At 36.2% G+C, this 114,220-nt stretch carries 111 protein-coding genes, 2 tRNA genes and 1 pseudogene; 50 read left to right on the plus strand and 64 right to left on the minus strand.

Annotated elements, in window-relative coordinates; genetic code table 11:
• A pseudogene (locus tag AACZ49_RS14995) lies at window positions 1-289 on the minus strand (cupin domain-containing protein); the annotation flags it as partial.
• A 173-nt stretch (window positions 290-462) separates the two neighbouring features.
• Here AACZ49_RS14995 and AACZ49_RS15000 point away from each other — a divergent pair.
• A complete protein-coding gene (locus tag AACZ49_RS15000) occupies window positions 463-1,368 on the plus strand; it encodes a helix-turn-helix transcriptional regulator (RefSeq protein ID WP_339656622.1) in 906 nt (301 codons plus the stop codon).
• Window positions 1,369-1,480: 112 nt separating this feature from the next.
• Here the strand turns inward: AACZ49_RS15000 and AACZ49_RS15005 are convergent, their stop codons facing one another.
• Window positions 1,481-2,881, minus strand: a complete 1,401-nt coding sequence (locus tag AACZ49_RS15005) for a Gfo/Idh/MocA family oxidoreductase (RefSeq protein WP_339656625.1) — start codon at window positions 2,879-2,881, stop codon at window positions 1,481-1,483.
• Window positions 2,882-2,903: 22 nt separating this feature from the next.
• Window positions 2,904-4,241, minus strand: coding sequence for a hypothetical protein (locus AACZ49_RS15010; protein ID WP_339656628.1), 1,338 nt, complete (start codon window positions 4,239-4,241; stop codon window positions 2,904-2,906).
• A gap of 138 nt (window positions 4,242-4,379) precedes the next feature.
• Between AACZ49_RS15010 and AACZ49_RS15015 the strand changes: the two genes are divergently transcribed.
• Window positions 4,380-5,111: an NUDIX domain-containing protein gene (locus AACZ49_RS15015; protein ID WP_339656631.1), complete on the plus strand. Its 732-nt coding sequence runs from the start codon at window positions 4,380-4,382 to the stop codon at window positions 5,109-5,111.
• Window positions 5,112-5,138: 27 nt separating this feature from the next.
• Here the strand turns inward: AACZ49_RS15015 and AACZ49_RS15020 are convergent, their stop codons facing one another.
• The 13 genes from AACZ49_RS15020 to AACZ49_RS15080 all read right to left on the minus strand — a co-directional run bounded on the left by AACZ49_RS15020 (window position 5,139) and on the right by AACZ49_RS15080 (window position 14,153).
• Window positions 5,139-5,933 carry an alpha/beta hydrolase gene (locus AACZ49_RS15020; RefSeq protein ID WP_339656634.1) on the minus strand — a complete coding sequence of 265 codons (795 nt, stop codon included), beginning with the start codon at window positions 5,931-5,933 and terminating at the stop codon, window positions 5,139-5,141.
• Window positions 5,923-6,153, minus strand: a complete 231-nt coding sequence (locus tag AACZ49_RS15025) for an alpha/beta hydrolase (protein WP_339656635.1) — start codon at window positions 6,151-6,153, stop codon at window positions 5,923-5,925. The genes AACZ49_RS15020 and AACZ49_RS15025 overlap by 11 nt, the downstream gene beginning before the upstream one ends.
• A 15-nt stretch (window positions 6,154-6,168) precedes the next feature.
• Window positions 6,169-6,762 carry an alpha/beta hydrolase gene (locus AACZ49_RS15030; RefSeq protein WP_339656637.1) on the minus strand — a complete coding sequence of 198 codons (594 nt, stop codon included), beginning with the start codon at window positions 6,760-6,762 and terminating at the stop codon, window positions 6,169-6,171.
• Window positions 6,763-6,786: 24 nt separating this feature from the next.
• Window positions 6,787-7,533: a family 16 glycoside hydrolase gene (locus tag AACZ49_RS15035; RefSeq protein WP_339656638.1), complete on the minus strand. Its 747-nt coding sequence runs from the start codon at window positions 7,531-7,533 to the stop codon at window positions 6,787-6,789.
• Window positions 7,534-7,549: 16 nt separating this feature from the next.
• A complete protein-coding gene (locus AACZ49_RS15040; RefSeq protein WP_339656640.1) occupies window positions 7,550-8,080 on the minus strand; it encodes a DinB family protein in 531 nt (176 codons plus the stop codon).
• A 91-nt stretch (window positions 8,081-8,171) separates the two neighbouring features.
• Entirely contained in the window at window positions 8,172-8,756 is a 585-nt protein-coding gene (locus AACZ49_RS15045; RefSeq protein WP_339656642.1) for a Crp/Fnr family transcriptional regulator, read from the minus strand.
• A 189-nt stretch (window positions 8,757-8,945) separates the two neighbouring features.
• Window positions 8,946-9,455 (minus strand): PepSY-associated TM helix domain-containing protein, encoded by a 510-nt coding sequence (locus AACZ49_RS15050; RefSeq protein WP_339656643.1) that lies wholly within the window; start codon window positions 9,453-9,455, stop codon window positions 8,946-8,948.
• Window positions 9,456-9,484: 29 nt separating this feature from the next.
• Entirely contained in the window at window positions 9,485-9,745 is a 261-nt protein-coding gene (locus tag AACZ49_RS15055) for a hypothetical protein (RefSeq protein WP_339656645.1), read from the minus strand.
• A 31-nt stretch (window positions 9,746-9,776) separates the two neighbouring features.
• The gene (locus AACZ49_RS15060; RefSeq protein ID WP_339656647.1) at window positions 9,777-10,472 is read right to left on the minus strand and encodes an intradiol ring-cleavage dioxygenase; all 696 of its coding nucleotides are present in this window, start codon (window positions 10,470-10,472) and stop codon (window positions 9,777-9,779) included.
• 195 nt (window positions 10,473-10,667) lie between these two features.
• On the minus strand, window positions 10,668-11,096 hold the full coding sequence (locus tag AACZ49_RS15065; protein WP_339656648.1) for an antibiotic biosynthesis monooxygenase family protein: 429 nt from the start codon (window positions 11,094-11,096) through the stop codon (window positions 10,668-10,670).
• 215 nt (window positions 11,097-11,311) lie between these two features.
• Complete coding sequence (locus AACZ49_RS15070; RefSeq protein WP_339656650.1) at window positions 11,312-12,034, minus strand: aldo/keto reductase; 723 nt, start codon at window positions 12,032-12,034, stop codon at window positions 11,312-11,314.
• Window positions 12,035-12,351: 317 nt separating this feature from the next.
• On the minus strand, window positions 12,352-13,332 hold the full coding sequence (locus AACZ49_RS15075) for an aldo/keto reductase (protein ID WP_339656652.1): 981 nt from the start codon (window positions 13,330-13,332) through the stop codon (window positions 12,352-12,354).
• On the minus strand, window positions 13,329-14,153 hold the full coding sequence (locus tag AACZ49_RS15080) for a hypothetical protein (protein ID WP_339656654.1): 825 nt from the start codon (window positions 14,151-14,153) through the stop codon (window positions 13,329-13,331). The genes AACZ49_RS15075 and AACZ49_RS15080 overlap by 4 nt, the downstream gene beginning before the upstream one ends.
• 163 nt (window positions 14,154-14,316) lie before the next feature.
• Between AACZ49_RS15080 and AACZ49_RS15085 the strand changes: the two genes are divergently transcribed.
• A complete protein-coding gene (locus AACZ49_RS15085; RefSeq protein WP_339656656.1) occupies window positions 14,317-15,228 on the plus strand; it encodes a helix-turn-helix domain-containing protein in 912 nt (303 codons plus the stop codon).
• A 325-nt stretch (window positions 15,229-15,553) separates the two neighbouring features.
• Here the strand turns inward: AACZ49_RS15085 and AACZ49_RS15090 are convergent, their stop codons facing one another.
• The gene (locus AACZ49_RS15090; RefSeq protein ID WP_339656658.1) at window positions 15,554-16,783 is read right to left on the minus strand and encodes an alpha/beta hydrolase-fold protein; all 1,230 of its coding nucleotides are present in this window, start codon (window positions 16,781-16,783) and stop codon (window positions 15,554-15,556) included.
• Window positions 16,784-17,135: 352 nt separating this feature from the next.
• Window positions 17,136-17,618, minus strand: coding sequence for an NAD(P)H-binding protein (locus tag AACZ49_RS15095; RefSeq protein ID WP_339656817.1), 483 nt, complete (start codon window positions 17,616-17,618; stop codon window positions 17,136-17,138).
• 832 nt (window positions 17,619-18,450) lie between these two features.
• Between AACZ49_RS15095 and AACZ49_RS15100 the strand changes: the two genes are divergently transcribed.
• The gene (locus tag AACZ49_RS15100) at window positions 18,451-19,707 is read left to right on the plus strand and encodes a tyrosine-type recombinase/integrase (protein WP_339656660.1); all 1,257 of its coding nucleotides are present in this window, start codon (window positions 18,451-18,453) and stop codon (window positions 19,705-19,707) included.
• A 968-nt stretch (window positions 19,708-20,675) separates the two neighbouring features.
• On the opposite strand, the gene AACZ49_RS15105 is transcribed toward AACZ49_RS15100, so the two are convergent.
• Together AACZ49_RS15105 and AACZ49_RS15110 are read right to left on the minus strand one after the other, a co-directional pair.
• Window positions 20,676-20,966, minus strand: coding sequence for a type II toxin-antitoxin system RelE/ParE family toxin (locus tag AACZ49_RS15105; RefSeq protein ID WP_339625827.1), 291 nt, complete (start codon window positions 20,964-20,966; stop codon window positions 20,676-20,678).
• Entirely contained in the window at window positions 20,959-21,219 is a 261-nt protein-coding gene (locus AACZ49_RS15110; protein ID WP_339625829.1) for a type II toxin-antitoxin system ParD family antitoxin, read from the minus strand. Before AACZ49_RS15110 ends, AACZ49_RS15105 begins: the two co-directional genes overlap by 8 nt.
• Window positions 21,220-21,918: 699 nt before the next feature.
• Here AACZ49_RS15110 and AACZ49_RS15115 point away from each other — a divergent pair.
• Complete coding sequence (locus AACZ49_RS15115; RefSeq protein WP_339656660.1) at window positions 21,919-23,175, plus strand: tyrosine-type recombinase/integrase; 1,257 nt, start codon at window positions 21,919-21,921, stop codon at window positions 23,173-23,175.
• A gap of 968 nt (window positions 23,176-24,143) precedes the next feature.
• Here the strand turns inward: AACZ49_RS15115 and AACZ49_RS15120 are convergent.
• The 4 genes from AACZ49_RS15120 to AACZ49_RS15135 form a co-directional block, all read right to left on the minus strand.
• Window positions 24,144-24,434: a type II toxin-antitoxin system RelE/ParE family toxin gene (locus AACZ49_RS15120; protein ID WP_339625827.1), complete on the minus strand. Its 291-nt coding sequence runs from the start codon at window positions 24,432-24,434 to the stop codon at window positions 24,144-24,146.
• Complete coding sequence (locus tag AACZ49_RS15125) at window positions 24,427-24,687, minus strand: type II toxin-antitoxin system ParD family antitoxin (RefSeq protein ID WP_339625829.1); 261 nt, start codon at window positions 24,685-24,687, stop codon at window positions 24,427-24,429. Before AACZ49_RS15125 ends, AACZ49_RS15120 begins: the two co-directional genes overlap by 8 nt.
• Window positions 24,688-25,178: 491 nt before the next feature.
• Window positions 25,179-25,255, minus strand: a tRNA-Ala gene (locus tag AACZ49_RS15130).
• 52 nt (window positions 25,256-25,307) lie between these two features.
• Window positions 25,308-26,105, minus strand: a complete 798-nt coding sequence (locus tag AACZ49_RS15135; RefSeq protein WP_339656662.1) for a universal stress protein — start codon at window positions 26,103-26,105, stop codon at window positions 25,308-25,310.
• Window positions 26,106-26,158: 53 nt separating this feature from the next.
• Here AACZ49_RS15135 and AACZ49_RS15140 point away from each other — a divergent pair, with 53 nt between their 5' ends.
• The 8 genes from AACZ49_RS15140 to AACZ49_RS15175 all read left to right on the plus strand — a co-directional run bounded on the left by AACZ49_RS15140 (window position 26,159) and on the right by AACZ49_RS15175 (window position 31,959).
• Window positions 26,159-26,659, plus strand: coding sequence for a GNAT family N-acetyltransferase (locus tag AACZ49_RS15140; RefSeq protein ID WP_339656664.1), 501 nt, complete (start codon window positions 26,159-26,161; stop codon window positions 26,657-26,659).
• Between the two features lie 12 nt (window positions 26,660-26,671).
• Window positions 26,672-28,006: an MATE family efflux transporter gene (locus tag AACZ49_RS15145; RefSeq protein ID WP_339656666.1), complete on the plus strand. Its 1,335-nt coding sequence runs from the start codon at window positions 26,672-26,674 to the stop codon at window positions 28,004-28,006.
• Between the two features lie 115 nt (window positions 28,007-28,121).
• Complete coding sequence (locus AACZ49_RS15150) at window positions 28,122-28,889, plus strand: enoyl-CoA hydratase/isomerase family protein (protein ID WP_339656668.1); 768 nt, start codon at window positions 28,122-28,124, stop codon at window positions 28,887-28,889.
• Window positions 28,890-29,058: 169 nt separating this feature from the next.
• On the plus strand, window positions 29,059-29,532 hold the full coding sequence (locus tag AACZ49_RS15155; protein ID WP_339656670.1) for a hypothetical protein: 474 nt from the start codon (window positions 29,059-29,061) through the stop codon (window positions 29,530-29,532).
• Between the two features lie 56 nt (window positions 29,533-29,588).
• Complete coding sequence (locus AACZ49_RS15160) at window positions 29,589-30,038, plus strand: 6-carboxytetrahydropterin synthase (RefSeq protein ID WP_339656672.1); 450 nt, start codon at window positions 29,589-29,591, stop codon at window positions 30,036-30,038.
• Between the two features lie 221 nt (window positions 30,039-30,259).
• On the plus strand, window positions 30,260-30,610 hold the full coding sequence (locus AACZ49_RS15165; protein WP_339656819.1) for a hypothetical protein: 351 nt from the start codon (window positions 30,260-30,262) through the stop codon (window positions 30,608-30,610).
• Window positions 30,611-30,947: 337 nt separating this feature from the next.
• Window positions 30,948-31,109, plus strand: a complete 162-nt coding sequence (locus tag AACZ49_RS15170; RefSeq protein ID WP_339656674.1) for a hypothetical protein — start codon at window positions 30,948-30,950, stop codon at window positions 31,107-31,109.
• Window positions 31,110-31,203: 94 nt separating this feature from the next.
• Entirely contained in the window at window positions 31,204-31,959 is a 756-nt protein-coding gene (locus AACZ49_RS15175) for a UDP-2,3-diacylglucosamine diphosphatase (RefSeq protein WP_339656821.1), read from the plus strand.
• 615 nt (window positions 31,960-32,574) lie between these two features.
• Here AACZ49_RS15175 and AACZ49_RS15180 read toward each other — a convergent pair.
• The 5 genes from AACZ49_RS15180 to AACZ49_RS15200 all read right to left on the minus strand — a co-directional run bounded on the left by AACZ49_RS15180 (window position 32,575) and on the right by AACZ49_RS15200 (window position 36,977).
• Window positions 32,575-33,837, minus strand: coding sequence for an MFS transporter (locus AACZ49_RS15180; RefSeq protein WP_339656676.1), 1,263 nt, complete (start codon window positions 33,835-33,837; stop codon window positions 32,575-32,577).
• A gap of 113 nt (window positions 33,838-33,950) precedes the next feature.
• Window positions 33,951-34,313 (minus strand): hypothetical protein, encoded by a 363-nt coding sequence (locus tag AACZ49_RS15185; protein ID WP_339656678.1) that lies wholly within the window; start codon window positions 34,311-34,313, stop codon window positions 33,951-33,953.
• A gap of 267 nt (window positions 34,314-34,580) precedes the next feature.
• A complete protein-coding gene (locus tag AACZ49_RS15190; RefSeq protein ID WP_339656680.1) occupies window positions 34,581-34,760 on the minus strand; it encodes a VOC family protein in 180 nt (59 codons plus the stop codon).
• Window positions 34,757-36,445 carry a single-stranded-DNA-specific exonuclease RecJ gene (gene recJ, locus AACZ49_RS15195; RefSeq protein WP_339656682.1) on the minus strand — a complete coding sequence of 563 codons (1,689 nt, stop codon included), beginning with the start codon at window positions 36,443-36,445 and terminating at the stop codon, window positions 34,757-34,759. Before recJ ends, AACZ49_RS15190 begins: the two co-directional genes overlap by 4 nt.
• Window positions 36,446-36,548: 103 nt before the next feature.
• On the minus strand, window positions 36,549-36,977 hold the full coding sequence (locus AACZ49_RS15200; protein ID WP_339656684.1) for an OsmC family protein: 429 nt from the start codon (window positions 36,975-36,977) through the stop codon (window positions 36,549-36,551).
• Between the two features lie 113 nt (window positions 36,978-37,090).
• Here AACZ49_RS15200 and AACZ49_RS15205 point away from each other — a divergent pair, with 113 nt between their 5' ends.
• Window positions 37,091-37,693 (plus strand): carboxymuconolactone decarboxylase family protein, encoded by a 603-nt coding sequence (locus AACZ49_RS15205; protein WP_339656687.1) that lies wholly within the window; start codon window positions 37,091-37,093, stop codon window positions 37,691-37,693.
• Window positions 37,694-37,808: 115 nt separating this feature from the next.
• Here AACZ49_RS15205 and AACZ49_RS15210 read toward each other — a convergent pair whose 3' ends face one another.
• The 4 genes from AACZ49_RS15210 to AACZ49_RS15225 form a co-directional block, all read right to left on the minus strand.
• A complete protein-coding gene (locus AACZ49_RS15210; RefSeq protein ID WP_339656689.1) occupies window positions 37,809-38,936 on the minus strand; it encodes a DUF819 family protein in 1,128 nt (375 codons plus the stop codon).
• 37 nt (window positions 38,937-38,973) lie between these two features.
• Window positions 38,974-39,312, minus strand: a complete 339-nt coding sequence (locus AACZ49_RS15215) for a HopJ type III effector protein (RefSeq protein WP_339656691.1) — start codon at window positions 39,310-39,312, stop codon at window positions 38,974-38,976.
• A 5-nt stretch (window positions 39,313-39,317) separates the two neighbouring features.
• Window positions 39,318-39,989, minus strand: a complete 672-nt coding sequence (gene rsmI / locus AACZ49_RS15220; RefSeq protein ID WP_339656693.1) for a 16S rRNA (cytidine(1402)-2'-O)-methyltransferase — start codon at window positions 39,987-39,989, stop codon at window positions 39,318-39,320.
• A gap of 155 nt (window positions 39,990-40,144) precedes the next feature.
• Window positions 40,145-40,834, minus strand: coding sequence for a hypothetical protein (locus tag AACZ49_RS15225; RefSeq protein WP_339656695.1), 690 nt, complete (start codon window positions 40,832-40,834; stop codon window positions 40,145-40,147).
• Between the two features lie 105 nt (window positions 40,835-40,939).
• Between AACZ49_RS15225 and AACZ49_RS15230 the strand changes: the two genes are divergently transcribed.
• From AACZ49_RS15230 to AACZ49_RS15250, 5 genes are all read left to right on the plus strand, one after another.
• The gene (locus AACZ49_RS15230) at window positions 40,940-41,584 is read left to right on the plus strand and encodes a thymidine kinase (protein ID WP_339656697.1); all 645 of its coding nucleotides are present in this window, start codon (window positions 40,940-40,942) and stop codon (window positions 41,582-41,584) included.
• Window positions 41,577-42,683: an alanine racemase gene (gene alr / locus AACZ49_RS15235; RefSeq protein ID WP_339656699.1), complete on the plus strand. Its 1,107-nt coding sequence runs from the start codon at window positions 41,577-41,579 to the stop codon at window positions 42,681-42,683. The genes AACZ49_RS15230 and alr overlap by 8 nt, the downstream gene beginning before the upstream one ends.
• Before the next feature lie 76 nt (window positions 42,684-42,759).
• A complete protein-coding gene (gene mscL, locus AACZ49_RS15240) occupies window positions 42,760-43,167 on the plus strand; it encodes a large conductance mechanosensitive channel protein MscL (RefSeq protein WP_339656700.1) in 408 nt (135 codons plus the stop codon).
• A gap of 255 nt (window positions 43,168-43,422) precedes the next feature.
• On the plus strand, window positions 43,423-44,412 hold the full coding sequence (locus tag AACZ49_RS15245; protein WP_339656702.1) for an aspartate-semialdehyde dehydrogenase: 990 nt from the start codon (window positions 43,423-43,425) through the stop codon (window positions 44,410-44,412).
• A gap of 85 nt (window positions 44,413-44,497) precedes the next feature.
• Entirely contained in the window at window positions 44,498-46,654 is a 2,157-nt protein-coding gene (locus AACZ49_RS15250) for a prolyl oligopeptidase family serine peptidase (protein WP_339656703.1), read from the plus strand.
• Between the two features lie 14 nt (window positions 46,655-46,668).
• Here AACZ49_RS15250 and AACZ49_RS15255 read toward each other — a convergent pair whose 3' ends face one another.
• A complete protein-coding gene (locus tag AACZ49_RS15255; RefSeq protein ID WP_339656704.1) occupies window positions 46,669-47,397 on the minus strand; it encodes a hypothetical protein in 729 nt (242 codons plus the stop codon).
• Between the two features lie 56 nt (window positions 47,398-47,453).
• On the opposite strand from AACZ49_RS15255, the gene AACZ49_RS15260 reads away from it, so the two are divergent.
• On the plus strand, window positions 47,454-48,443 hold the full coding sequence (locus AACZ49_RS15260; RefSeq protein WP_339656706.1) for an ABC transporter ATP-binding protein: 990 nt from the start codon (window positions 47,454-47,456) through the stop codon (window positions 48,441-48,443).
• Window positions 48,444-48,602: 159 nt separating this feature from the next.
• Window positions 48,603-49,004 (plus strand): alternative ribosome rescue aminoacyl-tRNA hydrolase ArfB, encoded by a 402-nt coding sequence (gene arfB, locus AACZ49_RS15265; protein ID WP_339656708.1) that lies wholly within the window; start codon window positions 48,603-48,605, stop codon window positions 49,002-49,004.
• On the opposite strand, the gene AACZ49_RS15270 is transcribed toward arfB, so the two are convergent.
• The 12 genes from AACZ49_RS15270 to pdxA form a co-directional block, all read right to left on the minus strand.
• A complete protein-coding gene (locus tag AACZ49_RS15270; protein ID WP_339656710.1) occupies window positions 49,001-49,837 on the minus strand; it encodes a fumarylacetoacetate hydrolase family protein in 837 nt (278 codons plus the stop codon). The two genes, arfB and AACZ49_RS15270, sit on opposite strands and share 4 nt — an antisense overlap.
• A gap of 11 nt (window positions 49,838-49,848) precedes the next feature.
• Window positions 49,849-51,177, minus strand: a complete 1,329-nt coding sequence (locus tag AACZ49_RS15275; RefSeq protein WP_339656712.1) for a gluconate:H+ symporter — start codon at window positions 51,175-51,177, stop codon at window positions 49,849-49,851.
• 3 nt (window positions 51,178-51,180) lie between these two features.
• The gene (locus AACZ49_RS15280) at window positions 51,181-52,902 is read right to left on the minus strand and encodes an IlvD/Edd family dehydratase (protein ID WP_339656714.1); all 1,722 of its coding nucleotides are present in this window, start codon (window positions 52,900-52,902) and stop codon (window positions 51,181-51,183) included.
• Window positions 52,903-52,965: 63 nt separating this feature from the next.
• Window positions 52,966-53,436 carry a 3-oxoacyl-ACP synthase gene (locus AACZ49_RS15285; protein ID WP_339656716.1) on the minus strand — a complete coding sequence of 157 codons (471 nt, stop codon included), beginning with the start codon at window positions 53,434-53,436 and terminating at the stop codon, window positions 52,966-52,968.
• Window positions 53,423-54,034 (minus strand): hypothetical protein, encoded by a 612-nt coding sequence (locus tag AACZ49_RS15290; RefSeq protein ID WP_339656717.1) that lies wholly within the window; start codon window positions 54,032-54,034, stop codon window positions 53,423-53,425. Before AACZ49_RS15290 ends, AACZ49_RS15285 begins: the two co-directional genes overlap by 14 nt.
• Before the next feature lie 169 nt (window positions 54,035-54,203).
• The gene (locus AACZ49_RS15295; RefSeq protein ID WP_339656719.1) at window positions 54,204-55,319 is read right to left on the minus strand and encodes an FAD-dependent oxidoreductase; all 1,116 of its coding nucleotides are present in this window, start codon (window positions 55,317-55,319) and stop codon (window positions 54,204-54,206) included.
• A 77-nt stretch (window positions 55,320-55,396) separates the two neighbouring features.
• Complete coding sequence (gene accC, locus AACZ49_RS15300) at window positions 55,397-56,749, minus strand: acetyl-CoA carboxylase biotin carboxylase subunit (protein WP_339656721.1); 1,353 nt, start codon at window positions 56,747-56,749, stop codon at window positions 55,397-55,399.
• Window positions 56,750-56,834: 85 nt separating this feature from the next.
• The gene (gene accB, locus AACZ49_RS15305) at window positions 56,835-57,335 is read right to left on the minus strand and encodes an acetyl-CoA carboxylase biotin carboxyl carrier protein (protein ID WP_339656723.1); all 501 of its coding nucleotides are present in this window, start codon (window positions 57,333-57,335) and stop codon (window positions 56,835-56,837) included.
• Between the two features lie 30 nt (window positions 57,336-57,365).
• Entirely contained in the window at window positions 57,366-58,361 is a 996-nt protein-coding gene (locus AACZ49_RS15310; RefSeq protein WP_339656725.1) for a beta-ketoacyl-ACP synthase III, read from the minus strand.
• 234 nt (window positions 58,362-58,595) lie between these two features.
• Window positions 58,596-58,793, minus strand: coding sequence for a 50S ribosomal protein L32 (gene rpmF, locus AACZ49_RS15315; RefSeq protein WP_079511443.1), 198 nt, complete (start codon window positions 58,791-58,793; stop codon window positions 58,596-58,598).
• A 7-nt stretch (window positions 58,794-58,800) separates the two neighbouring features.
• Complete coding sequence (locus AACZ49_RS15320; protein ID WP_339656726.1) at window positions 58,801-59,331, minus strand: DUF177 domain-containing protein; 531 nt, start codon at window positions 59,329-59,331, stop codon at window positions 58,801-58,803.
• A 122-nt stretch (window positions 59,332-59,453) separates the two neighbouring features.
• Entirely contained in the window at window positions 59,454-60,506 is a 1,053-nt protein-coding gene (gene pdxA, locus AACZ49_RS15325) for a 4-hydroxythreonine-4-phosphate dehydrogenase PdxA (protein WP_339656823.1), read from the minus strand.
• 59 nt (window positions 60,507-60,565) lie between these two features.
• On the opposite strand from pdxA, the gene AACZ49_RS15330 reads away from it, so the two are divergent.
• Window positions 60,566-61,153 (plus strand): riboflavin synthase, encoded by a 588-nt coding sequence (locus AACZ49_RS15330; RefSeq protein ID WP_339656728.1) that lies wholly within the window; start codon window positions 60,566-60,568, stop codon window positions 61,151-61,153.
• A 25-nt stretch (window positions 61,154-61,178) separates the two neighbouring features.
• On the opposite strand, the gene AACZ49_RS15335 is transcribed toward AACZ49_RS15330, so the two are convergent.
• The gene (locus AACZ49_RS15335; RefSeq protein WP_339656730.1) at window positions 61,179-62,267 is read right to left on the minus strand and encodes a DUF5009 domain-containing protein; all 1,089 of its coding nucleotides are present in this window, start codon (window positions 62,265-62,267) and stop codon (window positions 61,179-61,181) included.
• Between the two features lie 7 nt (window positions 62,268-62,274).
• Window positions 62,275-64,086 carry a sodium:solute symporter family protein gene (locus tag AACZ49_RS15340; protein ID WP_339656732.1) on the minus strand — a complete coding sequence of 604 codons (1,812 nt, stop codon included), beginning with the start codon at window positions 64,084-64,086 and terminating at the stop codon, window positions 62,275-62,277.
• Window positions 64,087-64,161: 75 nt separating this feature from the next.
• On the opposite strand from AACZ49_RS15340, the gene AACZ49_RS15345 reads away from it, so the two are divergent.
• The 13 genes from AACZ49_RS15345 (at window position 64,162) to AACZ49_RS15405 (ending at window position 77,339) form a co-directional block, all read left to right on the plus strand.
• Window positions 64,162-64,917 (plus strand): sulfite exporter TauE/SafE family protein, encoded by a 756-nt coding sequence (locus AACZ49_RS15345; RefSeq protein ID WP_339656734.1) that lies wholly within the window; start codon window positions 64,162-64,164, stop codon window positions 64,915-64,917.
• Between the two features lie 378 nt (window positions 64,918-65,295).
• The gene (locus AACZ49_RS15350; protein WP_339656735.1) at window positions 65,296-65,562 is read left to right on the plus strand and encodes a nitrite reductase (NAD(P)H) small subunit; all 267 of its coding nucleotides are present in this window, start codon (window positions 65,296-65,298) and stop codon (window positions 65,560-65,562) included.
• 21 nt (window positions 65,563-65,583) lie between these two features.
• Complete coding sequence (locus AACZ49_RS15355) at window positions 65,584-66,174, plus strand: DUF4202 domain-containing protein (RefSeq protein WP_339656737.1); 591 nt, start codon at window positions 65,584-65,586, stop codon at window positions 66,172-66,174.
• 8 nt (window positions 66,175-66,182) lie between these two features.
• Window positions 66,183-66,767 (plus strand): bifunctional precorrin-2 dehydrogenase/sirohydrochlorin ferrochelatase, encoded by a 585-nt coding sequence (locus AACZ49_RS15360; RefSeq protein WP_339656738.1) that lies wholly within the window; start codon window positions 66,183-66,185, stop codon window positions 66,765-66,767.
• Between the two features lie 69 nt (window positions 66,768-66,836).
• Window positions 66,837-67,511 carry a response regulator transcription factor gene (locus tag AACZ49_RS15365; protein WP_339656740.1) on the plus strand — a complete coding sequence of 225 codons (675 nt, stop codon included), beginning with the start codon at window positions 66,837-66,839 and terminating at the stop codon, window positions 67,509-67,511.
• Between the two features lie 3 nt (window positions 67,512-67,514).
• Window positions 67,515-68,777 (plus strand): HAMP domain-containing sensor histidine kinase, encoded by a 1,263-nt coding sequence (locus AACZ49_RS15370; protein ID WP_339656742.1) that lies wholly within the window; start codon window positions 67,515-67,517, stop codon window positions 68,775-68,777.
• Window positions 68,778-68,834: 57 nt separating this feature from the next.
• Window positions 68,835-71,252 carry a TonB-dependent receptor gene (locus AACZ49_RS15375; protein ID WP_339656744.1) on the plus strand — a complete coding sequence of 806 codons (2,418 nt, stop codon included), beginning with the start codon at window positions 68,835-68,837 and terminating at the stop codon, window positions 71,250-71,252.
• A 10-nt stretch (window positions 71,253-71,262) separates the two neighbouring features.
• Entirely contained in the window at window positions 71,263-72,009 is a 747-nt protein-coding gene (locus AACZ49_RS15380; protein ID WP_339656746.1) for a hypothetical protein, read from the plus strand.
• A gap of 252 nt (window positions 72,010-72,261) precedes the next feature.
• A complete protein-coding gene (locus tag AACZ49_RS15385) occupies window positions 72,262-72,726 on the plus strand; it encodes a PepSY-like domain-containing protein (protein WP_339656748.1) in 465 nt (154 codons plus the stop codon).
• 209 nt (window positions 72,727-72,935) lie between these two features.
• Window positions 72,936-73,505: a phosphatase PAP2 family protein gene (locus AACZ49_RS15390; protein ID WP_339656750.1), complete on the plus strand. Its 570-nt coding sequence runs from the start codon at window positions 72,936-72,938 to the stop codon at window positions 73,503-73,505.
• A gap of 70 nt (window positions 73,506-73,575) precedes the next feature.
• Window positions 73,576-74,274, plus strand: coding sequence for a DUF1003 domain-containing protein (locus tag AACZ49_RS15395; RefSeq protein ID WP_339656752.1), 699 nt, complete (start codon window positions 73,576-73,578; stop codon window positions 74,272-74,274).
• A gap of 195 nt (window positions 74,275-74,469) precedes the next feature.
• The gene (locus AACZ49_RS15400; RefSeq protein ID WP_339656754.1) at window positions 74,470-76,455 is read left to right on the plus strand and encodes a sulfatase-like hydrolase/transferase; all 1,986 of its coding nucleotides are present in this window, start codon (window positions 74,470-74,472) and stop codon (window positions 76,453-76,455) included.
• A complete protein-coding gene (locus AACZ49_RS15405) occupies window positions 76,452-77,339 on the plus strand; it encodes a YegS/Rv2252/BmrU family lipid kinase (RefSeq protein ID WP_339656756.1) in 888 nt (295 codons plus the stop codon). The genes AACZ49_RS15400 and AACZ49_RS15405 overlap by 4 nt, the downstream gene beginning before the upstream one ends.
• A 227-nt stretch (window positions 77,340-77,566) precedes the next feature.
• Here the strand turns inward: AACZ49_RS15405 and AACZ49_RS15410 are convergent, their stop codons facing one another.
• On the minus strand, window positions 77,567-78,121 hold the full coding sequence (locus tag AACZ49_RS15410; RefSeq protein WP_339656758.1) for a hypothetical protein: 555 nt from the start codon (window positions 78,119-78,121) through the stop codon (window positions 77,567-77,569).
• A gap of 344 nt (window positions 78,122-78,465) precedes the next feature.
• On the opposite strand from AACZ49_RS15410, the gene AACZ49_RS15415 reads away from it, so the two are divergent.
• Window positions 78,466-79,518, plus strand: coding sequence for an aminoglycoside phosphotransferase family protein (locus tag AACZ49_RS15415; RefSeq protein WP_339656760.1), 1,053 nt, complete (start codon window positions 78,466-78,468; stop codon window positions 79,516-79,518).
• Window positions 79,519-79,539: 21 nt separating this feature from the next.
• On the opposite strand, the gene AACZ49_RS15420 is transcribed toward AACZ49_RS15415, so the two are convergent.
• The 5 genes from AACZ49_RS15420 to AACZ49_RS15440 form a co-directional block, all read right to left on the minus strand.
• Window positions 79,540-80,106: a TlpA disulfide reductase family protein gene (locus AACZ49_RS15420; protein WP_339656762.1), complete on the minus strand. Its 567-nt coding sequence runs from the start codon at window positions 80,104-80,106 to the stop codon at window positions 79,540-79,542.
• Between the two features lie 404 nt (window positions 80,107-80,510).
• Window positions 80,511-80,780 carry a hypothetical protein gene (locus AACZ49_RS15425; RefSeq protein WP_339656764.1) on the minus strand — a complete coding sequence of 90 codons (270 nt, stop codon included), beginning with the start codon at window positions 80,778-80,780 and terminating at the stop codon, window positions 80,511-80,513.
• 53 nt (window positions 80,781-80,833) lie between these two features.
• Window positions 80,834-81,250, minus strand: coding sequence for a PH domain-containing protein (locus AACZ49_RS15430; RefSeq protein ID WP_339656765.1), 417 nt, complete (start codon window positions 81,248-81,250; stop codon window positions 80,834-80,836).
• 211 nt (window positions 81,251-81,461) lie between these two features.
• Window positions 81,462-81,632 carry a hypothetical protein gene (locus AACZ49_RS15435; RefSeq protein ID WP_339656767.1) on the minus strand — a complete coding sequence of 57 codons (171 nt, stop codon included), beginning with the start codon at window positions 81,630-81,632 and terminating at the stop codon, window positions 81,462-81,464.
• Between the two features lie 150 nt (window positions 81,633-81,782).
• The gene (locus tag AACZ49_RS15440; protein WP_339656769.1) at window positions 81,783-83,222 is read right to left on the minus strand and encodes a glycoside hydrolase family 30 beta sandwich domain-containing protein; all 1,440 of its coding nucleotides are present in this window, start codon (window positions 83,220-83,222) and stop codon (window positions 81,783-81,785) included.
• A 317-nt stretch (window positions 83,223-83,539) separates the two neighbouring features.
• Between AACZ49_RS15440 and AACZ49_RS15445 the strand changes: the two genes are divergently transcribed.
• Window positions 83,540-83,692 (plus strand): DUF2188 domain-containing protein, encoded by a 153-nt coding sequence (locus AACZ49_RS15445; protein WP_339656771.1) that lies wholly within the window; start codon window positions 83,540-83,542, stop codon window positions 83,690-83,692.
• On the opposite strand, the gene AACZ49_RS15450 is transcribed toward AACZ49_RS15445, so the two are convergent.
• On the minus strand, window positions 83,646-85,997 hold the full coding sequence (locus tag AACZ49_RS15450) for a transglycosylase domain-containing protein (RefSeq protein ID WP_339656773.1): 2,352 nt from the start codon (window positions 85,995-85,997) through the stop codon (window positions 83,646-83,648). The two genes, AACZ49_RS15445 and AACZ49_RS15450, sit on opposite strands and share 47 nt — an antisense overlap.
• A gap of 320 nt (window positions 85,998-86,317) precedes the next feature.
• Between AACZ49_RS15450 and AACZ49_RS15455 the strand changes: the two genes are divergently transcribed.
• The 4 genes from AACZ49_RS15455 (at window position 86,318) to AACZ49_RS15470 (ending at window position 90,454) form a co-directional block, all read left to right on the plus strand.
• The gene (locus tag AACZ49_RS15455) at window positions 86,318-86,608 is read left to right on the plus strand and encodes a DUF2188 domain-containing protein (RefSeq protein ID WP_339656775.1); all 291 of its coding nucleotides are present in this window, start codon (window positions 86,318-86,320) and stop codon (window positions 86,606-86,608) included.
• A gap of 331 nt (window positions 86,609-86,939) precedes the next feature.
• Window positions 86,940-87,965, plus strand: a complete 1,026-nt coding sequence (locus AACZ49_RS15460; protein WP_339656777.1) for a DUF1080 domain-containing protein — start codon at window positions 86,940-86,942, stop codon at window positions 87,963-87,965.
• Between the two features lie 174 nt (window positions 87,966-88,139).
• On the plus strand, window positions 88,140-89,411 hold the full coding sequence (locus AACZ49_RS15465; RefSeq protein ID WP_339656779.1) for a PQQ-dependent sugar dehydrogenase: 1,272 nt from the start codon (window positions 88,140-88,142) through the stop codon (window positions 89,409-89,411).
• Between the two features lie 38 nt (window positions 89,412-89,449).
• On the plus strand, window positions 89,450-90,454 hold the full coding sequence (locus AACZ49_RS15470) for a DUF3500 domain-containing protein (protein WP_339656781.1): 1,005 nt from the start codon (window positions 89,450-89,452) through the stop codon (window positions 90,452-90,454).
• 147 nt (window positions 90,455-90,601) lie between these two features.
• On the opposite strand, the gene AACZ49_RS15475 is transcribed toward AACZ49_RS15470, so the two are convergent.
• Both AACZ49_RS15475 and AACZ49_RS15480 read right to left on the minus strand, forming a co-directional pair.
• A complete protein-coding gene (locus tag AACZ49_RS15475; protein ID WP_339656783.1) occupies window positions 90,602-93,217 on the minus strand; it encodes a M14 metallopeptidase family protein in 2,616 nt (871 codons plus the stop codon).
• 216 nt (window positions 93,218-93,433) lie between these two features.
• Window positions 93,434-94,480 carry a sterol desaturase family protein gene (locus AACZ49_RS15480; RefSeq protein WP_339656784.1) on the minus strand — a complete coding sequence of 349 codons (1,047 nt, stop codon included), beginning with the start codon at window positions 94,478-94,480 and terminating at the stop codon, window positions 93,434-93,436.
• A 207-nt stretch (window positions 94,481-94,687) separates the two neighbouring features.
• Between AACZ49_RS15480 and AACZ49_RS15485 the strand changes: the two genes are divergently transcribed.
• From AACZ49_RS15485 to AACZ49_RS15505, 5 genes are all read left to right on the plus strand, one after another.
• Window positions 94,688-94,840, plus strand: a complete 153-nt coding sequence (locus AACZ49_RS15485) for a hypothetical protein (protein WP_339656787.1) — start codon at window positions 94,688-94,690, stop codon at window positions 94,838-94,840.
• A gap of 27 nt (window positions 94,841-94,867) precedes the next feature.
• A complete protein-coding gene (locus tag AACZ49_RS15490) occupies window positions 94,868-96,532 on the plus strand; it encodes a tetratricopeptide repeat protein (RefSeq protein ID WP_339656789.1) in 1,665 nt (554 codons plus the stop codon).
• A gap of 3 nt (window positions 96,533-96,535) precedes the next feature.
• A complete protein-coding gene (locus tag AACZ49_RS15495) occupies window positions 96,536-97,201 on the plus strand; it encodes a response regulator (protein WP_339656791.1) in 666 nt (221 codons plus the stop codon).
• Window positions 97,202-97,498: 297 nt separating this feature from the next.
• On the plus strand, window positions 97,499-97,969 hold the full coding sequence (locus AACZ49_RS15500; protein WP_339656793.1) for a hypothetical protein: 471 nt from the start codon (window positions 97,499-97,501) through the stop codon (window positions 97,967-97,969).
• Window positions 97,970-98,184: 215 nt separating this feature from the next.
• The gene (locus AACZ49_RS15505; RefSeq protein ID WP_339656795.1) at window positions 98,185-98,415 is read left to right on the plus strand and encodes a PH domain-containing protein; all 231 of its coding nucleotides are present in this window, start codon (window positions 98,185-98,187) and stop codon (window positions 98,413-98,415) included.
• 342 nt (window positions 98,416-98,757) lie between these two features.
• On the opposite strand, the gene AACZ49_RS15510 is transcribed toward AACZ49_RS15505, so the two are convergent.
• Window positions 98,758-98,831, minus strand: a tRNA-Ile gene (locus tag AACZ49_RS15510).
• Between the two features lie 143 nt (window positions 98,832-98,974).
• Complete coding sequence (mce, locus tag AACZ49_RS15515; protein ID WP_339656797.1) at window positions 98,975-99,379, minus strand: methylmalonyl-CoA epimerase; 405 nt, start codon at window positions 99,377-99,379, stop codon at window positions 98,975-98,977.
• Between the two features lie 65 nt (window positions 99,380-99,444).
• Between mce and rbfA the strand changes: the two genes are divergently transcribed.
• Window positions 99,445-99,837 (plus strand): 30S ribosome-binding factor RbfA, encoded by a 393-nt coding sequence (rbfA, locus tag AACZ49_RS15520; protein WP_079511534.1) that lies wholly within the window; start codon window positions 99,445-99,447, stop codon window positions 99,835-99,837.
• A 4-nt stretch (window positions 99,838-99,841) separates the two neighbouring features.
• Window positions 99,842-101,047: an FtsX-like permease family protein gene (locus AACZ49_RS15525; RefSeq protein ID WP_339656800.1), complete on the plus strand. Its 1,206-nt coding sequence runs from the start codon at window positions 99,842-99,844 to the stop codon at window positions 101,045-101,047.
• Here AACZ49_RS15525 and dusB read toward each other — a convergent pair.
• Window positions 101,044-102,042 carry a tRNA dihydrouridine synthase DusB gene (gene dusB, locus AACZ49_RS15530; RefSeq protein ID WP_339656803.1) on the minus strand — a complete coding sequence of 333 codons (999 nt, stop codon included), beginning with the start codon at window positions 102,040-102,042 and terminating at the stop codon, window positions 101,044-101,046. The genes AACZ49_RS15525 and dusB overlap by 4 nt on opposite strands.
• Before the next feature lie 283 nt (window positions 102,043-102,325).
• On the opposite strand from dusB, the gene AACZ49_RS15535 reads away from it, so the two are divergent.
• Window positions 102,326-102,472, plus strand: coding sequence for a hypothetical protein (locus AACZ49_RS15535; protein ID WP_339656805.1), 147 nt, complete (start codon window positions 102,326-102,328; stop codon window positions 102,470-102,472).
• 260 nt (window positions 102,473-102,732) lie between these two features.
• On the opposite strand, the gene AACZ49_RS15540 is transcribed toward AACZ49_RS15535, so the two are convergent.
• Complete coding sequence (locus AACZ49_RS15540; RefSeq protein ID WP_339656807.1) at window positions 102,733-105,132, minus strand: outer membrane beta-barrel family protein; 2,400 nt, start codon at window positions 105,130-105,132, stop codon at window positions 102,733-102,735.
• 96 nt (window positions 105,133-105,228) lie between these two features.
• A complete protein-coding gene (locus tag AACZ49_RS15545; protein WP_339656809.1) occupies window positions 105,229-107,634 on the minus strand; it encodes an outer membrane beta-barrel family protein in 2,406 nt (801 codons plus the stop codon).
• Window positions 107,635-107,837: 203 nt separating this feature from the next.
• Here AACZ49_RS15545 and lepA point away from each other — a divergent pair, with 203 nt between their 5' ends.
• A complete protein-coding gene (gene lepA, locus AACZ49_RS15550; protein ID WP_339656811.1) occupies window positions 107,838-109,634 on the plus strand; it encodes a translation elongation factor 4 in 1,797 nt (598 codons plus the stop codon).
• On the opposite strand, the gene AACZ49_RS15555 is transcribed toward lepA, so the two are convergent.
• Window positions 109,631-111,490, minus strand: a complete 1,860-nt coding sequence (locus tag AACZ49_RS15555; protein WP_339656813.1) for a sodium:proton antiporter — start codon at window positions 111,488-111,490, stop codon at window positions 109,631-109,633. The two genes, lepA and AACZ49_RS15555, sit on opposite strands and share 4 nt — an antisense overlap.
• Window positions 111,491-111,549: 59 nt before the next feature.
• The gene (locus tag AACZ49_RS15560; RefSeq protein WP_339656815.1) at window positions 111,550-113,754 is read right to left on the minus strand and encodes an amino acid permease; all 2,205 of its coding nucleotides are present in this window, start codon (window positions 113,752-113,754) and stop codon (window positions 111,550-111,552) included.
• Between the last annotated feature and the right edge of the window lie 466 nt (window positions 113,755-114,220).

The following is a 114,220-nucleotide window of genomic DNA, read 5'->3' on the forward strand; positions in this document are numbered from 1 at the left end:
GCATAACTTGTACTTCCTTTCCTTTTTCTTGATAAAAACCAACTCCGTTAGTGATTAACAATTGTTGGCCATCTGGATGTAAATGCCAGTTAAGAAATGCTCCAGGCGCTGAAACCGCTTGTGCTACGCTATGTTTAAAGGTTTCATCCGCATCTACAACATGCGTAAGCCAAATATCACCGGTATGGTGTACGTTTGCCGCTTTTTCACCCATAGGAAAGATAGATTCTTGCGCAAAAGAAGTTATACTAAGGATTCCTGAAAAAAGTCCTATTAAAAATGTTCTCATTATGCAATTATTTTATTGATTTAAATTTTAAAATTACCTTTTCCAAATCTATGGAATTTTAAAAATGAAATGCTTACCACAATTACGGATTCACCTACCATTTTTACGGATTGATTCTTTGTAAATCATTTGTTCACAAAACTTTAACTAAATTCAAACAAAATATTTCAGGGATGTCCAACACAAAAGATTTGATAAAGGTCGATGATTATTGTTCCAAATTTAACCTGGCAACCTTACACCCACTTGTTAGTGTTCATGACCTATCTGAAGGGAGTTGGACTAATGGGGAACATGCAGAGGCCGTTCGATATCATTTTTACGGTGTTTTTTTGAAACAAGGAGAGGGATGTATATTGAAATATGGGCGCCAAAACTATGATTACCAAGATGGGACATTGGTATTTCTTGCTCCAGGACAAGTGGTAAACGTGGCACATATTGATAAAGACTTTAAACCCTCTGGGTATGCCCTGCTATTTCATCCTGATTTATTATGGAATACCAACTTGGGTAAAACAATATCCAACTATTCTTATTTTTCCTATCAATTCCATGAAGCCTTGCATATTTCCCAAAAAGAACGCGAACTGATTTTGGATTTGTTCGAGAAGATACAAAATGAACTATCACAGGGGATAGACAGACATAGTAAAGAGCTGGTAGTTGCCAATATAGAACTCTTTTTAAAATACTGCATCCGTTTCTATGACCGTCAGTTCATTACAAGGGAAAAAGAAAATCTAAGTGTTATTGAACAATTCGAGGCTTCCCTAAGCTCCTACATACAATCGGGAAAAGCAAAGGAATTAGGTACGCCATCGGTCAGTTATTTTGCTGAAGAACAACATCTGTCCCCGAATTATTTTGGAGATCTGATCAAGAAAGATACCGGCAAAAGTGCCAATGACCATATACAGGATACCCTTGTTCAAGCAGCGAAACAAAAAATATTCGAACCCGATAAATCTTTAAGTGAAATAGCATACGAACTTGGATTTAAATACCCGCAACATTTCACAAGACTCTTCAAGAAAAAGGTGGGATATACCCCTCAGGAGTACCGGATGTTGAATTAATACGCTATTTCGAGGAATACAAGGTCGATAATCTACGTGACTAATGGTCAAAATGTAAAAAGGGCAACCTGCAGATTGCCCTTTTTAAGTATACTTTTCGTAAACTTTACTTTTACACCAGTTTCATGGTATTGGGGTCCCAGTGCATTATTTTTTTACTGAAATAACTTTCGTTACAGGCCAATGCCGGTGCGGCGGCCCTAAAACCAAACTCGGCATCTTCCACTACTTTTTTGCCTGTGCGTACCGCATCAAAGAAATTGGTAAAATGGTCTAAGTGGTCACTATAACCCTCTGGTGCTTTGTAAATAATGTCACCTTGTGGGATTCTACCTTTTTGTATAGCCGTCCATTTAGCATCGTACTCGGTTTGCATTTTATCCTGCATTTCTTTCGAAAAAGTAAATAATGAATCATACCCGCCAAAGCCTGGCGCTTCGGGCATTTTATTACGTTTTAGGGTAATATCACTTCCGTTGATTAAAATGACCCCTTCCGAACCTACCAATTGAATGACTTCGCGGCCACCCGTGCCACTAATGAAGTTTACCTGTAAGTTCAATTGAAAGGCAGGATGCTCTGGACTATCGGGATATTGCATGACTCCGGACATTACATCGGGCATGTTTCTGCCATCGTTCCAATAACTGAATTGCCCAGTACTATAAATATCCTTTGGACCTTTAGAGTTGGTTATAAAATGGGTGCCACTTAACAAATGTATGTAGAGGTCACCCGCAACACCGGTACCAAACTCTTTATAGGCGCGCCACCAAAAGAATTTTTTGGCATCGAATTCCATTTTTTCGGTTTGTTCCACATATTTGTCCCAACTGGTGGTTTCTGGGCTGGCATCGGCAGGAATCGTGTATTCCCAAGCACCAATAGAACTTTGCCTGTCCCAAGCGGCATTGACCATGTTTAATTTGCCAATGGCACCGTCGGCCAATAATTCTTTTGCCTTGGCATACCCAACACTACTTACACGCTGGCTACCTATCTGTAAGACTTTATTTGATTTTTTTGCAGCTTCCATTACGGAATATCCTTGGTCAATTTTATAGACCATAGGTTTTTCCAGGTATACGTGCTTTCCTTTAGCAAGTGCATCTAAGGTAATTTTTGAATGCCAGATATCGGTAGTACAGATGAGTACGGCATCAATGTCTTCTCGATCCAAAATATCCATATAGTTTTTGGTGGTGAACAGTTCTTTTCCAAATTGCTCTTGGGCGTTCACCAATCTTCCGGCATATAGGTCGCAAATGGCCACCAATTCTACACCGGGAACCCTTAGTGCGGTGGCTAGGTCAAAATGACCTTGTACCCCATAACCGATTACCCCGATACGAACGGTATCATTGGCCGTAAAATTTTTATTATATCGAAGTATACGCTCCTCCGCTTTTTCTTGTGCCGCAAAGGATGTGAAAGGTACTGCTGCTGTTGCTAAAGTTGTGGCGCCTAGTTGTTTTAAAAACGAACGTCTTTTATTACTGTTGTCTTTATACATTAGTATAATTTTAAATTGATGATTAATTAATCGAGTAGCTTACAAAAGCAATTTTTTTACTGTCGGGACTCCAAGAAGGTACGTTTATAGTGCCTTGTCCGCCAAAGAAAACCGGTGTTATGTCCTTAATTTCTTTAGTTTCAATATCCATTAATCTCAATTTTACTTGCTTGCCGAATAAATGGTTTTGTTTTTCATCCGAAGTATAGGCTATGTATACGATGTATTTGCCGTCTGGGGAAGGGTGCGGAAACCAGTTTGAGTTTTCGTCGAAGGTTAATTGCTCTGGTCTAGAGCCATTGGCACGCATTCTCCAAATTTGCATATATCCTGTACGGTACGAATTAAAATAGATGTATTTACCATCAGGCGAATAATCCGGACCATCGTCCAAACCATCTGTTTTGGTCAAACGTTTTTCTTTTCCACCGTTAATGCCAATGGTATAAATGTCAAAATTTCCATTGCGTTCACCAGTATAGGCAACCGTCTTACTATCGGGTGTCCAACCATGCAGAAAAGACATTACTTCCGGAGTAAGTCTTTTGGGTTTACCACCTTCAATGGGCATTATATATACAGCAGATTTATAGGCTTTTGGGGAGGGGTCATTTTGGTCTACATGGCTTATGCCCAACCACTTATTATCAGGAGAAATTACATGATCATTATTGTTTTTATCGGCAAAACCACTGTCCAATACTTTTAATTCTTTGCTATCAAGGTCTAGGGTATGCAATTTCCCTTTACTATTTACAATTAAATAATTGTTCGGATGCCAATTTGGGGCTTCATAAAGAACGGGGACCGACAGAACTGTTTCGATTAATCCCGAAGTAATATCCACGGTTTGTATATAACTGGTGGTATCAATTTTGGCTCCTTCTTTTTTAGGGTTAAAAGAGTGCGCAGATTGCCCCACCAATTTCCATTGGTTATCTACTTTTTCCAACATACGCATTTCGTACGTATGGTTTTCCTTCCCAAATTTATCAATGGCAACTTCATCGTGGCTAACCCATGCACTCTTCTCATAAATACCTATTTTATGGTTGGTGTGTATGACCATACCCCCATTACCAAATATTTCCTTGGGTGGAGTCTTCATAAAGGAAGCAGGAATATTCATGACATTACCATCTTTTGATGAGGACATAATTCTACCATAAGGCCTCTCTTGCCAAGAAGAAGTAAAACCTTCTAGATCGCCCATGCGCCAGGCGAGTCCTTCTTTTTGTAATAGTTTAATTATTTGAAGGGAATCCGAGGTGTTCTGTGCTTTCACTTCCTCTGTGGTTATCAAAAAAAATATGCTAAAAATAATGCCCAATAACAATCTATGGAGTAACGATAATTTCATTTAAGTTGATTTTAAGTTGTTCGAGTGAAACGAATATAATCTTTATTTTCTATAAAATAGATAATAGTTATAAAATTTTGAATCCCTACAAGTTTCATCCTAAAAAATACCCTTAAGTTTGTACTACAGAATCTTTTCATGAAAAAAATAGTTGTTACAGATTACCTGCCAAACCTATCAATCGACTGTGTTATTTTTGGATATAAAAACAAAGAATTAAAAGTGCTTATTTCTAAACTCTCTTATGGAAATAATTTGTGGGCCTTACCAGGTGGTTACGTTTTAAAGAGAGAAAGTACAGATACCGCTGCTGCAAGAATTTTACAAGAGAGAACTGGCTTGAGCGATATTTATCTAGATCAGTTTCGAGTGTTCGGTGGGGAAAATCGCATCATTGGCAGTCCACACAAAAATGAAATACTAGAGGCATTAAAAACCTTGGAAGGAAACAATTTTGACAAAAAAACGATTGATTGGGTGACCGATAGGTTTGTTTGTGTTGGATATTATGCATTGGTAGATATTGATAAAGTAACTCCAAAAACCGGAGGGTTGGAAAAACAATTACAATGGGAAAGTATAATGGATTTACCTAAAATGACACACGATCATAATGAAATTGTTACCTACGCCATAAAAGCATTACGCCAAAATCTGGATGAAAAACTAATAGGCTTTAATCTTCTGCCAGATGAGTTTACCATGAAAGAGGTAAAACAATTGTATGAAGTAGTGTATAATAAAACGTTTCCTATGAATAATTTTCAAAAGAAAATATTGGCGCTTAATGTGTTGGAGCGTTTGGGCAAAAAATTTACGGGGGCGCAAAACAGGGCGCCATTTATGTATCGGTTTCTAAAGGACCAATAATTGGTTTTGATGAGCTTGAAACATAATTTAACTTATGTGCCTAATAAATTGGCAAGTTGCCTCCAAAATTAATTCTGGAGACTCCTTATGAGGGGAATGGCCTATTTTAGGAATTATGAGCTTCTGGGAAAGACCGACCGTATTATCAACAATACTTTGTACCTGTTTTAATGTACCATATTCATCCTCTTCTCCTTGGATGACCAAGACAGGACAAACGATATTCTTCAAATAAGATTCGATGTTCCAATCTTTAAAATCTTCCCGTAACCAAGTTTTGGACCATGCCATGAACATGGCTTCGGTCTTGTCTCCATGGTATTTTATCAATCTCGTTTTTAAGTCGGTCGTTTTATATAATTCAACCGCCTCCTCAATACCTTTTATGGTTATATCCTCTACAAAAACATGCGCACCCTCGGAGAGTATCGCTTTAACCTTATCCGGATATTTGGCTGCCATTAAAAGGGCAATGGAACCACCATCACTATGGCCAAAAAGCACTGCATTTTCAATTCCCCAATAAACCATAAGGTCATTTAAAATATCGGCCTCAATTTCCATATAGTCAAGTCCGCGAATGTTCGACATAAAAGGACATGATTTTCCATATCCCAGACGGTCGTATACGATAACATTGCAGTTTAGTACTTGGCCCAGTTTCTGGAGAAAATCCCTCCAAAGCGCAATACAACCTAAAGAATCGTGTAAAAACACAAGTGTGGACTTCTTTGGGTCACCATCAAATTTTATCCAACAAATGGAGTCTATCAATGGTAATCCAAAAGAAGCTGTGTATTCATTTTTGTGCTTATCGTTCATTTTCCAAAGCCGACAAAAATGGGTGTATGCTCGCCCAAACCGCATCAAAGTTTTCCATGAAAACTACGTGCCCCGTGTTGGCGATAATGGCCAATTGACTATTGGGAATCATTTGATATGCCGCTATGACGGTAGCCAATGGGGCATTCCTATCAAGTTCCCCGGCCATGACCAGAACAGGGCATTGGATGCTGTTGAACAATTCTTTGCTTGCTGTCATGGTATTGTAAAAATACTACATATCGCTCCAGAATGCTTCCAGCCTTTGGGGCTCTGGCATTAGTTTTTTCTTTTCTTTCCAAAACTCATTATCAGAATTGAACGGCCCTCCGGTAAAGACGACTTTTCGCAAACCGGGAACCTGTTCCCCTGCACCGATAGCAATCAGTTTTTTGACCCGTTCTGGAAACATGCTAGCCACCTTATAACTCGTATAGGCCCCATCACTAAACCCCAGGATGGTTACACTATCCTTGGTTATAGCATTGATAACGGCCATAACATCATTGGCCTTTAATTCGTACGTAATGGTTTCCGTGCCTATTTCAGATTTGCCGTGGCCACGGGTAGCCATGGCAATAACTTTATAACTGGGTTTTAGCTTTTCAATAAACCCTGCCATTTCATCGATATAACCCATAATGCCCCCATGCAGCAAGACAATGGGTTCTCCTTCACCATACGTTTCATAGTAGATTCTTGCATCGCCCAATTGAACATGTTGACCGGCAAGGTCATTGTTTCCGTAGGGAATCTTATCATTTTGCGCCACACTTAATATTGAGAAAAGTAGGGAGAAAACAAGTGGTAATCGAAGTATCTTTTTCATAAAATATTGCCTAAAACTGTTATGCTAAATATCATCAATCTTTTCCTTATTTTCCTTTTCTTTTTTAAAGGCACGTTTGGTAACTTTTAAATCTCTAAAGTAGCCAATTGTACCAATATCTACATACAATCCTAAGTAACCTTTCTTGTTTTTCCCTAACATCTTATTTACAATAAAGGACGAATATTTCATATCATTGATAAACATTTCGGCAGTTTCTCCATTAACTTCAATTCTCATTGTAATCCATTCATTAAGGGTTACAGGAGCAGAACCTTCATATGTTCCCGCTGGAAAATCATCTCGCAAGGTTTGAAATTTATAATCAGGATATGAGAAATATTGTACAGCATGGTTTCTCGCATACTGGTTATTGATCCTACCTACCTTGGGACGCAAATAAATGGATTCAAAGGCTGAATCATCTTCCTTTATTCTAAAATATACCCCTATAAATCCAGCTGCAGGTGCATACGGGGATGGATTTTGAATCTGGCTGTACATTTTCACTTCTATGGTACCGTTTTCAAAATCATCTAACCCAACAAGACGGGCATAGTGCGTTTCATCCACAGTTTCTTCCAATCTATCGGCATCGAAGGGAAGCGCCTCTAGATCACGCTCAATCTTCAACACTTTTTTACCTTGAAATTTAATAATGGAGCCTGTAACGTTATGTAGTTCGAATTCTTGGCTTTTTAGCTTTAAGGTCTGCGAAACTGCTCCTATGGTCCATAAACCTAAAAAGAGTAATAGTATATACTTTTTCATGTTTCCTTTCTTTCAATTAAAATAATTTCTCATTTGGCGGGGTTGCACCAACAAGCCTTATGTAAATAGTTGTTTGGCCCCTGTGGTGTGTTTGATGCTCAAATAGTTTTGATAAAGCTTGACCTTTAGTCAGTTCAAACCTACCAAAAAGCGTCACTTGTTCTGATAGTTGTTCATCGTTCAACGCTTTTAAGCCAGAGATTACAAAATCGTATCCCGCGGTCACCAATTTGGTCACATTTTCCTTGGAAGTATCCGTGCTTTTTTCGGATTCTCCCATACCAACAGGGCTTTCGATACCCGTGACCGTTGCTGTGAATCCATAATTGGCATCTGTAAGGTGTAGCATCTGCTCTGCAAAAGAACGCACTTCCGGTGTTGCCTTAAAATTAAATTTATCGGCTGGCATGACTTCTAAATATTCAAGGGAATATGCTTTTGCACGTTCCCAATCTTGAACAAGATTGTCTATTTGCGATTGGGCATTAGAGATAAAGGAGCATCCTAAAAGGATTAATAGGGCAATAATTGGAGTTTTTAGTTGCATGTCAAAATTATTATAGTGTTTGTGAGGTACAAATATCCAATAGTTGCTTTATTACTACCCTTAAACTAGTTTAAGAAATGAAGATGATGTATTATTTCCCCAAGATGATTTCCTTGCGGATCGTACTTAAAAATTCGGGAGTAATGCCTAAATAGGAAGCTATTTGGGTGTTGGGTAATCGAGTGGCCAAATGCGGATATTTCTCATGGAAATAAGTATACCGTTGCTGTGCCGTAGAACTTATGTTTTGAAAAACCCTGTTTTGAAGCTCTACGTATTTTTCTTCGGTAATCACTTTAAAGATACGATCCAGTTTGGGGATATTTAAATATAGATGGTACAGGTCCTGTTGTGCAATTTGAATGATTTCCGAAGGTTCAATGGCTTGAATATTAGATACTCCCGGCGTGGTGTCGTGAAAGCTAGTAATATCGGAAATCCAATCGTTCTCCGCTGCAAAAAGAATATTATGCTCCTTTCCGGTTGGGTCAATACCATAAAGGCGAAGTACTCCTTTTACCACAAAAGTGTAATATCTGCAAATTTCTCCTGTAACCATTATATGCTCCCGACGTTTAAGTCTTCGCCGCGAAATCCTGTCTTCGATCAAGGAAATTTCTGCTTCCTCAAAAGGGAGGTAGGTTTTAAAATGTGCAATTAAAGGTTCGGATTTCATTATCGAAAAGTACATCTTTTTCGGTTCATTAAAAGCTATGTCTTTCTATCTGTTTTATTTTAAGCTCAACATACCTTCAAGAATTTTGTGCAATTTTTAATCTGACCCAATATTCTCTTATAACAGAAAGTCCTGTTCTAATGAAAAGAACAGGACTTTCTGTTATAAAAAAGTAAAAAGTTCAGGTGTTTACACAAAAAATAATATAATGGTCAGTAGAAATCCTGCCCCGGCGAAATACAGTCCCTTTTTATAAATGGGTGCACTGGGCCTGAACATGAAAAAAGCCGAGATTGAAAAGAACAACAATGCGATTCCGAAGAAAATACCCAACCAAAAGAAAGGGTTGCCAGAATGCATTTTGTGTAGATTGTTCATTTTTTCAAGAACTATCGGTAATTTTTTTTCGGTGTACGATGCTTCCCCAGTAGCTTTGTTATAGGTACCGCCTTGAAAATATACAACGTCTCCTTCTGTTTTATCCGCTTTAAAGCCACGTCTTCGTAAAGCCATACCCAACGCATCTCCTTCTAAATTGGCTTCCAGGGTACTATTTACTTGAACCTCGCTTTTCATATAGTCCGTATTCCTGAAGGTGAGTACTATACCACTTATGGCATAGACCGCCATGATACCGGCTAAAAAGAATCCTAAGTATCTATGAAATTCCCTGAACGTGTTTTCTGATTTTCTTCCCATGTTTTAAAAATTTTAAAAGTTGTTGATGTTTAATTATTGATTTGATTGTTTTTAGGATTATCCGTATCGATAAAATTTTCAATTTCGATACTTTTAAGGACTTTAATGTTTTTAACTGTTCGTAAGAATTTTAAAACCAATTGTTTGTGGGTTTCTTGTTTTAGTTTGAAATAGACCGTATGTACAAATTTTCCTGAATTTGTATGGTCATCATCAGTTTTTTCATGGGCAAATACCATTACAGCTGAACCAAATACTGCCAACAATACTAATTTTAATTTTTGTGTCATGACCTATAAATTATATAAATCTTGTTGTCATTTATATAGTTACCACGACTGCTTTTTCTAGTATAAAGCCATCAATAATATTGCCTGAAACCTTATCTGCCATATTCTGATCTAGACTATTACTAAATATCCCATCCCTGGTATTACGAACATAACCGGTCCCCTGATAATTTTCAGAAGCATATACCGTATCACATATATTTTCTGGCAAAGCGACCTGGGTAACCAATACAGATTTAGCTTTTGAAGTTAAAACTTCTAAATGAATATGAGGTGCACGTCCCGGATAATACCCAGGAAAAATACTGATGAACGATACCGTGCCATTGGCATCGGTGGTTTGTCTACCCCTTAAAAAATGCTTTTGTGTCAAATCCGTTTGTTGCATTCTAATGCCTCCATATTCGGAATAATTCCCTTGGTTATCACAATGCCAGATATCTACCAATGCGTTCTTCAAAGGCTCACAACCGGAATTCTTGTCCAAAACGGTTAGGCTAATTAACAGAGGGACACCTTTTCGGTCGCCGATAATATTTTCACGAACATAGTCCGCAGGAGTTTTGTTGGGAAATGGACCTTTAGTTTCACGGGGCGAAACATTACAATCCTCTGAATTTATATCTTGTCCGATTGTGCTTTTTTTATGTGTATTGGCAAATCCTGTCAAAGCGACAACACCTCCTAAACTAACCAGTCCCTTTATCAAAAAATCCTTCCGCTTCATTTCCTTAAAAGTATTACTCCAGTTCTTGGCACTAGTTATTTATTGTATTTAGCGGTCAGTTTGACCTTGAATTTTAAAAAAGGTTTAATTGCGTCAAAAATATTTATTAACATTCCCTAACTTTTAAAGAAACCAAGGTTGTTTTAAAACAATAAATTCTTTACTTGGTAATATTAGCATTGTTGGTGTCAGTAATCATTGGTTTAATTTTTGGAAAATCATTGGCATAGATTGAGCGTCTATAGCACTCATTTCAATAAGTTTCAAATCCTTTACCATCTTCAAAGTAGCTATTTTATATTCTAGAAAATGGGGTGTTTTCAGATGTGCCTCATAGTCTTCCTTACTGGCATAAATCTCCAATAACCGTATTTGTGTGGGGGCCTCCGCTTTAAACATGGGGTAAATACAGATAACCCCTGCTTCTAGCCTAACGGATGCTTCCGACTCTTCTTTGAGTATTGCAATATATTCATCCAGGTAATTTGAATCGATTTCGATTTCGGCGATGCGTACCATCATATTACTGGTTTTTTTTGCGGTTTTAGTTTGTGCGAATGTGCTGCAGGTAGTCACCAATAAAATTATTAGAAGCACGGATAAATTTATTTTAATTTGAGTCATTGTAGTTCTATTTGAAATCTTGTTTATGGCAATTTATAAAAAATCAGTCGGTAAGTCTTAGTCCTTTCTAACCATGTAAGGACTTACTTGGGTATGCTTTCTAAAGAAGTTGCTAAAATAATATTGGATTACATTAATGCAAGAATGCCTTTAACCCAAACATCACCATTATTAGCAATAACAGCTAGGTTTTAATATTCTACATCTTCAATACTCTATAATTTACGTTCCCCCAGCCACTTCACCATAGTAGGATCTCTGTGGTCAAAAAAGCTACTGGTATTCATATCCAATAATTTAATTGCATCCATATCCTCGTTGGAAAGTTCAAAATCGAAAATATCAATATTCTCCCTCATCCTTTCTTTTCTTACCGATTTTGGTATGGCCACCACACCACGTTGGATTAGCCATTTCAACACTACTTGGGCTATTGATTTATTATATTTTTTCCCGATACCGGATAACAGTTCATTGGAAAAAAGGTCATTTCTTCCTTCGGAAAAAGGGGCCCATGACTCTATCTGAATATTTTGTTCCTCTAAGAATTTTTGGGTTTCCAGCTGTTGATGAAATGGATGGGTCTCTATTTGGTTCACAGCAGGTGTTATTTCATTGTGAAGTATAAGGTCCATCACCCTATCCGGATGAAAATTACTTACGCCAATAGCCCTAATCTTACCCGCTTTGTACAATTCTTCCATAGCTCGCCAAGAACCATATACATCGCCATAGGGCTGGTGTATGAGATAAAGGTCCAAATAATCAAGTTGCAGTTTATCCAAAGATTCCTGAAATGCCTTTCTAGTACCTTCATACCCGTTAGACTGGATCCACAGTTTTGTGGTGACAAATAACTCTTCTCTGGAAACACCACTTTTTTTAATGGCATTGCCAACGGCTACCTCATTACCATAGGATGCGGCCGTATCTATCAATCGATAACCTACTTCTTGGCATCCATAACACTACGCTCGCATTCGGTAAAATCACTGATTTGGAATACGCCAAAACCTAGAAACGGCATTTTTATTCCATTGTTCAACAAGATCATTTTCATATGTTGCTATTTTTAATTGTTTTGAAAAGAAGTAAATATTTTTATGCTATCGAAGATATCTATCAATGTTGATAAATGTCTTACCCTAATTACGGATTCACATACATTAATTACACTAAGCTTTTCTAAAGACTCAAAATATTCATTCCCCTATTTTAAGTTTGCAATTGCAATCTTTAGAAAATGGCAGGCCTATTATTCGTCTATCATTTTCTGCGCACTTTCAGGGTATCTTTCTCCTTGAACCTCAATTTTAGAGCTCGCTTTCTCAATTTTAATAAGTTCGTCGGTGGTAAAAGATACGGAGGCTGCCCCCAAGTTTTCTTCCAAACGATGCTGTTTGGTGGTTCCAGGTATGGGAACAATCCATTCGTGTTGTGCCAATACCCAAGCCAATGCCAATTGTGCGGGCGTAATTTCCTTTTCTTGGGCAATTTCTTCGATCAGGTCTACTACAACTTGGTTAGCCGCCATAGACCCAGGGCTGAACCTTGGCACACTACTCCTAAAATCGGTACTGTCAAAGGTCGTGTCCTTAGTCATTTTTCCCGTCAAAAAGCCTTTGCCCAATGGGCTAAAAGGAACAAAACCGATTCCTAATTCCTGTAAGGTGTCAAAGGTTTTTTCCTCTGGTTCTCGCCACCATAACGAATATTCGCTCTGTAGTGCGGTAACCGGTTGAATAGCATGTGCTTTCCTAATGGTAGAGGCACTAGCTTCCGACAGCCCAAAATGATGCACTTTCCCCTCAATTATTAAATCTTTTACGGTACCGGCAACCTCTTCAATGGGCACATTGGGGTCCACACGATGTTGATACAATAAATCTATGGTTTCTAGCTGTAACCGTTGCAAAGATGCGTCCACCATGTCTCGAATATTGTCTGGATGGCTGTTCAAGCCCATTGGTTTACCATCTGAATATCCAAACCCAAACTTGGTGGCTATTTTTACCCGATTTTTAAAAGGTTTTAATGCCTTCCCAACTAGTTCTTCATTGATATAAGGGCCGTAGATTTCCGCTGTATCAAAAAAAGTAACACCCATATCCACTGCCCTATGGATCAATGTAGTCATTTCTTTTACATTTTTGGCAGGACCGTAACCGAAGCTCATTCCCATACAACCGAGGCCAATTTCAGAAACTTCTAGACTACCTAATTTTCTCGTTTTCATTGTGCTACTTTTTTTGTTCGCTTAGTTCTGTTGCCCCCAAAACTATAATTCAAGGATACATTCCATATAAAATCATCTTCAGGAGAAATTTGGGTATCAATGGCCTTGTTCAATATGGAAGAAATTGATAGGGGAAAATCCTTTTTTGCCAAGGTGATAAAAGCTACGGCATAATAGCCTTGATCGTCATCTAAAGTAAGATAATATACCTGAGGTGATAAATTGAAGTATAGCTTTTCTGAAATATGAAGATTTGTAAAAGAGGAATTTAAGACGAAAAAATTTGATGTTTTAATACCTTCGTCAAAGCCTTGACCTCTTAGGTAATACATTCCCACATTCACTTTTTTCGAAATTTTGTAGTTGGGAACAATCTCGGCAGCTATATAGCGCCGCGTCTCCATAAGTTCCTCTGCTTGCCCGTCCCTAAGGATGCCCACAGTTCTAAAATTTAGTGCAGGATGCGCACCTATGCGTAAGGAAAAACGTTCCTTTTGAAAAGCTTTATAGCGAAACCAAAATAGAAAAGACCAGGGTTTACCTTCCAAAGCAAATCGCATATCGGGTTCAAAACTGAATTTACCTTTAGTTAATTTAAAATCAAAAATAGCCGCAGGATCACCCAAGGAAAATGACGGCACCAATGAAATACCATTATGGGTAACCGTGGCGGTTCCACTAAAATCGTCTAAGAATGGTTTGTTTTCCGTTTCTTGACCGTTTATAAAAATTGGGGTTGTTAAAATCAGGTATAAAATAAACGCTTGTAGTGAATATGGCAGTTGTGGCATTGATCGTCTACTATTTAATGATGAATACATTTTTAGTTTTTTCTAAAATTAGGTTGAACAAAAATATTGTATGGGAATGGTACATTTAATACCCATATTACTGATTTACCTACCATTATTACCGTTTTTGCAAAAGTCGTTTGAACAACTGGTAATCAATCGCTTATCTTTATTGTAAATAGTTCACCATCGCATGAAAAATATCTTAAATATCAATAAAGTAGGAGATTATCTTTCACTAAGAAAACAAGAGGTGTTACACCCATTGGTAGGTGTAATCGATTTTAAGGACGTGGAAGAGGAAGCTCAAGTAATCTCTAATTTTGATGGCCTAAGATTTAATTGTTATGCCGTCTTCATAAAGGATGCCAAGGGTTGCAAATTAAAATATGGAGGAAAGGACTACGATTACGATGAGGGTACTTTGGTTTTTTTAGGTCCCGAGCAGGTTGTAGCCCTATCATATGATAGACCTAACTATAGACCAAAGGGTTATGTTCTACTTTTTCATCCTGATCTATTACTAGGTACTGAATTGGGCCGAAAAATTCAAGAATATAATTTTTTCTCTTATTCCGTAACGGAAGCCCTGCACCTTTCAGCCAAAGAACGCAAGATGCTATTGAGTTTACTCGAGAAAATTCAATATGAACTTGAACAGAATTTAGACAAGCATAGTAGAAAGCTGATTGTAAGTAATATTGAACTCTTTTTGGACTATTGTATGCGTTTTTATGACCGTCAGTTCTTAACCCGTGAGCTTGAGAATGTCGGCTCCATGGAAAAATTCGATGACTTATTGAACGATTATTTTGCATCGGAAAAGCCACAAGAACATGGTACACCTTCCGTATTTTATTTTGCAGAGCGACTACACTTGTCGCCCAACTATTTTGGGGATTTGGTAAAAAAGGAAACCGGGAAATCGGCCCAGGAGTATATCCAAAACAAATTGATAGAAGTTGCCAAGGAAAGGGTGTTCGATACATCAAAATCCGTTAGCGAAATAGCGTTTGAACTTGGTTTTAAATATCCACAGCATTTTACAAGGTTGTTCAAACAACGTGTAGGACATTCGCCTAGTGAATTTAGGCATTTGAATTGACATATTTAATAAGGAGACTCCCTATAAAATGGTACTAGGAAAGGCTGTTTTTTACTCTTTTCACAGGTATGATCAAAGGGATTAAAGTTTGAATACCATCTTCATTAAAAACATAAACATAAGCATCCTTAGCATGTTCTATTGACCTGAATGAACAAGCCTCCCGCCCATCTTTGGTCATTTCAAGTTGTAAGTATCCGTTCTCTAAAAAAAAACAATTCTTCAAAAAGGCGTAGAGTTACTTGCGCTATAACCTAACTTTTTGAAGAATTGTTCCCCAAACTAATGTATTTGGAGTGCTTGTCGCGTCTAAGACAGCTTCCGTTTATTTAAATAACATGGGGGCAAATTCAGAAAGATAAATTCGCCAGTTGGTCCAAGTGTGCCCGCCGGTACTTTCTCTATAGGTATAATTAAAATCCTGCTTGTCCAATTCCTCGCGCATGGTCACTACACTTTCATATAGAAAGTCATCCTTCCCGCAGGCAATCCAGTATAATTTTGGATTTACTTCTTTAAGTGCCAAGATTTGCTGTGCCCGTTTCGAGTGGTCCACTTCAATTCCGAATCGGCTCAAATCAGCAAAACCCATACTCATCACACCGATATAATTGAACAGTTCTGGGTTTTCAAAAGAGGTATTCATGGTTTGCAAGCCTCCCATACTCAATCCTGTAAGGGCGCGGTTTGCCTTATCGGTTTTTGCCCTAAAATTAGTTTCGATATAAGGAATCACATCGTGTACCAAACTTTTTTCAAATAGCATACTGGCCATGCCTCTTCCCGACTGATCTACATTTGGCAATTTAGGTGTTACCGTTAAGGCAGCGGCTTGTGACGGATTACCGTTGGTCATTACCACGATCATGGGTTCTGCCTTACCACTGTTAATAAGGTTGTCTAAAATAGTGGGTGCCACACCAAGGGTAGGCCATGCTTCCTCATCACCACCACCTCCATGAAGTAAATAAAGAACAGGATAATTTTCATTTGATGAATGATAACCCGGCGGAGTGTACACAAACATTCGTCGGGTAAGGCTTAAGGTAGGGGAATCGTACCAAATTACATGTACACTCCCTTTTGGACCTGTTTTGGCCCAATAAAGGTCTGAAGCTTCCCCAGGAACGTAAAGTAAACTTTCCGTTCTGAAAGTTCCGTCACGGGCCACTTTCAAGTTGGAAGGATCCAAAGTATTAACATCATCGACCAAAAATGTATATCCGTACAGCTCTGGTGCCAGCGGTAAGACCTCGGCCGACCATACCCCCTGATCGTCTTTGGTAAGATCTACGGTTTGTCTTATCATGCCTTGTTCACCGTTGGGAACCATCGGCATCCAATTTCCAGAAAGACCTACTTTTTCGGCCTTAGGTGCCTTTATGCGAAAGACAACAGAATTGTCATCTTTTAATTCGGGTGAGACCAAACGCTCCGTTTGACCAACTTCTTGGGCAAAACTATAAGATGAGATTGCTAGTAGAGATAAAAAAAGGAATCTCCTTTTTACTGCCTTGTTACTAACTATTTTTATGCCTTTAACGAGTTGGTACATATTGCTATTGGTTTTTAGAAATAATTATATTGATGAAATCTTCATTAATTAAATAGTGGTTGTGAATAAATGGACAGGTACTTTCGCCTATTGTCATAAGTATTGCCACCAATGGTCTAAAGAAATTCCTTTTGCATTCCAATATTATTTATTTTTTTCTGAAATAGGTATTTAATTTTAGGATTATTTCTTTGTCGGCTTTTCTGATATCCGTTCTAAAGAAAATAAATTTAGTCCTATACTGTAATTCGAACAGTATTGGGAAGCCACTTCGCTAAGCCAATTGATAGTCGTTATCCTTTCGCTTGTGTCCTTTTTTAATTTTAACTACTTATTCCCAAATTTTCATTTATTATAGTTTCGGGTCTTGGACGAGCTTTGCTATAAATGCGGCTATACTTTTACTAGAGATGGCGGATCCTAAATTTGGTGTCCCTTTTTGTGTAATAGCATAATCAATTTCATTTCCATTGGTAAACCAATCAGGTCTAAGAATGGTATAATCAATTCCTGACCCTTCTATTATATCCACTAACTTTCTATATGGAATCAATATCGATTTTAAAGGAATGTCATAAACACCAATGAATTTAAGGGCGATGACCCTTTTAACGCAAGTTTGTTGCATGGCCTTCACAATATTCTTTCCCATCCTTTCCAAGTCACCCGCAAAATTAATATACACGTTATCCTGGCCGGTAATCGCATTTTTAACTTTTGGATAATCAAAAATATCGGCCTCCACAACGTTTGAATTGGACATATCGTTCGCAATTATTCTTTTGTTTCTTCCAACAGGTTCAACGGAACGTCCTTTACATTTTAGGGCATTTATAAACTTTTAAACCAAACCCTCACGAAGCACCCTATACAATTACTTTTTTCATTTTATTCTCTTTTGTGGATCCTGATTATACTATCAATTTAAAGAGAATAAACCTTAAGAAGTTAACAGTGCAATCGGGGAAACCCTAAAACCCAAAAGGAAAATGGCATAAAGCTCTACCGAACCGCCATTGGCAAAACCGATTTTCTTTATGATACCAATCAAAAATTCAAAAAAAATTGGACGACTTGGATATGAAATCTGAATACGTTGAAACGGAAGGCGGCCATATCTGGAAAAACTGGCGTATTTATATTGCCGAACTTGCCACAAGACTGTTTTAAATGGTCTGAATTTTGAGGAAAACATCTTGATTTATGTCCTTTGCTACTTGTTCATCCTTTATTTTCCCTAAAATGAAATGATACAATTCTTCATTTATATCAAGTCAAATAAAATTGATTTCATTTTTTATAAAGCAACCATTAATGGTATCTTTTTTAGAAAAAATAAATAATAATTGATAAAAATTTTTGAATACGAATCTACCTTATTTTGAAAGCCATTTCCTTTTATAATTTCACACCAAAAAAAAGCTCCAAAAGTCTAAAACTCTTGAAGCCTTACTGTTATTAGTGGAGAATACCGGATTCGAACCGGTGACCTCTTGCCTGCCAGTCCGCAATTTAACACTTTTAACAAAATCAAAATTGTATACATTCTACTGATTTTCAGTTATTTAATAAGATTTGTATTCAAATGAATTCATTTGAATACAAATAAAAGTGTGCACAAAGTGTGCATTTTTATTCCTAACTTGAAGTAGTTTAAGCATCAAAAAATGGCTAAAGTTAGGCTCATATTAGATACAAGAAAATCATCGAAAAATGCTATTTCCAAACTTTTTCCGATTGCTTTGCGTGTATTCCATGCTAAGCCTAGAATTATTAGATTACCATATGAAACTTCAAAAAGTGGCTGGGATTCCAACTCAATTTCTTTAAAGCGGTCCGTTTTGGTTAATAAGGGCTTAGACTGCTCAAAAATCAATTATATACTTTATAATAAACTTCACGATGCCCGCAGCTTAATAAATGAGCTGGGTGATGCCATTCAATATTTGGACGTAGACACATTGGTTGAAGAAATCAAAAAGAAGTGGGAAAACCAGATAAGTCCAGAACTTAAAAGTAAGATGTCTAACGGATTGATGTTAACAGATTGGGGCCAAGTAATTATCGATAGAAAACTTAAATCCAATAAGCCAAGCTCAGCAGAATGGTATAAGAGCGGGATAAAAGCATTTATTAAATTTAATAATAACAAGGATCTCAGGTTAGATCAACTCAATGTGACCATGCTCAAGGACTATCAAATACATAAAGAGTCTGAAGGAGTGAAACCAAATAGTATTAGCTCCGTTCTAAGGGCGATTAGAGCCATTTACAATGCAGCTATTAACGAAGATAGAATAGAAGTGGCCAAGAATCCTTTTCATCGCTATAAAATCCCTTCTTCCAACCAAACAAAGAAAAGAGCGATTTCCAAAGATGACTTTCTAAATATTCGAAAATTAAACTACGAAAAAGGGTCTGCCTTATGGCATACTAAAAACTATGCCCTTATTATGTTCAATTGTCGAGGAATGAATTTGATAGATTTAGTAAAACTTAAAAAATCAAATGTTCGCCTAGAGAGAATATTTTATGGAAGAAGTAAAACTGGTGATCCTTTATCGGTTAAATTGACTTCCGAGTTGAAGGAAATTCTAGGTCATTATTTAGAAAACAAAAAAGATGATGATTTTCTATTCCCGTCGAATTATGACGGTAGCACAGCTAAATATGAAAAGTATAAGACCATTAGGAGAAGGGTAAACGAAAGGCTAAAGATAATTGCGGTAGATGCTGGGATTGAGCAACATTTTACAACCTATGCAATTCGTCATTCTTGGGCTACGATTGCAAAATTCATGGGTATTTCTACCGCTATCATTAGTGAAGGTCTAGGGCATAGTTCTTTAAAAACAACCGAAATCTACTTGAAACGTTTTGACAATGACACTTTGGACGAAGCTAACGAAAGAATTGTGGCTTAGGAGAATCATCCCAAATCTTACCATAACTTACTTGCGCATGGATCCTGTTTCGATTTTATAGTGTTCCGGTAGATAAGCGTAAAGTAAAATCGAAATAGGGCGCAAGCTACTTTTGATTTGGAACTCTTTCTTTTCGATTCATATTACTTTGCGACCATCGGGAGTAAAGCGAGTTTGTTTTTGTGGCAACAAAGACACATCTCGCGCTTCCTGACCAAACCCATTTTGAGTGCCAGATCGCCGATATAACTTTTGGTCTTCCATGACCCCTATTTCACCGTAACTTTTATAGTTCCGGGGCTAATTTTCCATCTTATAATATTTTTTAAATGCTGATGAAGAAAAAAATAAATTCTTCTCTAGTACTAATTGTATAAAGTAGATTTCTATTACATCGACTTTTTTAAACCGAATGTTGAAAATCAAAACGATTTAACGGTCTTTTTTCTTCATCAGCTTATTTTATCCAATTTCACCTACCTTCTTACCTTTTCTAGCAATTATGGGACTTTTGGCTTAGGTTACTTGTTTTTTTGATGTGACCTATGTTACCATTTCGGTAGGATAGGTAATCTTTAGGTAAGATAGATTTATAGAAGTTACCTGAAACGAGGTACAGGTACCGTTGGCATTCTTCATCCTTAGGTAACTAGGTAGATGCTATTCCATATTTTTGAAAATTTTAATGGATAGCCTTTATCAAAAAAGCCAGCTTAACCGAATATAATCCAAAAGTCATTGATAACGATTTGCTTTAGTGAACCAATTAATAATGTTGGATGGAGAAAGGTACGAGCTTCTTAGCCAATTTTTTTTCTTTCAATAGCCAATGAGTTTTACACAAATCTTTGATGATATGATGACAATGTCCGCTATAGCCCATAATCATTGCCCTTCTCTGTCATCATATCATCAAAAAATTTAAAATTAGTAATATGTTTTTTCCTTTCAATAGCAAAACTTAGTGTCTAAAGATGTCTCTTAAAATCTCTAATCTGTACTAAAATGCGAACAACGTATATTCCCTGTTTTGTTGGTTCGTAAAAGATGGTGTGTGCTTTAAAATTAAATCTTTTTAACAGAGGTGCAAATTCAGAAGCGGAACGGCCAAGATCAGGATTTTCGGCGAGAGTTTGCAAGAATTGTAGTAACTCGGTGACATAATCATGTGTTTGTGATTCCCCCCAGGTCTCCAAAGTATAATCTACTATATCGTCGATATCGCCATCTGCCTTTGAGGATAAATTGTAACTAGGCATTTTCCCTAGTTTTACGATTTTTAGCTGCCTCGATAATTTCTTCAACCGATCTATTTTTAGAACTCACCCCGCTATCATAACCTTCCTGTATGGCTGCTTTGGTAGTTATGAATTCCCTATTGCGCTCTTCGTCTAAACGAATTAGATGTCGCATATATTCACTGTCGTTGGCAAAGCCTCCATTTTCAATTTGGAGTTTAATCCATTGCTCTTGGGCCGTGGTGATAGTCAATGATTTTCTAATTGTAGCCATTGTTAAAATTTTAAATCACATACAATATACGTAATTAAACATATTATCAGCGCATAAATCATATGTTTTTGTCATATCCGGTTGTATATTAGTTGTTGGCAACAATCTAGATTCCTTTCTACAGATTTATTAAGCCCATTATCAAAACTTTTGAGTTTAAGTTTTATTTTATCTTTCAATCCAAACCAGCTATAAGCAAAAAAAAAGAAATACAAAACCATCAATAGCCTAACTAACTGTTTTTCATCTAATTGCTTGAGGTAATTTTTAAGTACGGAAGTTTGAAATAAAGCCATTAATTAATATGTAGTTTAACAATCCTAAAAGTAGGAAATACCACGCTAAATAAACTCAAATGAGTTCCTTTTAGTACAAATAAGACCAATTAATGTTAAATTTTACGTCAAAAGGAAGGAATCTTCAAAAGTGTGCACAAACTGTGCATTGCTAAAAATGAAAAAGCCCTCACATCTGTGAAGGCCCGTGTTTACTGGTGGAGAATACCGGATTCGAACCGGTGACCTCTTGCCTGCCAGTCCGCAATTTAACACTTTTAACAAAATCAAAATTGTATACATTCTACTGATTTTCAGTTATTTAATAAGATTTGTATTCAAATGAATTCATTTGAATACAAATAAAAGTGTGCACAAAGTGTGCATTTTTATTCCTAACTTGAAGTAGTTTAAGCATCAAAAAATGGCTAAAGTTAGGCTCATATTAGATACAAGAAAATCATCGAAAAATGCTATTTCCAAACTTTTTCCGATTGCTTTGCGTGTATTCCATGCTAAGCCTAGAATTATTAGATTACCATATGAAACTTCAAAAAGTGGCTGGGATTCCAACTCAATTTCTTTAAAGCGGTCCGTTTTGGTTAATAAGGGCTTAGACTGCTCAAAAATCAATTATATACTTTATAATAAACTTCACGATGCCCGCAGCTTAATAAATGAGCTGGGTGATGCCATTCAATATTTGGACGTAGACACATTGGTTGAAGAAATCAAAAAGAAGTGGGAAAACCAGATAAGTCCAGAACTTAAAAGTAAGATGTCTAACGGATTGATGTTAACAGATTGGGGCCAAGTAATTATCGATAGAAAACTTAAATCCAATAAGCCAAGCTCAGCAGAATGGTATAAGAGCGGGATAAAAGCATTTATTAAATTTAATAATAACAAGGATCTCAGGTTAGATCAACTCAATGTGACCATGCTCAAGGACTATCAAATACATAAAGAGTCTGAAGGAGTGAAACCAAATAGTATTAGCTCCGTTCTAAGGGCGATTAGAGCCATTTACAATGCAGCTATTAACGAAGATAGAATAGAAGTGGCCAAGAATCCTTTTCATCGCTATAAAATCCCTTCTTCCAACCAAACAAAGAAAAGAGCGATTTCCAAAGATGACTTTCTAAATATTCGAAAATTAAACTACGAAAAAGGGTCTGCCTTATGGCATACTAAAAACTATGCCCTTATTATGTTCAATTGTCGAGGAATGAATTTGATAGATTTAGTAAAACTTAAAAAATCAAATGTTCGCCTAGAGAGAATATTTTATGGAAGAAGTAAAACTGGTGATCCTTTATCGGTTAAATTGACTTCCGAGTTGAAGGAAATTCTAGGTCATTATTTAGAAAACAAAAAAGATGATGATTTTCTATTCCCGTCGAATTATGACGGTAGCACAGCTAAATATGAAAAGTATAAGACCATTAGGAGAAGGGTAAACGAAAGGCTAAAGATAATTGCGGTAGATGCTGGGATTGAGCAACATTTTACAACCTATGCAATTCGTCATTCTTGGGCTACGATTGCAAAATTCATGGGTATTTCTACCGCTATCATTAGTGAAGGTCTAGGGCATAGTTCTTTAAAAACAACCGAAATCTACTTGAAACGTTTTGACAATGACACTTTGGACGAAGCTAACGAAAGAATTGTGGCTTAGGAGAATCATCCCAAATCTTACCATAACTTACTTGCGCATGGATCCTGTTTCGATTTTATAGTGTTCCGGTAGATAAGCGTAAAGTAAAATCGAAATAGGGCGCAAGCTACTTTTGATTTGGAACTCTTTCTTTTCGATTCATATTACTTTGCGACCATCGGGAGTAAAGCGAGTTTGTTTTTGTGGCAACAAAGACACATCTCGCGCTTCCTGACCAAACCCATTTTGAGTGCCAGATCGCCGATATAACTTTTGGTCTTCCATGACCCCTATTTCACCGTAACTTTTATAGTTCCGGGGCTAATTTTCCATCTTATAATATTTTTTAAATGCTGATGAAGAAAAAAATAAATTCTTCTCTAGTACTAATTGTATAAAGTAGATTTCTATTACATCGACTTTTTTAAACCGAATGTTGAAAATCAAAACGATTTAACGGTCTTTTTTCTTCATCAGCTTATTTTATCCAATTTCACCTACCTTCTTACCTTTTCTAGCAATTATGGGACTTTTGGCTTAGGTTACTTGTTTTTTTGATGTGACCTATGTTACCATTTCGGTAGGATAGGTAATCTTTAGGTAAGATAGATTTATAGAAGTTACCTGAAACGAGGTACAGGTACCGTTGGCATTCTTCATCCTTAGGTAACTAGGTAGATGCTATTCCATATTTTTGAAAATTTTAATGGATAGCCTTTATCAAAAAAGCCAGCTTAACCGAATATAATCCAAAAGTCATTGATAACGATTTGCTTTAGTGAACCAATTAATAATGTTGGATGGAGAAAGGTACGAGCTTCTTAGCCAATTTTTTTTCTTTCAATAGCCAATGAGTTTTACACAAATCTTTGATGATATGATGACAATGTCCGCTATAGCCCATAATCATTGCCCTTCTCTGTCATCATATCATCAAAAAATTTAAAATTAGTAATATGTTTTTTCCTTTCAATAGCAAAACTTAGTGTCTAAAGATGTCTCTTAAAATCTCTAATCTGTACTAAAATGCGAACAACGTATATTCCCTGTTTTGTTGGTTCGTAAAAGATGGTGTGTGCTTTAAAATTAAATCTTTTTAACAGAGGTGCAAATTCAGAAGCGGAACGGCCAAGATCAGGATTTTCGGCGAGAGTTTGCAAGAATTGTAGTAACTCGGTGACATAATCATGTGTTTGTGATTCCCCCCAGGTCTCCAAAGTATAATCTACTATATCGTCGATATCGCCATCTGCCTTTGAGGATAAATTGTAACTAGGCATTTTCCCTAGTTTTACGATTTTTAGCTGCCTCGATAATTTCTTCAACCGATCTATTTTTAGAACTCACCCCGCTATCATAACCTTCCTGTATGGCTGCTTTGGTAGTTATGAATTCCCTATTGCGCTCTTCGTCTAAACGAATTAGATGTCGCATATATTCACTGTCGTTGGCAAAGCCTCCATTTTCAATTTGGAGTTTAATCCATTGCTCTTGGGCCGTGGTGATAGTCAATGATTTTCTAATTGTAGCCATTGTTAAAATTTTAAATCACATACAATATACGTAATTAAACATATTATCAGCGCATAAATCATATGTTTTTGTCATATCCGGTTGTATATTAGTTGTTGGCAACAATCTAGATTCCTTTCTACAGATTTATTAAGCCCATTATCAAAACTTTTGAGTTTAAGTTTTATTTTATCTTTCAATCCAAACCAGCTATAAGCAAAAAAAAAGAAATACAAAACCATCAATAGCCTAACTAACTGTTTTTCATCTAATTGCTTGAGGTAATTTTTAAGTACGGAAGTTTGAAATAAAGCCATTAATTAATATGTAGTTTAACAATCCTAAAAGTAGGAAATACCACGCTAAATAAACTCAAATGAGTTCCTTTTAGTACAAATAAGACCAATTAATGTTAAATTTTACGTCAAAAGGAAGGAATCTTCAAAAGTGTGCACAAACTGTGCATTGCTAAAAATGAAAAAGCCCTCACATCTGTGAAGGCCCGTGTTTACTGGTGGAGAATACCGGATTCGAACCGGTGACCTCTTGCCTGCCAGGCAAGCGCTCTAGCCAACTGAGCTAATCCCCCTTTTTTGAGAGGCTCAAAGGAACTACTTTTTCATAACCTATCAAAATCCTTGTTAATCTTTCTTTACACTTAGTACCAATACAGGAACAGGGGAATAAAATTCCGATTTAAGTATGGTGCTTTTCTCCCACATTTTCTTAAAAAAACCTCTTTTTCTTCTAAAAACGCAAAGTAAATCTGGGTGTTGTGCCTGAAAATGTTCCAATACCCCATGATACGTTGTAGAATTTTCGGTCAAGGTAAGTTGTGAGCTTATATCCATTAAAGCTGTATTCACTTTTAGGTCATCATCAGAATAACCTGGTGTTTTTACCAATAACAGATTTACTTTGGACTTATGCTTATTTTTTATTTCAATTAACGGATCAAGAATCCTATTTCTTTTAAGAATACCTGATTTAAAAGCAACCAAAATAGTACTAAACGATTTATACGTTGTTCCTTTCGGCACTATCAATGTAGGTATATTGGTTCTTTTTATAATTGTTCCTGAAGTTTGTCCTAGATAATATTCTTCTTGAATATCATTACTTCTAGGTGCCAAAATAATTAGATCAATTCCTATTTCTTTATCAATTTCTCTTAGTCCGTCTTTTAGCTCTCCATTAAAGCTTGCAATCTTTATAGATACCTCTTTTGTGTTGACTTGTGCTATAATTTCTTTCAATCGTTCCTTTCCACTTTCGGCAATTTTTTGGGAAACATTGGTTAACGTACCCGTTTTTCCAGTTACGTTGAAAACCTCCATAACATAAATTTTCGCACCAAAAGCTGCTGCAAAATCCACTGCATATTGTAAGGTTTCATTGGCATTAGAAGAGGTTCCGATTGGAACAAGAATATTCATCATGATAAAAATTGTTGATTATTACTCTAAATTTACGATTTATATAAATCGCTTTTATGATTCAACTGGCAAAGATATCGCAAATACCTGAAATATTATCCATGACCGATGCTTGTAGATTAGCCATGGAAGCAAATGGAATTTACCAATGGACAACCGAGTATCCGTCTAAAAAAGCATTTGAAAATGATATAGAACGTAATGAACTTTATGTGTTTCTTCGAGATAATGACATAGTAGGATGCATAGTCATTTCACTTTTTATGGACGAGGAGTATCGCACGGTAGACTGGCTGACAGAAAACGGCACAAATTACTACATTCATCGTTTAGGAGTACATCCTGATTTTCAAGGACTGGGTTTCGCACAGCGCTTAATGGATTTCGGGGAAAACTTTGCTAGACAACAAAATGCCCTATCCGTGAGGTTAGACACCTTTAGCCAAAACAAGAGAAATCAGAAATTTTACGAGCAACGTGGCTATACCAAATTAGGAAATATCTTTTTTCCAAAGCAAAGCAAACATCCTTTTCATTGCTATGAACTCGTATTATAGAAACCTACTTTTTTGAAAACTTCCGTTAATTTTAAATCTATAAACGCACTAGCTATTCCGGCAACAATTGCTGGTATTGCTGAACCGTTATTGTCAATTACCGATACGGCTATTGTGGGCAACATTCCCGTTGACGGACTAGAATCTTTGGCAGCTGCAGGTATTGTAGGCTCTTTTCTATCTATGCTTATTTGGATTCTTGGACAAACCCGTAGCGCCATATCTGCCATAATTTCTCAATATTTAGGTGCTGGTAAATTAGAAGAAGTCAAAACCTTACCGGCTCAAGCTATTTACCTCAACATTGCTTTGAGCATTCTTATTTTACTCTCTACAATTTTTGTTATTCAAGAAATCTTTGAGCTTTTAAATGCTAAAGGGAAAATTCTTCAGTATTGTATTAGTTACTATTCCATTCGTGTTTGGGGTTTTCCTTTAACCCTATTCGTTTTCGCTGTTATGGGCATTTTTAGAGGTTTACAGAATACCTATTGGCCCATGGTCATCGCCATTACCGGAGCTTTACTAAATGTGGTTTTCGATTTTGCATTCGTTTATGGCATTGAAGGTATACTTAAGCCCATGTATTTAGAAGGTGCTGCCTATGCGAGTCTACTTGCACAAGCGATTATGGCACTAATGGCTTTCTACCTACTATTGAAAAAGACAGATATTAGTTTGAAACTCAAATTTCCTTTACATACAGAATTGGGGAGATTAGTTATTATGAGCCTTAATCTTTTTGTTAGGGCAGTCGCATTAAACACCGCCTTAATATTAGCAGTAAGGGAGGCGGCCGCATTAGGCGACAAATATATTGGCGCACATACCATTGCCATAAATCTTTGGCTATTCTCCGCATTTTTCATAGACGGCTATGGCGCTGCCGGTAATATTATGGGCGGTAGATTATTGGGAGAAAAAAATTATGAAGGACTATGGCTATTAGCCAAAAAGATTACCAGATTCGGGCTTATAGTCAGCCTAGCAATTATGGCATTAGCTACCATTTTCTACAAACCTTTGGGTAGTCTATTTTCTAACGAAAGTGTAGTGCTATCTGCATTTTACAGTATCTTTTATATCATAATACTAGGCTTACCTACCAATAGTATTGCTTTTGTTCTAGACGGTGTGTTTAAAGGTCTTGGCGAAATGAAGTATTTACGAAATACTTTGTTGGTTGCCACTTTTTTAGGTTTTGTACCTATGCTTTTTATTGGGAAGTATTTAAACTGGGGACTTACCGGTATTTGGCTGGCGTTTACCGTATGGATGTTAATAAGAGGTGGAGCATTAGTGTGGAAGTTTAGAAGAAAATTTAAACCTTTATTGCAAAATCAGTAATTTTGTGTAAACTACCTCGGAACAAGCCCACGAGGCATTCGTAAGAAAACTACTTTAAAATTTCGAGGCAAACCTCGAAGTATTTAATCTTGATTATCGAGTTAAAAAAAATGCTATGGTTACCACAAGAGAAAATGGAAGTTTATACACCCGAATAGATGGTCAGGTAGCACATGTAGAATTTGGCCACCCAGCAAGCAATTCGTTTGTAGCAGATTTATTGCTCCGACTTACAGATACTATAAATGAGCTATCCGAAAATGCGGGTGTATCGGTTATCCTTTTAAAATCTGAAGGTGAAAAAGCATTCTGTGCAGGCGCTTCATTCGATGAATTATTAGCCGTTTCGAACTTAGAAGAGGGCAAAGCTTTTTTTAGTGGTTTTGCACATGTCATAAACGCTATGCGTAAATGCAAGAAAGTGATTGTTGGCCGTGTTCATGGTAAAACTGTTGGCGGTGGCGTTGGTCTTGCCGCAGCTTGTGACTATGTATATTCTAATGTTGAAGCATCTATTAAACTTTCTGAACTAAGTATCGGTATTGCTCCATTGGTCATAGCACCTGCTGTAGAACGAAAAATAGGCACTGCTGCATTGGCAGAATTGTCACTGGCCCCTACCGAGTGGAAGAGTGCTTACTGGGCGCAAGAAAAAGGCTTGTTTTCAAAAGTGTATGAATCTGCTCAAGAAATGGACAAAGAATTAGACTTCTTTATTCATAAACTAGTAAGTTATAATCCTGATGCATTAAGCGAATGGAAGAAAGTTTTATGGGAAGGCACCGAACATTGGGACGTCTTATTGACTGATCGTGCAGCCATAACGGGAAAATTAGCCCTTTCTGACTTTACACGCAATGCCCTATCAAAATTCAAAAAATAGACAATAACTGAAACAGCGGTTCGTTTTGTTTCTAAATCATTATTATGGAATTCTTTCAAATGTTAAACGGCAATCTCGTTTTCCCTATCCTTGCCCTTTTCGTCGTAGTACTCTATTTTGTGAATAAAGTGCGCGCAAAAAAAAAGTATAAAAGGTAATTCTATACCTAATGCAACTATTAGGTATTTGTGCATCTATTAGAAAATCTATTGCTATGTTCACAAAATTTGCCCTAATTCTTTTTTCATTTTCAATGGTTGCTTCTTGCACCGACAAAGATGAAACTACGCTGCAAGATTGCACAATGATTGCTTGCACACAAAATTTTGTGACCCTTACCGTAAGTGTAATAAATACATCAGGTACTACAATAGTATTAGATAGCTATGAAGTAATCGATGTTGATTCTGGCGAGAACTTGGTCGAAAATTTTAACGAAGTAGAAAATCAGTATTTTAAAGAACAAGGTCTCTATCCTATTCTTAATGACGCCCATAGAGTTCAATATCAAAATTCAACGGCAACCCTTTCTTTTAAAGGTTACATATCTAATGAAGAAGTTGTAAATGAAGAATATGTTGTGGCTGCAGATTGTTGTCATGTTAGCTTAATCTCAGGTAATACCGAAATTGTTTTAGATTGATTTCTAACGTTTAAATCTTTTTAAACTTCCCTACCTTTGTCTATTAATTGAATTCTATGGGCAACATACGTATTACCAAACAGTTTAATTTCGAAACAGGTCATGCACTTTATGGCTATGACGGAAAATGTAGAAACGTACATGGCCATAGCTATAAATTATCTGTAACGGTTATTGGAAAACCAATTACGGATACCTCTAATGTAAAATTAGGAATGGTCATTGATTTTGGGGATTTGAAAAAAATTGTAAAAGAAGATATCGTAGATAAATTCGACCATGCCACTGTTTTCAACAAAAACACGCCTCATGTTGAATTGGCAAAAGAATTAACAGACCGTGGCCATAATGTAATCTTAGCTGACTACCAACCTACAAGTGAGAATATGGTTATTGATTTTGCCGCTAAGATAAAGGCTAGACTTCCAAAAAACATTTCGTTGTTCTCACTTAAGCTACAAGAAACCGACACTTCTTTTGCAGAGTGGTTTGCTAGTGATAATTAATTTCATCAAACTTTAACTGTAAACATCGTTTTTATCTATAATTATTGTATTATTTTAAGGGTAATACCTTACTATATAACAATATGGCAAAGCATCATATTTATTGGTGGAATCTTGGAAACTTGTTTGATGTCGAAAATTGACCCCGTAGAAGTGAATTTCTAAACAACCATTTAGGTTCGGAACTTAAAGGTTAGGATTCAATTATTCTTGACAAAAAAATAGCCAATCTAACTTCGGTCATTTCAAAATTTAATGATAATAATGGTCCGGATATTTTAGGTGTCTGCGAGGTTGAAAACGAACATGTTATTGAGCTGCTTATAACTTCCATGAACACCGCCCTAAATAAAAATTACGGTTTTGTCATATCTGAAGGAGGTGATAAACGAGGTATTGATACTGCCCTTATTTATGATAAAACCAAATATGGTCCTGAACAATTAACCTTTAGCCTTCGCATTATAAAAAGAAATACTACCCGAGATTTATTTCAAGTTCATATTAACACTGCTAATGGGAACAAGCTTATTTGCATACTTAACCATTGGCCGTCTAGATCTTCTTGGTGAATTAGAAAGTGAACCGTTTAGAATTATGGTAGCGGAAAACTTATCTAACTAGATTGAAAGAATCTATAAAGAACAAAGTGCAGATGCCAATATCCTGATGATGGGAGATTTTAATGACAATTCCTTTAATAAGAGCATTACACTATATTTAATGGCAATTAATAATATGGCCCTGGTAAAAAGTAATCGCGTACGACTAAAATACTTCTATAATGCAATGCATCGGTTTTTAGATGCACAAATTGGCACGTTCGTATTCGGTAACGAATATAATATACTTGACCAATTCATGATCTCAAAAAGTATTCTATCTTAAAAAACATCGTTACCCTTTAAATTGAGTTCGATTTCTATTATAGATTATCCTGAGCTTACTTCAGGCTCCTTTAAAAGACGGTCAAGTTTGGGCAGACCTAATTCTTCTACTTTTAATCAAAATGGCTATAGCGACCATCTACCCATAAAAATGGTACTAATAGAAAAAGATTTAGCTGCTTAAATTTATTTTCATACAGAAGCTAAATTTTATTTAGAACTCTATTCCGTCTTTATACGCAAAACAGTTTTTATATATTTACATCCTAATGACGAACATTAAACTTCCGAAAGGGAAAAAAGTATATTTTGCTAGCGACAACCACCTAGGTGCACCTACTATGGAAGAAAGTAGGCATAGAGAATTGAAATTCGTTAGTTGGCTAGATTCTATTAAGGCTGATGCAGGTGTTATTTTTCTAATGGGCGACCTATTCGACTTTTGGTTCGAATATAGAACGGTAATTCCTAAAGGATTTACAAGAACACTGGGGAAATTAGCAGAACTTTCTGATTCAGGAATTTCTCTTTATTATTTTGTAGGTAATCATGACCTTTGGATGAACGGTTACTTTGAGGATGAACTTAATATTCCTGTTTATCACAAACCGCGGCAATATAACATTAATAGTACTTCCTTTTTTATTGGTCATGGTGATGGTCTAGGCCCTGATGACAAAGGATACAAACGCATGAAGAAGGTATTTACCAATCCTGTTGCAAAATGGCTCTTTAAATGGTTACACCCAGACATTGGCGTACGCTTGGCGCAATACTTCTCGGTTAAAAATAAATTGATTTCTGGTGATGATGATGCGAAATATTTAGGAGATGAGAAGGAATGGCTTGTACAATATGCCCAAAGAAAATTAGAACAACAACATTACGATCATTTCATTTTTGGACATCGACATCTTCCTCTGGAGATAAAGTTAAACGAAAAATCAAAGTATACTAATTTGGGAGATTGGGTCAATTTTTATACTTACGCAGAATTTGACGGAGAAAAACTTACCTTAAAAGAATTTAAATAATCACTTTATTTTGACCCTACCATAGTCAAAACAACTTGTAACCTTTTTCTTACAATAAAAATTAAAGAGTTCACAACAATAGTTTTATAAAACTAGCACTTCAATTTATCTTTATAGTGTCGTTAAGTTATAATGTTGAACCCAAATCTTTACATTACCTATAAGTTCCCTCCTTGATGACTCAAATCTTAAGTATTACCTACATTAAAGAGCAGCCCCTATTTTAGGGGCTTCTTTGTATATGCATGAATTCTTAAATGATCTTTAAAAGTTACTTTAAAGTAAAATATCATTTAAAAAATAAAAGCACCGTTAACCCTATTTTAATATTTAAGCACGTTAAAACAGCACTCATAATAATCATTCTAATCCTTATTTATCGTTTAAACATATTGTACTCCTTTTCTTACAACATATTTTAAGTAGTTCACAACATTAGTTTTAAAAAACTAAGACTTGGTTATATCTTTACATTGTTATTTAGTTAGAATATTGAGTCCCAAATCTTAATAGAACCTACAAGTTTCCCCACTTAATAACTCAAATCTTAAGTATTACCTACAAAAAAAAAAGTCCCTAATTAGGGACTTTTTTTTATACTTTATATTAAAATATCTAACCTTCATGCTCTTCAACATCTTTCTGTAAATCGAGCCTTCTAAAACCAGGGGATACAAAAGCGGTAATACCCACTGTCAACAAGGTCATTGTTCCTCCAAATACAACTGCCGTTACCGTTCCCATTAATTTAGCGGTTACTCCACTTTCAAAAGCTCCTAATTCATTTGACGACCCAACGAACATAGAATTTACGGAAGCTACACGACCTCGCATATTATCGGGAGTCTTTAATTGTAATATTGTTTGTCGTATGATCATAGAAACCCCATCTACCGCGCCACTTAAAAACAATGCAATAACCGATAACCAAAAATAGGTAGAAAGACCAAAAACGATCATACAAATACCAAAACCAAACACTGCAAATAATAATTTCTTACCTGCATTCTTATGCAAAGGAAAACGTGTAGACCCTAACATGGTAATAGCCGCACCCACTGCTGGTGCAGCTCTTAAAACACCAAAACCTTCTGACCCTACATGTAAAATATCTTGTGCGAAAATGGGCAGTAGAGCTACAGCACCTCCAAATAATACCGCAATCATATCTAGGGTTAAAGCTCCCAATATAGCACGTGTTCTAAAAACAAAATTTAGCCCTTCTTTTAAACTTTGAAAAACTGGCTCGCCTATTTTAGGATTTAGAATTGGTTTTTTTGAAATATTAAAAAGAGCTCCTAAAGCTATTAATGAAAAACCGAATATAACACACATAGACCAATGTACCCCAATAAAACTAATAGAAAAACCAGCTAAAGCCGGACCTATTACTGAAGCCATTTGCCAAGTGGTACTACTCCACGTAGCGGCATTTGGGTATATTTTCTTAGGAACTATTAAAGCTATTAATGAGAAAATAGTAGGGCCTAAAAAGGCACGAACCAAACCACCTAAAAAAACCAAAGCATATATACCGTAAAGTATCACCTTGGTTTCGTAGGTTTCTATAACCGAAGGCAAACTCAACAAAAACAAACCAAAACTTATTACTGAAAAGCCTAAAATACATTTCATTAAAAGATTCCGTTTTTCTGTTTGATCTACAATATGACCAGCAAAAAGCGCCATACCCACGGCAGGTATAACTTCCATTAAACCAATAATACCTAATGATAATGGGTCTTTAGTAATAGTATAGACTTGCCATTCTATGACAATAAACTGCATAGACCATGCAAAAACCATCGCGAAGCGAACTAAAAGAAAAATATTGAATTCCTTATATCTTAAGGCTGCGTAGGGATCATTTACGTTCATATGTAAATAGCTAAATAAAAATCAAAGATATTTAATAAAAAACCTGCCGTTTCATGTTAGTGAAACTTATTGTTGCTTTAGAAAATTAAAAAGTACTATGTAATTTTCAACCCTTAATCGATTCCCATTTCATCAAAAAAAGAATCTAATTGTAATTTAAATAGGGTACCCTTTATTAAATCTTTAATTTCTAATACTTCATGAAAACTTACTGCAAAGGTTATTTGATGGGCGGGTGAATTTAAAAGCAATGACCTACATTCCCCTTTCACTTTACAGTCTTCACATAATTTACCATTACCGCTCTGCAAAGTTTCATTTATACATTTTGAAAAATATTGGATTTCGTTAGGTGTTAACAGCAACCCAATATCTCTAAAAATCAATTGAACTTTCTTTGTTTTTTGGGGCTTATCGTGTTTCCACTGAAACGCTATACCAAAATCATTTTGGTAAATCGGTTGTATCTCATTCATAACTATCTAAGTATTTCATATAAATATATAAATCTTATTTAGAATTATTATAAATAATGAATTTAAATTGTGATTCCGATTTGATTGCCTTCTGGATCAAGAATAACACTTTCGTAATACCCATCAACCGTTGTTCTTGGCTAATCTATTATGGTGTAACCATCGCCCCTTAACCCATTAACAATAAATCTACCTTATCTTTTGCTCCCAATGAAATGGCCATATGTGCATAACCTGAGTTTATTATACTGGGGTTAGAAGATGTATTTATGTATGGATATACATTAATTCTATTCTTGACCCTTGTTTAAAACGTAAAAAATAAGATGTAAAGTTTTTGGTAGGATTAACGTATTTTTTTTCTAAAACTGCATTAAAATAGGTTTCATAAAAAGCACGCATTATTGCTAAATCGGTAACCCAAATAGCAATATATTTAATTTTCATTTTATGTCCTTAAGCTTTAGTTGCAGACTTACATTTCCCTGCCATTCGTTCTCATCAATTGAAAATACCGCATTAAATGGTTTTCTACTCGTCACTAAAGATAGTTTTTCGCCCATATTAAAACCGATACCATCAATCTTATAGCGGTCTTGCTGTACCACAGAAATTTTTAAATGTGCGGCATTTGCACCCACCCCTTTTGCATAGCCAGTATCATTTATATTTTCAGCCATAAATACAGGTGACATATTACCAGGACCAAATGGTGCGAACTGCTTTAATATTCGCATTAATTTAGGGGTAATTTCTTTTAATTCTATTATCGTATCAATAGTAATCTCAGGAATAAGTAATTGTGGGTCTATACTTTCTTTGACCACCTTCTCAAACTGATGCTTGAAATTTAGATACTGCTCTTCAAGCATAGTAAGACCTGCCGCATATTTGTGTCCTCCAAACTGTTCTATATAATCTGCGCATCCTTCTAACGCGTTATACACATCAAAGCCTTTTACAGACCGTGCCGAAGCTGCTAATTTATTGCCACTTTTAGTAAAAACCAATGTAGGTCTATAATATGTTTCGGTAAGCCTAGATGCTACAATACCTATTACCCCTTTATGCCAAGTATCTTTATACACAACAGAAGTAAAGCCTTCTTCTTCTTCGTTTTCTTGAATCTGAACCAATGCTTCTTGGGTAATTTCTTGATCTAGACCTCTTCTATCAGTGTTGAATTTTTCTATTTCTAAAGCGAATTTTATCGCTTGGTCCATATTGGTTTCGGTCAATAAATTTACCGCATGTTGACCATGTTTCATTCTCCCAGCAGCATTTATTCTTGGTGCAATTATAAATACAACGTCTGTAATCGTTAGCTCTTTTTTATTTAGCTGGTCTATAATTGCCTTAAAACCGATTCTAGGTTGTCGATTGATAACCTGTAGGCCATAATAAGCAAGAATTCTATTCTCTCCGGTTATCGGTACAATGTCCGCTCCTATTGCAGTAGCCACTAAATCAAGGTAATACACTAAATCATCTATAGTTTCTCCACGTCTCGAACCTAATGCCTGAATTAGTTTAAAACCGACACCGCAGCCACATAATTCATCGTAGGGATATGAACAATCTTTACGTTTAGGGTCTAAAACAGCTATAGCATTGGGTAATATTGTGCCAGGTCTATGGTGGTCACAAATAATAAAATCAATATTTTTTTCTTTTGCATAGTCAACCTTATCGATTGCCTTTACACCACAGTCTAGAGCAACGATTAAAGAAAATCCGTTATCCTCTGCAAAATCGATTCCCTTAAACGAAACTCCATATCCTTCATCATAACGATCCGGAATATACGTTGCTACATTTGGGTAATAACTTAAAAGGTATGATGATAACAAGGCAACTGCAGTAGTACCATCTACGTCGTAATCGCCAAAAACTAAAATATTTTCACCATTACCGATGGCTTCTTCAATTCTATTAACGGCAATATCCATATCCTTCATTAAAAAGGGATCATGAAGCTCGCTTAACTGTGGTCTAAAGAATGATTTTGCCTCTACGAACGTAGTAATTCCTCTTTGCAAAAGAAGTTGCGCAACCAAATCATCTACCTGAAGTTCATTGGCTAAAATGCCTATGTCTTCTTGTTTAGGTTTAGGTTTTATTGTCCAGCGCATTCTATTATGTATTCAGTTATTATCCTTTCTTTGCGATGCAGGAAGCAATCTTATAAATAGGAACATAAAACACCAAGATTCCTTTGTTCCAAACATAGACGTACTATTGGTTATGAAAAACAGTCTTTATTTCTAACTCAGCAAACTTTCTGAACATCTCCATAACTCCACAATATTTCTCTACGGATAAATCAACTGCTCGCTGAAGCTTTTTCTCATTTAGATTACTACCATGAAAATGATATTCTATAACTACTTTATCATAGTACTTTGGATGCTCATCTGTAAGATTTGCAATGGTTTCAATTTGAAAATCATCCACTTCAAGTTTCATTTTCTTAATCAAAGCGGCAACATCCAAACCTGAACAACCTGCAAGCGCAGATAACATAAGTGCTTTAGGCCTATATCCACTACCATCACCACCATCTTCTTTGGCAATATCTATTTTTAAAGAATGCCCAGATGGATTATTACTTTCAAAGGCCATGTTGCCCAACCATTTTGTGGTAATATGATTTGTTGTACTCATAATTTTTTGTTTCTTGTAAGGATACAAAAATACAACAATATCGGCTGTCATTTCTGAAAACGAAGTGAACGTCGAAACCAATAATTCGATTGACAAACAACTAAAAAGCACTTATGGCATTAGTAACACCGCTCGACCCAAATCATGATCCAGAAACTAAAGAACTAGCAGCTTTTTTCAATGAAACCCTTGGTTTCTGTCCAAACTCCGTTTTAACAATGCAGCATAGACCTGCTATTTCAAAAGCCTTTATCAACTTGAACAAAGCGGTGATGGCGAATGAAGGCCGTGTAACTTCTGCCTTAAAAAGAATGATTGCTTGGGTGAGCAGTAATGCTACAGGTTGCCGGTACTGCCAAGCACATGCCATACGCGCTGCAGAACGCTACGGTGCAGATCAAGAACAATTGGATAATATTTGGGAATATAGAACCCACTCCGCATTTTCAGAAGCCGAACGTGCCGCACTGGATTTCTCTTTGCAAGCTTCTCAAGTACCTAATGGTGTTGATGCTGAAATAAAAGAACGACTTTATAACTATTGGAACGAAGGTGAAATTGTAGAAATGCTCGGGGTGATTTCTCTCTTTGGATATCTTAACAGATGGAACGACTCTATGGGTACTTCTATTGAAACTGGTGCAGGCGATAGTGCCGACCAATACTTAGGTAAGCATGGCTGGGAGAAAGGAAAACATGATGGATCTGTTTATTAGTTGATGGTTTATGGAAATCAAAAATTACCTTTAATATTCCGAGAGCTATTGGGGGAAGCAAACAGTTTCATCTTGGATATCAAAGTGTTTAATTTCTTCAAATCTCGCAATGTTGTTAAACCACAAAATTTCTCAATAACCAAATCGTTAACATCCCCCAAAACGTTCCTGTCGCCATGCTTAAAATAGCCAAAACAATAGCATGTGGCATCCATTTTAAATTATAGGCAGCGGTAACCGCTGGCGCCGTAGCTATGCCGCCAACATTTGCCATACTTGCAATAGGCACCCATGCCATATTTACATTCAAGAGTTTTGCAATTAGTATCATAAACAAAAAGTGGCCAACCAACCACAATACCAGAAACCCTAGAAAAGGCATGTTAAACCCTAGCGTGGCAATTTGTAGTTTTAAACCTAAAACGGCCATAACCACAATAATTAGAATTCCACCTGCTTTTAAAGCGAATTTATAATTCCATTGTTTTATGAAATTGCTTATTGCCAATCCTAAAAAGGACAATAGCACCACTTTCGCAACAAAACTTTCTATTAAAAAATTACATAGAATTACTATTCCTAAAATGATAGCAACACTTACTAACGGATATAATTTAATACCTTTCTCTACTCGAATATCTTCGGGAATGGCAATATCGGTAACCCTAAACCATGCATTAAATTTGTCGCTTTTTTTTATACTTTGAAACATTAGAATTGTCCAAACATTCACTAGAATATTATCCATCACCAAAATGGTTAGAAATATATTCTCAGGGCATGCTACTAATTCTTTTAAGACCAACTGACTCGTACTGCCACCAATCCAACTTCCTACTATAGGCGGTATGCCCATCCAATATCCATCTTGTATCATGATTTCAGACACCAATTCGGTCTCAGAAAAAAGCAATAAAAATAAAATCGGGAATACTGCGATAAATAATGATCCAGATGCAAAGACCAATAAGGGTTTTAATCCAATAGCCTTAAGTTGAGTAAGGGACAAACTGCTCATCACAGCAATTATCGCTAAGGGAATAAAATAATCCTTACTAAAATCATGAATACTCGCCTGTGAATAATCGGCATTCAATACAAAGGAAATAATGGCAGGAATGATGTAGGCCAAAAGGATTGCCGGTACCCAATCAAAAATAGATTTGACGTGTCTATTTTCCCATCGGTCTAAAAAATATACTGCTATGACCGTGATTGTAGCTATTACCCATGGAACTATCATGGTAACAATTTAAGGTATTTTTAATCCTATCTTGAAATTATTTTAACGCCTCTCCATCAAAAGTCAAGCCTTCAAATCCGGTTTTCATAAAATTTCTAATATTCTGATGACCATCACCTTCTGGTTCTTGAAGTACCTCATCAAAATAATAAGTGCCAAAACACGCCAGTGTTTCCTGTTTTGTTAAACCTACTTTATTAGCAAAAGCAAATACTTTACACGAACCGGAATTTTGACCCGCTTCATTAGTTAAATCCCCATTTGAAAATGCCGTAGGCGTAAAAACGTAATTAGAATCAATTACCGCCATAGTATCGGAAAAAGATATTCTCTTAGGGTTAGTTACTACTATTTTCTTGAACTCTTCTATTGTCATATTCACTACTTTTGTCCCCCAACAACAATTACAATTTCTCCTTTTGGTGGTTTCTCGGTAAAATGTTTTAATACTTCTTCAGCTGTACCGCGCACGGTTTCTTCATAAAGCTTGGTCAATTCCCTAGAAACGGAAACAGGTCTGTCTTCTCCGAAATATTCCACAAAATTTGCAAGTGTCTTTAATAATTTATGTGGAGATTCATAAAAAATAATGGTGCGTGATTCTTCCGCCAAAAACTTTAAGCGGGTCTGTCTTCCTTTTTTAACGGGTAAAAATCCTTCAAAAACAAACTTATCATTTGGCAAACCACTATTGACTAAAGCAGGTACAAATGCCGTAGCGCCAGGTAAACAATCTACCTCAATATCATGTTCTACGCAGGCACGAGTCAATAAAAAGCCAGGATCTGATATACCTGGTGTACCAGCATCAGAAATCAATGCAATGTTTTCTCCGTTTTTTAATCGACCAATTAAATAATCGACCATGTTATGCTCATTATGCATGTGGTGACTTTTCATAGGTGTACCAATTTCGAAATGATGCAATAATTTACCACTAGTACGCGTATCCTCAGCCAGAATTAAATCGACCTCTTTAAGTATACGAATAGCCCTTATGGTCATATCCTCTAAATTGCCTATCGGAGTCGGAACTAAATAAAGTTTTCCCATGTGTTTCTAAAATAAACAACCTCGGGGCAAGCCCAAGACATTCGTAACCAAACGACTTAAATTTAGCGAGGCAAACCTCTGTTCATTTAAATTTCGATTATCGAATAAAAAAACCAACACAAGTGGCTGGGTGTGTAATTCAATTATTGTTATTATTAAGCAAATCTACGGGCGACCAATTCAATAAATCGTTCTTCAAATTGCTCTTTACCTACCCAATTATTATAGTCTGGTTTTACCATATTCTTAATGAAAGAAATAGAACGTTCCTCAGAATCAATTGTATTTAATTGAGACAATACCCGGTTATAATCTTCCATACTATTGTTAAACAAATGCTTAACAAATGCCAAACGATCATTAAGATCGACTTTAACCTTGCTATTTCCTAAACGATCATTTAATGATTTAGGCGATGCTTCACTTTTCTTTAAATCCTCATTTAAAGGCATAAATAGTTCCTTGTCATTTTTCATATAGTTAGGCTTTGACATAAACTCAGCCAAAACATCTTCTAACTCTTCTTTATTTGGCATTTCAGAAACCATATCCTTAATAGTATCCATGCCAGGTATAATGATATCTTCATCGTGCGGGTTATTCTCTGGCACAGACTTATTAGAATCTAATACCGCGTTTGCCAATTCTTCGAACTTAGCAGCAATAGCATTTTTAGAAACGTCTACTTCCATATCGTTCAGTTCCACCTCAATAAACTTTAGCACAGCCAATTTTTCATAGAGGTTTTTAGATAATTCATAAAGGTCCGCTATATCATCTAGATTATCTGCAGTTAGAATTTCTGTGGACAACTTCCTCAACTCCTTTTTCAACTTATTTTTCATCTCACAATTTTTTATGTCAAGACCAAGAAGGCATCTTTATTTTAATAACTTTATCATTCTAAAATAATAAACAAAAAACCCCTTATTTTCGTCTAAAATTACAAAATGTTTCTTGAAAATACAGTGAATCCGACAGAACAATTCGGGTGGATAGAAGTCATTGCCGGGTCTATGTTTTCTGGAAAAACAGAAGAATTGATCCGAAGACTAAAACGCGCCCAGTTTGCCAAATTAAAGGTTGAAATCTTTAAGCCCATGGTAGACACTCGTTATGATGATAAAATGGTGGTTTCACATGATGCCAATGAAATACGCTCTACGCCTGTACCTGCCGCAGCGAATATTCGAATACTTGCAGACACTTGCGATGTTATCGGCATTGACGAAGCGCAATTCTTTGATGATGAAATAGTTACTGTTTGTAATGATTTGGCAAATAAAGGCGTTCGCGTTATCGTTGCGGGTCTTGATATGGATTTTAAAGGAAAACCATTTGGCCCAATGCCAGCACTAATGGCAACCGCCGAATACGTAACTAAAGTACATGCTATTTGTACAAGAACAGGTAATTTGGCCAATTATAGTTTTAGAAAATCTAGCAATGATAACTTGGTTTTATTAGGTGAGGTGAATGAATATGAACCCTTAAGCCGTAGAGCTTATTACAAGGCAATGCTAAAAGAAAAAGTGAAAACCATGGATGTAAAATCTGAGGAGGTTGCTACAATCAAAAAGAATGAAAATGGCTAAGGCACAGGAGACAGTTTTAGAAATTGACCTAAAAGCACTACAGCATAATTATGAATATTTACGTTCAAAAATAAAGCCAGAAACCAAATTTTTAGCAGTTGTTAAAGCATATGCTTATGGTAGTGATGCGCAAGCTATTGCGCTACATCTACAAGATTTGGGTGTAGATTATTTTGCAGTTGCTTATGCAAACGAAGGTGTTCATTTAAGAGAAGGAGGGATCACTGTGCCTATATTAGTGCTTCACCCACAAAAGGCCCATTTTAAAGTTTTAATTGAAAATAACCTTGAACCAAGCATATATTCACAATCTATCTTGTCAGATTTTATCTTAACAGCCCAAGAACGGGGTGTTAAAGAGTATCCCATTCACTTAAAGTTTAATACAGGGTTGAATAGATTAGGTTTTTCTGCAGAAGAATTACCCGACATTTCAAAACTGATACATCATCAAGATGCCGTTAAGGTAATTGCCATTTTATCTCATTTAGCTGCAACTGAAGATAATAATGAAACAGCGTTTACAACCTTGCAACTAAAACGTTTCGATGCTATATGTAAGGAAGCAGACGCTACGTTTAAAATCAAACTTTTAAAACACGTTTTGAACACCTCTGGAATTATAAATTATCCTCACGCACAATATGACATGGTACGAAGTGGCATTGGCCTGTATGGTTATGGAAACCACCCAAATGTAGATTCGCATTTAATACCTGTGGCAACTTTAAAAACCATCATTGCACAGAAACATAATATTCCTGCTGGGGAATCTGTAGGGTATAACCGTAAGTATACATCAAATTCAGAAACCATTACAGCGACTTTACCTTTGGGTCATGCAGACGGAATAGGTCGAGAATACGGCCAAGGCAAAACATTCGTTAGTATTAGCGGGCAACTTGCCCCAATAATTGGTAATGTTTGTATGGATATGATTATGATTGATGTAACGAATATTAAATGTTCTGAAGGGGATGAAGTAATTATTTTCGGAAAAGAATTACCTGCTACAGAATTCTCACAGACCGCTAATACTATTTCATATGAATTAATCACAGGACTTTCGCAGCGCATAAAGCGGGTAATCAAACATTGAACTTATTAACATTTATTTAAGATTTGATGATTTTTAGTAAATTGCTTTAATATTAACCATTAATAAACACTAGAACATGTTTAAAGAATTTAAGAATTTTATTATGACAGGCAATGTCATAGATTTATCGGTAGCTGTTTTACTTGCAGGTGCTATGGGATTAGTAGTTAGCGGATTTGTCAGCGATATTATGATGCCAATTGTAGGTCATTTTAGTGGAGGAGTAGATTTCGCCGATATGAAAATTGTACTTTCTGAAGCAGTAATCGCTGCAGATGGTGTTGTAGCCAAGCCTGAAAATGCTATTTTGTACGGTAAATGGATTAACGCAATTATCAACTTGGTTATTGTTGGTTTCGTATTATTCATAATTGTTAAAGCTTACAACAAAACAAAAACTCCACCAGCTCCAGTAGAAGAGGCTCCAAAAGGACCTACAGCTGAAGAACTTTTGGTAGAGATTCGTGATGCTTTAAAAAAGTAAACAGAAAATAACTCCTTGGTTTTTTCAAGGAACAGTTGCACTGCAACTTATTATTAATAAAACCGTCAACATTGTTTCGCTAACAACGTTGACGGTTCTTTTTTTTGAGTTCTACCGAAACACCCAATTTGAATCATCAATATATTAATTGTTACAAATTAAACATTTTGTTATATTTTGATTATTCTTTATTCTTTTACTTGTGCAGATTATTGTAATGGTTATTTTTGCCGCTTAATTATAATGAACTAACAAATGAAAGTAGCTGTTGTAGGTGCCACAGGCATGGTAGGGGAAGTAATGTTGAAAGTATTGGCTGAACGTAATTTTCCGATAACGGAACTATTGTTGGTTGCCTCTGAACGTTCCGTTGGTAAAAAAATAACCTTTCAAGGTAAAGACCATACCGTAATTGGCTTGGAAGATGCTGTAGCTGCAAGACCAAATATTGCAATTTTTTCTGCAGGTGGCGACACCTCATTAGAATGGGCTCCAAAATTTGCTGAAGCAGGCACAACGGTAGTAGATAATTCTTCTGCTTGGAGAATGGACCCCACTAAAAAATTAGTGGTTCCTGAAATAAACGCTCATGAACTTACCGCAAATGATAAAATAATCGCGAACCCAAATTGTTCTACGATACAATTGGTTATGGCTTTATATCCGTTGCACAAAAAATATAAAATGAAACGTGTTATTGTTTCAACCTACCAGTCTGTTTCAGGTACCGGGGTAAAAGCTGTGAAACAACTCGAAAATGAAATAGCAGGCATACAGGGCGAAATGGCATATCCTTACCCAATTGGTAGAAATGCATTGCCACACTGTGATGTGTTCATGGAAAACGGCTATACTAAAGAAGAGATGAAGCTAGCGCGCGAGCCTCAAAAAATATTAGATGACCGTACATTCTCAATTAGTGCCACTGCTGTTCGTATACCAACTGCCGGCGGACATTCAGAATCCGTAAATGTAGAATTTGAAATTGACTTTGAGCTAAATGAAGTACGTCGACTATTAAACGAAATGCCTGGTGTAACGGTTCAAGATAATCCAGATACGAACACCTATCCGATGCCTATTTACGCACATGACAAGGATGAAGTTTTTGTAGGTCGTATACGTAGAGATGAATCGCAACGAAATACGCTAAACATGTGGATAGTTGCCGATAACTTAAGAAAAGGTGCCGCCACAAATGCTGTACAAATTTCAGAATACTTAGTTGAAAAAGGACTCGTTTAAATCTTATTTTAAGAACGTTAAAACCTTCAAAACTTATCTGTTTTGAAGGTTTTTTTATGGTATTTTAGTTGAAAATTCACTACTAATGAAAAAATTGCTGCCTGGCTTATTGGCCATTATCATAATCTCTTCATGTAAAAATGAATTTAAACCAGAACCTATTATCGTGAATTACCCTGTTACTGCAAAAGTTGATACCGTAAACACCTATTTTGAAACGGAAGTTAAAGACCCTTATCGTTGGTTAGAAGATGATAGAAGCCCCGAAACCGAAGCTTGGGTCAAAGAACAAAATAAAACCACGTTCGGTTATTTAGAAAAAATACCTTTTCGAAAAGATTTAAAACATAGGCTTGAAAAATTATGGAATTATGAAAAACTAGGGTCTCCACGTAAAAGAGGCAATTATACCTATTTCTATAAAAATGATGGCCTACAGAACCAATATGTTGTATATCGAGCAAAAGGAGATGAAAAACCAGAAGTGTTTTTAGACCCTAATTCTTTTTCAGACGATGGTACCACTTCATTAGCTGGTTTAACTTTTACCAAAGACGGTTCATTAGCAGCTTATCTTATATCTGAAGGAGGTAGTGATTGGCGAAAGGCAATTATTTTAAATGCCGAGACCAAAGAAATTATGGAAGACACGTTGATTGATATTAAATTCAGTGGAATCTCTTGGAAAGGCAATGAAGGATTCTATTACTCCAGCTATGACAAACCAAAAGGCAGTGAACTATCTGCCAAAACTGACCAACATAAAGTTTACTACCATAAATTAGGTACGCCACAAAAAAAAGATGAACTTATATTTGGTGGTACTCCTATAGAAAAACATAGATATATTGGAGCAAATGTCACCGAGGATAATAAATATTTAGTAATAAGTGCCTCAGTATCTACCTCGGGCAATAAGTTGTTTATTAGAGATTTGGAAGACCCTAACAGTTTATTATTTCCTATTGTTGAAGATACCGATTCTGATAATTATGTTATTGACAATGTAGGATCTAAACTTTATATCGTCACGGATAGAAATGCGCCTAACAAAAAGATAGTTACTGTTGACGCCAAAAATCCGAAGCCAGAGCATTGGGTAGATATTATTCCAGAAACCGAAAATGTGCTTAGCCCTAATACAGGTGGAGGATATATTTTTACAGAATACATGGTAGATGCCATTTCAAAAGTTTTTCAATATGATTATGATGGCAAACTTATTCGCGAAGTAAAATTGCCCGGTATTGGATCTGCAAGTGGTTTTGGAGGTGAGAAAGAAGATTTAGATTTTTATTTCTCATTTACGAACTACAATACACCAGGTTCTATCTATAAATATGACCCAGAAAATGGTGAATATGAGTTATACTGGAAACCTGAAATAGATTTTAATCCTGAAAATTACACTTCTGAACAGCTATTTTACAATTCAAAAGACGGCACTAAAATACCAATGATCATCACCTATAAAAAAGGCGTCAAATTAAATGGTAAAAATCCTACTATTTTATATGCTTACGGAGGGTTTAATGTTAGTCTTACACCTTCTTTCAGTATTGCCAACGCCGTTTGGATGGAGCAAGGTGGTATTTATGCCGTACCAAATTTACGCGGTGGCGGCGAGTATGGTAAAAAATGGCATGATGCAGGTATCAAGACCAAAAAACAAAATGTATTCGATGACTTTATTGCAGCAGCCGAGTATTTAATTGCCAATAAATACACTTCAAAAGAATATCTAGCTATTCGAGGAGGATCTAATGGCGGCCTTTTGGTTGGGGCTACAATGACACAAAGACCAGATTTAATGCAAGTAGCATTGCCTGCAGTTGGTGTTATGGATATGTTACGCTATCATACATTCACAGCAGGAGCCGGATGGGCATATGATTATGGAACTGCTGAAGATACTATTGAAATGTTCGAGTATCTAAAAGGGTATTCCCCTGTTCATAATGTTAAGGCCGGAACCTCTTACCCTGCTACTTTAGTAACAACCGGTGACCATGATGATAGAGTGGTACCTGCACATAGCTTTAAGTTTGCAGCCGAACTTCAAGAAAAACAAAAAGGCACTAACCCAACTTTAATACGTATAGAAACCAATGCAGGCCATGGTGCTGGTACACCAGTAAGTAAAACCATCGAACAATATGCAGATATATTTGGGTTTACACTATTTAATATGGGGCATACCGAATTACCGAACAAAAGTGTTTTAAAAGATTTTAAAGAGTAACAATTTTTTGTCTTTTAAATTTCAATCTTTTTGGGGTATAAAATTTCAAACAGGTAAGATTTGATTTTTTTATCTGATTTTATGAGTTGGTATACGTACCAAACAATTAAAGTCATTACAACCATTTCACCTCCATCTTCAATTAGACCAATTACAAAACCAACTTTTAAATTTTCTCCTAAAATTTCATGAAGCATATCAAAACCAATTCCAAAAAATATCATGAATGACAGTAAAATAAACAAATCAATTGTTCCTTTTCTAAACCTCGAAGTCCCTTTTAAATATGCAAACAAAAAAGATAAAAGAAGAAAAAGACCAACAATACCGACAAAAGTTAATTCACCAAAGTCTACAGCCCTTAATCCAAACATAGGTTTAAAATTAAATTCTTTAACCAAAAACTCACCTATATTTTCATGTAAACTTAAAGAATCGTCTAATAAAAAAAAGATAAATAATAAACTCCAAGAAATATAAGCGTACGCTTTTTCAACATATATCAAGTACCCAATCATTATTATAACAGATAGGTATTTTAAGAATTGGAAAATTTCTGCAAAACTTTCATCTTGGGTGAGAACCAAAAAATTGTAATCACCGAAATTTTCAATTTTCCCAATATAATATAATAAACAAGTAGCTATATGTATTATAACAAAAACTAAATCAACGATTAACAATGATAACAGCAATTTATTTGTCTTTTTTGTCGAAAAATTGTCTCTTAAATATTTAATCATTTCATTAGTTTTAAACTAATATAGTTTAAAACTAATGAACACCTTAATAAACTCTAATGCTACGCATTCAAAACTTATCATTTGCATACGCTGAAATAGATATTCTAAAGGATATCAATATCAGAATTCATCGTGGGGAACATATTGCTATAATTGGAGAAAGTGGCTGCGGTAAAAGTACTTTACTCAAACTCCTTTATGGGTTGATGGACTTGGAACAAGGCGAAATTTTTTGGGAAGATGAACAAATTCTAGGCCCTGCATACAACTTGGTGCCGGGAGCACCATTTATGAAATACCTTTCTCAAGATTTTGATTTAATGCCCTTTATTTCCGTTGCTGAAAATATTAGCCAATACCTTTCCGTTTTCTATCCCGAAGAACTTAAGGCAAGAACTCAAGAGCTTCTAGAATTGATTGAGCTTACGGAGTTTGCTGACAAAAAGGTAAAAACCCTAAGCGGCGGTCAACAGCAACGCGTTGCACTTGCAAGGGTTTTGGCCCAAAAACCAGAAGTTTTACTCTTAGATGAACCTTTCGGGCATATCGACAATTTTCTAAAAAATAGCTTGCGACGAAATATATTCAATTATTTAAAAGAAAATAGAATTACCACAATTGTTGCAACACATGATGTAAACGATGTTTTACCATTTGCTGATCGCGCTATAGTTTTAAGAGATAAAGAAATAATTGCAAGGGCCAGTCCGATGGAACTTTATAAAAATCCGAAGAGTTTATATGTAGCATCCCTATTTGGTGAAGCAAGTATGATTTCAATAGATGTACTTAAAACCTATGCAAATACTAAACGAAAAATTATCGTGTATACACATGAATTTAGAGTATCGCCGTCTTCAGGATTAAAAGTTACTGTTGAAAAAGCATATCCTATGGGAAGTCACTATTTAACAGAAAGTAGAAGTGCCGAAAATGATGTGATCTTTTTCAATGCAGACCATCTATTACCAAAAGGGAAAGAAGTTTTTTTAAATGTGGCTATTGAAACTATCAATCAACGCATACAAGAAGCTTCTGATATCTAATCTAAAATTGAAATCTTTTAACACCATATTAGCTACTTAAAATGATTCTTTTACCGACTTTAATAATTCTTTTAAAGAGCTACACTTAATATTTTATTAATCCTGCCTTTAGCAAATAAGAAAGGATTGTTTTTAATTACTTTTGTTCAAAACCTAATTTTGAACAAAGATCAAATTCTTACTGAATTACAGTTCAAGGCTATTCGAAGTAGTGGTCCTGGTGGTCAGCATGCAAATAAGGTTTCTTCTAAAGTAGAACTCTCCTTTGAACTAAATACTTCTAGCGGACTTAACGAACGTGAGAAGAAAAGAATTCAATTAAAGCTAGAAAGCAAATTAACGAAAGATGGTATGTTGAATTTACAATGTGATGAATCACGAAGTCAACATAAAAACAAGCAATTGGTAATCAACCGATTTTTTAAATTGCTTGAAAAATCTTTAATAGTACCAAAGTCAAGAAAAAAAAGCAAACCAACGCGATCCTCAATTGAAAAAAGATTAAAAAGCAAAAAAATTGCTTCCCTTAAAAAGATAAATCGTGGCAAGCCAGAATTTTAACCCACTTTGTTCACTAAGCTTCCTATACCATCTATTGAAATAATAACCTCATCATCGATTTCTAATGTAAAATCGCTTGACGGAATAATGCCAGTTCCGGTCATTAATAAGCTGCCATGGGGGAAAGTACATTCTCTGTAAAGGTATTCTACAATATCTTCTAACTTTCTTTTTATTTGGTCAATACCAATGTTTTTGTCGAATACGTTTTTCCCTCCCCTATTGATGGTTAAACTTATTTTGGTATCTGTTGGTAAAGATTCATTGGTTAGTAACACACAAGGGCCTAAAGCTGCGCAGCCATCATATGTTTTGGCTTGTGGCAAATACAATGGATTCTCACCCTCAATACTTCTAGAACTCATATCGTTACCAATAGTATACCCGATCACTTTGCCTGTAGATGTGATGACTAAGGTTAATTCTGGTTCTGGCACATTCCAGGTTGAGTCTTTTCTTATTCGAACAATTCCCTTATTACCAACCGTGCGGTGAGCCGTAGCTTTAAAAAATAATTCAGGACGATCAGCTTCATAAACCCTAGCATAGAAACTACTGCCCCCAGATTCTTTAGATTCCTCTTCTCTACCTAATTTGCTATTATAATAAGTAACGCCACTAGCCCATATTTCTTGACTTTGAACAGGAACTTTTAGTTCATTTTCTATAATTGAGTTGACATCCTTAATTCTATTACTGTCATTTAGTTTTATATATGTATTAGCGATAATGTCATCATCATTAATAAACTCGTCCCAATCTACTTGATCAAGTAGATGGAATTTTGATTCATGCTCTACTAATATTCCACTTTTGGTATTATATACTTTCATATTATAGAAGTTTATGCTAAGATTGTATAGAAGATAAAAACGGTAATTGCACCTGTAAGTCCGAGTAAACCACTTCCCAAACTAAATAAACGATACCCTGTTTTCACATTCATTCCACTCATTTGGGTTACGACCCAAAAGAAACTATCATTGGCATGGGAAACAACCGCCGATCCGGCACCTATTACGATTACCACCAAGGCTTTTTGTATTTCAGTATCAAAACCTAGTGATGACATCATGGGCATAATGATAGATGCTGTAGTTACTAAAGCCACTGTTGAGGAACCTTGGGCCGTTTTTATTGCCGCTGCCAAAACAAAGGGCAAGAATATTCCAATATTATATTCTGTTAGGGTTTGACCTAAAATATCGGCTATCCCAGAATTCTGTAAAATTTTACCAAATATTCCGCCTGCGCCTGTTATCAAAATGATTGATGCGGCATCTTTAATAGCTTTTCCTACCCACCCAGAAGATGATAGCATATCATAATTCAACTTCTTAGGTAATAAGAGACATAATAAAATACCGATCAACAAAGATATTACCGGCTCTCCTACAAAATTTATAACGGCTATAAAACCGTTATCCAAACCTGTTCTTATTGGATTTAAAACTGATTTCAATACGATTAGTACAATCGGCACTAGAATTGGAATTGAGGATTTAAGTGCTCCCGGAGAATCTTTTATTTCCTTTTCGGCCGATAATGCATTATCAACCTCTGGCTCAATATATGTTTTAGAGGCATACTTCTTAGCGAAAATAATACCGACAATTAAGGCAACTATACTGGTTGGGAAACCGAAGGCAATGACTAATCCTAAATCTGCCTCTAAAATTCCTGCAGCTGCAATTGGTCCAGGTGTTGGCGGCACCATAGTATGTGATGCCATTAGACCCAAACCTAACGCTATTGCTGGTCCAGCAATCGATATTTTTGCTTTCTTGGAAAGGCTTTTGTTCAACGGATGCAACAGCATAAAACCGCTATCCGCAAAAACCGGTATCGAAACGATATAACCTATAATACCCATCGCTGTAGGCACCCTTTTGCTTCCTATAATCTTTAATACCTTTTCCGCTATAGCAAAAGCGCCGCCGGTATTCTCTAAAAACGCACCTATGATGACGCCAAGAACAATTATCAAACCTATTTTTCCAAGCGTTCCACCAAATCCTTCATTAATAGATATTATAATATCGGCGTAAGACATTCCTGCAAAAATCCCATATAAAATAGAAATAATGAAGAGCGCCAAAAACGCATGTATTTTCAGCTTAGTCGTTAATATGATGATGGCAATAACCGCAATTATTAAATAGAATATTTCCATAATTTAATGTAAATCACGTTCTACTTTAGAGCCAGAACCACCAACAAGAAAATCTAAATCGGCGCCTTTATCGGCTTGTTCTACATGATCAATGTACATTTTAACATACCCTCGCTTTGCCAAAGGTTCTGGTGAAATCCATTCTTTTTTTCGCTTGATCAATTCTTCTAATTCAACATCAAGATGTAATGAACGTTTTTCGACGTTCAACACTATCATATCACCGTTTTTCACAAATGCCAAAGTTCCACCAACCGTGGATTCTGGGGAGACATGTAAAATAACCGTACCTGCGGCTGTACCGCTCATTCGCCCATCTGAAATACGAATAATATCTGTTATTCCTTTAGCCAATAGCTTTTTAGGAAGATCTACATTACCCACTTCTGGCATTCCTGGATATCCTTTTGGACCAACGCCCTTTAGCACAATCACACTATTCTCATCTATTTCTAGATTTGGGTCATCAATTCGCTCGTGGTAATCTTCCATACTTTCAAAAACTACTGCTTCCCCTCGATGCTGCATCAATCTTGGCGTAGCAGCTGACGGTTTTATAACCGCTCCATTTTCGCAAAGATTCCCTTTTAATACAGCAATTCCTGCCTTTTCCTGAAAAGGATGTTCTAAGGCAGCGATTACATCTCTATCATAACAAACCTCACTTTCGTAATTATCTGTGATACTTTTCCCGTTTACGGTAATGGCCTCATCATGTAACAATGGTTTCAATTCTTTCATGACAACCGGTAAACCGCCCGCATAAAAGAAATCTTCCATTAAATATTTCCCTGAAGGTTTTAAATTAACAAGCAACGGTACTTTACTGCCCACTTTATCAAAGTCCTCTAGATTAAGTTTCACTCCAATTCTACCGGCAATTGCCGTTAAATGAATAATAAGATTTGTAGAGCCGCCTACTGCAGCATTGGTTACAATCGAATTCTCAAAAGCCTTACGTGTTAATATTTTAGAAAGTTTTAAATCTTCCTTTACCATTTCTACAATTCGCCTACCTGACAATTGAGCAAATAATTTTTTTCTGGAATCTACAGCAGGTATTGAAGAAAATCCTGGCAATGTCAACCCTAAAGCTTCACACATCGTCGCCATAGTTGAAGCGGTGCCCATGGTATTACAATGTCCTATGCTTCGAGCAACGCAAACCTCAGCTTCTTTAATATCTTCTGCAGAATACCCGCCAATCTCTTGACGTTCTTTTATCATCCAATTCATAGAACCAGAACCTATTTTTTCTCCTCTAAAGCGACCTGTTAACATAGGTCCACCAGGCACAACAATGGTTGGTAAGTCTACACTACAAGCCCCCATTATTGTGGAAGGTGTGGTTTTGTCACACCCTGTTAACAATACAATACCGTCTAATGGATTAGCGCGAATGGATTCTTCTGTATCCATACTCGCTAAATTGCGAAATAACATGGTAGTGGGTTTCATAATAGTTTCACCCAAAGACATTACAGGAAACTCTAATGGAAACCCGCCCGCTTCTAAAATTCCTCTTTTCACAACTTCGGCAAAATCACGAAGATGACCATTGCATGGTGTTAACTCAGACCAGGTATTACAAATTCCTATTACTGGTTTCCCTTCAAAATAATCATCGGGATATCCTTGATTTCTTAACCAAGATCGGTGAACAAAACCCATTTTATCATTACCGCCAAACCACTCGCTACTTCGTAATTTCCTTTTCTTATCCATACTATTAATTAAGCAAAAAAAGATATGCCGGGATTAAGATAACGAAATTATTTGTATGAAATATTAGTGAATTGTTAGTATGGTTGCGGTTTTACCATTAAAATGAAATGGGTCACCAATAGCCTTACCGAAAATCAATTTTCCGATCGGGGTGGCAGCAGAAATGCAATATACAGAATGGGTCGAATTTTTATACTCTCCTGCAGATATTGCTATATAATATGTGAAGGAATCTGTAACAACTAAGTTTCCCAAACCAACCGATTGGGAGTTCCTGTCCTTTGGAACTTTAGAAAGAAGTTGTTGTGTTTTTTCTAGTTCTGAAAGTTGCTGACCCAGTTTTTCGCGCTCTAATTGAATCATAGCCCTGCCAGTTTCATGCTTATCACCAGCACTACTTTTTGTTTCTGAAGTTAGCGCAGTTTCAAGTTCTTTTATCTGTGACTGTATTCTTCCTAACCTCTCTGCAACAAATTGTTTACAATACTTGTAAGCCTCTTTTTTTAAGGTCTCGAATTCTTCAATTTTCTTCAACGTGGTACAAATCTGCTAATTTATAAATCAAGTAATTTACCATTTGATGGTCTGCATCGCCCGATTGTATCATTCTTAGGATAGCACTTTCGTTTTCAATTTTGAAATAATCTAAATCGCCAGAACGGTCCTCACTAAAAATATTCCAAGATTTTAGCCCACTCAACATCGCTTTATGCGCTTCATATTTTTTAGTGATTTGGTGCTCTTGCTTTTTACTTATTGATATAGACGATTCGTCGTCTTGCAATAATTTATAATCTGCAGAAATACGGGCATCTGCTTTCTCTGCTTCGGTAATTATTTTAAAATAGGCTTTTGATACTAGAGCTTGGTACCTGTCCTCAAAACCAATTTCTATTTTTGCATCATTGGCTAGCAAAACCTCGTTTTCGTTACTAGCGTATAATTCTTCTGTATTCTCCGCATTTTTAGCAAGTAAAGACTCTTGCCATGCTTGCGATTTTATCAATTCTTTCCACACTTTAGCATATTCCCGCTGATAGTGGGTTTGTGATGCACCGCATCCTACAAGGTTCATTGCCCCGAACACAACTAAAATTATACCTGTGGCAATCCTTTTTGTCAATTCTTTCATATAGTATTCAATGCTGTTACATAACATTTATTCGTCTACTGTTCTAGGTAAACCAATACAAAAATTTAAGTAACAGATAAGCTAAGGGGATGTACAATTTAAAAATAAAATCAAAAGAATAAGTTTCTTTCGGATAAGATTCTAAAAAACAGGTTAAAAGGAATACAAGCTATTTAAAAATTTGAGCCAATTGCTTGCCAATTGTTGTCCCAATAGCAATTCCCATACCACCCAAACGTACTCCGCATGCTGCGTTATTGCTCAGTTGTTTTACAATAGGTTTCTTTTGAGACCCCACACCCATTATACCGCTCCAGCTATAATCGATTTCAAATTCATTATTAGGCAAAATAACTGTTTTCAATAATTTTTTGAGTTTGTCTTCGACCAAATTGGTAGTCCCAAAATTGTAAGTCTCCTCTGTCTTAAAATCTAAATTTCTACCCCCTCCAAAAAGTATACGATTACCAACATTTCGAAAATAATAATAGCCTTCATCTAAATGAAATGTTCCTTTGATAGATAAATTAGGAATGGGCTTCGTAATAAGAACTTGTGCTCTTGCTGGGCTTACCTTTTCTGGAAGTAATTGTGAGGCAAAACCATTTGTAGCTATTAATAATTTTTTGGTCTGAAACTCGAATTCATTTGTGCAAATGGTAACCTTGTTGCCAAAATCTTCAAAAGAATCAACCTTAGTTGCGTTTAATATGGTAATTCCTTTTGTCAACGCTAACTGCAATAAGGTTTTCATCATATCTCCAGTATTAATTTGACCTTCGTAAACTTGGGAGATATATTCCTTTTTAATGCCCTTAAAATGAAATTTGTTCAGCGTGGTTTCAAAAGCATCTCCCTTAAATATAGGTCTCAATAAATCATTTATCTCAGTGATTTTCGTTTTGCAATGTCTATAAAGTTCCTTGTCCTTTTCTAAAAAAAGTTCGTGTCCTCCATGTTTTTCAAAACCAATTGATGAATCTCCTAATAAACTGCGCAGCGTCTGAATACCCTTCCACCTGTCACCAACTAAATTAATCACCTCTTGCTCTGAATGTGTTTTTAGGTCAGATAAAATTTCCGAAATACTACCAAAACAAGCAAAACCTGCATTTTTGGTACTAGCGCCTTGTGGCAAAGTCCCTTTTTCCAAAACCAAGATTCGTGCTTTCGGAAAGTTATTTTTTAAAGCTATAGCACAGTTTAGACCTACTATGCCGCTGCCTATTATTGTAAAATCAATATTGGAAAACCATGATTTGCGCTCCCAGTAGCTAAGGTTCATTGGTGAATTAATTTAATTATGAAAATCTAGATTAAAATTGCAATAAAAAACTCCAACATTGCTGTTGGAGTTTTTTATTAATCTTCTTTAGGTGGATTCATTTTCCAATCATTCATAAAAGCTGTTGTATAATTCCCCGCCAAATAATCTGGATGGTCCATTAACTGCCTATGAAACGGAATCGTAGTATTAACGCCTTCTATTACAAATTCGTCTAATGCACGCTTCATTTTATTAATTGCTTCTTCTCTAGTTTGAGCCGTAGTAATCAACTTGGCAATCATAGAATCATAATTCGGTGGTATACTATAACCACTATAAACATGGGTATCCATGCGTACGCCATGACCTCCAGGTATGTGTAAGGTGGTTATCTTACCTGGTGATGGTCTAAAGTTGTTATAAGGATCCTCTGCATTAATTCTACATTCTATAGAATGCAATTTTGGAAGGTAATTTTTACCTGAAATTGGCACCCCAGCAGCCACTAATATTTGCTCACGAATTAAATCGTAATCTATTACTTGCTCAGTAATAGGGTGCTCTACTTGAATACGGGTATTCATCTCCATGAAATAGAACTTACGATGTTTGTCAACCAAAAATTCTATAGTTCCTGCCCCTTCATACTTAATATACTCTGCAGCTTTAACAGCAGCTTCACCCATTGCTTCCCGTAATTTATCGGTCATAAATGGTGAAGGAGTTTCTTCTGTTAATTTTTGATGACGTCTTTGTATAGAACAATCTCTTTCAGAAAGATGACATGCTTTCCCATATTGATCGCCAACGATTTGAATTTCAATATGCCTTGGTTCTTCAATTAATTTTTCCATGTACATACCGCCATTTCCAAAAGCAGCAGTAGCTTCATTAACTGCGCTGTTAAAAAGTTCTTCCATTTTGTCTTCAGACATAACAGCACGCATACCTTTACCACCACCACCTGCAGTAGCTTTTATCATTACCGGATAGCCCATTTTCTTAGCTATCTTTTTCGCGTCAGCAACATCTTTTAAAAGACCTTCTGATCCGGGTACGCAAGGTACACCAGCCTCCTTCATGGTTTCTTTGGCCGTGGCCTTATCACCCATTTTGTCTATTTGATCACCAGAAGCTCCAATAAATTTTATCTCGTGCTCTGCACAGATACGTGAGAACTTCGAATTTTCTGATAAAAAACCATAACCTGGGTGAATGGCATCTGCATTTGTAATTTCTGCAGCAGCAATTATATTTGGTATCTTTAAATAGGATTCACTACTTGCAGCTGGACCAATACAAACAGCTTCATCTGCAAAACGCACATGTAAGCTTTCCTCATCTGCCTTACTGTAAACAGCAACGGTTTTAATACCCATTTCTTTACAGGTACGAATAACCCGCAAAGCGATTTCTCCCCTATTTGCAATCAGTATTTTTTTAAACATCTTTTAAATTTTAAGTTCTAGTTTCGACATGATTCTTAAATACCATTCCAACAACAGTATCTAACAATTATTACTCAAAATTTAGTTAAGAAGGATCTACCAAAAATAATGGTTGATCAAACTCTACTGGCGAAGAATCATCTACCAAAATTTTAACGATTGTTCCTGAAACTTCAGATTCAATATCATTGAACAATTTCATTGCTTCAATAACACAAAGTACATCACCATTACCAATAGTATCGCCAACTTCTACAAAAACTGGTTTGTCTGGAGAAGGCTTTCTATAGAAAGTACCTATAATAGGTGACTTAATCGTAATATATTTATCGTCTTCTGACTTCTTCCTTTCGGCTTCAGTAGCGCTATTTATTTCTGCCCGTTGCTGTTCTGTATGTGCTGGTGCTGCTGCGGGCATCACTTGATGAGGCATTGGCATAGTATGCACATAGGTAGGTTCGGAATAAGTATTCCCAAGGCTTCCAGTACGGATTGTGATTTTAATATCGTCCGTCTCCAATTTTACCTCGCTTGCACCAGATTTGGCTACAAACTTGATAAGGCTTTGAATCTCTTTAATATCCATATTTATATAAGTTATGTTGGTAGTTGTTCGTTAATTATATGCCCATTTTAAATAAATGGAACCCCAAGTAAATCCACCACCAAAGGCAGCGAAAACCAGGTTATCCCCTTTTTTTAGCTGTTTTTCGTAATCAAATAATAATAGCGGTAATGTTGCAGACGTAGTGTTGCCATAACGTTGAATATTCATCATTACTTTTGAATCATCTATTCCCATTCTTTTTGCTGTAGCATCAATAATACGTTTGTTTGCTTGATGCGGTACTAACCAATTAACATCATTCTCAGTTAATTCATTTCTCGTCATAATTTTGGCTGCAACATCTGCCATGTTCGATACTGCAAATTTAAAAACGGCTTTCCCTTCTTGAAAAATAAAATGCTTTCTGTTCTGTACACTTTCTATAGTGGCAGGCATTATAGAGCCTCCACCTTCCATGCCCAAAAATTTTCTTCCGCTACCATCTGCTCGTAAATATTCGTCCTGTAAACCTAAGCCTTCTGTATTTGGTTCAAAAAGAACTGCACCGGCACCATCACCAAAAATGATACAGGTGGTACGATCAGTATAATCTATAATTGAGGACATTTTATCTGCACCAATCAATAAAACCTTTTTATAACGACCAGTTTCTATATGGCCCGCTGCGGCCGACATGCCAAATAAGAAACTTGAACAAGCTGCCAATAAATCATAGGCAAATGCATTAACCGCTCCAATTTCAGAAGCAACGAAAGCTGCCGTTGAAGCTACCATACTATCTGGAGTTGCGGTAGCAACAATTATTAAATCTATATCTGCTGCCACAAGACCTTTTTTTTCCATAAGATCTTTAGCTGCTTTAATCGCTAAATATGATGTTCCTTCCCCTTCTTCTTTCTTTAATACCCTTCTTTCCTTTATACCGGTTCTTGTGGTAATCCATTCGTCATTGGTATCAACCAAATCCTCAAGCATTTTATTCGTCATTACAAATTGGGGAACATAGCCTCCTACCGCGGTTATAGCTGCTGTAATTTTGGTCATACTTTGTTTGCTTTCTTGTAAAAAAACTTAAAAAACGAGTCAAAAGTCATGAAAATTAATGATTTTCAGTGACTTTTCTCTTAAAGTTATCCGGTTTTTAAAAATTTACCTTTGTTGTACAAATAGTGTTTACCTCTTAAAACATCTATAAGACAAAGAGATAATATACAAAATGGAGTAAAAAAAACTCCCTACTTCTAATGAAGTGGGAGCTTTGTATAATATAAAAAAGTCTTAAGCTTCTGCTTCTTCAGTTTTATCAACTAAAACTTGACCTCTGTAGTGTAATTTACCTTCGTGCCAGTGCGCTCTATGGTACAAGTGCATTTCTCCTGTTGAGGAATCCTTGGCCAATGTAGGTGCTACTGCCTTATAATGTGTTCTTCTCTTGTCTCTCCTTGTTTTGGAAATTTTTCTTTTAGGATGTGCCATTTAAACCTTATTTATCCGTTAATAGTTTCTTTAATTCATCCCAACGGGGATCGTTTTCTTCTTTGTTTGATCTTTTCTCTTTTGGTTGAAGCTCCTTTAACCTGTCTAACACTTCAGATTTTAAAGTGCCATCTTCAATACCAGGATGAATTCTTTTTTGCGGAACAGCCAATACAAGCATTTCGTACACATACTGTGCAATGTTCAACTCATGTTCACGGTGAGGAAGAATAAGGATTTCAATATCCTCATCATTATACTCTTCGCCAAATTTAACAACCAAATGCAAATCTGCATTAACTGGCTGGTCAAAAGGCTCACTCGTAATGTCGCAATTGACATTCACCGTGCCCGAAGCTTCCATATCAACCTCTAACATCGTACTGGTTTTATGTAGTACAACATCTAAATTGATGTTCGCAGCATTGAACTCATCGTATCCAAAAGAATCAAAGAACGTATTATCAATCTGGTAATTAAAGTTGTGTTTTCCTTGCTTCAATCCTGAGAAAGGAATATTAAACTCCTTTTGCTTCATCACGTACACACTTAATTTAACAATACCGACCCATAAAAGGCGGGTGCAAAGATACTATTTTTTTAATAAAAGACAATAGTTATCAACTATTTATCTTTATAACTTTTTTGGCTTCGAAAATACTAGCGTTCTCTTTTTAAACGCTGCTTTTTTAATATATCTTTAGTAAGCTCTTGATACTCGGTTCTGTTCTTAAAAATTTTTAAAGCCATAAATACGGCCTCTTTAAACGAACTTTCGTCAGCCACACCTTTTCCGGCAATTTCATATGCTGTACCGTGATCTGGTGATGTTCTTACTTTATCAAGACCCGCTGTAAAATTAACACCTTGACCAAAAGAAATTGTTTTAAAAGGGATTAATCCTTGATCATGATATGCCGCCAAAATAGCGTCGAATTTTTTGTATCCGTCAGAACCAAAAAAACTATCCGCAGAATATGGTCCGTAAACCAAATGACCCATTTCGGACATTTCACGAATTACCGGCTTCAATATTTCATCATCTTCTTTGCCAATTACACCATTATCTCCACTATGTGGATTTAACCCGAGTAAAGCAATTTTAGGCTTTCGGATTCCAAAATCCATCATAAGCGATTTTTCGATGATATTGATTTTATCACGAATTAATCTTGGTATTATTGCAGCAGAAACATCCTTTACAGCAACATGATCGGTTAGCAAGCCGATTTTTAAGGTATCGGTCACCATGAACATTAAACTTTCACCATGAAGCTCTTGTGCTAAATAATCTGTATGGCCAGGGAATTTAAATTCTTCCGATTGAATATTGTTCTTATTGATAGGTGCTGTTACCAAAACATCAATGTCTCCTTTCTTAAGAGCACCAACCGCTGCTTTTAAAGATTTGATAGCATATGTACCACCTTCTTCTGTTGATTGCCCAAATTCGATTTTAGGAATCTCTTTCCAAACATTTACGATATTAATTTTATTGTCAATTGCCTTTGAAGCATTTGGAACTCCATTAAATACGATATTAAGTCCCAATTCTTTCATTTGATAAGAAACGGTTTTATTAGAAGCAAAGATTATAGGTGTACAAAAATCCAACATTCTACTATCTTCAAATGTTTTCAACGCCACCTCACAGCCTATTCCATTTAAGTCTCCTATAGAAATACCTAATCTTATTTTACTATTTTCCTCCATGATAATCTGTACCTTTGTACTCAATTTTGAATACCAAAATTACTTAAATTAAACGACACATGTTCACTGGAATTATTGAAACATTAGGTAGGGTAAGCTCTCTTCAGGCAAAAGGTGGCAACTTGGATATTACTATAGAATCTAACCTAACTTCAGAACTTAAAATAGATCAGAGCGTAGCTCATAATGGCGTTTGTTTGACCGTTGTAAGCATCAACGATACTACATATACCGTGACTGCAATTGCAGAAACCTTAAATAAAACCAATCTAAATAGTCTAAAAACTAACGATGCTGTCAATTTAGAGCGGGCAATGATACTGGGCTCTAGGTTAGATGGCCATATCGTACAAGGACATGTAGATCAAACCGGAGAATGTACTAATATACGTGAAGATAGTGGTAGTTGGATATTTTCTTTTACCTATGATTCGGCAACTGGCAACCCTACTATCGAAAAAGGCTCTATTACTATAGATGGCACCAGTTTAACGGTTATCAATTCTGGCAAAAATACGTTCGAAGTAGCTATTATACCTTATACTTATGAGCACACTCGTTTCAATACCTATAAAGTTGGCTCCATTGTCAATTTAGAGTTTGATGTTATTGGTAAATATGTAGCAAAGTTAATGGGCAATAGTTAATGAATTACATATACTACCTAACGAACTACACCTTAATAAATATTTTTCTCTGATAAAGAAAATAGCCAACAAAACTATAAAACAACACCACGCTTAGACCATATAATAGAGATGATGCCTCAAGCGCTAGAAAATTATGGACATATACTTTTTGAAATAGCCACCCGTGCAAAGAGGTATCTCCTATTTCTATCTGTCCCATAATTTTACTTATAAAACTAGATAAGAAGTAAATTACAATGGCGTTTGCGCCAGCATATCGAAATACAGAACCAAATTCTATTTTCCTTACATCGGTTAAATAATAAATGAGGGCGAGAATGAGATTTGCCCAACCAGCGGTAACCAGCACAAAACTGCTTGTCCAAAGTGCTTTATTAATTGGAAATACTAAATCCCAAATATGGCCGATGATTAAAAAACTACCACCAAGGCCCATCAATATTGTTGCTTTCTTAGCTTGTTTAGAAGTGAGTATTAAACCCGTAAAAACACCCAGCAAAGAACTAGCAATTGAAGGAATGGTACTCAACAAGCCTTCTGGATCATAGTCAGCCTTATAATTATGTGTGCCGAAAACTTGTACATCAAGCCAATTCGCCAAATTATTTGGCGCTCTATCTAAAGTTGAAGCAATTCCTTCTACGGAAACTAAGGTCATTAAAAGCCAATAACCAATTAATAAGATAACTGTTACCCCTATTAATTTTTTCCAATCGAGATTGATAAATAAAATAGCAGCAAAGAAAAACACTACTCCTATTCGTTGTAACACACCAGGGAAACGAATGTCTTGAAAATTCTTAAAAAACGGGAAATGTATTAAAAAAGCTCCAAGAAAAATACCTAAAGCAATTAATTTCAAGGTCCTAACTCCTATTTTCTTGTATACTTCAGCATTAACTTTTCTGCCCTTATAAGAAAAAGCTATTGAGGTACCTACAATAAACAAAAAGAAGGGAAAAACTAAATCGGTTGGCGTATACCCATGCCAATCAGCATGTAGAAAAGGGCCATAAACATTTGACCATGTTCCTGGTGTATTCACTAAAACCATTAGTAAAATAGTTGCTCCTCTAAAAATGTCAACTGATAATATTCTTTCCTTTACCATTCTAACTTTATAAGAGATTACCTTTTAATCGATTCCAAGCTTTTATCAACAGTACTCCAGAAATTATAGAAATTACTGTTAAAACTATAGCCTGAGTAGTTCGTCCATAAATCCAATAGCCCGTTGCAAACATGATAGAATAAATCAGAACAACCCCTAATAACATTGCTGTTATACCTGCAGGTACACTCCATTTTTCCTTTATCCTAACTATCTCCACAGAATCATCATCAGCATCCATAACCACTTTTGCCCAACCAGGACCTCCTGGTTGTATTTTTTTATAAAAACCTCTTAGAGTCTCCTTTGATTCCGGTTGGGTCATAAAGGTGGCTAACAACCAGATAAGAGTAGTGATCACAACTATAAATATATACTCAGACCAATCTGGTAATATACCGGTATCCGTAGCAAAAAGGAAAGCGCCAATTGGCGTCAATTTTAAAATGATTGAAATAATACCCGATGCGAACATTGCTGTTATTTCACTCCAAGCGTTTATTCGCCACCAGAACCATCTGAGAATAAAAATAAGTCCGGTACCCGCACCAAATGCCAATAAGACATCAAACAATTGTAATGCATTTTGCAGTAACAATGCCAGTGCCGCACTAAATATCATTAATACTACAGTAGAGATTCTACCTACTGCTACCAACCTTTTCTCTGATGCATTCGGATTTATCTGTTGTTTGTAAAAATCATACACGATGTAAGAAGAACCCCAGTTCAACTGCGTGCTAATTGTACTCATATAAGCAGCTACCAATGATGCTAATACAACACCAAGTAGTCCACTTGGTAATTTTGTCAACATCGCCGAATACGCCAAATCATGCCCTAATTTATCTGAAGTCACATTCGGAAAAGCTTCTTGAATACTAGCCAAATCTGGGTAAACCACTATTGATGCCAAGGCTACCAAAATCCAAGGCCAAGGTCTTAAGGCGTAGTGCATAATATTGAAAAAAAATGTTGCACCAATAGCGTGGTTCTCATCCTTGGCGGCTAACATACGTTGTGCAATATAACCACCACCACCTGGTTCTGCCCCAGGATACCATGAGCTCCACCATTGCACTGCAAGCGGTATAATAAATAAAGTAATCAATGCTTTTTTATTACTGAAATCTGGAAGTATATTTAATTTCGAAGCTACATTCTCATTTGCCATTATCGCCTTTATACCACCAACTTCCGGAATGTTAACTAAGTAGTAGGCCGCACCTATTGCACCTGCCATTGCCACAAAGAACAAAAGGAAATCGGTATATACCACTCCTTTAAATCCCCCCAAAGCACTGAAGGTTACCGTTATTAGCCCTGCACTAACCACGGTCTGCCAAGGCTCTAAACCTAACATGATACTGCCAATCTTAATTGCTGCCAAAGTTACAGCAGACATAGTAATCACATTAAAAATCACTCCTAGATAAACAGCTCTGAATTTTCTTAAAAAGCTCGCCGGTTTACCTCCATAGCGCATTTCATAAAATTCAAGATCTGTATTTACATTCGATTTGCGCCAAAGTTTAGCGTAAACGAAAACCGTTAACATACCTGTAATTAAAAAACACCACCATACCCAGTTTCCTGAAACACCGTTTGTACGAACAATATCTGTTACCAAATTAGGTGTGTCTGTTGAAAACGTGGTTGCGACCATTGAAAGCCCTAAAAGCCACCAAGGCATCGTACGGCCAGACAGAAAAAATTCTGTAGAATCTTTACCTGATTTTTTTGAAACATATATGCCGATGCCTAATACAAGGGAAAAGAACACTATGATAAAAGTATAGTCTAAAGTACTGAGTTCCATAAATTGGTTTTAGGTTGATTGTTAAAGATATGTTATTTTCGGATATTATTAAATCTAATACGCTAAACGTACAAAGTGCTACTATCAATGACTTCTGAAATTACCCCAACCGCATGGACTCTTGCTTATGGGGCGGCGTTTATTATCGGATTATCAAAAGCTGGCTTAAAAGGTGTCGCCGTAATGAACGTAACACTAATGGCCCTAGCATTTGGCGCAAAAGAATCGACCGGTATGGTAGTCCCCTTGCTTATTTTGGCCGATATTTTTGCTGTAATATATTACAATAGACATACACAATGGAAGTACGTTTTTAAAGTACTACCTTGGATGATTCTAGGGGTATTGATCGGGGTGGTAATCGGAAAAGATTTACCCGAAAAATTCTTTAAAATAGGTATGTCCATTATTATCATCACAACTGTTTTTATGATGTATTGGTGGGATCGTAAAAAATCGAAAACAGTACCTACCCATTGGGCATTTGCAAGTTCTATCGGAACTATTGCAGGCATAACCACAATGGTTGGTAATTTGGCAGGAGCTTTTTCGAATATTTATTTTTTGGCCATTCGCTTACCAAAAAATCATTTTATCGGTACTGCAGCTTGGCTGTTTCTAATTATAAATATCATTAAACTACCATTTCATTTTTTTGTTTGGGAGACGATTTCCTTTGAATCATTATCATTAAACCTAATACTTCTTCCAGGAATTTTACTTGGCTTTTTTGTAGGGGTTAGATTTATAAAATTAATTAAAGAAGCTTTTTTCAGAAAGATGATTCTAGTATTAACTGCTGTTGGAGCTATCCTTATAATGTTCAGTTAAAACCTAGGTGTCTAAAAACATACACTAATTCACCTCACCATTTTACGCATTAAATAATGTATGCCAAATTTCTTAACTGCAAACCAATAAATATTAAGGATACAAATTGCCTAAAAGGCTTAAAAATAAATTGGGACAAATTAATCAAGCACAACCTTAAATTATCAATTTGTTTCATGAAAGATATTCAATCTAAAAACCCATACAACGGCAATATAACAGAAACGTATTTTAAAGATAAGGAAAGTACAATTACAGCCAAATTGGATAAAGCATTAGCTATATAAGTTTCTTTGGCAAAGATGTAATTTACTGGTTAAAGTAGCCGATTTACTTTTAGACCGAAAAGAGGAATATGCTAAGCTAATAACAAAATAAATGGTAAACCCATTTCACAAAATATTACAGAAATTAAAACATACGCATTGGCATGCTTGTCAAAATCTTTGTCCGCATAAAATGGAAATGGCACTTTCAAGCGGATTAATCGGGGAAAAGAATATGGAAGCAAAAGTTGCCTACCCATTAGACAAAAACACCTTCTCTTTGAAAACAGGTGAAAATTTGAATGGAAGTTTAGATACGATTGCAACGTATCCTGTAAAAATAGAAGATGGTTTTGTGTATGTTGGCTTTTCTGAATAGATTTGAGTAAACCTTTCGCTAATGGCTACAACAGATGAATTATTACTAGCCTTTCAGCTTTTTGATGCAGCCAATAAGCAAGATCCCAATACCGAAATTTTTGATGGTACAACATACCCTAAAGAAATGCTGTATGGTATCCGAATGACAGAGCGTTTAAATGAGTTTGCCCCAAATGCATCAGAAGCATTGATACTAACCGCTCGTTGTCAACATATTTGTAGATGGGAGATTACAAGAGAATCATATACAATGAATCGTGAAGGATATTTAAAATGGCGCCATGATTTGAAAAAATTTCATGCTAGAAAAGCCTCGTCAATTTTACAAGAAGTTGGATACAATCAAGATACTATTGACAAAGTTTGTTTTCTCTTAGAGAAGAAACAACTTAAAAAAAATGATCAAACACAGACTTTAGAAGATGTTATTTGCCTGGTTTTTTTAGAGTACTATTTTGAGCCTTTTGCACTAAAACACCCTGTAGATAAAACCATTGAAATTCTTAAAAAAACGTGGCGAAAAATGTCAGCAAAGGGTCAGGAGGCAGCTCTTAAGCTGCCATTGTCAAAATATGTGTCTGAATTAATTTTTAAAGCTTTAAGTCAATAGAATACCTCATGGAACGGAACGAGCTATACCCAGTTTTTTTAAAAGTATCTAACCTTCAGATTTTAATCGTTGGAGGTGGCAATGTTGCCCTAGAGAAATTGACTTTTTTGTTAAAATCGAGCCCCAATGCGCAGGTTGAAATGGTTTCACCAATGTTTAGAGAAGAGACTATTGAATTGGCAAATAAATTCAACATAAAAATGAATGTTGCCCCCTATGATGCCTCTTTTTTAAAAGGCAAACATATGGCTATTGCTACCACCGACATCGTTCCTGTAAACGAACGAGTATATCACGATTGCAGAGCCCAGCAAATTCTTGTCAACGTAGCCGACAATCCGCCATTTTGTGATTTTTATATGGGTGGTATTGTAACAAAAGGCAACGTAAAAGTGGCTATTTCCACAAACGGCCAATCACCAACTACCGCTAAGCGTCTACGTCAATTTTTTGAAGATGTTATCCCCGAAAACATTGACGACCTTGTAAAAAACCTTAACGAATATCGAAAGACCATAAAAGGAGATTTTGAGGAAAAAGTAGAAACCCTTAATGAGTTTACCAAGGGATTGGTGAACAAGAAAAAAGAGTGATTTGCTAATCTGATTTAGGACACATTAAGGCTTAAGAATTTCTTTAGAATAGCAACTTAGATTTATACTATGAAAATTCTAATAGTAGAAGACGAGAAGGCCCTGCTACAATCTATCGCCAGTTATTTGGAGAAAGATGGAAATGTATGTGAAACTGCATTTAGCTATGAAGAGGCTTTATACAAAATAGACCTGTATGAGTATGATCTATTAGTTTTGGACATAAACTTAATCACCGGTAGTGGTTTAGACATTCTTAAACTTTTAAAAAATGACAAAAAAGAGACCGCCACTATCATAATTTCTGCAAACAACTCTTTAGATGATAAGCTAAAAGGGCTTGACTTGGGTGCCGATGATTATTTGACGAAACCTTTTCATCTTGCAGAATTAAATTCTCGTATAAAAGCTGTTCTACGTAGGGGTAAATTTGGAGGATCAGAGCGGCTGGAGTTTAACGAAATTTCAATTGATACTAGGTCTAAAACTGCCTATATTGCAAATAATGCCATGGCCCTTACACGTAAAGAGTATGATTTACTTTTATTTTTTATCACCAATAAGGGTAGAGTGCTTTCTAAAGAAATTATTGCAGAACATTTATGGGGCGACCACAGTGATATGGTCGATAATTATGATTTCATCTATGTCCACATCAATAATCTCCGTAAAAAATTGACAGATGCGGGTGCAAAATATATAAAAACTGCCTACGGTAGTGGGTACAAGTTTTTAGAAGAGTAAACTATGAGTTTCCCAAACAAAAAAATTCCATTATTACGAAAGAAATCTATTCGGTTTTTATGGATAAGTCTTGTCCTTGCAATTGTAAGCACCATTTGTATGTTTTTCTATGTAAAACAGCTTCTTACCAATGAGGTGGAAGAAGAACTACGTTCTACGGAAGCACGCGTAGAAAACTCAATTACAGAAAATCATGAACTTTACCAAATACCTCCGGTTATAGAAATTTTACCTGTATCTCGTATAGGTGAGGAAAAATTGAAGGACACCTTAATATTTGATCCTTCGCAAAATGAGCTCGAAGCCTTTAGGGAACTAACAACGTTCACTTCTATTGAAGGTAAAGCATACCGTATTACCGTAAGGGCATTGATCGTAGAATCAGAAGATATCCTAATAGCCGTTATCCTATCCTACCTTATAATCATCTTTTTCATTTTTGTTTTTTTGTTTTACCTCAATAAAGCAAGTAATAAAAATTTATGGCTACCGTTTTTTAATACATTAAACCAAATGAAACTTTTTTCGGTCTCGTCTGAAAACCCCATCACCTTAAATGAAAGTGACATAATAGAATTTTCTGAGCTTAACACTCATATAAAGGCCTTAACTGATAAAGTCCGTTCAGACTACAAGAACCTGAAACAATTTACAGAAAATGTTTCCCATGAACTTCAAACCCCTTTGGCGATAATTCAAGCTAAAATTGATACCATTATAAATGGTGATTGGCTTAATAATTTACAGTTTGAGCAATTATCATCGATTCAAAACGATATTCAGCGCCTAAAACAATTAAACAAAAAACTAGGCCTTATTTCCAAAATAGAAAATGACCAATTCACCAACATATGTCTGTGCAATCTAAACCAGATTCTAAAAGATAGAATAGAAAATTTATCTGAGCTATACACTACAGAAATATTATTTGAAAATATTGATGATATTATTCTTAAAATGGATGGCCATCTTGCAGAGGTTCTTTGCGACAACTTACTATCTAACGCCTTAAAATATAGTTTGCCCAATGCACCAATAGTGGTGGTCCTAGAAAAAGAATCACTCATTGTAAAAAACCAAGGCAAACGTGCCCTATTAAAACCGAACCAATTGTTTCAACGATTCTATAAAGAATCAGATGAAGTAAAGTCTACCGGATTAGGGTTGGCCATTGTAAAAAAGATATGTGATTTATATGGCTTTCAACCTTCCTATAGGTATACCAATAACGAACATCATTTTACCATTTCCTTACCAAAACAATAGTGTTCTTAAAACTATCTTTAGATTCTTAACCTATAATTGCTCTCAAAAGTTAATTTTATGCACAAGATTTTAATCGTTATACTGTTTTTTTCCTCCCTTACCAACGCATTTTCTCAAAGTTCAGTAAATGTTACCGGCCAATTACGTGATGCAAATACCCTAGAAAATTTAGCTTTCGCTAATGTTACGGTCCAAAACTCTACCGATAATTCTATGGTAACAGGTGCGATAACAGATGACAATGGACGTTTTGAGATTTTAGGCCTGTCCACAGGAAAATACACCTTACTATTTTCATTTATAGGATATGAAACGGTAGAAAAACCGCTTATCGCTGGCGGATTAAACAGTGTCTTCGACCTAGGGCAAATAGCATTACAGCCAAGTGCAGAACAATTGAATGAAGTACAGGTGGTTGGGCAAGAAGCTACTACCAATAGCGACCTCAATAAAAAATCATTTAATCTCGATTATAATATTGCCCAAGCAGGTGGTTCTGTACTAGATGCCATGAAAACTATGCCTGGGGTTACGTTTGACCAAGATGGAAAAGTAGTTTTACGTGGTAGTGATAAAGTGGTGGTACTCATTGATGGCAAACAAAGTAGCTTAACCGGTTTTGGTAATCAAAAAGGTTTGGCTAACATCCCAGCGTCCAACATTGAGAAGATTGAAATCATCAACAATCCATCGGCAAAATATGATGCTAACGGTTTTGCCGGAATCGTCAATATTATCTACAAAAAAGAAACTCAAAAAGGTTTAAATGGTGATGTAGGCCTTTCTTTCGGACTTGGTGCACTGGGCAAAAGAAGACCAGACACCCCTACTGATTTAGGTAGTTTTTCAGTTAATCCCAAACTAATTCCTAGTCTAAATCTTAATTATAGAAAAGGGAAACTCAATTACTTTCTACAGTCAGAATTTATAGTTCAAGAAGCTTTACCCAACAATGAATTTACGACTAGAAATTATGATGATGGTCGCAATATTATTTCTCAAGTACCAGAGAACAGAAAGCAATTTCGTTCTATCATCAATGGCGGAATTGACTATAACTTAGATGACAATAATAGCTTTACGTTCTCTGGTTTATATGACCGAGAACGGCATATAGATACTTCTCAAGTTGCTTTTATAGATTTGAATACCAATACTAGAAATCGATTTTATAATTGGCAAGAAGAAGAGGTTACCCGTTACATTAATGCCGCAGTTAATTATCGACATTCATTTGAACAACCCGGTCATACCTTAAGTGCCAATGCTCAATATACCCAAGGCCTAGAAGATGAAACCTATTCATTAAACGATAGTTCGGCCGTTCGTGTGGGGAGAGACAAAACCAATATAAAAGCCATAGAAAATACCACTAGTTTATCTTCAGATTATGTAAAACCGCTGAGTAATGGTAGACTAGAACTTGGCGCGAAACTTCGCATTCGAAGACTACCTGTAGATTATACGATTACCCCAGGTAATGAATCTATTATTTATCCTGGACTTGGCTCTTTTTCCGATTGGGGAGAAAATTTATATGCGGGTTATGTCAATTACCTTCTAGAGAAAGAATTCTATGATATTGAAGCGGGATTAAGAGCCGAACAGACTGATGTTTTTTATGACTTAGACCCAGCGAACACATACTACCCAAACAATGATAAGTACGACTATTTCGAGCTTTTCCCTAGTGCTCGTTTTACCTATAAACTAAACGAGCATAATAAAATATCAGCATTTTACAATCGACGTATCGATAGACCAGGTGAACCAGAATTACGTGTGTTTCCTAAATATGATGATCCAGAATTACTGAAAGTTGGTAACCCTTATTTACGCCCTCAATTTACAGATGCCTTTGAAGTGGCACACAAATATTCATGGAATTCTGGCTCGTTATTTTCAGCTGTGTACCACCGAATTATACAAGATCAATACATGCGTATTTTTAGTATCGATGATTCGAACCCTAATTACGATATCGTAAACAAAATCTATCAAAACACAGGCAGAGCTACAAATACGGGATTGGAGTTGTTGGCTAGTCAAGACCTTACCCAAAATTGGAGCCTTTCAAGTACGGTAAACTGGTACTCAAATGCTATTGATGAATATGAAGGCACCGTGCTTTTCCCTTTTGTTCGGCCTTTTACTATTGAGGCTTCTACCGCAAATGCATGGAATGCCAAACTTACTTCAGAACTAAGTTTACCCAATGAATTTACTTTTCAATTGACCGGTGTTTATTATTCGGATAAAAACATTCCTCAAGGGAAAGAATTGGCGCGTTCTTCTGTAGATCTTGGTGTCAAGAAAAACCTATGGAACAAAAAAGCAGAGCTCACCTTTTCTGCTACCGATATATTCAACCGTTTTGGTATAAGGCAAGAAGTTCGAAACGAAGGATTCACCGCGACCTATCATAATTATTTTGAGACCTTGTTGTTTAGATTAGGCTTTAAATATAAAATTTAATGAAAACCACATGAAGTCCCTAAACAAAGTTGCCCAGATTACTTTATTGTTTTGGTTAATGAAAATCGTTGCCACTACGTTGGGTGAAACCTTAGGAGATTTCATTGCGCAAACTTTAGATTTAGGATACACGGTGGGTTTACTTATCACCTTTGCTTTTTTCGGTATTGTTTTAGTAATTCAATTGACCCGAAAAAAATACGTGCCAATTTGGTTTTGGCTTGTTATTATAGCCACTACAACCTTGGGCACCGAAATATCTGACTTTATTGACCGTAGCCTTCATCTTGGGTATACCTGGGGTAGTATTGTTTTATTTATCGGGCTTATAATATCCCTTTATCTGTGGTACAAAAAATACAATAACCTAGAAGTTTACCCCATAGCCGAAAGAAGTAAAGAAACGTATTATTGGATTGCTATATTATTCTCAAATAGTTTGGGGACCGCATTTGGAGATTATCTAAGTGATGTGATTGGATTTAGTTACCTACTTGGGGCCATGGTTACCGCAGGTATTATTGTTCTAGTCGTCTTATTACATTACTTTACCAAAATTAATCAGATTGTACTTTTCTGGATTGCCTTTATTTTCACAAGACCTTTCGGGGCAACCTTTGGCGATTTCTTAACCAAACCACTAGAAAAAGGAGGTCTCGATTTAGGAACGCTTCCTGCTTCCCTAATTTCCATAGTGCTTATGGCCGTTTTAATTTTCCTATCACATAAAAGACTTCGTGCCATTGAGGTCTCATAACTCCACTAAAATTTAGGAGGCAGTAAATTGAATTGAAGCTTTAGTAATTCAATACCTTATAACAATCTCGCCATGAAATAAAAATGAATTATTTCTCTACTTGTAGGCGTCTAAATTTTACCTATACTGGCATTTTCTTCGATAGAAAATAATTGTACTAAAAGACAAAAGATTCCCTTAAGAATTACTTAAAACCATCTTTAGATTTAGGTATTAGTTTTGACTAATAATCTTTAAATCAGTTTGAAAATCATGAGTAAAATAAAATTATTAGGAACCCTAGTTCTTACCCTAATTATTGGGTCGGGCATTTATGCTTTTGGATTCAATAGTGAGGTACCACAAAAGGTGAAAGCTGCCTTTACCATGAAATTCCCTACCGTAAAAAAAGTAAAGTGGGATAAGGAATCGGATACCGAATGGGAAGCTGAATTCAAAATTAAAGGAGTTGAATATTCTGCAAACTTTTTAGAAGATGGCACATGGCAAGAAACCGAGCACGAAATCAAGAAAAGTGATATTCCTGAAAACATAAAAAATATATTGAATTCTGATTTTAAAGGGTATAAAATCGAAGAATCAGAATTTTCAGAAGCTATAACTGGTTCGGTGTATGAATTTGAACTAGAGAAAGGTGAAGAAGAATTAGAAGTAGTATTTGACTTCAATGGAAAATTGGTCAAAAAAGAACTAATAAAAGAAGACGATATTGATTGATGGTTTTTAATGATTGGTGAATTGAGTGTTTATTTGAAAGTGTTCGGAATTTAAATTCCGAACACTTTTTCTACAAATTACCGATACTTTAAAATTAGATAACGAACATCCCCTTTTTAGAACCTTTTTGCCTTGAATTGTATTCATACTATATAACTACAAAATAGCCTTATCCTCCACAATAAAACTTATCAAAAATCTTAAATCATATGAAATTTATTTACTTATTAATTTTTCTCTTTCTTTTAAACGTTAGCTTTTCTCAACAAAAAGATACTGCAAGGGAAATTAGAATGGAGACCCAAATTCAAAACATAGGAGATTATGCACAATACGCCCCAACGGCATTTTCTTTGATTACCATACTTGCTAAAAAAGACAAAGTAGGTTTCTGGCAATTAAGCAAATCTGTGGGCACAAACTTAACAGCAACATGGATTCTTAAATATGCTATAAATAAACCAAGACCAGAAGGTAGAACAGACGGTCATGCTTTTCCTTCGGGCCATACTTCTTTTGCTTTTCAAGGAGCTTCATTTTTACAAAAACGTTACGGGTGGAAATATGGTGTGCCGGCTTATTTGGTTGCTGGCTTTGTTGGCTATAGCCGACTAGAAGGTGTAAATGACAGACATGATGGTTGGGATATTCTTGCTGGAGCGGCAGTAGGGATTGGGAGCACCTATTTATTTACAACCCCTTATTTAGAAGAACATTTAGAGCTTAGTTTTGATAGTGGTAATGGTGCTTATGCCATGGGTGTAGTTTACAAGTTTTAGATACAAACGATGGGTTAGGTAGCAGTATTTATTGTAATTTCAATAGCGTAATTATGCTAAAAAACGTGATATGAATACATTTATCAGTAGTATCTCTCAGCAAGAATTTCCAAAGAGCGAGCAAGTTTTTGGTAATACAATAAGAAAATCAATTTTTGATGTAATTCTAAATGACTACCCTAGTTTCAATAAAAAAAGTTCTATTTCAATTGCCGAACTAAACCTATACCGCCAAAAGTATCTTTCTAGCTATTTGGTTAAAGAGGTAGGTGAACTTTCTCATTTAGAGGAAGATGTTTTAAAAACATTGAATGATCATGAAATCATCTCTGAAAATGTAAAAGACACCTCGAATGATTTTAATTTCGGTCAACAACTCGCAGATAAGGTGGCAACATTCGGCGGTAGCTGGAAATTCATCCTACTTTTTGCCTTTATAATTTTTTTCTGGATTTCAGCGAATATCATTTTATTGGCGAATAAAGGTTTTGATCCTTACCCGTTCATTTTATTAAATCTAATTCTTTCTTGCTTAGCGGCTTTACAGGCACCTGTAATAATGATGAGTCAGAATAGGCAAGAAGAAAAGGATCGTGAACGTGCAAAACAAGACTATATGGTCAATTTAAAGGCCGAGCTTGAAATTCGTACCCTTCATGAAAAAATAGATCATTTAATAATTCACCAACAACAAGAATTATTAAATATTCAGCAAATACAGGTAGAAATGTTAGAGGATATTATGAAGCAAATTCATCCCAAAAAGTAATTATAATCAACCTTATTGTAACAAATTTGAGATTACTTACATAAATCAGGCGTCTAACTTCAATTTTCATAGTAACTTAAAACATCCCAGACAGAAAGCAATATATTGAAAGATTATTCCTTTAGTGTAAAACTTTAACTTCTCTTAAGAATCTAACTATACATTTAGGGTCAAATTACCCTAAATACATTTTATATGTGGACTCTTCTGTTTCCAAAACGTTTTTCACTACTTAAAGCCTTTGTATTTCTTTTTATTTGTATTTCATTTTTAGTACGGCTTACCTTTTTCATTTGGGATTTTTCAGAGGTAGATGCCCATATAGGCACTATGGTTGGAACGTTCATTACTGGGCTATTTTATGATATAGGAACGCTCTCCCTATTCTTAATGCCCTTCTTGGTTTATCTATTAATTTTCCCCAAGAAATGGTATGGTTCTTTGGTCGATAAAATTAGCACTTGGTTTGGTTTTTTCTTAGCCGTACTTATCATCTATTTCTCCTTTTTTGGAGAGTTTACTTTTTGGGATGAATTTCAACGCCGCTTTAATTTTATTGCGGTAGATTATTTAATTTATACCTATGAGGTTGTCAAAAATATTAATGAGTCTTATCCACTTCCATTACTAATCGGCTCTTTACTTTCATTAGTAGCGCTCACTCTTTATGTAGTACATAAAAGAAAGTTATTTCAGAAGACATTTGAAAATGAAACTACCTTTAAACAACGGTTATTGGCTACTCTGCCATGGGTTACTATATGTCTTGTATTCAGCTTTTTCATAAACAATGATCAGGCAGAATGGTCTAAGAACAGATATAACAATGAACTATCAAAAGCTGGTATTTATTCCTTTTTTGCCGCCTTCCGCAATAATGAACTGGCCTTTTCTGAATTTTACACCGCAATACCTCAAAAAGATGCTTTTGCTGCTGTTAAAAAGCAATACCTACCTTACGGAGATACCTTCGTTGATGCAACTAAAAATGAGATATACAGAACAATTCATTCGACAGACACTACAAGAACGGTACAAAAACCGAATATAATTTTCATCTGTATAGAAAGTTTGAGCGGTAAATATTTGAACAGTTTAGGGGGTGATCAGAACATCACTCCGGTATTAGATAATCTTGCCAACCAAAGCCTTTTCTTTACCAATTTGTATGCAACGGGTACACGCACGGTTAGAGGAATGGAGGCCATTACATTATCAATACCGCCTACCCCAGGCCGTAGTATTGTTAAAAGAAAAAATAACACCGGTCTTTTTACTATTGGCGAAGTATTTAAAGAACAAGGCTATGACCGTAATTTCTTTTATGGGGGTGACGGTTATTTTGACAATATGAATACGTTCTTTGGGGGCAATGGCTTTAATATCGTTGATCGTGGCCGTGGCTTTTTATTGGATGCAAATAACACGGCAAAAAGAACGAATATCGAAGATGATGAAGTTACATTTGAAAATGCCTGGGGCGTTTGTGATGAAGATATTTATAACAAAGTACTTAAGGAAGCAGATTTGGCACACCAAAACGGCAAGCCCTTTTTCGATTTTGTAATGACCACTTCGAATCATAAACCTTTTACCTACCCAGAAGGTAAAATAGATATTCCTTCAGGTACAGGAAGAAATGGTGCAGTAAAATATACGGATTATGCAATCGGTGCGTTTTTAGAACAAGCAAAGACTAAACCTTGGTTTAGTAACACCGTATTCGTTATTATGAGTGATCATTGTGCAAGTAGTGCCGGTAAATGGGAATTAGATGTGGCCAACTACAACATTCCAGCACTTATTTATAATTTACCGAACTTAAAGCCTTCTAAAAACAATACGCTTTGTTCTCAGATAGATGTTTTTCCAACTTTGTTCTCTACCTTAGGGTGGGAATATGACAGTAACCTTTTTGGCATGGATATCCTTAAAATGGGTCCGAAAGATGAACGTGCACTAATTGGTAATTACAGAAAATTAGGCTATTTGAAAGACGGTAAAATATTGGTGCTTGGTGATGGAGAAACCGTTAATTTTTACGAATGGAATGCTATGGACAATAGCCTACAAAATACTCCTATGAATGAATCGTTTAAAAATATAGCCATCTCAAACTATCAAGTAGCAGATGAACTTTACCATAATGGGGGGCTGCAATTGAAATCACTTCATCAATGATTCGAATCCATTTTATAGTAAACCCAATTGCAGGCAACGGCCAAGCACTTACGACCAAAGATGAGTTACAGCCTTATTTTATAAGCGGTGTACATGATTTAACCCTTAAAATTTCTGAATATAAAGCTCACGCCACGTTATTGACCCAAGAATCTATTTTAGAAAAAGCAGATATCATTGTTGCCTGTGGTGGTGATGGCACTATAAATGAAGTCGCCACCTGTTTAATCGGCACCAACATTGCTTTGGGTATTCTACCTATGGGCTCTGGTAACGGATTGGCCTCTAACCTTAAAATTCCGAAGAAAAGGCGAAAAGCTTTAGAGATTATTAGGAACAAACATGAAGAGCTTATTGATGTTGGTCGTATCAATGGTCGCTATTTTTTTAGCAATACAGGGGTAGGTTTTGATGCCAGTTTGATAAAGCATTATGAATCTTCTGAAAAAAGAACACTTTTAGGATATATCAGTGCCTGTGCCACCACCTTTAGAGACATTAAAAAGAACGAACCTTTATCTATTGGTATCAATGGCGAAACCCCTATGATCAACCCATTTATCGTTTTAATTTCTAATTCTAATGAAATGGGCTATAAATTAAGTTTAACACCAAAGGCTTCGCTTCAAGATGGTAAGCTCGACGTGTTGGTCATCAAAAAAATTAATCGATTAAAAATGCTATGGTTGGGTATTTTAATCTTGATCAGAAAAGTGCATTGGTTAAAAGAATCGAAAAGCTTTCAAGCCACAAATGTGCACCTTCAACGTAATCATTCCGATTTTTTCGATACTCAAGTAGATGGTGAACATAACAGAATAGACACCAACCTACTTGACATTTCCATATTAGAAAAATCATTGTGTGTCCTTACCGCAAAATAATTGACGCATTACCACAGTAATACGCAAAACTTTAAATTCTCTTAAGAATCGCATTGTATTTTTTTTGAAATTCAAATACAAGCCTAAATGCTTTTTACTTTTGAGACCAAAATTCTGTGCAATAAAACTGTAATCATCTTCATTATTGCTACGACTACACTTATTTACAGTTAAAATAAAAACCCATAGCCTCGGCTATGGGTTTACGATATATTTGTTACAGTAAATTAACGATCTGCAGAGGCATGATCCATATCATGGCTACAACTGTAGTGTGCGTTATCGGCAGCATAGGCTGAAGCTTCAGCTGAATTTCGCACCTCTCTAAGTATGCGTTGCGCCTTTCTCATATGAAACTGTAAATTACCAAGGTTTTTAGATTTTGATGCATTCTTTACATTTTCAAAAGCTTCACTTGCAAAATCGCGTGCATCGATAGCGTTTCTTTCCGCATCGATCGTATAGCTCATTGCTTCATCTAATCCGCAGCTTTCAGAATCATATTGTGCTTCAGAAGCAAGAGTAACGGCTTCTTCTGCTGCAGTAACCGCTTGGCCCATTAAAAGCATAACCGTTTTGGTATTTGTACGTGCTGTACTTAATCTTGCATCATACGAAGCCGTTTCTGCAGCAGTACTTAATGAATCGGTTAGTTGACTCACCTGTAGCATGTAACTTTGTACATCGCTAATTTCACTTTTAAAAACTTCACATTGGGCTTGTGCATAATAGGAAGTAAAAAATAATACGGTAACTTTTAAGTAGGCTATAATCTTAATCATTCTTAGGGAAAAAATTTTAGTTATAGTATTAACTTCTATATTTTCAAAATCGTATTTCCAATAGATGTACTACACATAATTAAGTTAAAAAACCTCTTTTTTCAATATATTGTAGATGATCTTACCCGCAAATGAGTAAAGTTTCACTCCATTTAAAACCTTATTCTCTGTATTTGATACTTTGCTTTGTTTGCTACACAAAGTAGTATTTTATTATAGCAGTAGGCTACGGTTATTAACGATTAATATGTATTTCAATTTACGGGTGAATACTACAGGATCATAGGGATTCAATTTTTACAGCAATTTCAATACCTTTAGCTTCCAAATTGCATGACCCATTTATGATTCAAAAGCAGCACATGCTTGATATACTTCAAGAATTCAACCTCAACGGAAACAACTTTCAATACGCGCCATTAACTGCGGGACTCATTAATGAAACCTATTTGGTTACCGATACCGAAGGTGAGCAATTCATCCTTCAGAAAATCAATCGGAATGTGTTTAAAAACGCAGGTATTTTGATGGATAATATTGGCCATGCACTACCTTTATTAACTGCTGATGATTATACCCAAATTACATTTGTGCAGACCAGAACCGGAGAAAACTACCTCTTGAAAAATGATGATTTCTGGAGGATGATGACCTATATTTCTAATAGCACCACCTATAACATAACCACCAATACTAGTACTGCTTTTGAAGCGGGCCGAATTGTAGGAAGGTTTCATAACCTTTTAAAGGGTGCCGATACAGGGCTTTTTGAAGACACCTTACCCAAGTTTCACAACCTCAACCATAGAAGGCATGAGTTTGAAGTGGCGCTTAATAATGCGGAACCACAGAAACGTGAAATAGCTGCTGACGCCATTAAAAAAGCACATCCCTTTCTAAAGGAGCTCAATACGTTAGATAATGAAAAACTACCTGTACGTATCTGTCATAACGATACCAAACTCAATAATATATTATTCTCTAAAAACAGTGATAAAGCCTTGTGCCTTATCGACCTAGATACGATAATGAAAGGCTATTTTTATTACGATTTTGGCGATGCGATAAGAACTGTTGTCAATGTTGCCCCTGAAGATGAGCAAAACCATGACCTTATTTCTTTTAACAGCGAATTGTTTGAAGCTTTTGTTGACGGACTGGCATCGAACGACTCTTTTTTGACGGAAGAAGAAAAACAAAGTTTGCCACTTGGGGCCGTATTTATGCCCTTTATTCATGGTTTACGGGCACTGACAGATTACTTGAATAATAATACCTACTACAAAGTCACTTATGAGAACCAAAACCTCGATAGGTGTTTAAGCCTATTTGATTTTGCTGAAAAGGCATTGGCTAAAAAAGAGATGATGGCTGCCTATATTCAAAAACGCTTATAGAAAAATTCCCTAGTGTTGTGCTTAATTCAACAGTAATTCATCTAAAAGTGCTCGCACCTTGGCACTGTTCCAATCTGCGGCACCGGTTTCTTTGATAATAATGTTACCCTTCGCATCTATAATATAATTGGTGGGAAGGCTGTTGCTTTGTAATATTTCTGGTGCTTGCATTTGCGGAATATACACGGGTACATCATACCCTTTTTTGGTGATAAATCGTTGCACCTTCTCCGTCTCTTCTTGGGTTAATAAGACAAAATCAACGTTGTCTCCGTAATCGGTATATAATTCTTGAATACCCGGCAGCTCTGCAATACAAGGCGGACACCAAGTCGCCCAATAACTCAAGAAAGTAACCTTTCCTTGACCTATGGCAATACGTTTCGTTGCTCCATTCAACTCTTGTACCACATATTCAAAAGGAACTACCCGTTCTTGGTCTTCTTCATCCTCAACACTAGGGGACCAAACTGCCACTTTTAGTTTATTAAGTGCAACTTGAATAGGTGTTCTGGTCTGTGGTATCAGAAGCAAGACTATGAACACCACAAAAATGATATCGCTGATTTTGAACTTTAGTTTTTTCATGAGATGTAAAGGTTAGACATGTATAACTACCTTAAAATGGGTAATTCCGTTTTATATATCCTTTATTTGACCCTTTTAGTTTCTTTGAGGTAGCCATTTAGAATTATGCTGAACAATGCAAGCCAAATTAGGCGATATACCCAAATATTCATTTCAAATCCGAAAAATGGACGTGTATCGCCCATTGTAAAAAAACTATTCACGATGGTAATAAAAGCCAAAACCATTCCTATCATCGATAATGTTTTTCTCATCATTTAAATTTATTCATTTCCTAGAATCTATTTCGCTTTTCAGTGTTTTCACGTTCTTTAAGTTCAAAGGAGGAATTGCAGAAAGTGCTTCTTGATCTCGTTTATTTTATTTTTTAATACTATTTCTTTAAAAGAATGCGTGAGAAAAAATTACACTTCATCATCTTCTCTAGACTTATTGTACTTAGTGAACTCCACTTTTTTATTCTCCAATATCTTATAGAAACGTCGGTGCGATATTTTTAAGTCTTTGGTTATTTCAGCAACCTTTTTCTTTTTCTTCTTATACAGTTTAATCTCGGCCGTTACTGCCTTATTGAAGTAATATTTGTTTAGGGCATCCACAACTTCTAATTCTGTCTTGTTATTACTACTTACGTATTGGTCAATTTCTGCTTTTATATCTTGTAAGCCTTTCATGTTATTGGTGGGTTTATAAAGATTTTCAATCTGTGTTTATTAGAATCTGAACCTTAGTTTTTTGAGTTGTACTGAACCCTAATTTCAGGATTCAATCTGCTCATATGCGCTATAAAGCCCCGCTTATCTTTTGGCGAAATTAAAATGCTTCCATATTCTCCATAAACAATTTCAAGTCTATCTAATGATCCCGCTGGGGCACTTAGGGGGTTTCTTGTTTCAGCTATTTTCTTAACACTTTTAATATCGATTTTCTTATTAACCAAAAAGCTCGATTTGATACGTAAAGAACTACCATCAATTACATAATATGTAGTAAAAAACAAATGCCCTATAAAAATAAATAGCAGCACATTAATGATGAGCCCAACCCAAATAGGTGGCGATATCATCGGTATCGTACTACCGACCAATACGGCTGCTATGAAAATAACTAAGCCAATACCAATTTTTGATGGATACTTTTTCATCCTATCTATTTTGCTTGTTCTACGAAACTATGCTAATCTCGAATACCGTTCAACACCCTTAAAATAAGAATTTTGTTTTTCTTATTTGATCCAAGTTGATAGATGAACTATTTGTAGACTATACGGCACCTTTTTGATGTAATTTCAGGCGCGAACAAACTAAGGGTAGCAGTTAAATTCTATTTGTTTTTAACTACCCTAATACTGAGCACTAACTTATACTTGCAGCGTACTTATTCATAAGGTGTTCATACTTATCAATATCGTCTAACGAGTGATTACCATAATCTTTAACCACATTAAACTTAATGTTGTTGTTCGCTAGAAAAGTGGCTACTCTTTCAAGCTCTTCGGGAGAACTTTTAATTTCAATCTTTGCCATTTTGTATTAAAAAATTTGATTTTTTGTAATATAATTCTTTCAAAAAATATAAGTATTTAATTGTAAAAAAAGCGCAAAAATCATCATTCTAATTAAAAAGCCACCTATTTTTTTGATTTTTAACATTATGATAATCCCTTACCATGCAGCCTAACCTTTAGAGACTATAGTAGTGATTGACTTTGCAGGCACCTCAATGAAAATAGATATTGAACCCATTTCTACTTCAATAGTCATGGCTGCCGATTCTTTATTCTGAAGAATGGTAATTAATTCCCCTTTGGTAGTTTTAAAAGCAACGTTAGGTACATTCTCCAATGCGGTTGAAGCAATACGAACAGAGCCTGGTGGCACAAATTTGGATGCTTGTGCAATGATGTAGTAAGCAGGGTTACGCACTACAGAATCGCCCGTTATGGTCACCGCACCTAAGCAACGGTCACAACCACCACGGTCGGTATGCGGATTCTGATTTTCGTCAGCTGCCAAATTCCATTCCAATACCGTTTTGCTCCAGTTTCTGGTAGCGCCAATAATCAACACTTCGTTGTGCCATGCAACATCGCCGGCAAAATCTCCGGGAGCACCAACCCACTGCTCCGTAAAATAGAGGTTCTTAGTAGGATGTGCATTATGAACCTCGGACAAGGCTTCAATTTCCCCACCGTACATATGAAAGGCCGAACCATCTATATATTTCGCCGCCTCGGCATCATTTAAGATGGAAATAGGATAATCTGGTCGGTCGGCATTGTGATCGTAAATGATGATTTTCGTTGTAATTCCCAAGCTTTTAAAGGTAGGGCCTAAGTCATTTTTGATAAAATCGGCCTGTTGGTCGGCAAGCATTAATAGACTGGGGTTGTTACCTGGGTGCAAGGGTTCGTTCTGTATCGTAAGGGCATCGATGGTAATACCTTCCTTGGCCATTTCTTGTACATACTTCGCCAAATAGTTGGCATAGATGCTTTGATATTCGGGCAATAAACTACCGCCACGTGTGTCTTGGTTATCTTTCATCCACGCGGGGGGAGACCACGGTGAACCCATGAGTTTTATCGCTGGGGAAATTTCTAAAATCTCTTTCAGTACCGGAATCAAATACAAGGTATCGTACCCCAAGGAGAATTTCGCAAGGTCTACATCGGTTTCACCTTTGGGCAAATCGTTATAAGACCATGGAAATTCATCTAAATCTGAACCCCCAACGCTTAAACGCAAATAACTAATACCAATACCTGTGCTGTCTCTACTAAAAAGCTCTTTTAGCAATAACGCTCTTGCCGGTGCCGACATCTTGCTTAGATGTAATGCACTACCACCCGTAAGCGTATACCCAAAACCATCCATTTCTTGGTAGGTAGTGGTTGGGTCTAATTGTATAGTCGCTACTGGCGTTGCATTGCTATCAGTAACTACTTCATGCTCTTGTAAAAGTTGTGACTTATCTAGGGCTGTGATATATATTTTGGCGGATGCTTTAGTTGCATCACTTTCATTTTTCTGTTTCTCAGAACAGCTGGTCACCAAAACCAAAAAAACGGATACCAGAACTGACTGTAGGGTACTAAAACACAGACTCGATTTCATAAGGAACTTTTAGGTAGCTTAAAAATAATGAACTTATGCATAGTTGCCATTGCATTTTGGTTGAAAATTATTATTTGTCACTTCGAACCCCATTATCACTTCGAGTCGGTTTTGCGACCTTTTCTGGAGCAAAAGCTGTATCGAGAAGCATTCACCCCCTTTTTATCTGAAAATAGTATCTTCGACAGCTATACGTAATGCACCAAGCCCAAAAACAACGACACCCGATCTTGGCATACTATTTTAATTGAACTGATAGAAATTTTTTTAACAGAGCACGCCAAGGTAAAAGGGAAAGAACATGGCATCAACATGTAGTGCCCTATGAAAATGCTTGGGCAGTACGGCGCGAAGGCAATAAACGCATTACTTCTAACCATAGACTACAGGCTACTGCCATTAACAAAGCCAAACGACTTGCCCTCAATTACTGGGCAGCACTAGTTCCTTCTGAAGTACCGTGTCTATAGCAATTGAGTCTATGCCTATAACCGGGGCCATCATCAACGAATCCATTTTGGTCCTGCTCATAATGTCAAGTGAATCCCGAATTTTCAATTGCTGTAGATAGGTCGTATCCGATTGAAAGAACGCTTGAGCTTCTGGAGCGGACAATTCAGAAAATGATGGGCATGGGAAGTAGTGCTCCTCGTATTCAAATTGAGTTAGCATCGGGTTTTTCCAACTACTTAAACTTTTAAAAACCGAGGCTACCATGGGCAATGCCGTTTGCGAACCCGAACCGCGGCCAAACTGCACGCGCTTATCTAAAGTACCCACCCAGGCACCCACCACCAATTCTGGTGAAGCACCTATAAACCAACCATCACCATTGTTTTGTGTAGTACCGGTCTTACCGATAATATTGAACGGAATTTCATAAAAACCAAAGGCCTTGCCGCTCCCTTCGGTCGTGACTTCCTCCATCATTTTTTGAAGTGCCGCTATGCTTTCGGTACTTGCTACGCGACCTCCATACGCCGGTTTCGCTTCAAAAAGAAGTTCGCCGTCTTGGGTTTCTATACGGTCTATCGCAAAAGGGCTAATGGTGTAGCCACCGTTAGAAATACTTGCATAGGCGCGGACAGTTTCCAGAAGGCTAAGTTCTGCAGTGCCCAATACGATAGATGGAACATCGGGAATTTCCGAATCAATGCCCATTTTTTTGGCCATGTTGATCACGCGCTCATTGCCCATTTTTAATTGTAGCGTTACGGCAACGGTGTTTATAGAGTTCGCCAATGCCCCGTGCAAACTATAGCTGCCGCCGTAGGTATTGTTCGCATTTCTGGGCTTCCAATCTTCGTACTGCGAATAGGTTCGCAAAACGTTATCGTAAAAAGTACAGGGGTCTTCGCCGCTTTGTAGTGCGGTAAGGTACGTAATGGGCTTAAAAAGGGAGCCTACCTGTTTTTTGTTAGTTACCTGATCGATCTGAGAGAAGCCGTAATCGATACCGCCCAAATATCCCATAATTCTGCCAGTTTTACTGTTTACGGCGATCATGCCGGTATGCAATCGGGTAATTGCGGAGACAATGGAATCACGAAGCGACTGCGACCTGGGTTGAAATCCTTCCCCTATTTCCCAATAGTTTCTGTCCTTCTTTTCGTTGGTTATCCTTGCAATTTCATCGTCACTTTTACCTTGACTTTTAAGCTTTTTTATTTGAGACTTGCCAGCGATAAGCTTATCGATTAGCTCGTCCTTGCCTCCTTCTGTGGTCTCGCTGGTCCAATAGGTTTCCATCGATTTTTGCAGCCGTTCTAACTGGCGGGTCATGGAGCGTTCCAAGTATCTTTGAACATACGGATTTATGGTCGTGTATATCTTGAGTCCGTCAGCTTCAAGGGTATACACATGCCCACCTTCGGTAGGGTTGGCTTGCGCCCATGTATCGAATTCGGCCTTTACGAATTCTTTGTAATAGGCAGTCAACGAGGATACTTTTTTTGGTGGCGTATACTGTAGTTCCAAGGGGGTCAAGCTCTCATTATAAGTGCTATCGTTAATGTAGTTGTACTTTAAAAGTTGTTTTAACACCACGTTACGGCGTTCTTGTGATTTTTCAGGATTATTTCTAGGATTGTAAGCCGTGGGTGCTTTTAATACACCTACCAAGGTTGCACATTCTACCAAGGATAGTTCCGCAGGTGTTTTGTTGAAAAAACGTTCGGCCGCCTTTTCTATGCCGTAAAGATTCTCGCCAAAAGAAACCGTGTTAAAATAGAGCAGTAAGATTTCTTCCTTACTATAGATATTCTCTAACCTTCTAGCGATGAAAAGTTCCCGTATTTTGTTGATTGGGGTCGATAAGAAAAATTGTTTTTGTCTGCCAAAGAGATTTTTGGCGATTTGCTGTGTAATGGTGCTTCCACCACCTTTACCCTGCCCAAGGAGTATCGATTTCACCAATACGCGGCCGTAACTTTTGTAATCAATACCGCGATGGCTATAAAACCGGGCATCTTCTGTAGCAACGAGCGCTTTTACCAGAAAAGGGTTAAGTTGGGTACTGTCTATATTAGAACGGTTTTGCAAAAAATAGTACCCAATGGGTTCATTATCGCTGCCATATAGTGTAGAGGTAATGGGGTTTTTAAGGGCTTTCAGTTCGGCCTCCTGGGGTATACGTCCAAATAATCCCAAATAGGTAGTCAGCACGAGTAAAAAGACAAGGCAAATTATTGAAGCAAAAAAATACCCAGCGGTTTTGAACGGATGATTTTTAACGAACTGTAAAAACTTAAAAAATAGAGTCGATACTTGTTTCATGGGAAGTGGGGGTCAACATAAACCGCTAAAAACCGGTCAACGTGAGCTTGGTAAAGGCATGGTTTAAGGTTGATTTCTTAGCGAATAAAAGTACTGATTATTTTTTGGTTTACTACTCTAAACGCCTAATCATCTTGGGCAGATATGATTTAGATGGTTAAATTAGAACGTTACGGAAGTACCTATAATAGTTATTCTAGCGATGCTGTTTCGCAAGTGACTTTTCCTAAGGTTACAGGCGGGAGTAAAAGTTGTATCGAGAAGCATTCACCCCCTTTTTCTCTGAAAATAGTATCTTCGAAAACTATACCTAATGCACCATGCCCAAAAACAACGACACCCGATCTTGGCTTACTATTTTAATCGAACTGGTAGAAGTTTTTTTTAATAGCGCCCGCCAAGGTAAAAGGGGAAGAACATGGCACCAACATGTAGTACCTTATGCAAATGCTTGGGCAGTACGGCGCGAAGGCAATAAACGCATTACTTCTAAACATAAACTACAGGTTACGGCTATAAACAAAGCCGAACGACTTGCCCGTAAATACAAAGCAGATGTTATTATCCATAGGGAAGATGGCACCATACGCGACCGTATTAATTTTGATTAACCCTTAGCTTACATAAGTGCTTATAATCACTAATGCAAGAGATGACAAACAAGCATTAAAATAATCTATAAGAATTTTCTTTTACGGTGCTTTATAATAAGGTTTGTAACCATTTAGAATACTTTATTCTATATAATTTATTCCGCTTATGCCACTATTGTAACTTCCTAGTTCTAAATAAATAATCTCCATTAAAAAATATACTTGTTTGTATACCATAATTCGCTGTTAAACTTTAAACTACTGAGAGTTGCTGTTCCTAAAATCCTTATTTTTAGTACGGTACATGCTGCATGCACCACCAAACCAACATACTAAAACCAATAATATCATGAAAAAAGCACCGTTTACCCTCATGGCCTTTCTTTTGGCCTTTTCCTCTTTACTTTCGAACACCCCCTGTGAAACCTCCCTTGAATCAGAAAATAGTTTTCTAGGTACTTGGACCATTGACATTGTCGGTGGCGGTGTGGCTTGGTTAAACGTACACGAAGAACAGGGTGTTTTAGACGGCGAATTATTATGGATCGGTGGCAGTGTGCTCCCTGTTTCCGATATTTATGTAGTAGATGAACACACCCTAGTGGTTACGCGTACGTCTGAACAGGAGTTGAAAACAACTTCTGGAGAAGCACGTACCCATATTAGAACTTGGACCTTACGCATTACCAAAAAAAATGACGCCATTGCAGGTACCATGACAGGCCCTACTTGGGGGCGTAACGGAGAAGAGCTTAGTTATTTCACGGGAAGACGTTTGCCCGCTGTTGGCCAGGCACCAGATGTAAGTGCCTTAAAATTTGGCAAGCCCATAAAACTATTTAACGGAAAGGATATGACCGGCTGGAGACCTATAGACTCCAATATGGCCAATGGTTTTAAGGTCGTAAACGGTACTATGCAGAATGATCCCGTACAACCAGAAAATGGAGAGCATATTAATTATGGCAACCTACGAACCGACCAAGAGTTTGATGATTTCAATTTAAAGCTAGAGGTAAATGTGCCCAAGGGAAACAATAGTGGTGTTTATCTTAGAGGATTATACGAAATACAAGTGGTAGACTCTTACGGCTTGCCTCTCGACAGTCATAATATGGGTGCATTATACAGTCGCGTTACCCCTAGCGAAAATGCTGAAAAGCCCGCTGGTGAATGGCAGACCATGGATATTACTTTGGTAGACCGCCATGTAACGGTTATTTTAAACGGTAAAAAAATTATCGATAATGCCCCTGCGAAAGGCCCAACTGGCGGAGCGATCAGCTCTGATGTTTTTGCTCCCGGACCTATTTATTTACAGGGCGACCATGGTACTGTTGCCTATAGAAATATCGTACTGACTCCGATTTTATAATACCACATTTCGATTACAACAAATTCTATGGAAACTAGATGATGACACTTTAACCTATACCGGTGTCATCATTGGTTTTCGTACCTTATAGCTTCGCATTATTTCTAACCCTTTGAGTATCTTATGTAACCCACCACCTTTAACCAATATGTACCGACCACTTAAAACCAACATATGAAACTAATATCCATCGCCAAAAAACCAATGCTGTTCTTTACAGCTATCGCATGTGCAACACTTGTAGTACAATGCAAAAACGAAATGAAGCCAATCGTAAAAACGATTACCAATGAAACGATCCTAAAAGCTACTGAAGGCTTCTCGGTCGAAGAAATAGCAAAAGATTTAGGCGCTGTTCGGCATCTGACGATTTCAAAAAACGGAGATATTTATGCCAACAGGTCCGTCTTAAAAGAGGGCAAGGCCATAGTATTACTGAAGGACACCAATAAAGACGGTGCTATTGATGAACAACAGTACTTTGCCGATATGCCCGGTACAGGAATTTTAGCAACAGACGATTACTTATATGCGTCCTCCAATTCAGGCGTATTTCGCTATAAACTGAATAGCAACCATGACGTTATTGATACGAATACCCCAGAAAAAATAGTAGACGGACTCAAAGACATGGGGATGGATAATGCCAAGCCTTTTACCATTGATGATAATGACAACCTGTATGTCACCATTGGTTCTTGGAACGATGCCTGTAGGGATAACAATGCTGGCGCAGGAATGATACCGTGTACGATTTTAGATTCTGCAGGAGGAATTTGGAAGTTTAAAACCGATAAATTGAATCAGACTTTTGCAGATGGTTCACGATATGTGACCGGAATTAAAAATGCAGTCGGAATCACTTGGAATCCTAAAACAAACTCCTTATTCGCTACCGACCATGGCCGTGGAGGATTCCATAATTTTTATCCTGATCTATACACTCAAAAACAAGATGGAGAATTACCTGCCGAAACGTTATACGAACTAAAGGAAGGTGATAATGCCGGATGGCCTAAAACCTATTATGATCCCTTAAAAAATAAGCGTATGCTAGCTCCAGAATATGGTGGAGATGGTGAGCAAACCAATGAAGAAGGTTTTATTAATCCGCTTGTAGCATTCCCAGCACATTTAGGGCCTAATGATTTACTTTTCTACACAGGCGATATGTTCCCGGATAAATATAAAAATGGCGCTTTTGTGGCCTTTCATAATCAATCGCCAGCGCTTAAAAAGGGCTTTTTTGTAGCCTTTGTTCCTTTTAAGGATGGAAAACCCAGTGGTGATTGGGAAATCTTTCTAGATAATTTTGCCGGATTTGATTTGGCTCATCCGGAAGATGGTTCCTTACAACATCGCCCATGCGGATTAGCACAAGGCCCAGATGGTGCTTTATATGTTTGTGATGATTTTGGTGGAAGTATTTTTAAAGTGACGTATTAATCTATACCTAATAACGTAGGTGGACTAAGCTCTTACCCATGAAAAAAAACATCTTTTTATTCATTGTTACCGTTTTTCCCATATTTGGATTCTCGCAAGACGTAACGATCGTCAACCGGTTTATACGCTCTTTGACCGATACTCAAAAAGAGAAAATTGTCTATGCATTCAGCGCAGATGACAGAGACGATTGGCACTTTCTGCCTTGGAGTTCCTATGCACGACAAGGACTTCCGTTAAAAGAATTAACTGCCGAGCAAAAGGAATTAGTTCATGAGCTACTACAGTCATCATTAAGTGATACAGGCTACAAACAGACCACAGAAATTATTGGCTTGGAAAATGTGCTTGCAGCCAGTTCAGGAGACCCCGTTTACCGTGACCCAGAACGGTATTATGTTTCCATTTATGGCAATCCTACACAGGAAAATGTTTGGATGTGGACTTTTGAAGGACATCATGTTTCGCTACATTTTACTACCGTTGCAGATGCCGTTTCATACACCCCTAGATTCTTCGGTTCTAACCCAGGAAGAATTTTGGAGGGCGAACGAAAAGGATTTAGCCCATTAGTACATGAAGAGGATATGGGTTTACAACTCATTAATATGTTAAGCAGCGCTCAGAAACAACGTGCCATTTTTAATGAAACAGCATATAATGATATCGTTAGTTTAAACAAACCCGTAGCGGAAAAACCTACCGATGAAGGTATATTGGTCATCGACATGACTAACGATCAGAAAAAACTGTTAATGGACATTATTTACGAATATGCTTCCACTATCCCCGCAGAACAGGCGATGAAGAGAATCAGTAATATCCGTAAAGAAGAACTGAATGAGCTGCGATTTGCATGGGCAGGTGCCACAGTACTAGGAAAAGCACACTACTATCGCATACAGGGCAAAACCTTTATGATTGAATTTGACAATAGCCAAAACAATGCCAACCACATTCACACCGTATGGCGTGATTTTGATGGCGATTTTGGTAGGGACTTGCTAAAAGAACACTATAAAAACAGCAATCATCAGCATTGAAGATTTCTTTGGCTCATGAAAATTGAATTGACCTGGAAAGAATAAAATTTTGTTATGCTTCATTATAAAAACACTAAAGTTATCGTGTCTATTAATAAAAAGCCCATCAGAATCTGATGGGCTTTTTAATGTGTGCTTAATGTTCAACTAGTCTGAAGCTCCTTCATATATCGTGTTGAAAATAAGTTTATAGGTGCCTCTTGGTTGCGCTCTAAACTGTGGTCGAAACGCGAATAATACAACAGCGCCTTTACCATACTTTGCTTTTACCATAGCCGGTTTTTTAGCAATGTATTTTTTCTCGCCCATAGCCCAACCGCTCATTAACAGGTCTTTTTCGGCGTAATTGGCAATTACCTCTATTTCAGGAATAGGAGCATCTTTAATTTCCTCTGTTCCGCCTTCTCCCTTTTTTTCCTGTTTTTCAATCTCGAAGGCTCGACTTTTATTAAACGATACCGCTACCGTATCTTGCATACCAAATGCCAATGGATGCGTTGTGTCGAATCCTGTTTTAATTAAAGAGCCAGGAATAAAGAATTCTTTATTATCAGTACCCTCGGTAGCATCTTTAATCGGTAAACCGAATTGTTCTATTACATAATTACTAGCCTCATCAAAAGCCATTAACGTACCGCCGTTTTTTACATAGTTACTTAAGGCTAAAGAACCTTCTAAGCCTAATCCTCCTGTAAATTTTACGGGCATTTCTAAAACGGAATTTCCATGTAAAAGTGATTTTACGCGTTGCGAAGGAAGAATCAACACATCGTATTTAGAGAGGTCTGCCGTTTTAATATCTCGATCGTGTAAGGTATCTGTTTCAAAGGCATATTCATCCATCACAAAACGTGTCCATCCTTCATCCATATTAGACACCCAAGACTTGTAAAGGCCAACTTTAGGTAGGTGAATTTTAGTCATTTCAATTTTTGGTTCTGCAGACAACCCAGTAACCTCAAGACCATATTTGGTGGCTAGAGAATCAATAGACTCACTACCGCCAGAAACAATATATGACCCTGCCGGAATTGTTGTTTTACCCGATTTAAAAGACGCTTTGGTTTTGTATGCTGTACCGCCAGCCTTTAATATTTTATTGGTTGCGATAACCGAGGCATTCGAATTTGCGTTAAGTGCATAGCCAAAAGACGCCTTGCCCTGTACTTCACCATCATAATACTTCACTAAATCAACTACTTTTTCGGTAGCGATTTCCATAGGTTCTACAATTCTATCTACAGAAACGCCCATTTGCATAGGCAGTGTCCATCCCGCTAAATCGTACGGGGTATCCGGTGGTCCACCTGGATATTGAAAACGGGTTGGGTAATTTTGTTTTTCCAACAAATCCATCAAATAAGGCCGAAACGCTTGTCCCGCATAAATGACATAAGACCCTTTATCATATTTCTTCCCATTCGCTTCAAAATTCTTAGTGGCTTTTTCAATTTCTATCCCTCCGCGTAGCAAAACATTTACCAAGTTAACGGACTCAAAAGCATCCCACTGGTCTTTACCGAATACATATGCATACGGACCTTCTGTTTTGGACTTTTCAATCGCCGAAGCGCCCATTTTATAAATGTTATACAAGTAATTGCTTTTGCGGTCAGCAGCTAAATCCAACGTGGCCCATGTTGCGGTCAACATATAATCTACCGCATCGCGAAAATGTGATTCACCACCTCTCCAAGGATCTGGATACATAATATCGGTACCATCGGTTGGTGTGCCACCAGCAACCGTTTTAGGTAATTTTTCTGGGTCGTAAAATCGAGGGGTTGGCGTTGTGTGTCCCGTTTCTGTAAGAATACCAATCATATTATGGTAATACGGTGTAGTTCGGCCTCCGCCATTCCAGAACATCGTATAGAAATTATCGGCAATTGCCCCAGGCATATTTTCTAAAGAAAATCGTTTCGTCATTGCAGAACCTACTTCACTAACAGCAGCAGTAATGGCAGGGTGGATTTTTGGGTTTACAGGATCCGCATACGGCGGAAGTGAAATCTTTGTCCATGATGGGGAAGATTGGTGGTGGTTGTACACAATCTGAGGATACCATTCATTGTACAGAATCTTAGTAACATTATACGTCTCTGGCATAGTGTTCATAAACCAATCTCTATTATTATCATGACCCATATAGTAATGATACAGAATTGGTGGTCGTGATGTTTCATAAGCGGTACCCAAATTCTTTTTGTACCAGTCCACAACAATATCCAAACCATCAGGGTTCATGACCGGCATTAAAATAGTAATTACATTTTCCCTTATTTTTTTCATTTCGGTAGTCTCCGAAGTGACCAAGGTATACGCCAGTTCCGAAGTCATTTGACCGTGCGCCAGTTCGGTAGAGTGCATACCGCCATCTACCCAAACAATCGCCTTACCTTCTTCTGAAAGTTTTAATGCTTCGTCATCGGTAACCTGTACTCTTGCTAGTTTGGTGCTGATATCTTTCCATTTGTCTAACTGCTTTAGATTTTCTTCGCTTGAGATGAATAAAATATACATCTTTCTTCCAAGCACAGTAGTGCCAATTTCAACCTTTTTAACCCTGTTCGAAGCATTATCGAGTTTACTTAGGTAGTCTTCAATTTGTGTATAATCGGCCAATTTGTAATCGGCACCAACTTTAAAACCATACACATCTTCTGGAGAAGGTACATTTTGAGCCATTATCATTGGTATACATGACATGGCTAGAGCAATAGTCAGTAATTTGACTTTGCGCCTAGAGTTTTTTAAAATCATTTTTGAATTAGTTTGTTTGAACTAGAAAATTAAGGAATAGTACTGTAGAAACTGAATCTTAACGAAAAGAAAATGTTAAAGAAAATGTTAATTTCTAAGTCCGCAATCCTATAGGGTTGAAATTATTGAATTGTATGACGATTTTAATACTATTCGTAATTTATAAAGTGCGCAGAAGCCAATACCGAATAGTAAAATAAGAGGTTTTCATAAACCTTACTTTACAGAATTACCGTCTATTGGGTTAGGCTGCTCAACTTTTGAAGATGCATTATAGGCGGGATTATTCCGAAAAAACTCAGCTCTTGTAATTTTAGAGGTTTTATGGTCCCCTGTATGATTCCATCCTGGTGGCATAAAAAGGTACAATACTTTATTTTTTATTCCGGGAGCCCTCATTATATCTTTAAAAAGGGCAACAAATTCTCCAAAATAGACATCCATAAAATTACCCGAATCCATTTCTCTAGTAATGCCGTATTCTATTTTAATTTCTTTTTTCTCTTCTTGATATGTGCCAAACGCATGATCCCATATGTTGAGTAGATTACAGAAATTGGTGTCCATATATAATGGGTTTCGTGCATGATGAACACGATGGTGCGATGGTGTAAGCATAATTTTGTTCAAGAATCCAAATCGAGCATCTTTAACAAGATTTTCGCCAATATGAATGAAAGCCCCGTAGGTACCGTCTATAAACATAATCAAAAACAAAAGTTCTGGTTGTACACCGAACAAAATACAGACGGTAGTGCGTATGGTATCTGCATAAGGCGCCTCTAAAAAAAAGTGTGCATGGGTAACCGAAAGATTCATATTCTCCGGTGCATGATGTGTTGAATGAAGACACCAAAATAGGCGGACTTTATGGCCCCAATAATGATATAGAAAATGGGCAAATTCCCAAATGATATATCCATAAATGAACCAATACCAAGTCATGCTGGTCTGAAAAGGTGCAAAAGATTGAAATAGCCCAATGCATATAGTTACCATGGCAATGGCGATAAACCTACCAACAAACCTATTGAACACATAAATTAAAAAATTGACCTTGTATACTTTGGTGTCTGGCTTTTTATAGACTAGACCCAATATCAATTCTAAAATTAACAATAGTGGTATTATCGGATAGATTAGTGACACCACACCATCATAAGTTCTAAACTTACCGTAATCTCCTGCTTGCAGAATTTCCAAGGCATTGGAAATCCCTAAAAAACCAATTATTTCATTATAAAATGTCTCGAAAATTTCCATGAGTATTCCTTGTATTAAGCCTTACCGATATCCCAATGGTTCGTTGGTTTTAAACCAATAGATTCCTACTCCATTGTTAATGCTAAAAATTACAAATACTATTGATTCCATTAAATAACTTTAAAAACACTAAAGTCGAAAACAAATTCGACGAACAAGTGAGTGGGTTCGACCAATACTATACGAATTTGAAAAAATTAGATTAAAATGTTGATTATTTTATTTTCGGTAATCCTCAATTCAGCTTTTTTTTCGTGTAATCCTGAAAATTTAACAGAGGATGAAATTGAGCTACAAGCCTGCTGTAGTGATGGTGAAGACATTCCACCACCTCCACCACCTCCACCGCCAAACAATTAATAACTAATTTGTTTTTACATTAGAGGAATGAAAACTATTAAAATTTCATTTCTCTTTTTTTATACTATAAACTTAATGTTTGTGCTATGTACAGTGACCTTTTCATTTGCCCAAACAAAAATTGATAGTTCGCTATATTATTACAATGCGATAACAGCTCCGGAATTGCCGGAAAATCTTCCCTCCGCAATAAATTTCTATTCTAAAAAGAAACAACAAGATTTAAATAAAAAGGATACGCTTAACGCTATTAGAAATTTAAGGCTATTGGCTATGGGAGAATTTAAAATAGGTGATAATTATGATAGCGAAAATCACATCGTTGAAGCCCTAAAACTTATTGAAGCCATGGCTTTCAAAGATACCTTGATAAATGCCAGAGTAGGCTTATATAATCAATTAGGTCGAATATATAGAGCCTCACGAAATCACCCAGCCGCCCAAAATTCCTTTAACAAGGCTTTGGCTATCGCAAAAAAAGCAAAGGATAGCATCATTATACTTAATAATAAGGCAAATGTCTTCAAAGATGAACTCGATTATAAGAATGCCATTGATATCTATTCCATACTTTATCAAAAAAGTTTAAAGACCCAAGACAGTTTACAGATTGCCTTGGTACTGGATAATTTAGGCTATGTACAATCAAAAACAGATTCCCCTGATGCATTGGGCAACTTAAAAAAAGCATTGGACATAAGAAAGAATAAAAACTATTTGGTCGGGCTGCATTCAAGTAATAGCAATTTGGCAGCATATTATTTGGATAGAAACGATACCTCTCAAGCAAGAACATATTCGCAGAATGCCTTGAATTTGGCCAATACTATAAATAGCAGTTCCCTTAAACTCGACGCACTTTCACTCTTTATGCGATTGGACAAAAACCCCTATATTAATGAATATAAGCGTTTAGCAGATAGTACATACAATGTCAAACAACTTGCCGAAAACAAGAATGCCTATTTAAAATATAATGTAGCCGAGGAGCAAAAGAAAACCCAGGCTAGCCAATTATTACAAGAGGTAGAGTCCCGAAAACGTTTAATATATCAATTCTTGGCTTTGTTTATTCTACTGGCATTGATCGCTTCCTATTTTATATTTAGATATCGGTACAGAAAAGCAAAAATTGAAGAAGTCTATAAAACGGAAACAAGAATTGCCAAAAAAGTACATGATGAAGTGGCCAATGATATGTACAAGGTAATGATATCGCTTGAAAATAATCCCAGTATAGATGATGGTGTATTGGATGATTTGGAGAGGATCTATTCAAAAACTAGGGATATTTCTAAGGAAAATAGTGCTATTGACCTTAATCAAGATTACGCGCTACAATTAAACGATTTATTACTGGGATATAAGAACCAAAATGTAACCATTGTAACTCGTAATCTCTCAAAAATAGATTGGAAAGAAGTTTCGGAAATTAAGAAAACCGCAATTTACAGGGTCTTACAAGAATTAATGACTAATATGCGTAAACATAGTAAGGCTTCTTCTGTTGCTCTTGTTTTTACTCAAGTTGGTTCCAAAATTTTGATAAAATATAGTGATAACGGCATAGGATGTGACCTTTTTAAAAAAAATGGATTACAGAATACGGAATCCCGTATCGCATCAATAAATGGAACCATTAGCTTTGAATCAAAGAAAAATGACGGATTCAAGGCAACCATAATAGTATAGTACATGTTTAAGAAAGTTTTAATTGCAGAGGATATGGAAGACATCAATAAAGGTGTGCATACCCTTTTGACCGAACTAGGCGTAACCCAAATTAAACAAGTACAATATTGTGATGATGCCTACTTAAAGATTAAAAAAGGCGTATTGAACAATGAACCTTTCCAATTACTAATCACTGACCTGTCATTCAAAGCGGATCATCGTTCCCAAAAATATCCTTCGGGTGAAGTGTTGGTCGAAAAACTTAAAAGCGAGTTTCCTACTTTAAAGGTTATCGTCTATTCTGTTGAAGATAGGTTACAACCAGTACGGAATCTTTTCAACAAACATGGCATAGATGCTTACGTATGTAAAAGTAGGTCCGGGCTCAAAAACCTTACTATTGCCATTACCAAAGTATTTAGTGGCGTTACTTTTTTATCTAATGAAGTATCTAGTGCATTTAACAGTATCAACGAACTGGAAATAGATGATTATGATATTTCATTATTGGACAATCTTAGCAAAGGTCTTTCTCAAGAAGAAATTAGTGCGTTGTATATAGAAAATCATATTGTACCGGCCAGTTTAAGTAGTATTGAAAAACGACTGAACAAATTACGCATTCAATTCAATGCGCATAATGCCATTCATTTAGTGGCAATAGTTAAAGACCTTGGACTGATTTAATCTTTCATTTTATTAAAGTTTTCTTTCCCCTTACGGTTTTCCGTAAGGGGTTTTTATTTTAAGAGCTTAGGTTTGAATTATGAATCAAAAAATCTATGAAAATAACTTTGGGCCAGCCTATTGGAGAAGGTGATCGGGGGAAATATCTGACTCCGTAGGTTAGGTCTATAAATAAAAATAAAATCTAAAAAATAAAGTCAGAATAAGCCGAAAAGGGACTATAAATGGAAGTAGGCAAACATTAATAAATATTTTAAAATGATTAAAAAATCTTACTTCAAAATGACAGCTATTCTTATGGCAACATCAATTCTTTTTTCAAGTTGTGCTTCTATTGTAAGTAAAGCCAGTTATCCTATATCAATTAACAGTGCCCCTAGCGAAGCTAAGATTGTTATTAAAGACAAAAAAGGTATTGAAATCTTCGCGGGACAAACACCTGCAACACTAAAGCTCAAATCAGGGAGCGGATTTTTTGGAAAAGCACGATACCAAGTATCTTTTAATAAAAATGGGTACGATACCAAAACTGTTCCGGTTGAATTCAAACTTGACGGATGGTATTTTGGAAACTTACTTTTGGGCGGAGTATTGGGAATGCTAATCATTGACCCTGCAACTGGTGCGATGTATAAGTTAGATACTGAATTCCTAAATGAAACCTTAGTACAATCTACTGCGAGTATAGAGAATAAGGAACTAAAAGTTTACACTTTAAATGAAATACCAACGGATTGGACTAACCATTTGGTGGAAGTAGCCAAGTAAAAAACTAGCCCGTAACATCTTCTCATTGCATTCCGGTGTTACGGGCTTAATTAAACGTTAGTACAGATAAACAAAGAATAATTCTTAAAGACCTTAAAGCATCTTTTTAAAGGCTGCCAATAACGTAATTCAATTTAAATATGGAAGTCGAATTGAGCTTCATGAGTTTTTTTTGATAATTAAAAAAGTAAGATTTTTCATTTTTAACTTTAAATATGGATCTGATTGTATCTTTTAGTGTAACCCAGTTGTTGCCAGTTGATGTAGCTCAGAGCAAGTTTGGTGATTTTTTAAGAAGTGATGAAAAAATATTAAGCGCACATACGCATACAAGAGATAAAATTATTTTTACAGACAGACAATTAATTTGTTTTGATGTTCAAGGAATTACTGGTTCAAAAAACAATCGCGCTTTTTCCCATATTCAAAAATCATCAAAACCTTAACTCTAATGATAACTATTTAAATATGAATTCTAAGGAAAGAATAATACGGTTTGCGTTGGTAATTCTCCTCTGCACTTGTTTGATAGTGGGCACTTTATCCTTATTAAATGTTTTATTTATGTAATTATCCTTTAGTTGGAAAGGACAGACATAGTATACCACCCCCGCCGGATTAAAGTGAGCATAGCAATATTTATTTCAAACCCTTTTATAGCATAGTCTGAAACGATTTTTTAAGTGGTTCAAAAAAATCCGTTTTCAGTGGTTCACTTTGACGGTGCTTCCTCATTGCATTAAACGAAAAAATCCAACCTAATTTAATAGACTGGATTTCTTAAAAAGTGGTCCCACCTGGACTCGAACCAGGGACCACCTGATTATGAGTCAGGTGCTCTAACCAGCTGAGCTATAGGACCGGTTATAATTCAATATTTTCAGCTTTGTAAACTCTTATTTCGATTAAAATCGATAGAGACTGGCGCTCAAACCAGATACAAAACCCGCGAATTGCGGATGCAATATTACCACTTATTTTTAATCGACACAAACAAAATAACAGCTACTTATCGATTTCTTGACACAACTCTATCAACACACCATTAGCACTCTTGGGATGTACAAAGACAACCCATTTATTATCCGCTCCTTTTTTCGGCTTTTCATTCAACAACATAAAACCTTCTCTCTTTAAACGTGCCATTTCCTCAACAATATCATCGACCTCAAAAGCTACATGATGTATGCCTTCACCTTTCTTTTCCAAAAATTTGGCGATTGGTCCGTCTGGGCTGGTTGATGCCAATAATTCAATCTTATTTGGTCCGCTTTTAAAGAAAGATGTGTTTACCCCTTCCGAAGCAACTTCTTCCTGTTTATAAGGGGACACACCCAATAATTTCTCAAAAAGTGAATTGGAATCTTCCATGTTCTTCACTGCAATACCTAAATGTTCAATCTTTTTCATGTCTTATTTGCTTCAGTATGCATCACATAAGGGTTAAGATACATTTTAATATGTATTTTTGCAGTATGGAAACGCAAAGACAACGTAAAATAGCTGGGGTTATTCAAAAAGATATTGTAGATATTCTACAAAAAGCTGCCATTGATGGCGGGCTACGTAATACCCTAATCTCAGTATCTAAGGTTGCAGTGACTACAGATTTATCTATCGCGAAAATTTATCTAAGTATTTTTCCGAACGATAAAGCAGCTGAATTAATGGAGGGTATTAAATCGAACCAACCCTTAATTAAACACGAACTTTCGCAGCGTACCAGAAACCAGTTACGTAGGGTACCAGAATTATTATTCTATTTAGACGATTCGTTAGATTATATCGAGAATATTGAAAAGTCTTTAAAACGCGAAGAAAATCCTATCGAGAACAGAGATCTGCTACCTAAGCGCAAAAAGTCCTGATCGTTTGAATTTTACTCTCTATATCGCCAAAAGGTATGTACGTTCAAAAAGTACCCAGAACGCGGTCAACATCATTAATTTTATTACCTTTTTAGTTATTGTTATCGGTTCTGCCGCATTGTTTATTGTGCTTTCGGCCTTCGCCGGATTAAAAACCTTTAGCCTATCGTTTACCGAATCTTTTGACCCACAATTAAAAGCGCTTCCCGTTGCCGGGAAAACTTTTACCTTATCTCCCGAACAAGAAGAACGTTTACATAACATAGAAGGTCTCGCCTTTTACTCTAAAGAACTAGAGGAAAAGGTTTCTTTAGAACACAAGGGTAAAAATCATATTGCCTACATAAAAGGTATAGATAGTAATTATAGAAAAGTTACCGGAGTAGATAGTGTTCTTTTCTATGGGAATTGGATTATAAATGAATCGCAAGTCGTTGTCGGCGCAGGTATCACAAACATTTTAGGGCTAACCGTTAATGAATTTCTAAGTCCGTTGCAGATTTATGCTTTTAAGCCAGGTAAGGGTTCTATATCGCAACAAAGTATTTCATCTCTATATAACCAATTACCCGTTGTTGTAAGTGATGTATATGGCGTGGAAGCTGATTTGGATAACAAATATGTATTTGCCGATTTACGATTGACTCAGGCTTTGTTAGAAAAAGACTCCTTGGAGGTATCCGGTATCAATTTTAAAACGGATGATGGCGTCGAACCTAGTTCGGTTCGTTCAGAAATTCAGGCTATTTTAGGTTCTGGTATTGAACTAAAGAACCGTCAGCAGCTAAACAGTACCTTATACAAAATGCTGAACACCGAAAACGTTGCTACATACCTCATATTTACCCTTGTGCTTATTATTGCCCTTTTTAATGTAGTAGGTGCAATTATTATGATGATTTTAGACAAGCAACAGAATTCTAAAACCCTTTACAGCCTAGGTACGACCATCAAAGAATTACAACGTATTTACTTTTTACAAGGAGTTTTGGTTACTGGTTTTGGCGGATTAATCGGTGTGCTTATTGGGGTCCTAATCGTATGGTCGCAACTTGCATTCGGCTGGTTGAGAATAACCCCGTCTCTAGCCTACCCTGTAAAGTTTGAGTTCATCAATATTACCATTGTACTTGCAACCATACTTGTGTTGGGTATTATCGCATCTAAAATTGCCAGTAGCCGAATCAATAAAAAATTAATTGAGGCTTAGATTAAATTAAACTCGTAATCTCCAAACTTTTCCATCACCTCATCAAAGGCTGCAAAAACCGATGCAGAATCATCGCTAGTAACCATTTTCATGCGATGTTCCTTAAAATTAGGTATGCCTTTAAAGTAATTGGTGTAATGTCTTCGTGTCTCGAAAACACCCAAAATTTCACCTTTCCAATCAATCGACATTTGTAAATGACGACGGGCGGCATCAACGCGCTCTTCCATGGTAGGCGGAGCTAAATGCGTTCCGGTTTCAAAAAAGTGTTTTATTTCTCTAAATATCCATGGATAACCAATACTGGCACGGCCAATCATAGCACCATCCAAGCCGAATTCATCGCGCATTTTTAATGCTGCTTCGGGTGTGTCAACATCACCATTACCAAATACAGGGATGTGCATTCTTGGGTTGTTCTTCACTTCTCTAATAGGGTCCCAATTGGCATTGCCCTTATACATTTGTGCCCTTGTGCGCCCATGAATGGATATTGCTTTGCATCCAACATCTTGCAGGCGTTCTGCAACCTCAACAATTTTAATTGAATCATCGTCCCAACCTAATCTGGTTTTTACCGTGATGGGCAGATTACTATGCTCGACCATAGCTTTGGTCAAAGAGACCATCAAGTCAATATCTTTTAGAATACCGGCACCCGCTCCTCGTGAAACTACTTTTTTTACCGGGCAGCCAAAATTGATATCAATAATATCTGGCTTCGATTTTTCTACAATCTCTACAGATTGCAACATACTTTCTAAATTAGCGCCGAAAATCTGAATACCTACTGGGCGTTCTTTCTCATAGATATCTAGCTTCATAACGCTTTTTGCAGCATCACGAATCAATCCTTCAGAAGATATGAATTCGGTATAAACCACATCGGCTCCCTGCTCTTTACAAAGGGCACGAAAAGGCGGGTCGCTTACATCTTCCATAGGTGCTAAAAGCAATGGAAAATCAGGCAGTTGTATGTCTCCTATTTTAGGCACTGTCTATTTAATTTTGGGATGCAAAGTTATATAAAAATACGAGAAGGTCATTATTAGGCTATTTAGATAAACTTAATGGTTTTGAGCCCCTTTCTGGACGATTAAATGTTTGTTTCTAGAAAGAATGTAAATTAGTACAACTACCTGGTCTTCGACCGCGCTTTGATTGACATCATAAATTGTATCTGCTTATTGTCCGCCTGCCATTTGAACCCATTGTGTTTGGTGTAAAATGGAAGATGAAGTAGATGCTTAAACACGTTTCATTAATCCTGATGATTTATTGAACGATGGAAAAAATACGATCATTTATGAGCAATTGCATGGTAAAATGTCCGAGCTCTTTAGCACAGGGAATTCTGTTGAAAAAGCCTCTGAAAACCTTAAAAGCATTAGTGCTGTTTACCTGAAATCGATGCCCCAGAATTAGGCTACGATAACTTATTTAGAATCATCATCATGCAATTTATAGATACCCATAATTTTGATGTACTCGCCATAAAAAAATTATGTGTTCATATTGTGAATAAAGATTATAAAATAAACCCTTTTAAAACCATGACCCTTTTTTATAGGGATGATAAGATTGAGCGATCGAAAGAACTACAAAATGAAATGATATGATTTTAGCAGGTGTCTACCTCTTGGTAAGTCTGGGTGTTTGTAGCACCATGATGTCTTAAAATAATACTACAAACGTCTGCCTTCTTCGGTATTTTTCCTTTTGTAATTATCCCTTATTTTGGTGTTGCCGAATTTGTACCTGAAACCGGCAATGAATAATCTATTCTCCCATCTAGAATATGTACTGTTACTCTGGTCAAGATAGTTTCTTGTTCCATATATACCCCCATCATTAAACATATCCTCTACTGCCAAAGAAATACTCGCGGCTTTGCCCCATATTGTTTTGCGTAAGGATAAGCCCATTTTGCCAAAAGAAGAATATCTAGTATTTCCACTAATACGTGGTGAAAAATGAATGTAGGTCAAATCTGCATATAGCGATCTGTCACTTAAAAAGGTAAAACTATTGGTGGTTCGGGTATGCGTGGTCCAAATAGCGTTTTCTACAATGGTATTGGTGTTTAAATCTGTGAAGCTATCCTTATCATAATAATGACTGATCAATAAAAATAAATTCCAAAAAGAGGTAATATCTTTGGAAACGCTCACATCTGCACCATAGTAATTATTCGATTCTAGATTAATGTACTGTGTGCGTATGATATTTGTAGTATTATCTTGAAACACTTGTTGTGATTGTTCATTATATTTTTTTCCTGCAAACAACACTAACTTATACGCTTTATCATAAACATAATCGAACTGAACATAATCTCTATATGCTGGCTTCAAATTTGGGTTGCCTTCTATTATAGAATTTGCCGATAAATAATATTGAAACGGATTTATAGTATTATATCTAGGTCTTGTGATTCTTCTATACGACTTTAAATAAAACGCATTCTTATCGATTGTATAAGATAAGGCCATTGTCGGAAACCAGTTCATATATGAATTGGTTTTTGCTTCTGATCCAGTATTTAATTCACCCTTGGTATCTGTATATTCTGCTCTTAAGCCTACGTTCAATTTCCAATTTTCCCAGCTGTTATTAAAACTAACATACCCTGCATAAATTTTTTCATCGTAATTAAAAATTCCTGATTCCGTTAAACCTATTCCTTCAATATTTTGATCAAAACCAGATTGAACTATGCTTGCCTCAGAATTAATTGAGGCATACCTTAACCCTGTCTCCATCGTCGAATGTTCCCCGAGAGGTTGTGTAAGATCGGTTTGTGCACTATATAGATTTATGATTTGATTTGACATAATATTAAAGGTATCTTCCACAATAAACTCAGATTCACCTTCTAAAAAATTATTATTCAATTCTTGATTTATTTTGTAATCATAATACGTGAAATGGGTATTGAAAGAAAGCGCTGCTCCCTTTTTGTTTAATTTATGTACCCAATCTAAATAATAAGCTGTATTTAAAACATCTTTGTTAGAAATATTAAAGCCTGTTAAAAGTGCTGTAGTGGCTCCATTCGTATCTTCTATTTCAGTTTCTGATGTATAATTAGTAATGACATTTGGAGAGTAGCTGTTGTTTGATGTTAGACTTATGGTATTCTTTTCATCTAATTGCACATCTAGAAACAGGTTTAGGGTATGACTTTTTCCCTTGGAAATAGATTTCTGTTCTGCCGTCCAAGTTTCACTCGCTTGCTTATTTTCAAAAAAATTGGTGATGTCTGTATATCTCGTCCAATCTCTATTATGGCCAAAACTATAATTCGTAGAGAAATCCAACTTCTTACTTTTAAAGAAATGATCCATACCCAACGTGTGTTTGGGTAAAACGCCCTGGGTATATCGGTTGAATACTGAACCATTATAGCCTGAGACCAAATTTCTCTTCATTATAATATTAATCAATAATCCGCCTTCGGCACTGTATTTTGCTGGTGGACTAGTAATTACTTCTATAGATTCAACATTACCCGCCGAGTTGCCAGAAAGCAAATTCATAATATCTTCTTCTGGCAAATTAATTCGTTTACCATTGATCATGATATTCACATTCGAACTACCGTTAACCAACAATTTATTATTCATAACCATAACACCTGGTGTTCTCTTTAGTACACTCCAGATATCATTATCAGAAAGGGCGGTATTCTCAATATTAAATACATGGCGGTCTGCCATATTTTCTAATACTGGTTTCCTTTGCGTAACCACAACCTCGTCTAATTGCTGCGCACTATTTAAAACAAGGGTTTCAATATTTATATCTTTGGTCAATTGAATTAAAGGACTTTCTATGGTGTTTTCTATGTAGCTAGCAATTATCCGATATGTACCTTCTTTAATAGCCGAAAATTGATAAAAACCATTATCATTGGATACGGTGCCTTTTATAAAATCGCCTTCTTGAGTCAATAAAAGAACATTTACCAATACCATTGGCTTTTTGTTTTCATCTAAGACCAAACCTGTAAGTTCAAATTCTTGAGAATACACAAGAGAAGCTATCAAGCTAAAAAGCAAGGTGGCAAAGAAATTATTAATCATTTAGTTGGTTGTAGGAACTAAAAATAGGCAAGTTATTCGGAAATATCTTACGTAAACGTTTAAATTTTAACAGGAAAAAATTCTAACTTATTTTAACTAGTTATCTAACCGCTCCCGCTCTGTTTTTTCAACACTTCTTTGATTATCCTCTAGCCTAAAATTCCCAAAATTATACGTGAACCCAAACTTCACGTATTGCGTTTCCGGTGCAGCTAAATAACGGTTGTCTTGATTTAAATACTTAGAAGAAACATAGGTATTGTATTTTCCTAAAAGATCATTTGCGCTTACACTAACCACGGCCCTGTTCTTCATAAACGACTTTCTCAGTCCCAATGTTAAATTGGTAGATTGTTCTTGAATATAAGACCCCTGTAAATAGCCTGACATATAAACAAAGCCCAATTCTCCTTTAAAAGTACCGTCATTAGAAAGAGTTACATAATTAGTTAAATCGACATAAGCACCGTTGAATTCATTCTTAAAAGAAAAGGCATCACTTTCTAAGGCAATAAAAGTTTCATCTTCATGAAAAAGTGAAATATAACTATACAAGTACCAGTTATTAGTGATAGACTTACCGTAAGTAAAATCAAGACCAAAGGAAGTACTTGCAAGTACGTTTTGGGTAATATCCCTTAAAACTAAATTTTCATTGTCTTGAAATGTAAGTGTGGAAATATAACTACCATTATCTCTATAATAGAAATCAAAAAAATATTCTTGATTAAGCGTATAATTCAAATTAAAATTATGACTGAAGCTAGGAGTTAGGTTTGGGTTACCCTCTTCAAAGGTTCGTTCATTTATATACGTTCTAAACGGATTTAAATCATCATATCTAGGTCTTTTTAATTTTCTAGAATAATCTATAGAAAAGCTATGGTGTTCATTAATATTGCGGAGTAAATACAATGAGGGAAACAGTTCAAAATAGTTTAGGTTGTTGATAGTAGAACTATTTTCTGAAATACCTGAACTTTCTGTCTGCTCTGCTCGTAACCCCGTTTTTAAGCTCCATTTTTCCCAATCTTTTGAAAAACTTAAGAACGCCGCTAATACATTTTCATCGTAGATATAATCATCAGATAAGTTCGGTATAAATTCTGGTCCATTATTTCGAAGAATATAGTCTAAGCTACTTTCAGAATTGATAAATGACCCTTTAACTCCTGTTTCAAAAAAAACGCTTCCCAAATTATCATTATAATCTAATTGAACTGTTTTAATTTCTATTTGTTGATTTGCATTGGTTGAAAAATTAAAATCACGAATAAATGAACCATTGGGCAAGAAGTAATTAGAATTCACATCTTGCGATCTATCAAGGTCAAAGTATGTGTAGTGGGCATTTAAATTTAGATTTCCACTTTCCTTAAATTTATGTTTATAGGTTAGATCCCCAGAAATATTATTTTTTATTTCATTTAAGTAGCTATCCGTAGTAAATGTAGAATCTATAATACCCAAACCATTTTTAATGGTGGTATTCTGAAAAAAGTCGGACTCTCTTTTAGGCTGTAGTTGTACGTTAGAAGTTAGGCTAAGGCTATTGTTGTCATCGAAATCATAATCTATAACAAGGCCCGCGCTATGCGTATTGCTTCGAATGATTTGGTCAAAATTAGTATCCCATATTGAAAAGATGCCTGTGTCATTATTATAATTAGTAGTACTCAGTGTATTCTTAAATTCCTTTTTTGGAGCAAAATTGTAGCTAGCGTTCACATTAAGTTTATCGGTCTTATAAAAATGGGAAGTGCCAAAATTATATTTTGGGAAAACGCCTTGGGTATACCCTGCATTGATGTTTCCCTTATACCCAAGAGATACATTTTTACTGGTAATGATATTTAAAATTGATCCTCCTTCGGCATCATAACTTGCTGGAGGGTTGTAGATAACCTCAACCGATTTTATATTTTCTCCTTGATAATTCTCTAAAAGATTTCTAACCTCTTCTGATGACAATTGTACTTTACGGTTGTTAACATAAACAGTAGTAGCACGATTACGAACCTTTAGTTCATCGTTCATTACAATTACCCCAGGTGTTTGACTTAAAATATCCCATGAACTGTTTTGTGAAATCACGGTATTTTCCACGTTAAAAACAATACGATCTACCTTGCGTTCTACTACAGGTCTGTTGCTAGTTACGGTAACCTCATTAAGCTCCTCTGCCTGCTGTTCTATAATTAAAGCTCCAATTTTTGTGTCTTTTATAATCTCTAACGCTAGATTATTTGACATCTGCCCCACGTAAGATGCCTTTAAAAAATAGAGTCCTTCAGAGATGTTTGTAATAGAAAAAATTCCGTTCTCATCGGCTGATGTTCCCTTAACCAAGGTAGAATCTGTAACATTCAAAAGAAAAACAGAAGCAAATGCAACAGGTTCTTGAAATTGATCTTTAACCTCACCTTCTAATTCATAGGTTTGACTAAGCGCACAATCAGATATACCTATGGTAAAGATTAAAATCGCAAATAATAGTTTCAATAGTAACTTGGGTTGAATTTCAAATCTAATTAAAAAAACGTTGTAATCCTTTACAAATTATGTAATCCAAAGAAAAGGCAGCATCTATAAATTGGCGATTACACTCAAGCTTAGCGCTATAAATTAGATTATATTTGCAATTGCTCTTTAAAGCCGGGTACTATTCTTGGTTTAAAACTGCCACTATTATTACTATTACCGCTATGAAAAACATTAGAAATTTCTGCATTATTGCACATATTGACCATGGTAAAAGCACCTTGGCCGACCGACTATTAGAGTTTACCGGCTCGGTTACCGATCGAGAGAAAAAGGAGCAATTATTAGATAGCATGGACCTTGAAAGAGAGCGTGGTATTACTATAAAAAGTCATGCCATACAGATGGATTACACCTATAAGGGTGAACAATATATTCTAAACCTTATTGACACTCCTGGTCACGTAGATTTCTCATATGAAGTTTCTAGGTCTATTGCGGCCTGTGAAGGTGCGTTATTGGTAGTAGATGCGGCACAAAGTATACAAGCCCAAACCATTTCTAACCTTTACTTGGCTTTAGAGAATGACCTTGAAATTATACCTGTTTTAAACAAGGTTGACTTACCAAGCGCCAACCCAGAAGAAGTTACCGATGATATCGTTGATCTATTAGGCTGTAAAGCAGAAGAGGTAATACCCGCAAGTGCAAAGACCGGTATTGGTATTGAAGAAATTTTAAGTGCTATTATTGAGCGAATTCCTGCCCCAAAAGGAAACCCTGATGAATCATTACAAGCCTTGGTTTTTGACTCTGTTTACAATCCTTTTAGGGGAGTAGAAACCTATTTTAGAGTGGTAAATGGCTCTATTAAAAAAGGACAAAAGATAAAATTCGTAGCTACGGATAAAAGCTATTATGCAGATGAGGTTGGTACGCTTAAGCTTATACAACATCCTAAGAAAGAAATAAAAGCAGGTGATGTAGGATATTTGATTACGGGTATTAAAGATGCACGTGAAGTAAAAGTTGGAGATACGATTACCGATTCTGCTCATCCAACAAAGAACCCTATTGCAGGTTTTGAAGATGTAAAGCCAATGGTATTTGCTGGTATTTACCCTGTAGACACCGAAGATTTTGAAGAATTAAGGTCTTCAATGGAAAAATTGCAATTAAACGATGCCTCTTTAGTATTCGCTGCTGAAAGTAGTGCTGCGCTAGGTTTTGGTTTCCGTTGTGGATTCTTAGGAATGCTTCACATGGAAATCATTCAAGAACGTTTAGAGCGTGAATTTGATATGACGGTGATAACTACCGTTCCCAACGTAAGTTACCATGCCTTTACCAGAAAGGATCCTGATGTTCCCATGATCGTAAACAATCCTAGTGATTTACCTGATCCTTCTACCATAGACCGTGTAGAGGAGCCTTATATTAAGGCAACAATAATAACAAAATCGGATTTTGTGGGTAATGTAATGTCTCTTTGTATTGAAAAGAGAGGACTTATTACCAACCAAACCTATCTGACCACAGAACGTGTAGAGCTTAATTTTGATATGCCTTTGGCTGAAATCGTTTTTGACTTCTATGATCGATTAAAAACTGTGTCCAAAGGATATGCTTCTTTTGATTATACCCCTATTGGTATGCGTCCATCTAAGTTGGTGCGTGTAGATATTTTATTAAATGCCCAACCGGTAGATGCACTTTCTGCGCTTATCCATTTTGATAATGCCACCACTATTGGTAAAAAGATGTGCGAAAAGTTAAAGGAACTTATCCCAAGACAGCAATTTGATATTCCAATACAGGCAGCCATTGGGTCTAAAATTATTTCCAGAGAAACTATTAAAGCATTACGAAAAGATGTAACCGCAAAATGTTATGGTGGTGATATATCTCGTAAGCGTAAGCTATTGGAAAAACAGAAAAAAGGTAAGAAGAGAATGCGCCAAGTTGGTAATGTGGAAATTCCACAAGAAGCTTTTATGGCCGTACTTAAACTGAACGACTAAGAGGTTTTTTTTACGACCTCTTTTTCTTGTCTTTCAGACGGAAATATTTTGCCCAAATATACTAATTTATAGCCCACCTTGATATCTGTAAAATCTTTGCTGAAGGCTGTAATTATCTCTATATTCCCTTCAAGATCTTTAAGGAATAAAGGTACAATATCAGCGTCGGCCTTGGTAATTTCTATCAACCCTTTGTAATGTTCTGTGTCATGAAGTTCAATTTCATGTATCGCAGGAAATTTTCTAGCTGCTTCCGTTAGTTTAATAAAATCATCTGTATGAGAAAATAGCCCCTCTTTTGGATTGTTCTCCGGATCGGCCATTTCATCGGCATCTACCAACCTAAACGAACCGTTTTCACCAAATATATCTTGAAATTTATTGATAGCGTATTTATTGATGTCAGAATTACCTGTAAGAGCCATCATATAACCAATATCGTTAAGCTCTATATTATCTGTTAAACTATCCGAATAAATATTGGCAGAAATTGCTTCCAATCCTAATTTATTAGCCTTATCAATGTTTGATTGATTATTGTCTATTAATACAACATGCCTATCATTCTGATGTAAATATGCGCCTATTAACCTCGATGCTTTTGATGCTCCTAAAATCAATATGCCTTCTGATTTTTTAAGAAAAACCCCAATTAATTTTGCAAACAATCGAGCAGTTGTGGCATTCAATAGAACTGTACCTAAAACAATCATAAAAACCAAAGGCGTAATGTACTCTGCACCTGGCTCTCCTCGTGATAATAATTTTGATCCAAAAAGAGAGGCAATACCTGCTGCAACAATACCTCTGGGACCAACCCAGCTTATGAATAGCTTTTCGTTAAGTTTTAAATTAGACCCTATTGAACTTAAGAAAACACCAAGCGGCCTAATTAATAACACTATGGACAAGAATAAGCCCAAGGTTTTCCATGTATAAATTAATTCAAGGTCTACAATATTTATATTGGCTGCAAGTAATATGAACAATATCGAAATTAGAAGAATACTCAAAGATTCCTTAAAATAAAGCAACTCTTTGATATTTGGCAAATTTGTATTTCCCATAACCATCCCCATAACCACTACTGCCAATAAACCCGATTCATGGGCAAAAACATCGGACATTACGAAAACGCCCAATACTACAGAAAGTGTGACAACATTAAGTAAATAATGCGGTATAAAGCTCTTCTTAATCAAAAAAGTAAGTGCATGCGCAAATGTAAAACCAAACGTAAAACCGAATAATAAGATTTTACCGAACTCCACTAATGCCGTCATGGTATATGCCTCACCTTCGCCTACACTAATAAACTCATAAACCAAAACAGCTGCTAATGCCCCGATAGGATCGATTAGAATCCCTTCCCATTTCAAAATTGCAGACACATCTTTTTTAAGCGGAATATTTCTCAGAATTGGAGTAATAACCGTTGGGCCCGTTACAATAATTAAAGCAGAGAATAAAAAACACAACTGCCATGAAATACCGAATAGAAAATATGCTGCTAAAGCCGCCCCAAAAAACGTAGTAACACTTCCTAAAGTAATTAATTTAGTAATTACCGGGCCAATACTTTTAATCTCAGAACGCTTAAGGGTTAGTCCACCTTCAAAGAGTATAATACTTATCGCAAGAGAAACAAAATAATATAAACTCTCTCCTGGGAAAAGTCCTTTTGTGCCGTTCCAAATGGGCTCTATTATTTTGGAGCCATCTTCTGTATATAGCGTTGATATAGGCCCTACCAAAAGACCTATTAAAATTAAGGGTAGAATAGCAGGTAATTTAAAACGCCATGCCACCCACTGTGCAATAATTCCAAGAATAATAATGCCTGCCAGTTCTATCATAGAGGAATTTAGGTGAAATTAAAAAAGTTAACCGCTGCTAAAATACGCTTTTTGTTAAATCAATGGTCCTTCATGGTAAGACGTAATACGGAACATGCGCTTTTTTCAGTATACATATCTTTGCCTGTACCAAATAAGATACTTAGCCAATTATCTTTTTGGGGAGTTCCCAAAATAAGAAGGTCATAACTAGCCGAAATTTTAGAAATAGCCCCAATTGTATCATTACTTCTTTGGATTAAAACCGTAGAAGTAACAGGCACCTTTAATAATAACTTCTTGGAATTCTCTTGCAAATCCTCTATCTCATCATTCGAAGAATGTTCTGGAACAACATGTAAAAGGGTTAATGAGGCATTGTAAAATGCGCATATACGGTCTGCAACGGCAATAAAATTTTTGTCCTTTCTACCAGGTCGTAATGCCAACAACACTTTGCCAATATGTCTAACACCAACATCCTTAAAAAGTGCAAAATCTGAATTTATATGCGTAAGCAACCAACCTATCGGATTGCTAACTAAAATGCCACTGTGAGCGCGACCGTTCCAGCCCATAACTAACCAATCACAATTTGTCTGATCACTTAATTCATGAATAGTGTCAGAAATTTCATGGGTTACGGCGGCTTCAAAATCTATCTTCAGGTTTCTTGTAATCGCCAATTGTGAAATACGCCTTTCCAAGGAAACTATTTTAGGGTTTTCCTCTACCATGGCATCTAAAAAGGTTTGGTTGGGTACCTCCGTTATATTTACCGCTTGTATTTTATCCCGCTTATTGATGGCCGCTGCAATTTCTATCAACATTTCTGGTGATTGTTCATTGCCCAGTAAAGGTACTACAACCCCAGCATCTGAGGCCAATTTACCATCCAAGTTCTGCATAATACCAGACTGATTGTTCCTATAGGTAATCTGCCCTTTTTGCTTTCGCCTATAAAAAAGATAAAGTGCAGGTCTATGTCCATATTTTCTTAATATTCCGGTTCTTGTGGCGTTCTTTCCAAAATAAAAATAAATAAGAAACCCTATTATTAAAATAGCGATAATGGCCAATAAGGGCCCTAGCCCTAAAAGAATCAAAAGCCCTACGCCACTAAAAATTCCGAACAACTGAACAAAAGGATAAAGCGGAGATTTATAAGGCGGTGCATACCATTGCGCAGATGTTTCCCGTAAAACGATTACACATGCATTTACCAAAATAAACATCATAACCATAAAGGCGCTTGCCAATTTTGCTATTTTTTCCACATCCAAAAATAAAATTACCAAAGCCATTGCTAGGCAAGTCATTGCAATAGTAACAACTGGAGTTAAATATTTAGAATGTATTTTGGCCATGAAGTCTGGCAATAACTGGTCCCTTGCCATGGCAAAAGGAAATCTAGAAGCGGCCAAAACTCCTGAATTTGCCATGGAAATTAATGTAATGATCCCAACAAAAGCGGCTAAATAGCCAACTATACTACCTCCCAATAAATTTGCAATCGTATAAATGGGTTTTATATCGGTCTTTAAGTTGGCCATGGGTAGGTTACCGACCAGAACAAAGGCAACGAATACATAAATCGAAGTCATTATAAATAAGGACAAAATCATGGCCCTTGGCAAATTTTTACTAGGGTTTTTAATTTCACCGGCAATGGCGGCTACTTTGGTAACTCCAGCATAGGAAATATATACAAAAGCAACTGTGCTAAAAAGCCCTATGTTACCATTCAATAAAAAAGGATCCAAAAGTTTTGTAGAAGTTTTAGGGAGTCCAAAAATTAAAATCAGGGCAAGGGTAATAAGACTTATAGAAACAATTACAATCTGCACTTTGCCTACCTTTTTAACACCTAGAATATTTAAGAAAAGAATGGCAATTAAAAAAATAAGGGCTACATATTTTGTAAACCCAGCTTCTATATTCACCAGGACAGTTAAATAAGCACCAAAACCTACTAGTGCAAAGGCACTTTTAAGCAAAAGCGACAACCAAAGACCTATACCCGCGATAGTACCAAAAAGTGGCCCGAACGCTCTTTCTATGTATACATAGGTACCTCCGGACGATGGCATAGCCGTTGCCAATTCAGATTTGGATAATGCAGCCGGTAAGATACAAATAGCGGCCAGTAAGTAAGCCAACCATACTGAAGATCCTGTTTTAGCCGCGGCAAGTCCTGGAAGTACAAAAATACCACTCCCCAGCATACCACCTATGCTAATGGCAATAACCGAGATTAAGGATAAACTACGTTCTAATTTTTTCAAATTTTGCCAAGTTGGGGTCTAAAAATAGTCTTTTAATATAGAACAGTGAATTTTTAAACGTAATAGCTATTCACTTGGTTATTCCAATTTTAGGCTATTTATAATAATCAACTTTATTCAAAAAGTTATGGTTAAACCATTTTTTGGAATGGTTAATACTGTTAACAAAAAAATATAAATAATAGATTGAAAAAAAAGCTAATTTTACCGAACTAAATCATTATATTTTATATTTATAGGCCACCGAATATTTGAATTGCACAAAAGTTAATTGCGTAATTGTTGAAGTAATAAAAGAAGTAGATAGTTGAATTCTTTTTTTTGGCGTACTTAAAGAAAACAACCGTTAGTTCATAAAAACTTTATTAAAAAGCCAAAAAATATTAGGCTACAACTCTTCCTTTTAAAAAAAATCTGATTGTCCGCAAGCACTCATAATTTAAAAATACTTGTTATTTTTGTAAAA

Source organism: uncultured Maribacter sp., from assembly GCF_963975365.1.
GTDB lineage: Bacteria > Bacteroidota > Bacteroidia > Flavobacteriales > Flavobacteriaceae > Maribacter.

Bases quoted from the DNA above. Each gene is read 5' to 3' on its own strand.
- AACZ49_RS15460 (WP_339656777.1), top strand. From the start codon at position 86,940: ATGAAAAAAGCACCGTTTACCCTCATGGCCTTTCTTTTGGCCTTTTCC.
- AACZ49_RS15310 (WP_339656725.1), bottom strand. From the start codon at position 58,361: ATGACCAAAATTACAGCAGCTATAACCGCGGTAGGAGGCTATGTTCCC.
- AACZ49_RS15350 (WP_339656735.1), top strand. From the start codon at position 65,296: ATGGTAAACCCATTTCACAAAATATTACAGAAATTAAAACATACGCAT.
- AACZ49_RS15250 (WP_339656703.1), top strand. From the start codon at position 44,498: ATGAAAAAATTGCTGCCTGGCTTATTGGCCATTATCATAATCTCTTCA.
- AACZ49_RS15020 (WP_339656634.1), bottom strand. From the start codon at position 5,933: ATGAACGATAAGCACAAAAATGAATACACAGCTTCTTTTGGATTACCA.
- AACZ49_RS15470 (WP_339656781.1), top strand. From the start codon at position 89,450: ATGAAAAAAAACATCTTTTTATTCATTGTTACCGTTTTTCCCATATTT.
- AACZ49_RS15495 (WP_339656791.1), top strand. From the start codon at position 96,536: ATGTTTAAGAAAGTTTTAATTGCAGAGGATATGGAAGACATCAATAAA.
- rsmI (WP_339656693.1), bottom strand. From the start codon at position 39,989: ATGGGAAAACTTTATTTAGTTCCGACTCCGATAGGCAATTTAGAGGAT.
- AACZ49_RS15465 (WP_339656779.1), top strand. From the start codon at position 88,140: ATGAAACTAATATCCATCGCCAAAAAACCAATGCTGTTCTTTACAGCT.
- AACZ49_RS15190 (WP_339656680.1), bottom strand. From the start codon at position 34,760: ATGAAAATTAAATATATTGCTATTTGGGTTACCGATTTAGCAATAATG.
- AACZ49_RS15155 (WP_339656670.1), top strand. From the start codon at position 29,059: ATGCAACTATTAGGTATTTGTGCATCTATTAGAAAATCTATTGCTATG.
- AACZ49_RS15015 (WP_339656631.1), top strand. From the start codon at position 4,380: ATGAAAAAAATAGTTGTTACAGATTACCTGCCAAACCTATCAATCGAC.
- AACZ49_RS15395 (WP_339656752.1), top strand. From the start codon at position 73,576: ATGAATACATTTATCAGTAGTATCTCTCAGCAAGAATTTCCAAAGAGC.
- accC (WP_339656721.1), bottom strand. From the start codon at position 56,749: ATGTTTAAAAAAATACTGATTGCAAATAGGGGAGAAATCGCTTTGCGG.
- rpmF (WP_079511443.1), bottom strand. From the start codon at position 58,793: ATGGCACATCCTAAAAGAAAAATTTCCAAAACAAGGAGAGACAAGAGA.
- AACZ49_RS15225 (WP_339656695.1), bottom strand. From the start codon at position 40,834: ATGAAAAATAAGTTGAAAAAGGAGTTGAGGAAGTTGTCCACAGAAATT.
- AACZ49_RS15115 (WP_339656660.1), top strand. From the start codon at position 21,919: ATGGCTAAAGTTAGGCTCATATTAGATACAAGAAAATCATCGAAAAAT.
- AACZ49_RS15010 (WP_339656628.1), bottom strand. From the start codon at position 4,241: ATGAAATTATCGTTACTCCATAGATTGTTATTGGGCATTATTTTTAGC.
- AACZ49_RS15035 (WP_339656638.1), bottom strand. From the start codon at position 7,533: ATGAAAAAGTATATACTATTACTCTTTTTAGGTTTATGGACCATAGGA.
- AACZ49_RS15080 (WP_339656654.1), bottom strand. From the start codon at position 14,153: ATGTATTCATCATTAAATAGTAGACGATCAATGCCACAACTGCCATAT.
- lepA (WP_339656811.1), top strand. From the start codon at position 107,838: ATGAAAAACATTAGAAATTTCTGCATTATTGCACATATTGACCATGGT.
- AACZ49_RS15065 (WP_339656648.1), bottom strand. From the start codon at position 11,096: ATGACTCAAATTAAAATAAATTTATCCGTGCTTCTAATAATTTTATTG.
- AACZ49_RS15505 (WP_339656795.1), top strand. From the start codon at position 98,185: ATGGATCTGATTGTATCTTTTAGTGTAACCCAGTTGTTGCCAGTTGAT.
- AACZ49_RS15140 (WP_339656664.1), top strand. From the start codon at position 26,159: ATGATTCAACTGGCAAAGATATCGCAAATACCTGAAATATTATCCATG.
- rbfA (WP_079511534.1), top strand. From the start codon at position 99,445: ATGGAAACGCAAAGACAACGTAAAATAGCTGGGGTTATTCAAAAAGAT.
- accB (WP_339656723.1), bottom strand. From the start codon at position 57,335: ATGGATATTAAAGAGATTCAAAGCCTTATCAAGTTTGTAGCCAAATCT.
- AACZ49_RS15330 (WP_339656728.1), top strand. From the start codon at position 60,566: ATGTTCACTGGAATTATTGAAACATTAGGTAGGGTAAGCTCTCTTCAG.
- AACZ49_RS15160 (WP_339656672.1), top strand. From the start codon at position 29,589: ATGGGCAACATACGTATTACCAAACAGTTTAATTTCGAAACAGGTCAT.
- AACZ49_RS15485 (WP_339656787.1), top strand. From the start codon at position 94,688: ATGTTGATTATTTTATTTTCGGTAATCCTCAATTCAGCTTTTTTTTCG.
- AACZ49_RS15400 (WP_339656754.1), top strand. From the start codon at position 74,470: ATGTGGACTCTTCTGTTTCCAAAACGTTTTTCACTACTTAAAGCCTTT.
- mce (WP_339656797.1), bottom strand. From the start codon at position 99,379: ATGAAAAAGATTGAACATTTAGGTATTGCAGTGAAGAACATGGAAGAT.
- AACZ49_RS15100 (WP_339656660.1), top strand. From the start codon at position 18,451: ATGGCTAAAGTTAGGCTCATATTAGATACAAGAAAATCATCGAAAAAT.
- AACZ49_RS15555 (WP_339656813.1), bottom strand. From the start codon at position 111,490: ATGATAGAACTGGCAGGCATTATTATTCTTGGAATTATTGCACAGTGG.
- recJ (WP_339656682.1), bottom strand. From the start codon at position 36,445: ATGCGCTGGACAATAAAACCTAAACCTAAACAAGAAGACATAGGCATT.
- AACZ49_RS15260 (WP_339656706.1), top strand. From the start codon at position 47,454: ATGCTACGCATTCAAAACTTATCATTTGCATACGCTGAAATAGATATT.
- AACZ49_RS15415 (WP_339656760.1), top strand. From the start codon at position 78,466: ATGATTCAAAAGCAGCACATGCTTGATATACTTCAAGAATTCAACCTC.
- AACZ49_RS15050 (WP_339656643.1), bottom strand. From the start codon at position 9,455: ATGGGAAGAAAATCAGAAAACACGTTCAGGGAATTTCATAGATACTTA.
- AACZ49_RS15090 (WP_339656658.1), bottom strand. From the start codon at position 16,783: ATGTACCAACTCGTTAAAGGCATAAAAATAGTTAGTAACAAGGCAGTA.
- AACZ49_RS15480 (WP_339656784.1), bottom strand. From the start codon at position 94,480: ATGGAAATTTTCGAGACATTTTATAATGAAATAATTGGTTTTTTAGGG.
- AACZ49_RS15375 (WP_339656744.1), top strand. From the start codon at position 68,835: ATGCACAAGATTTTAATCGTTATACTGTTTTTTTCCTCCCTTACCAAC.
- AACZ49_RS15210 (WP_339656689.1), bottom strand. From the start codon at position 38,936: ATGATAGTTCCATGGGTAATAGCTACAATCACGGTCATAGCAGTATAT.
- AACZ49_RS15125 (WP_339625829.1), bottom strand. From the start codon at position 24,687: ATGGCTACAATTAGAAAATCATTGACTATCACCACGGCCCAAGAGCAA.
- AACZ49_RS15180 (WP_339656676.1), bottom strand. From the start codon at position 33,837: ATGAACGTAAATGATCCCTACGCAGCCTTAAGATATAAGGAATTCAAT.
- AACZ49_RS15030 (WP_339656637.1), bottom strand. From the start codon at position 6,762: ATGAAAAAGATACTTCGATTACCACTTGTTTTCTCCCTACTTTTCTCA.
- AACZ49_RS15275 (WP_339656712.1), bottom strand. From the start codon at position 51,177: ATGGAAATATTCTATTTAATAATTGCGGTTATTGCCATCATCATATTA.
- AACZ49_RS15245 (WP_339656702.1), top strand. From the start codon at position 43,423: ATGAAAGTAGCTGTTGTAGGTGCCACAGGCATGGTAGGGGAAGTAATG.
- alr (WP_339656699.1), top strand. From the start codon at position 41,577: ATGGCTAAGGCACAGGAGACAGTTTTAGAAATTGACCTAAAAGCACTA.
- pdxA (WP_339656823.1), bottom strand. From the start codon at position 60,506: ATGGAGGAAAATAGTAAAATAAGATTAGGTATTTCTATAGGAGACTTA.
- AACZ49_RS15410 (WP_339656758.1), bottom strand. From the start codon at position 78,121: ATGATTAAGATTATAGCCTACTTAAAAGTTACCGTATTATTTTTTACT.
- AACZ49_RS15290 (WP_339656717.1), bottom strand. From the start codon at position 54,034: ATGAAAGAATTGACAAAAAGGATTGCCACAGGTATAATTTTAGTTGTG.
- AACZ49_RS15230 (WP_339656697.1), top strand. From the start codon at position 40,940: ATGTTTCTTGAAAATACAGTGAATCCGACAGAACAATTCGGGTGGATA.
- mscL (WP_339656700.1), top strand. From the start codon at position 42,760: ATGTTTAAAGAATTTAAGAATTTTATTATGACAGGCAATGTCATAGAT.
- AACZ49_RS15420 (WP_339656762.1), bottom strand. From the start codon at position 80,106: ATGAAAAAACTAAAGTTCAAAATCAGCGATATCATTTTTGTGGTGTTC.
- AACZ49_RS15475 (WP_339656783.1), bottom strand. From the start codon at position 93,217: ATGATTTTAAAAAACTCTAGGCGCAAAGTCAAATTACTGACTATTGCT.
- AACZ49_RS15320 (WP_339656726.1), bottom strand. From the start codon at position 59,331: ATGAAGCAAAAGGAGTTTAATATTCCTTTCTCAGGATTGAAGCAAGGA.
- AACZ49_RS15405 (WP_339656756.1), top strand. From the start codon at position 76,452: ATGATTCGAATCCATTTTATAGTAAACCCAATTGCAGGCAACGGCCAA.
- AACZ49_RS15215 (WP_339656691.1), bottom strand. From the start codon at position 39,312: ATGACAATAGAAGAGTTCAAGAAAATAGTAGTAACTAACCCTAAGAGA.
- AACZ49_RS15085 (WP_339656656.1), top strand. From the start codon at position 14,317: ATGAAAAATATCTTAAATATCAATAAAGTAGGAGATTATCTTTCACTA.
- AACZ49_RS15105 (WP_339625827.1), bottom strand. From the start codon at position 20,966: ATGCCTAGTTACAATTTATCCTCAAAGGCAGATGGCGATATCGACGAT.
- AACZ49_RS15430 (WP_339656765.1), bottom strand. From the start codon at position 81,250: ATGAAAAAGTATCCATCAAAAATTGGTATTGGCTTAGTTATTTTCATA.
- AACZ49_RS15055 (WP_339656645.1), bottom strand. From the start codon at position 9,745: ATGACACAAAAATTAAAATTAGTATTGTTGGCAGTATTTGGTTCAGCT.
- AACZ49_RS15110 (WP_339625829.1), bottom strand. From the start codon at position 21,219: ATGGCTACAATTAGAAAATCATTGACTATCACCACGGCCCAAGAGCAA.
- AACZ49_RS15385 (WP_339656748.1), top strand. From the start codon at position 72,262: ATGAGTAAAATAAAATTATTAGGAACCCTAGTTCTTACCCTAATTATT.
- AACZ49_RS15075 (WP_339656652.1), bottom strand. From the start codon at position 13,332: ATGAAAACGAGAAAATTAGGTAGTCTAGAAGTTTCTGAAATTGGCCTC.
- AACZ49_RS15005 (WP_339656625.1), bottom strand. From the start codon at position 2,881: ATGTATAAAGACAACAGTAATAAAAGACGTTCGTTTTTAAAACAACTA.
- AACZ49_RS15455 (WP_339656775.1), top strand. From the start codon at position 86,318: ATGCCCAAAAACAACGACACCCGATCTTGGCTTACTATTTTAATCGAA.
- AACZ49_RS15270 (WP_339656710.1), bottom strand. From the start codon at position 49,837: ATGAAAGTATATAATACCAAAAGTGGAATATTAGTAGAGCATGAATCA.
- AACZ49_RS15365 (WP_339656740.1), top strand. From the start codon at position 66,837: ATGAAAATTCTAATAGTAGAAGACGAGAAGGCCCTGCTACAATCTATC.
- AACZ49_RS15295 (WP_339656719.1), bottom strand. From the start codon at position 55,319: ATGAACCTTAGCTACTGGGAGCGCAAATCATGGTTTTCCAATATTGAT.
- AACZ49_RS15205 (WP_339656687.1), top strand. From the start codon at position 37,091: ATGGCATTAGTAACACCGCTCGACCCAAATCATGATCCAGAAACTAAA.
- AACZ49_RS15355 (WP_339656737.1), top strand. From the start codon at position 65,584: ATGGCTACAACAGATGAATTATTACTAGCCTTTCAGCTTTTTGATGCA.
- AACZ49_RS15490 (WP_339656789.1), top strand. From the start codon at position 94,868: ATGAAAACTATTAAAATTTCATTTCTCTTTTTTTATACTATAAACTTA.
- AACZ49_RS15200 (WP_339656684.1), bottom strand. From the start codon at position 36,977: ATGAGTACAACAAATCATATTACCACAAAATGGTTGGGCAACATGGCC.
- AACZ49_RS15360 (WP_339656738.1), top strand. From the start codon at position 66,183: ATGGAACGGAACGAGCTATACCCAGTTTTTTTAAAAGTATCTAACCTT.
- AACZ49_RS15060 (WP_339656647.1), bottom strand. From the start codon at position 10,472: ATGAAGCGGAAGGATTTTTTGATAAAGGGACTGGTTAGTTTAGGAGGT.
- AACZ49_RS15440 (WP_339656769.1), bottom strand. From the start codon at position 83,222: ATGAAATCGAGTCTGTGTTTTAGTACCCTACAGTCAGTTCTGGTATCC.
- AACZ49_RS15425 (WP_339656764.1), bottom strand. From the start codon at position 80,780: ATGAAAGGCTTACAAGATATAAAAGCAGAAATTGACCAATACGTAAGT.
- AACZ49_RS15150 (WP_339656668.1), top strand. From the start codon at position 28,122: ATGGTTACCACAAGAGAAAATGGAAGTTTATACACCCGAATAGATGGT.
- AACZ49_RS15045 (WP_339656642.1), bottom strand. From the start codon at position 8,756: ATGAAATCCGAACCTTTAATTGCACATTTTAAAACCTACCTCCCTTTT.
- AACZ49_RS15380 (WP_339656746.1), top strand. From the start codon at position 71,263: ATGAAGTCCCTAAACAAAGTTGCCCAGATTACTTTATTGTTTTGGTTA.
- AACZ49_RS15120 (WP_339625827.1), bottom strand. From the start codon at position 24,434: ATGCCTAGTTACAATTTATCCTCAAAGGCAGATGGCGATATCGACGAT.
- AACZ49_RS15280 (WP_339656714.1), bottom strand. From the start codon at position 52,902: ATGGATAAGAAAAGGAAATTACGAAGTAGCGAGTGGTTTGGCGGTAAT.
- AACZ49_RS15000 (WP_339656622.1), top strand. From the start codon at position 463: ATGTCCAACACAAAAGATTTGATAAAGGTCGATGATTATTGTTCCAAA.
- AACZ49_RS15025 (WP_339656635.1), bottom strand. From the start codon at position 6,153: ATGACAGCAAGCAAAGAATTGTTCAACAGCATCCAATGCCCTGTTCTG.
- AACZ49_RS15040 (WP_339656640.1), bottom strand. From the start codon at position 8,080: ATGCAACTAAAAACTCCAATTATTGCCCTATTAATCCTTTTAGGATGC.
- AACZ49_RS15450 (WP_339656773.1), bottom strand. From the start codon at position 85,997: ATGAAACAAGTATCGACTCTATTTTTTAAGTTTTTACAGTTCGTTAAA.
- AACZ49_RS15390 (WP_339656750.1), top strand. From the start codon at position 72,936: ATGAAATTTATTTACTTATTAATTTTTCTCTTTCTTTTAAACGTTAGC.
- AACZ49_RS15500 (WP_339656793.1), top strand. From the start codon at position 97,499: ATGGCAACATCAATTCTTTTTTCAAGTTGTGCTTCTATTGTAAGTAAA.
- AACZ49_RS15540 (WP_339656807.1), bottom strand. From the start codon at position 105,132: ATGATTAATAATTTCTTTGCCACCTTGCTTTTTAGCTTGATAGCTTCT.
- AACZ49_RS15135 (WP_339656662.1), bottom strand. From the start codon at position 26,105: ATGATGAATATTCTTGTTCCAATCGGAACCTCTTCTAATGCCAATGAA.
- AACZ49_RS15370 (WP_339656742.1), top strand. From the start codon at position 67,515: ATGAGTTTCCCAAACAAAAAAATTCCATTATTACGAAAGAAATCTATT.
- AACZ49_RS15185 (WP_339656678.1), bottom strand. From the start codon at position 34,313: ATGAATGAGATACAACCGATTTACCAAAATGATTTTGGTATAGCGTTT.
- AACZ49_RS15435 (WP_339656767.1), bottom strand. From the start codon at position 81,632: ATGGCAAAGATTGAAATTAAAAGTTCTCCCGAAGAGCTTGAAAGAGTA.
- AACZ49_RS15255 (WP_339656704.1), bottom strand. From the start codon at position 47,397: ATGATTAAATATTTAAGAGACAATTTTTCGACAAAAAAGACAAATAAA.
- AACZ49_RS15335 (WP_339656730.1), bottom strand. From the start codon at position 62,267: ATGGTAAAGGAAAGAATATTATCAGTTGACATTTTTAGAGGAGCAACT.
- AACZ49_RS15340 (WP_339656732.1), bottom strand. From the start codon at position 64,086: ATGGAACTCAGTACTTTAGACTATACTTTTATCATAGTGTTCTTTTCC.